68 protein-coding genes and 1 tRNA gene (1 of these 69 running past the window's edge) are annotated in these 115,343 nt (G+C 46.1%); 17 read left to right on the forward strand and 52 right to left on the reverse strand.

The genetic code is table 11. From position 1 onward, the window contains the following. Positions 1–369: 369 nt before the first annotated feature. The 9 genes from BLR32_RS22335 to BLR32_RS22375 form a co-directional block, all read right to left on the reverse strand. Entirely contained in the window at positions 370–1,764 is a 1,395-nt protein-coding gene (locus tag BLR32_RS22335; RefSeq protein WP_089835089.1) for a glycoside hydrolase family 140 protein, read from the reverse strand. A gap of 9 nt (positions 1,765–1,773) precedes the next feature. Continuing rightward, entirely contained in the window at positions 1,774–4,869 is a 3,096-nt protein-coding gene (locus tag BLR32_RS22340; protein WP_089835090.1) for a DUF6298 domain-containing protein, read from the reverse strand. Then, positions 4,862–6,967, reverse strand: coding sequence for a DUF3826 domain-containing protein (locus BLR32_RS22345; RefSeq protein WP_089835091.1), 2,106 nt, complete (start codon positions 6,965–6,967; stop codon positions 4,862–4,864). Before BLR32_RS22345 ends, BLR32_RS22340 begins: the two co-directional genes overlap by 8 nt. 61 nt (positions 6,968–7,028) lie before the next feature. Next, positions 7,029–8,792: a RagB/SusD family nutrient uptake outer membrane protein gene (locus tag BLR32_RS22350; protein WP_089835092.1), complete on the reverse strand. Its 1,764-nt coding sequence runs from the start codon at positions 8,790–8,792 to the stop codon at positions 7,029–7,031. A gap of 11 nt (positions 8,793–8,803) precedes the next feature. Then, a complete protein-coding gene (locus tag BLR32_RS22355) occupies positions 8,804–11,980 on the reverse strand; it encodes a SusC/RagA family TonB-linked outer membrane protein (RefSeq protein ID WP_089835093.1) in 3,177 nt (1,058 codons plus the stop codon). Between the two features lie 564 nt (positions 11,981–12,544). Further along, positions 12,545–14,233, reverse strand: coding sequence for an Ig-like domain-containing protein (locus BLR32_RS34560; protein WP_089835094.1), 1,689 nt, complete (start codon positions 14,231–14,233; stop codon positions 12,545–12,547). Between the two features lie 143 nt (positions 14,234–14,376). Then, on the reverse strand, positions 14,377–16,242 hold the full coding sequence (locus BLR32_RS22365; RefSeq protein ID WP_089835095.1) for a beta-N-acetylhexosaminidase: 1,866 nt from the start codon (positions 16,240–16,242) through the stop codon (positions 14,377–14,379). A 792-nt stretch (positions 16,243–17,034) separates the two neighbouring features. Continuing rightward, positions 17,035–18,039 carry an AraC family transcriptional regulator gene (locus tag BLR32_RS22370; RefSeq protein ID WP_089835096.1) on the reverse strand — a complete coding sequence of 335 codons (1,005 nt, stop codon included), beginning with the start codon at positions 18,037–18,039 and terminating at the stop codon, positions 17,035–17,037. Positions 18,040–18,079: 40 nt separating this feature from the next. After that, positions 18,080–18,592: a hypothetical protein gene (locus tag BLR32_RS22375; protein ID WP_089835097.1), complete on the reverse strand. Its 513-nt coding sequence runs from the start codon at positions 18,590–18,592 to the stop codon at positions 18,080–18,082. Between the two features lie 624 nt (positions 18,593–19,216). Between BLR32_RS22375 and BLR32_RS22380 the strand changes: the two genes are divergently transcribed. Next, on the forward strand, positions 19,217–19,609 hold the full coding sequence (locus tag BLR32_RS22380; protein ID WP_089835098.1) for a response regulator: 393 nt from the start codon (positions 19,217–19,219) through the stop codon (positions 19,607–19,609). Here BLR32_RS22380 and BLR32_RS22385 read toward each other — a convergent pair. From BLR32_RS22385 to BLR32_RS22440, 12 genes are all read right to left on the reverse strand, one after another. Further along, positions 19,606–20,757, reverse strand: coding sequence for a glycoside hydrolase family 172 protein (locus BLR32_RS22385; RefSeq protein ID WP_089835099.1), 1,152 nt, complete (start codon positions 20,755–20,757; stop codon positions 19,606–19,608). The two genes, BLR32_RS22380 and BLR32_RS22385, sit on opposite strands and share 4 nt — an antisense overlap. A 111-nt stretch (positions 20,758–20,868) precedes the next feature. Continuing rightward, positions 20,869–21,396, reverse strand: coding sequence for an O-acetyl-ADP-ribose deacetylase (locus tag BLR32_RS22390; RefSeq protein WP_089835100.1), 528 nt, complete (start codon positions 21,394–21,396; stop codon positions 20,869–20,871). A 273-nt stretch (positions 21,397–21,669) separates the two neighbouring features. Then, positions 21,670–23,052 (reverse strand): discoidin domain-containing protein, encoded by a 1,383-nt coding sequence (locus tag BLR32_RS22395; protein WP_143011547.1) that lies wholly within the window; start codon positions 23,050–23,052, stop codon positions 21,670–21,672. 29 nt (positions 23,053–23,081) lie between these two features. Next, positions 23,082–24,809, reverse strand: coding sequence for an alkaline phosphatase family protein (locus tag BLR32_RS22400; protein ID WP_176842393.1), 1,728 nt, complete (start codon positions 24,807–24,809; stop codon positions 23,082–23,084). A gap of 17 nt (positions 24,810–24,826) precedes the next feature. After that, entirely contained in the window at positions 24,827–26,401 is a 1,575-nt protein-coding gene (locus BLR32_RS22405) for a DUF5008 domain-containing protein (protein WP_176842394.1), read from the reverse strand. A gap of 17 nt (positions 26,402–26,418) precedes the next feature. Beyond that, complete coding sequence (locus tag BLR32_RS22410; protein ID WP_143011548.1) at positions 26,419–27,120, reverse strand: hypothetical protein; 702 nt, start codon at positions 27,118–27,120, stop codon at positions 26,419–26,421. A 10-nt stretch (positions 27,121–27,130) separates the two neighbouring features. Further along, a complete protein-coding gene (locus BLR32_RS22415; RefSeq protein ID WP_176842395.1) occupies positions 27,131–28,657 on the reverse strand; it encodes a RagB/SusD family nutrient uptake outer membrane protein in 1,527 nt (508 codons plus the stop codon). 19 nt (positions 28,658–28,676) lie between these two features. Next, positions 28,677–31,808 carry a SusC/RagA family TonB-linked outer membrane protein gene (locus tag BLR32_RS22420; protein ID WP_245705501.1) on the reverse strand — a complete coding sequence of 1,044 codons (3,132 nt, stop codon included), beginning with the start codon at positions 31,806–31,808 and terminating at the stop codon, positions 28,677–28,679. A 25-nt stretch (positions 31,809–31,833) separates the two neighbouring features. Next, the gene (locus tag BLR32_RS22425) at positions 31,834–32,874 is read right to left on the reverse strand and encodes a DUF5007 domain-containing protein (RefSeq protein ID WP_089835107.1); all 1,041 of its coding nucleotides are present in this window, start codon (positions 32,872–32,874) and stop codon (positions 31,834–31,836) included. An 11-nt stretch (positions 32,875–32,885) separates the two neighbouring features. Beyond that, a complete protein-coding gene (locus BLR32_RS22430; protein ID WP_176842396.1) occupies positions 32,886–34,469 on the reverse strand; it encodes a carbohydrate-binding protein in 1,584 nt (527 codons plus the stop codon). Between the two features lie 17 nt (positions 34,470–34,486). Beyond that, positions 34,487–36,001 carry a RagB/SusD family nutrient uptake outer membrane protein gene (locus BLR32_RS22435; RefSeq protein WP_089835109.1) on the reverse strand — a complete coding sequence of 505 codons (1,515 nt, stop codon included), beginning with the start codon at positions 35,999–36,001 and terminating at the stop codon, positions 34,487–34,489. Continuing rightward, complete coding sequence (locus tag BLR32_RS22440) at positions 36,001–38,901, reverse strand: SusC/RagA family TonB-linked outer membrane protein (protein ID WP_089835110.1); 2,901 nt, start codon at positions 38,899–38,901, stop codon at positions 36,001–36,003. Before BLR32_RS22440 ends, BLR32_RS22435 begins: the two co-directional genes overlap by 1 nt. 852 nt (positions 38,902–39,753) lie before the next feature. Between BLR32_RS22440 and BLR32_RS34415 the strand changes: the two genes are divergently transcribed. Beyond that, positions 39,754–41,265, forward strand: coding sequence for a hypothetical protein (locus tag BLR32_RS34415; RefSeq protein ID WP_089835111.1), 1,512 nt, complete (start codon positions 39,754–39,756; stop codon positions 41,263–41,265). Between the two features lie 35 nt (positions 41,266–41,300). Here BLR32_RS34415 and BLR32_RS22450 read toward each other — a convergent pair whose 3' ends face one another. Genes BLR32_RS22450 through BLR32_RS22460 form a run of 3 tightly spaced genes read right to left on the reverse strand, consistent with a single transcriptional unit; the run spans position 41,301 to position 45,255 of the window. Continuing rightward, complete coding sequence (locus BLR32_RS22450; protein WP_089835112.1) at positions 41,301–42,896, reverse strand: MFS transporter; 1,596 nt, start codon at positions 42,894–42,896, stop codon at positions 41,301–41,303. Further along, a complete protein-coding gene (locus tag BLR32_RS22455) occupies positions 42,889–43,956 on the reverse strand; it encodes an HlyD family secretion protein (protein WP_089835113.1) in 1,068 nt (355 codons plus the stop codon). Before BLR32_RS22455 ends, BLR32_RS22450 begins: the two co-directional genes overlap by 8 nt. Positions 43,957–43,959: 3 nt before the next feature. Continuing rightward, on the reverse strand, positions 43,960–45,255 hold the full coding sequence (locus BLR32_RS22460; protein ID WP_245705502.1) for a TolC family protein: 1,296 nt from the start codon (positions 45,253–45,255) through the stop codon (positions 43,960–43,962). A gap of 134 nt (positions 45,256–45,389) precedes the next feature. Between BLR32_RS22460 and BLR32_RS22465 the strand changes: the two genes are divergently transcribed. The 3 genes from BLR32_RS22465 (at position 45,390) to BLR32_RS22475 (ending at position 48,275) form a co-directional block, all read left to right on the forward strand. Next, entirely contained in the window at positions 45,390–46,184 is a 795-nt protein-coding gene (locus BLR32_RS22465) for an AraC family transcriptional regulator (protein WP_089835114.1), read from the forward strand. 286 nt (positions 46,185–46,470) lie between these two features. Continuing rightward, positions 46,471–48,042, forward strand: coding sequence for a S8 family peptidase (locus tag BLR32_RS22470; RefSeq protein ID WP_089835115.1), 1,572 nt, complete (start codon positions 46,471–46,473; stop codon positions 48,040–48,042). Positions 48,043–48,204: 162 nt separating this feature from the next. Next, positions 48,205–48,275 (forward strand) — tRNA-Gln (locus tag BLR32_RS22475). 55 nt (positions 48,276–48,330) lie between these two features. Here the strand turns inward: BLR32_RS22475 and BLR32_RS22480 are convergent. Together BLR32_RS22480 and BLR32_RS34510 are read right to left on the reverse strand one after the other, a co-directional pair. Next, entirely contained in the window at positions 48,331–48,723 is a 393-nt protein-coding gene (locus BLR32_RS22480) for a hypothetical protein (RefSeq protein WP_089835116.1), read from the reverse strand. Between the two features lie 216 nt (positions 48,724–48,939). After that, positions 48,940–49,071 carry a hypothetical protein gene (locus tag BLR32_RS34510; RefSeq protein ID WP_262487433.1) on the reverse strand — a complete coding sequence of 44 codons (132 nt, stop codon included), beginning with the start codon at positions 49,069–49,071 and terminating at the stop codon, positions 48,940–48,942. Positions 49,072–49,200: 129 nt separating this feature from the next. Between BLR32_RS34510 and BLR32_RS22485 the strand changes: the two genes are divergently transcribed. Continuing rightward, a complete protein-coding gene (locus tag BLR32_RS22485; RefSeq protein WP_089835117.1) occupies positions 49,201–49,683 on the forward strand; it encodes a DUF695 domain-containing protein in 483 nt (160 codons plus the stop codon). A gap of 134 nt (positions 49,684–49,817) precedes the next feature. On the opposite strand, the gene BLR32_RS22490 is transcribed toward BLR32_RS22485, so the two are convergent. The 4 genes from BLR32_RS22490 to BLR32_RS22505 form a co-directional block, all read right to left on the reverse strand. Continuing rightward, positions 49,818–51,125: a T9SS type A sorting domain-containing protein gene (locus BLR32_RS22490; RefSeq protein ID WP_143011549.1), complete on the reverse strand. Its 1,308-nt coding sequence runs from the start codon at positions 51,123–51,125 to the stop codon at positions 49,818–49,820. A 292-nt stretch (positions 51,126–51,417) separates the two neighbouring features. Continuing rightward, positions 51,418–53,430 (reverse strand): flavin monoamine oxidase family protein, encoded by a 2,013-nt coding sequence (locus BLR32_RS22495; protein WP_089835119.1) that lies wholly within the window; start codon positions 53,428–53,430, stop codon positions 51,418–51,420. 43 nt (positions 53,431–53,473) lie between these two features. Then, positions 53,474–55,192 carry an alpha-keto acid decarboxylase family protein gene (locus BLR32_RS22500; protein WP_089835120.1) on the reverse strand — a complete coding sequence of 573 codons (1,719 nt, stop codon included), beginning with the start codon at positions 55,190–55,192 and terminating at the stop codon, positions 53,474–53,476. A 322-nt stretch (positions 55,193–55,514) separates the two neighbouring features. After that, positions 55,515–56,543: a metallophosphoesterase gene (locus BLR32_RS22505; protein ID WP_089835121.1), complete on the reverse strand. Its 1,029-nt coding sequence runs from the start codon at positions 56,541–56,543 to the stop codon at positions 55,515–55,517. A gap of 121 nt (positions 56,544–56,664) precedes the next feature. On the opposite strand from BLR32_RS22505, the gene BLR32_RS22510 reads away from it, so the two are divergent. From BLR32_RS22510 to BLR32_RS22520, 3 genes are all read left to right on the forward strand, one after another. Continuing rightward, positions 56,665–57,534, forward strand: coding sequence for a TIGR02452 family protein (locus BLR32_RS22510; protein ID WP_089835122.1), 870 nt, complete (start codon positions 56,665–56,667; stop codon positions 57,532–57,534). 153 nt (positions 57,535–57,687) lie between these two features. Next, entirely contained in the window at positions 57,688–59,421 is a 1,734-nt protein-coding gene (locus BLR32_RS22515; protein WP_089835123.1) for a family 43 glycosylhydrolase, read from the forward strand. 236 nt (positions 59,422–59,657) lie between these two features. Then, positions 59,658–62,060, forward strand: a complete 2,403-nt coding sequence (locus BLR32_RS22520; RefSeq protein ID WP_089835124.1) for a glycoside hydrolase family 2 protein — start codon at positions 59,658–59,660, stop codon at positions 62,058–62,060. Between the two features lie 184 nt (positions 62,061–62,244). Here the strand turns inward: BLR32_RS22520 and BLR32_RS22525 are convergent, their stop codons facing one another. Together BLR32_RS22525 and BLR32_RS22530 are read right to left on the reverse strand one after the other, a co-directional pair. Further along, positions 62,245–62,784, reverse strand: a complete 540-nt coding sequence (locus BLR32_RS22525) for a DUF1349 domain-containing protein (RefSeq protein WP_089835125.1) — start codon at positions 62,782–62,784, stop codon at positions 62,245–62,247. 543 nt (positions 62,785–63,327) lie between these two features. Then, positions 63,328–64,167 (reverse strand): DUF4846 domain-containing protein, encoded by an 840-nt coding sequence (locus BLR32_RS22530; RefSeq protein WP_218124238.1) that lies wholly within the window; start codon positions 64,165–64,167, stop codon positions 63,328–63,330. A 249-nt stretch (positions 64,168–64,416) separates the two neighbouring features. On the opposite strand from BLR32_RS22530, the gene BLR32_RS22535 reads away from it, so the two are divergent. Further along, positions 64,417–66,465, forward strand: a complete 2,049-nt coding sequence (locus BLR32_RS22535; protein ID WP_089835127.1) for a metallophosphoesterase family protein — start codon at positions 64,417–64,419, stop codon at positions 66,463–66,465. A 77-nt stretch (positions 66,466–66,542) separates the two neighbouring features. On the opposite strand, the gene BLR32_RS22540 is transcribed toward BLR32_RS22535, so the two are convergent. Both BLR32_RS22540 and lysA read right to left on the reverse strand, forming a co-directional pair. Next, entirely contained in the window at positions 66,543–67,196 is a 654-nt protein-coding gene (locus BLR32_RS22540; protein ID WP_089835128.1) for a suppressor of fused domain protein, read from the reverse strand. Positions 67,197–67,210: 14 nt separating this feature from the next. Then, positions 67,211–68,518, reverse strand: a complete 1,308-nt coding sequence (gene lysA, locus BLR32_RS22545) for a diaminopimelate decarboxylase (protein WP_176842397.1) — start codon at positions 68,516–68,518, stop codon at positions 67,211–67,213. Between the two features lie 112 nt (positions 68,519–68,630). Between lysA and BLR32_RS22550 the strand changes: the two genes are divergently transcribed. Continuing rightward, positions 68,631–68,933 (forward strand): ArsR/SmtB family transcription factor, encoded by a 303-nt coding sequence (locus BLR32_RS22550; protein ID WP_089835130.1) that lies wholly within the window; start codon positions 68,631–68,633, stop codon positions 68,931–68,933. A 59-nt stretch (positions 68,934–68,992) separates the two neighbouring features. Here the strand turns inward: BLR32_RS22550 and BLR32_RS22555 are convergent, their stop codons facing one another. The 11 genes from BLR32_RS22555 to BLR32_RS22605 form a co-directional block, all read right to left on the reverse strand. Continuing rightward, positions 68,993–71,218, reverse strand: coding sequence for a GH92 family glycosyl hydrolase (locus tag BLR32_RS22555; protein WP_089835131.1), 2,226 nt, complete (start codon positions 71,216–71,218; stop codon positions 68,993–68,995). A gap of 91 nt (positions 71,219–71,309) precedes the next feature. Beyond that, the gene (locus tag BLR32_RS34115; protein ID WP_176842398.1) at positions 71,310–71,897 is read right to left on the reverse strand and encodes a collagen-like triple helix repeat-containing protein; all 588 of its coding nucleotides are present in this window, start codon (positions 71,895–71,897) and stop codon (positions 71,310–71,312) included. An 80-nt stretch (positions 71,898–71,977) separates the two neighbouring features. Continuing rightward, complete coding sequence (locus BLR32_RS22565) at positions 71,978–73,018, reverse strand: PorP/SprF family type IX secretion system membrane protein (protein WP_089835133.1); 1,041 nt, start codon at positions 73,016–73,018, stop codon at positions 71,978–71,980. Between the two features lie 3 nt (positions 73,019–73,021). After that, positions 73,022–74,788, reverse strand: a complete 1,767-nt coding sequence (locus tag BLR32_RS22570) for an OmpA family protein (RefSeq protein WP_089835134.1) — start codon at positions 74,786–74,788, stop codon at positions 73,022–73,024. Positions 74,789–74,806: 18 nt separating this feature from the next. After that, entirely contained in the window at positions 74,807–75,814 is a 1,008-nt protein-coding gene (locus BLR32_RS22575) for a PorP/SprF family type IX secretion system membrane protein (RefSeq protein ID WP_089835135.1), read from the reverse strand. Between the two features lie 48 nt (positions 75,815–75,862). Beyond that, positions 75,863–79,993 carry a gliding motility-associated C-terminal domain-containing protein gene (locus BLR32_RS22580; RefSeq protein WP_089835136.1) on the reverse strand — a complete coding sequence of 1,377 codons (4,131 nt, stop codon included), beginning with the start codon at positions 79,991–79,993 and terminating at the stop codon, positions 75,863–75,865. A 2-nt stretch (positions 79,994–79,995) separates the two neighbouring features. Next, positions 79,996–88,902 (reverse strand): Ig-like domain-containing protein, encoded by an 8,907-nt coding sequence (locus BLR32_RS22585; RefSeq protein ID WP_089835137.1) that lies wholly within the window; start codon positions 88,900–88,902, stop codon positions 79,996–79,998. A gap of 24 nt (positions 88,903–88,926) precedes the next feature. Beyond that, on the reverse strand, positions 88,927–90,228 hold the full coding sequence (locus BLR32_RS22590; RefSeq protein ID WP_089835138.1) for a DUF4302 domain-containing protein: 1,302 nt from the start codon (positions 90,226–90,228) through the stop codon (positions 88,927–88,929). Between the two features lie 146 nt (positions 90,229–90,374). Then, the gene (locus tag BLR32_RS22595) at positions 90,375–91,286 is read right to left on the reverse strand and encodes a zinc-binding metallopeptidase (protein ID WP_089835139.1); all 912 of its coding nucleotides are present in this window, start codon (positions 91,284–91,286) and stop codon (positions 90,375–90,377) included. 31 nt (positions 91,287–91,317) lie between these two features. Continuing rightward, positions 91,318–92,769, reverse strand: coding sequence for a RagB/SusD family nutrient uptake outer membrane protein (locus BLR32_RS22600; RefSeq protein ID WP_089835140.1), 1,452 nt, complete (start codon positions 92,767–92,769; stop codon positions 91,318–91,320). Positions 92,770–92,780: 11 nt separating this feature from the next. Further along, complete coding sequence (locus BLR32_RS22605) at positions 92,781–96,191, reverse strand: SusC/RagA family TonB-linked outer membrane protein (RefSeq protein WP_089835141.1); 3,411 nt, start codon at positions 96,189–96,191, stop codon at positions 92,781–92,783. Positions 96,192–96,630: 439 nt separating this feature from the next. Here BLR32_RS22605 and BLR32_RS22610 point away from each other — a divergent pair, with 439 nt between their 5' ends. The 3 genes from BLR32_RS22610 to BLR32_RS22620 are packed head-to-tail and all read left to right on the forward strand — an operon-like array spanning position 96,631 to position 100,258. Beyond that, the gene (locus BLR32_RS22610; RefSeq protein ID WP_089835142.1) at positions 96,631–98,691 is read left to right on the forward strand and encodes a tetratricopeptide repeat-containing sensor histidine kinase; all 2,061 of its coding nucleotides are present in this window, start codon (positions 96,631–96,633) and stop codon (positions 98,689–98,691) included. Then, on the forward strand, positions 98,666–99,301 hold the full coding sequence (locus BLR32_RS22615; RefSeq protein ID WP_089835143.1) for a response regulator: 636 nt from the start codon (positions 98,666–98,668) through the stop codon (positions 99,299–99,301). The genes BLR32_RS22610 and BLR32_RS22615 overlap by 26 nt, the downstream gene beginning before the upstream one ends. A 36-nt stretch (positions 99,302–99,337) precedes the next feature. After that, a complete protein-coding gene (locus BLR32_RS22620) occupies positions 99,338–100,258 on the forward strand; it encodes a lactonase family protein (RefSeq protein ID WP_089835144.1) in 921 nt (306 codons plus the stop codon). 440 nt (positions 100,259–100,698) lie between these two features. Here the strand turns inward: BLR32_RS22620 and BLR32_RS22625 are convergent, their stop codons facing one another. From BLR32_RS22625 to BLR32_RS22640, 4 genes are all read right to left on the reverse strand, one after another. Next, on the reverse strand, positions 100,699–101,349 hold the full coding sequence (locus BLR32_RS22625) for a hypothetical protein (RefSeq protein ID WP_089835145.1): 651 nt from the start codon (positions 101,347–101,349) through the stop codon (positions 100,699–100,701). Between the two features lie 678 nt (positions 101,350–102,027). Further along, a complete protein-coding gene (locus BLR32_RS22630; RefSeq protein WP_089835146.1) occupies positions 102,028–104,376 on the reverse strand; it encodes a glycoside hydrolase family 78 protein in 2,349 nt (782 codons plus the stop codon). 11 nt (positions 104,377–104,387) lie between these two features. After that, positions 104,388–106,430, reverse strand: a complete 2,043-nt coding sequence (locus BLR32_RS22635; RefSeq protein WP_245705503.1) for a beta-L-arabinofuranosidase domain-containing protein — start codon at positions 106,428–106,430, stop codon at positions 104,388–104,390. A 142-nt stretch (positions 106,431–106,572) separates the two neighbouring features. Then, positions 106,573–107,271 (reverse strand): HAD family hydrolase, encoded by a 699-nt coding sequence (locus BLR32_RS22640; RefSeq protein ID WP_089835147.1) that lies wholly within the window; start codon positions 107,269–107,271, stop codon positions 106,573–106,575. Positions 107,272–107,525: 254 nt separating this feature from the next. Between BLR32_RS22640 and BLR32_RS22645 the strand changes: the two genes are divergently transcribed. From BLR32_RS22645 to BLR32_RS22655, 3 genes are all read left to right on the forward strand, one after another. After that, positions 107,526–108,338: a TerC family protein gene (locus BLR32_RS22645; protein ID WP_089835148.1), complete on the forward strand. Its 813-nt coding sequence runs from the start codon at positions 107,526–107,528 to the stop codon at positions 108,336–108,338. A 656-nt stretch (positions 108,339–108,994) separates the two neighbouring features. Further along, positions 108,995–109,660, forward strand: a complete 666-nt coding sequence (locus BLR32_RS22650; RefSeq protein ID WP_089835149.1) for a class I SAM-dependent methyltransferase — start codon at positions 108,995–108,997, stop codon at positions 109,658–109,660. A 240-nt stretch (positions 109,661–109,900) separates the two neighbouring features. After that, a complete protein-coding gene (locus BLR32_RS22655) occupies positions 109,901–110,749 on the forward strand; it encodes a dioxygenase family protein (protein ID WP_089835150.1) in 849 nt (282 codons plus the stop codon). Here the strand turns inward: BLR32_RS22655 and BLR32_RS22660 are convergent. From BLR32_RS22660 to BLR32_RS22670, 3 genes are all read right to left on the reverse strand, one after another. After that, positions 110,746–111,141 carry an acyl-CoA thioesterase gene (locus BLR32_RS22660; RefSeq protein ID WP_089835151.1) on the reverse strand — a complete coding sequence of 132 codons (396 nt, stop codon included), beginning with the start codon at positions 111,139–111,141 and terminating at the stop codon, positions 110,746–110,748. The genes BLR32_RS22655 and BLR32_RS22660 overlap by 4 nt on opposite strands. 126 nt (positions 111,142–111,267) lie before the next feature. Beyond that, the gene (locus BLR32_RS22665; RefSeq protein WP_089835152.1) at positions 111,268–112,614 is read right to left on the reverse strand and encodes a TolC family protein; all 1,347 of its coding nucleotides are present in this window, start codon (positions 112,612–112,614) and stop codon (positions 111,268–111,270) included. Continuing rightward, a protein-coding gene (locus BLR32_RS22670) for an efflux RND transporter permease subunit (protein ID WP_089835153.1) crosses the window boundary here: on the reverse strand, positions 112,611–115,343 show its 3' portion. Its footprint extends 381 nt past the window's final position; the window shows 2,733 of its 3,114 coding nt (coding positions 382–3,114); its start codon lies beyond the right edge, outside the window — the gene reads right to left on this strand; its stop codon occupies positions 112,611–112,613. The genes BLR32_RS22665 and BLR32_RS22670 overlap by 4 nt, the downstream gene beginning before the upstream one ends.

The raw sequence follows: 115,343 nt of genomic DNA on the forward strand, positions 1-115,343 counted from the left end.
ATGATTCCGTTATGCGGTCCCGGGTTGTCACCCCGCAAATCCCTAGGGTTGTCACCCCGTTATGTACCCCGCGGTTATCATCCCGCGCTACAAACACACGGCACCTAGCGGAGCCGATTGTAGCGAATGGTTCCGTTATGCGGAGTTGGACCTATTCACCAGGACGCCCACCAATCATCAACAACTCCGAAGTAGCGGAACGGTTTCAGATGGTAATTGCGGGCCTTCGGCTCTTTGGGTATACGATTGATAAAGCCCAATAGATATTCCCAAATCTATACGATTGTCAAAGTCTAATAGTATTGCAATGCCCGGAGAGGCGCCGACCGCAATACCATCTGAAACCGAAAGCTACTTTAAAACCAACACCTACTTCACCCTATCAATCACCAATACCCAATCATTCCCCTCCTGCTCCTCCCCTGGAGGATCAAACACCACTACGCCCTTATTCGCATACTCACCAATTTCACTAATACGCCCATTCCGAGGATCATACCATGACGCCTTCACACGACTCCCCGCAATGCGTCCCATCTTCACAGAAATCTTGCTACCAGTATATGTATACATAAACGCATAATCCTTCCCGCGCGTAGCTGCAAGACGCTTATATCCAGTACCATTATCCGCCACTAAAGATTGATCAGGCACCCGATCAGCATAACTCCGTGAATAGATTAATTGCTTCAGATAGATCATCTGCCCTGCACCAGGCGCTTTAATAGCATCCTCCCAAAACTCCCGCACACCATACACACCAGCACCATCACCATGCTTATGCATCTGCATAACGGCATTATGCCCATAAGTATACCCGCAAGCGCCTGCAAATACAGACCAATAAGCATATCGCCTCACATCACCATCCTTCCAGAAAGGCTCCTTCGGATCATGCAGGCCCTGCGGAATTCCCTCATAAGAAGGCTCACCATCTATGACTGGTTTAACAGGCTTTCTATTGTAATCGACATTAACATACTTCCAGTTATCTTCTCCATACTTTTTATCACCGGCAGCAGTATCCTGATCATAACGGCGGTGCCCGGACTGGAACATGTTAAACGCCAGCCAGGAGGCGTTATGAAACCAGTCGGACGACTGCGTACGTCCGCGTGGGTGAAAAGTTACAAGATGTCCCGGATCTTCCCGGTGCAGTGTATTGCCAATCGCCATCCAGACATTCATCGAATCACTTCCCTTGATATCACCACCATTCATCCAGATAACGTTCGGATAATCTTTATATCGCTTCGCCAGAAAAGACGCATAAGCAGTTGCCTCTTTTTCTGTTACAAGACCCGCTTTAACCGGACTCCCCCACACCGGCACCAATGCCATATACAGCCCTTTCTCAGCTGCTTTGGCAATCACGAAATCTATATGATCCCAGTAGTCGTATTGTGTAGTATCGGTAAACTGAGCGTCCGGAGTAGTCAGCGGATGACTCACATTCTTTGCAACCAGTGCGGAGTCGCCGTAAATATTTGCGGAGGTAACACCAGGCAACACCATCACCTGGATCACATTGAAACCTTTCTGCTGACGATCAGTAAGGTATTGTTCCGTTTCTTCCCGTGTCAGCCGGGTAAATAATAACCAGCCGGTATCTCCCAGCCAGAAGAATGGTTTTCCGTCAGTCGTTTCAAAATATCTTCCGTTGGCCGACACACGCAGTGGTAACATCTTTTTCTGCTGAGCATCCGCACAGGCTATCAGACAAACAAACAGGCAAAAGGTCGCAATACAGATCTTGTTCAGCATAGTAGGTCTTTATTTGCGTACCAGCCATAATACCAGGGCGCCTTGCTGTGGCGTTGGTAAAGCATGACCAGTACCAGCTTTAATATTTTTCTTGTTTGACAACGTTTGTCCGCTGGCCGCATCTATCCATACAGCATTAAAAGTACCGGAAGCTCCTGCTACATCAACAGCAGCTGCACCTGGTGTATAGATGATATAATCACCATGATCGTTGGTGAGGGCGAAGAACCCCGGCATGTCTGCCGGATGCATATCAGCAGCGGCAGACAGGAAACCGGGTACAGCTATGGATGGAATACTGGCAAGAGAACCTCCTGCCATGAATACAGCCCAGCCGTTCTTATCGTAACCGTCAGCAGAATAGATCACCGCTTTACCGGGATACTTATCACGGTATTCACGCACGGCACGATATATTTCTTTTTCATCACTCCGTTTAGGTTTCAGCAGGCGTGCATGCTGACGAGGCGCAAGGTTTTGTCCTCCCTGCGGCGCATAAGTAGTACCGCCTGTCTGGTAATGCCAGTAACGGATATCTATCAGATCAATCAAGGGAGCACGTACAGGATCCTGCAAGATGGCATCCTGCACATCTTTCGTCGTACTCAATCCAATCACAGGATGTTGTTGCTTTTCCTTTTCCCAGGCGCTAATCACATCTACCCAGAAATCCACAAAATGCAATGGCCCTGTGAATTCCGCGCCAATCAGCTGGATCACGTTATGGTTGTTACTGAAGTTGTCCAGGCATTGGCGTATGTAAGCACGATGGAATTGCTTTCTGACAGTATGCGTCGTATCATAGAACTGCTCTGCCATGAAGATTCGCTTACCACCGGCATAAGGCGGTGGCTCAGGAAAGCCGGTTGCATTAACGTTGTTCGCAGGCCTCCATGGGAAATCAGCATAGTGCGCCCCTGCTTCGATTATATTATGTTGGAAATATTGCTGATGGATCAGCACCTGCCCTTTACGGTCAGCGAGATTTGCAAACTGCTGCAGGCGGTACCAGTACCAGCGGTTATATTTTGTAAGATCATATTTGCTCAGGCCATCCCATGCAGTGCCTTGTCCGCTACGGGCAAAAGGCTGCTCATAAAAAGGAGGCCATACATCGCCATCAAGACGTAACACACGTTCATGATCATCGCGACGCCTTTCATACCATAAGCCATAGTTGTGATCAATGGCCACGATATGTTTACGTTCCATCCAGGCAGATACGGAATCCAGGTCATCTGTTAAACCAGTACCTGTTCTTCCCGGTACATAACGTGTGATATGCGGCGTTGCTTCCTGTACACCATCCGGGCGTATGTTGCCACGCCACCAGGACACGTCTCTTCTATCGCCGGTCATGACAGCACCGTTATTCACCAGCCACCCATTCACTATTTTCATTCCTGTTACTGCGGATGCCTGTAGCGGCTGTATCGCTCCCTGTATCTTCACACCTGCAGCATCTACAGGAATGGGCTCACGTTGTGCCGCCTGCCTGATCCATTCATACAAAGTAACGGAGGGCTGCATAGCCTGACGGGATAATTCGGCAGCTACGGCTGCCGTCGGACTGCTGGAAGCATCTCCCAGTTCCGGCAACAGATAAGCGCGTGCTGAAGCCTGCTCTCCCAACCTTGCGGCTAGCTGTGCATAATACAGGCTGCGTGGCTGAATATATTCATTGGAACTATACCATTCCCCATCTCCGGTAAACTGCGCCCAGGCACCGAAAGCCCAGTTAGTAGCACCCGGAGGTCGTGGACAATCAATTCTTGCTGCAGCACATTGCCACAAGACACTGTTTGCGGCCGACCATCCTGCACCTTGCCCATCCTGTCCGCGGTTGGGAAATCCTAATGCCTGACCATTAACAATTACGTTATCCAGCAACAGACCGGATGCCCAGCTATCAATAGCCCCACTGAAACTGTAAGGCATATCAGACATACATTGTACAAAGGCATTGGGACCTGCAGCACAGAAGCCAGCTGCAAAATCATGATACCCGTATTGGGCATAGTTGCGCTGGAATAGGGTCTGCTGACCGGAAGTAAAAAAGGTATACCGGCGTTGTCCGCCTATCTCAGATACGGGCGACAAGGAAATACAATCTTCTACCGTTATCCTGCGGGCGGTTTCCAGTACTGATACTGCCGAACCGGCAAAATGTTCGAATGTGAGCCGTCTTACCCAGGCATCTGCGGTATTTTCTATTGCGATGGCTGTCCAGCAATGTTGCTCATCCTTCGGATTGTTAGCCTCAAATACTGAACGGCAATGCAGGTTTTCCACACCTACCTGTGATATACGTCCCGGCCATTTATATACAGCAATCGTAGCGCCGCCATAAGCAGTGTCCAATGCAGTAGTCAATGGCACATCGAGCGTGACTGTATTACCCTCTACTTTGGTGACTTTTCTGTACCAATGGATATCCCGATCGCCCGGCTTCCATCCAAGAGCAGTGATCCCACCGCCAAAATGGGTGGTGCCTAACTGCTGTATCCAGGCCTGCGTACAGGGTCTTGTGATCTCCACTTCATCTCCTGCTTTCAATGCTATACCTGAAGGTACATGCACTACGCTACTGTTCACCGGTACATAAGCATCTGTCAGCTTCGCAGCAGGTGATAACTGTTTATCGTTACGACCACTTACATGCATCAATATATCACGGCTATAACCGGTAGCCAGTAATACGGTACTATCTCCACTACCTCTCAGCACTACACCTGAACTATGCATGCGTAAACTACCACTTACAGGATATGTTCCTTTATCCAGCAGCACCGCTCCGCGTATGCCATCTTTATCTGCCGGTAAAGTAGCTACATAATCCAGCGCTGCCTGTATCCTGGCAGTAGCATCCTCCTTCATAGCAGGCACCCTGACCCTTACGGGGGCCAGGGGCAATGCTTTATCTCCAGCCATATACCCACACGAGGAGAAATCGGGGACACGGTTGCCCCGTTCATCCTGCTGGTATATCAATTGCCCTTTCTCCCATGAAACGGGGGGCAAAGGTGCTTTCGGTTTCTTTACCTGTGCAGTTCCTATTACCGGCAGGCAGCAGGTCATCCATGCTATTAATAATCTCCTATTCATTCCTGCGCTTCTTCCATTCGGCTTCCGCCTTTTTCATGTCAATACCTGATGCTGATAAATAGTTGTTGATACGGCCTTTATACTTACCGAACCATGCATGCTTCTGTTCTGATGAACCGGCATCCATTGCTTTCTCACGTGCTTCTTCCAGCCAGATCATAATCTGTTTCTGCTGCTCTTTGGTAAGCTGTGGCAACATCTGCAGGTACGCATTGTAGGTAATTGGCAGAATGCCGTAAGTCATACCGTCTTTTACTTTTGTTACCTGCTCTGTGGTCAGCACAGATGATAATTTTGACAGGTAACGCTCGTGCAGCTGATGTACCTGTGTCGTATCTTTTTTCTCTTCAGTATCATGCAGGTCTACATACTGCTGTGCAATGATGTCCTGCACCTGCATTGACTTACCTGCATCATTGATATCCAGTGAAGAAACGATCTTTGCAGCACGTTCAGTCACAATCATCTGGTAACTCTTCTTTTCTCCCTTGATATCATTCAGGAAGTCCTCAATGTTAGTATAACCGTCGCCATTCGCATCCAGCACTGCATCCTTCGCATCTTTAGGATTCATTTTATGGCGTGTTTCCCATTCATCAGGAATACCATCTCCGTCAGTATCTTTATAAGGCGTTCCCTTATACTCAGGATATCCACCTACCTGTGCGATATCATAGATGATACCTTGTTTGTAGGAATCCTCAGGTAAACGGCGTTTAATATACTCGCTACCGATCTTTGAACCGGTGTTCTCTTTGTATTGGATCTTACCGGTTCTCACCTGCTCTATCACCCTTGTATCTACAGCGTCTCTTTTAGGCAAGGTAGCACCTGCATTATCCAGTACGTATTCGTATGCATCCTTTGCAGACATGATCATCATACGTGGCATCGGCAGTGGTTTTTCCACACGCATATCTGCCTGGTATTCGCCGGCATTATCCATATCTTCTATCTGTACACCACCATCCCAGTTATTTTTAGTGATATTGGGATATCCCTCCATGATATTGCCGCTTACATAAGCACGGCCGAATTCCCTGTATTTCAGTTTGCTACGACCAGACTCGGGTTTCAGAATCCTGTGACCAACAGGATCATCTTTTGGCGTAATAGGACCCGGTTTAAAATAGTTGTTGACGATATTGAACTGTGAACGATAGTCGCCACCATCTACGGTACGGTGTTTCCAGTTGAAAACTACGTTATTCACAAAATTGAATACGCTGAACCAGCCGATAGATGGGTTACGACCTGCGTTACAAGCCCAGAGGTTACGCATGAAGGAACAATTCTCTCCTCCCAATGTGCTACCAAAAGCGTGATTGTACGTATCCAATGCTTCGGCAGAAATCGTATTCTGGATGGTGATATTTACTGTAGGTAATTTTTCCTCCGGATACCCTGCACCCGGGTTATACATATGACGATAGAGGGAGATATTTTCATCCAGTCCCCAGCTGGTAGAGCAGTGGTCGATGATGATATTACCGATCGGGTTACCACCCAGGGCATCATCCCTGCGGCCCACAGTAGTTTCACCACGGCGGAAGCGCATATAACGGATCACGACGTCATGTGTATTGATCCAGAAAGATTCACCCGCTACACAAACGCCATCACCAGGTGCTGTCTGACCGGCGATAGTGATGTAGGGCGCCATCAGAATGATAGGCGTCTTCAGTTTAATGATACCAGCCACATTAAAGACAATGGTACGGGCGCCACCTGCTTCACAGGCTTCACGCAGCGTACCGGGACCGCTGTCGGCCAGGCTGGTCACCACAAAGACCTTTCCTCCCCTTCCACCAAAGGTGTAGGCGCCACCACCTTCCGCACCAGGGAAGGCCGGGATCGTAGCCTGTGGCAGATCAGTGGGACGGGATGCAAATGGTACATAAGGTTTCCCCTGACGGGCTTCCTGTTTTACAATAGGCAACGCTTTCTCCCATGCCTCATCAGCATGTTTCTTAGCTGCTTCCAGCATTGAATCACTCACTTCCTGTACCGCTTTCGGAATGGTCGGATACTGAGCAAAAGCGCCGTGCGCCGCACCAATGGCGGCAATAAGCATAGTTCCGGCGAGATAATGTTTCATACAAATAAGATAGTTTAATGGTCTTTAACCTGTAACAGAGAGTTGATGATATGATGTTATTTTACTCAAGCGGATTAAAACTCCCACTGTTCCACCCTACCGTTTGCACAAGGCTTGGATTCCTTGTGATATTCGTAGTCGGAATAGCATAAAAATAATAGTTTGACGGATAGTTGATCGGCTTCTGCGTATCCAGCACATCTACAGTTGCTGTAAAATACGTCGTATAATCCGGTCCGTTCAGATCCAGTTTATCACGCAGCATGATACCTGTTGCATCTGTTTTTTCCAGGTCGGCTACGGTATACGGCGCCTTCACCGCGATCTTCAGGATGGAACGTTTTTTACCATTCAGCTGATCGAACAGTTTGTTGCGACGCAGATCATCATAACGCTTACCTTCAAAAGCCAGTTCTATACGACGCTCGTTGATGATAGCGGCAAACATTTCCTCTTTGGACATGGAAGGCTTCAGGCCATAAAGGCTTCCTTCGCCGGCATGGATACCTGCCCTTTTACGGATAGCGATCAGCATATCATAAGCCTCCTGCGTACGACCAGTAGCATTGGCACACTCTGCCAGGTTCAGCATCACTTCTGCAAAACGCATTTCTATCCAGTCTGTTTTACCCAGTTTGGTATTATCCTTAATCGTCGAAGTATTGATATTCTTGCGGCAATAGAAACCGGTCACACTGGGCTTGTTCTTATCTTCCGTCACCCCGGTATATGTCCATTGCTTACGGCCGGTCTTATTACTCAGTGGCCATATGCAGCCGTTATAAGCGATAGTAGCGTCGAAGCGGGGATCCCTGTTCTTCCAGTAATATACCGGATCATATCCTGAACCGGCATCGGTAATCGGCAGACCATCCACAGTAGGAAAAGCATTCACCAGCTCCAGTGTTGGTTGATAGGCACCCCCTCCTCCGTTGGATTCGGAGTAAGGACGAGCAGCATCTTCGAATGTACTTGCTTTGTTGGCCCCGTCGAAAGAACGCAACATGATCACTTCCTTATTACCTGTTCCTTCATCCAGCCAGATATTGGCAAAACTCGAGAACAAACCATATCCATCTATCAGCAAAGTATCATATGCCGCTTTATTGGCTTTATAAGCCCTTTCCCAGCGTTCCGGATCATTATTAGGGTTGAACTGCGGACTAGCCCAAAACAGCAGCATACGGCCTTTAATACCCAATGCAGCCCCTCTTGTGATCCTTCCTCTATCCGAACTACCCCAGGTAGCTGGTAAGGAAGTAGCCATATCAAAATCCCTGGCAATGGAATCCACACATTCTGAGGTCTTGTTCCTCTTTACGTACAGGTTCTCTGTGATCCAGTCCTGCGGATGACTGATATAAGGCACACCACCATACAGTTTGACAAGCTGAAAATATATCCATCCCCTCAGGAAATATGCCTGCGCCTTGATCTTTGTCTTTACATCCACCGGCAACGCTCCTGTTTCTATCTCTTCCAGCAGGATGTTTATCTTACGGATATATGCCCAGGCATTATTGGTGGCATTGCCACCAAAGAAATCGGAAATATTATCCACAGATAATGTACCATACCAGATCTTCGCGTCTCCGCCGTTATAGTCGTCAGACAGGTCATGGATAGCAGTAGGCAGCGTACCAGCGCCCGTCAGATTGGGCCAGGTTGGCATAGATATATCATAGAGCCTGTTCAGGTAGAGCGTGGCGGTGGACTCATTATCCCAGGTACGCTCGTCAATACCTGTCAGGTCTGTTTTATCAAGGATGTCAGAACAGGCGCTCAGACAGGCAGTCAATAATATATAGCTGAATATTTTTCGCATGGCTTAATAATTTACAGGCTCACATTCAATCCGAAAGTATAGGTACGCAGGGCAGGATAATCTACTGCCAGGTTAGTAGCCGGATCTTTGTAAGGCTGATGGTTAATAATAGACCAGAGGTTGGTACCGGTCACAAATACCCTTAACTCAGGCACTCTCCAGCGGGCAGATAGCTCCTGCGGAATACCGTAAGACAACATCATGTTATTCACACGCATAGTGGTAGCGTTGCGCACCCAGAAGTCAGATACTTCTTTGATCAGCGGTGAATTGATCAACGGGTATTTCGCATTTGGATTTTCCGGCGACCAGGAATCTTTCCAGATAGCGAGGGCACGCAGGTTCTCCGTAGCCGGCGTTCTGGCTGACTTATCGTAAGCCAGAGAGCCACCTACCTGCAGACCGATGTTCACACTGAACTTAAGCGTCTTCCAGGAAGCGCCCAGGTTGAAGCCCACACCAAACAGGCTGCTACCTCTTGGTGCAATACGTGTTTTGTCGTTCTCATCTATCCTGCCATCCTTGTTGACATCTTCGAAGTTCATATAACCAGGTATCAGCTTTTCACCGTCAATAGTCCAGTTAGGATTCTTCGCCAGGAAAGCATCTACTTCCGCCTGTGTGCGCATGATACCGGTCGACTTGTATCCTTCCAGACCATTGTCTGTTCTGCGGCCTATCGGATTTCTCCAGGCAGTATCGCCGGCGCCATAATATTTGCGTATCACTTTGTTATCACTGATACCGAAGTTGATGGAGACATTATATTTGAAATCCTTGCCCGCATTACCATTATAGTTCAACATCGCCTCTATACCATATGATTTCAGACGACCATAGTTCTGATCGGAGATTCCTCCACCGAAACTGGTAGGCACCGTACTGGTAGGCTGTTGCAGCATGTCGTAGTTGTAACGGTGATACAGGTCGATCGCAAAATCAAAACGGCGACCGAAAAAGCTACCATCAAATCCCAGGTTCTTATACAATGCTTTTTCCCAGGTAATAGAGGAGTTGGGGATGTTGTTATTGTTTAAACCACTGGTCATAGTATTGCCAAACAGCATACCGGTGGTCTGGGTATAACGTTCCTTGTATTGATAATTCTGTACAGCGTCATTACCGGTAAGACCTACCTGGAAGCGGATCTTCAGATCATTGATAAACTTCACATTATCGATAAAGAATTTCTCCTGTGATATTTTCCAACCTACTGCCACAGAAGGGAAGTAACCCCAGCGGGAATTCTTGGGGAAGTTCTGTGAAGCATCTGCACGAAATGTAGCTTCCAGGAGGTACCTGTCCATAAAGCCATAGTTCAGGCGGCTGATATAACTCATTCTGCCGGTTTCACCGGAAGAACCGGAGTTGTCATAAAAGTTCTTATCCATGCTGAAAGCGAACAACTCATCGATGCCGGGTATCACCACCTGTTCACGACGGGTATCAAACGCATCTGTGAATGATTCTCCCTGTTCTGCTACCAGTATTACGTTGATATCGTGCTTACCGAAGGTCCGCGCATAGTTGATGGCTTCATTCAACTGGTAGTTGTTGGAACCACCGTAAGATTCGGTCATCAGGTTACCATTCTTGATCAGCGTAGTTGGATTAGTGGATGTAAGCTGATTGGTAAAAATGACGTTTTGCGTGCCCTGGTGCGTACCTTCTCTTACAAAGTTGTACAGGGAGTATGGCAGGTAAAATTCTTTGCCAAAAGTATTCCGCGCATTACGGGCATATTGTACACGGAAGGAGAGTCCTTCGATGGCTGGCAGTTTATAATCCAGGCTGGCGTTGATCGTCTGTCCCTGTGAGCGGGTGCGACTGTAGCTACCTGTTCTTACCAGCTCTCCGGGATGCCATCCAGGTGTGGAAGAGTAAACTGGTCTGCCGTCAATATACATCGGCACCCATCCTGGTGTCAGTAAGAGCGCACTCACCGTACCATTCATCTGGTCAGCCTGTTCGGTCAGTCCGGATTGTACGGTTTTAGGCGTGGGCCTGTTTATCTTAGAGTTGTCTGTCGCAAAGGAGATACTGGCCGTCAGGTTGTCGATGATCTTCGCATTCACGCCCATACGCAAACCGTATTTAGTGATATTCAGATCACCTACGTTGCCATCTTCTGAATAGTAGTTAGCGCCGGCAAAGAAAGTCACACGCTCACTACCGCCACTCACGTTCAGTGTATGACGACTGAGGTGTGAACTTTTCCAGACATTATCTATCCAGTTATTGTTATGTGTTTTCAGATAGGCCAGTTCATCAGCAGTATAGTACCTGGCGGGGTTTGCGTCGCCCAGCGCCGTATACTTATTATTTAACTGCACTGCATGATCGTAGGAAGACAGCATTTCAGGGATGTAGGTCGCCGAAGAAATACCGTGCGATCCTGCATAACTGATACGGGGCTTGCCCGGACGGCCCATTTTGGTTTTTATCAACACAACACCGTTAGCACCTCTTGCACCATAAATAGAAGCCGCGGCATCTTTCAGGAAGGTGATACTCTCAATCTGGGTAGCATCCAGGTTATCAAAATCCTGTTTAGTCATCTGGAATCCATCTATAACATACAGCGGATCGGTAGAAGAACCGGTAGCTGCCCAGGTCACAGGATTACGGATGGTGAGGGATGTGCTGGATCCCGGACGGCCGGAGGACTGAGACACTGATACACCCGGTACTTTGTTCTGCAGGGCAGTAGCCAGATTGGCAACAGGCAGATCCTCGATATCAGCAGCATTGACTGCTGCCACGGCGCCCAGTACGTTAGCCCGTTTCTGACCACCATAACCGATGATCACCGTCTCGTTCAGGGCCTTTACGTCCCTGTTCAGGAATACATCGATACTTTGTTGTCTGTTCACAGGAATCTCCTGTGTCACATATCCAATCAGGGATACAACAATAGTGGAATTCTCATGTACTTTCAGGGTATACGAACCGTCGGGCAAAGTAGTGGTGCCTTTGTTGCCCACTTTTACACGTACGGTAACACCGGGTAGGCCGGTACCTTCTTCTGTCCCTAATACTTTCCCCTTCAGGATAATTTCTTTTGCCTGTGCAACGGTGGCAGGAGTCGCATTAGATTTGTTAACAGCGAGCTGCTGCGCGACAGCCGTCATTTGAAACAATAATGCACCAGGCAATAACAGTTTTCTGTGGAATAAAAAATTTTTCATCAGCTGGTTTTTTTGCTGAATACAGCATGCTGAAAACGCGGTGGTAACCGAATGCTGCTTTTAATAGTGGAATTCTTTAAAAAATAGGCGTCCTTAATTCAGAAACGGCATCTAAAATAAACGCTGGCAAAAAAATTTCTGAGCAATCAGATGGTGGAATACATACTTTCTCATACCAAAGGAATTTTAAACTTTCTTCATATCTTTCTACGAAGCATCGTGACAATGTTTGCATGCCAAAACCCGAGCTACAGCCCCCTTTTCACAACCATGGAATCTTATTTGCTATTTGTCAACAGTGTCTGTGTGACACTAATTTTTGACAAGCTACAGAATTATTTAATTCTCGTTCTTTTTATTTACGCAATCGTTGCCGGAAATTATTTAGGTTTAAAATAATACATGATAAGGCGCATTCCCGATTGAAAGATATAGTCTGAAACCGCCTGTAGAACAGGCGCATACAGGATTTACTTCCTCACCATAGATAATAGTACAGCACAAAAAATGCAGGGGAAATTTTAAGAAGTGTTGAAACAATAGTGCTTTATGCACCAGATAAGGTTAATGAACCACCATTACATTGGTATAAAAATTATAATTCTTTGACGTAATTCTCATGATGTATGCTCCCGGCTCCAGTCCGCTCACATCCACTGTCAGCGTCTTATCATCCATTTGCAGGTCTTTTTCAAATACCAGCACGCCCATGAAACTTGTCATGGTCACTTTAGCTTTTTCATTCACAGTACCAGTGAAGTGAAGATGCATAATACCTGATGCAGGATTAGGATATACTTTCTCAAAATATCCTCCGAAGAGTGCTTCCACCTGTAGATCTTCTGCTGCCTGACTGGGATTGCCGGCTACATCATGGGCGGCATTGGCTGCCAGTTTCAGTGTGACCATACCATCGTACTGCGGAGTAACCAGAACGGTCATTACGTTGTTGCTAATACTGGTCAGATCAGAAATAGTAGCATTACTAACTGTCAGATAACCCGGGTCAAAATCAGCTATCGCCTCGCTAAAACTGATGTAGACGAGAAATGCATGCCTGAGCGGTGAAATCTCGATTGTATTGAGGGTAACAGCCGGCGGTTTTCTGTCTATGACTACCTTGCTGTTGTCTGTTGTGGCAGTGATAGTGGCGCCCGCATTTCCATTCAGATCTTTAAAGTCAATGGAAAACGGAACCGTTCCGTCAGGATCGGCCGCCGTCACTGTGTACCGGCCTACATATTCTTTTGCACCTACCATGCTAACAGTGACAGGCTTTCCCAGTACCGTGATTTCAGGCACATAGATATCATCATCTACTGTGAAATATACCGTGATGACATCGCCCGTAGTGGCATAAGCAGGATTCTGGTTGCCTGATAATATTGCCACGGACATAGCGCCGGGAATGGTAACATCTGTTACGATAGGAATAGCTGTACTCTGCGGACTTACATTCTTTGCATTATCAGTAGCGGTAGCCCTGATATTGTGCTTACCGTCGGCGAGCGAATTGGCTGTAAAAGCCGATGACCAGCTGCCTCCTGCATCAGTAGTGGCCGTGGTCAGTACATTGCCGTCTACATACACGGTGATCAACGTATTCGGTTCAGCTGTGCCGCTGATAAGCATATCAGTCGTATTGAAGATGGTGTTGCTGACAGGTATAGTGATGACAGGTGCAGGAGGCGCATTTCCGTCAATGACAATCGTACGCTGTCCGGCAATAGAGCCTACACTACCAGGCGCGGGCAAAACCAGTGAAGCAATAGAGCCACCACTACCACGAACAACAGCACCATTGAAGAGCAATGCATCTGTACCGGTGTAATCCAGGCTGGCAGTGGTATCTCCTGTATTTACAGTATAGGCAAAAGCGAGGGTATTAGAACTATCTCCGGAAATATATAAAGCGGTCCTGGTCACAGGATCTGTAGCCAGTGTCAGGGCTGGTGTTCCACCGCTTACCCTTATGACCTGATCGAAAGTAATATGGAAGATAATTGTGCTGCCAACGCCATAAATACCATTTGCGGCGGTGGTAGAAATAGTGGCAACAATAGGTGTCGTATCCTTGTCACGGGTACCAGTCCCTCCACTGTTCCTGCTGCTCACCTGCATGCCGGATGGCTGGAAACAAAGTTCACTGTCTGTAATACTGTTATTCTTTGCATGAATAAAAATAGAAGAGACCAGGCAATAAATAATGGTTAGAGCTACCGAGGGAAGTAAGCTCCTAATTGGTATAGTCATCAGGTTTTCCGGATAGTTAAATTTCTATTCAAAGTAAGGAATTGTTTTCTGAAAAAAGAATAAAAATGTTATATATGTAATACAGTAAAGCGCCGTCTGATAACTCAGACGACGCTTTTACAAATTACCCGGCTGGGTATTAATCAGTTATCTTTTAGTCGTTTTAACAGGTCTTCTTTACTAACGGTAACCTGCTCTCCTGCGGGCTTTCCATTTCTATAAGTAATGACACTCAAATTTGTTGCGCCCTTTGGGAAAACCAGCGGCTGTCCGGTATAACGCGGGTACCAGTTATCAGGATCAGAATTATCAAATGTGTAATAGATATCCAGTCCTTTGATCTCGGTTGATAACTGTACTGACAATTCTCCGCCATTGCTTTGCTGCGGTTTTACAATAGCATTCCAGGCGCTGCGCGAATATTTGATATGAGCAGTATCCATACGCACGAATTCCATTTCCATCCTGTTAATGAAATCATCCCAGTTACGTTTTGATTTCGGGCTCCAGTACACTTCAGAGAGTGCCAGTGCCCTTGGCCAGGTCATGTATTGAATATGCCGGTAATTTGATACGGATTCTGTCCACAGGTTTCCCTGTCCACCGAGAATGTATTGCTCTTCCACTCCTTCCGGCACCGGGTCGTAGTTGTACGAATCAGTCAGACGGCACATGCCGTAGGTAGGTGGTTCTGCAGCAGGGTCACCCTGGTACAGGTCGAGATAACAAAAGGCCCAGGGACTCATCACCACATGATGGTTCTGCTTTGCTGCCTCAATACCACCTTTCATTCCTCTCCAGCTCATAACAGTTGCCTCTGGCGCTAATCCTCCTTCCAGGATCTCATCCCATCCTATCAGCTTTTTACCTTTGCTTTTCAGTATCTTTTCCATGCGTTTCACAAAATAGCTCTGCAGCTCATCTACATTCTTCAGATGCTCTTCCGACATTCTTTTCTGGCACTTCGGACATTTATCCCAAAAGCCTTTATAGGCTTCATCACCGCCCACATGCACATAGTTGAAGGGGAATAAGGTTGCTATTTCAGTGAAGACCTTGTCCAGCACCAGGTAAACAGAATCATTACCTATACATAATGCATTATCTTCTGCTTTGTAGAAATGACTACCCGGATTTACGCTATACTGCTGTTGGGTACAGGACAGGTTAGGATAAGAAGCGATCATAGCCAGGCTATGTGCAGGTACATCTATTTCTGGCAAGATGGTGATATAACGGGCCTGGGCATAGGCTATCACTTCCTTTATATCTTCCTGGGTATAGAAACCACCGTCAGTAGCAGCTTCTCCCGGCTGGGGCACTTCAAAATTACCCCATCTGCCGGTACGTGGTACACGCCATGCGCCGGTCTTTGTAAGTTCCGGCAGGCTTTTGATCTCTATACGCCAGCCATTGTCATCGCTCAGGTGCCAGTGGAAGATATTGTACTTGTATTTGGCCATTTCATCGATGTAGCGCTTTACCTCTTCCTTCGTATAGAAATGACGGCTTACGTCCAGCATCAGCCCTCTCCAGCCAAAACGGGGATAATCTGTAATAGTGGCACAGGGAATCGTCCAGTTACGGACAAGCTGTTTACTGCTCTCAATATCCGGTGGCAGCAGTTGCAATAAGGTTTGCAGACCATAAAAAACACCCGCCGGGCTCCCTGCTGTGAGAGTCACCTCTTTAGGTGTAACGGCAAGGGTATACCCTTCCGCTTTTTCTCCCTGCTTCAGGACAACGTTGATAGCCTTGGCACCGGGCTGCCTGGTTTGTTTTAAACGGAATCCCGTGGCGGTATTTACGCGGTCAGAAAACCATTGCAGGGTGCCGGCCAGCTGTTTATCCGTTGACGTGGTAGTAATGGCGACATTCTTGTCGACAATAAATTCACCCGGTTGCTCCTGTACGGACACCGGTTCTGGTATAACGTGAACCCTTTTCTGGGCAAAAGCCTGCAGGAACAGGCAGCATAACGCTAAGCATAATAATGCGGGATACTTCATGGAGAGTTGATTTGTGGGCTATAAGATAACAAATACCGGGCATTTCCGGGTGCAGGTTGTGAGCAGTGGGAATAAAATACAAATTCCGGGAAAAAAGCCTGATGGCAATTCTCCCGGAACGATTAAAAATACAGTTGCTGACTCACGAGGTTAACGAGGGAACATTGAGCCAATATGTAACTGTATTGCGGTCGTACAGTCTGCCTTTCGGAGGGGCTATTCAATGGATGAAGAAAAGTGGCAGGCCGGCACTAACGCTTAAAAAATGTTTACGAACAAGCTTCACATTTTGATGGTTACCCATCGGATGACCATCTCCATGGGCTATAATGTAGTCAGTTTCAGAATGTCCCGCCTCGACAGGCAGAACGGCTAGATATCCTCAATATACCATTAAAAAGAGCTGTTCAGACCTTCTCTGTCAGCGGACTCCAAACCTTTGCACAAGCAAAGGAGTGGACATCCGACTGATTGATCTTCTGCAGGCATACTTACTCCGTAAGTAGTTGAGGAAAACAGCATCCCGGAAGAATGCCTGCCCGCATTATTATGAAAAGGCAAAATATGTTACGCTATGACAGTTTAAACAAGACCTGAAAATCATTTTACAAACAAGGCTCTTTTAGAGATTTTTCATAAGAAAACTTCTTTTGTGGTATTAACAATTTTAAACGTAATGGCTTTTTATAGGGGATAATCTTACAATTCAAATATCGCTAGTCATACATAAAACGGATAGGACAAAGGCGGCAAATTATCAGCAGTTTTTTATTTCTTTTATCCTATACACAGCTATATTGCTGCACTGTGATCACTTCTGTACCGTCCGGGAGTAACGCCCTCCGTCTGCTTAAACACCCTGATAAAATAAGAGGGGTCAGAATATCCAACTTCCATAGCGATGTCTGTTATTGTATGCATGGTAGCCAGCAATAACTGTTTGGCTTTCTCCACCCGCTGCTGTAGTATGTATATCTTTACAGTGCTGCCCAGCTTCAACTTGAAAGCGTTTTCCAGTGCACGCTCTGTCAATCCCAGGGCATGCGCACGCTGTTCCACGTTCACATGTTCTTCCGGGCATTTATCCACCCTTTCAATAAATTCGTCGATCTCTTTTTCATGCAGCAATATCAGCCTGCTATCCTGTAATGTAATGCGATGCATACTATCCAGGTAAGCGATCACCACATCACTGATGCGGTTATTATAATACTGGGCGCGCGCCTGCCCTATCAGCGGACAATTCTTCATTTTCTCTATTTCGCTGCGCATGGCGGCGCTCAGGCGGATGTAGGGCAGATGTGCTGACACGCCATTACCGGCCTTTACGGTTTGCAACATATCAGTTATCTGCGGATAGGTGTCACTCAGTTCCTCCAGCATAGCTGCGGGCGTCTGGAAGTAAACGCTGCGATAGTGTTGTCCTGCTGTCAGACTAATGGTGTAAGTAATTCCTGGCGCCAGGTATTGCATACCTACTTTTCCGGGTTGTAATTGCATACGACTATCACCATACATAACATGTATACTGCCGGTCATCATTGTCTGCATGATAATGACCGGCTTTGTGACTGAGAGTAGTAATTCCATGTCTGTTGCCGGTTCGGCATATAATTCACAATAAAAGCTATCTGCAACCTGCACCTTCTGTTTAAGCAAGGCCCCCCATTTACCGGATAAGAACAATGCTGCAGTATCTTCAATGGGCAATCTCATTTTGCGGTAACGAGCCGGTACGGCATGCGTTACCACCACGTCCTGCGCTAACTGGTCAGGCAACCGGAACTCAATTGGCATATTGGTAAGGTTTTTATGATAGAATAAATGGTATCTGTCGCTACTTCCGGGTTTCTGTATTCAACAGTCCCAGCGCGAAAAGAAATTTGTTTACGAACGAAAAAGTTTCGGCACTCTTCATACTTTCAGTATCATCCTGTTCAGCAGAAAAGGGGAATGCCAGTGACTGATAGGTACCTTTACTGACCAGCACCCGCAGGTCTTTTGATTGAAAGCCGCCTCCCAGGTAACAGTAATCATTCTCCCCTATATCAATTCCAATGTCCTGATGCAGAAACATCATTTCATCATCATTCTGAATTGTGTAGATCAATAATTTGTTCAGACCGGGCACCAGGTCAAATCTCAACAGCAGGTTATCTTCTGTAGCGCTGATAACTGTATACCAGAAGCTTCTTTCAAAGAGCTGCATCTGTTGTATCAGCACATTGCACTGGGGTGCAGTATAAAATAACGGGGGTTTCTCCGAAGACAGATAATGCTCAAGTGCTGCAGGTACGTTTTCAGTTTGTTGAAATGTCAAAAGTGGATTAAAGTTAACGTCTAGTTTCATGTTAGTTATTATTAAATGAGGAAGAGAACTTGATAGGGACCATTGCATTCATACTATCTATCCGGGATGCATATTCAACCAGCTTACAGATTGTGCTGCGGAGTCGTTGCAGTAATGTTGGCGGTTAACTACCTGAACACCTGGATGAGTGAAGCATGAACACAATTTCAAAGACAGCGCGTTGAGTATGCGCCAGTAAACGTTGTCTTCCATTTCAATCAGGTTAACTTTTATCCGTACCCTACAGGGGATCAACTGGGTTCCCTGCAATACTGCAATCCCAGTGCAGCATTGCATTATAGACTATTTGTGACTATTGAATATACGATATTTCCTGCAAAAAAAATTACACCGATTGTTAATAATCATAAGCCGTTCTGTTTTATTACATTATAGTAATGCTCTTTCTCATACCGCGTTTGCCGAAACAGCTGAGAGACATTCGTGGAAATTTGCAGTAGTATACAGCTGCCTTGCAGCAGCAACTTACATATCTTTACTGCAGTATGTACTACACTCACTACAAGGCACACTCATGCACCATTTTTCTAATATCTGATATATGTAAACATTCTGCCTAAACCCGCCATAGATTGGCGATTTATCCCTAATTTTGCGGCACGTATGGCAAAAAAAGTAATTTTACTGGTAGACGATGACAGGGATGATCAGGAGCTTTTTGGAGAGGCGATGTCCATCGTGGATAGCGCCGCTACCTGTCACTTTGCTTCCGATGGAGAAGAAGGCTTACGGATGCTGGAAAGTGGCAGCCTCCAATGCGATCTTATCTTCCTGGATTTAAATATGCCCAAGATGAATGGCAAACAGTTTCTGACTGAAATAAAAAAGAGAAGCGCCTATCGCCATATTCCCATCATTATTTTCACCACTTCATTAAGAGAAAAAGATGGCATTGAGACTGCCGAACTCGGCGCATCACATTTCCTGACCAAACCTTCCAGCTTTGGCGAACTGTGCAAACAGTTAGAAATTGTACTGGTTAAAGCTCTTGCCTAATAAACTTCCAGTTTATCCTTTACAGGCAGTTTCGGGAACGGCTGATGCGGTTCTGTCTGGTACCAGTATACAACAGAGGAGATATCTGAATGCTGTTGCAGATACCTTCCTCCTTCCCGCCAGCCCAGATCCTGAATAGTAACCCGCAGTTCCTTTTCAAAACGGATAGGGTCCATAATATGCCAGCGGTACATACCAAAACGCTGCCGTACCCGGTATGTTCCATCAGGACGTATTACCTGATGTAATCCTGCATAAGGTGTACAGAACTCTGTATACTTGCCTCCTCTATCGAAGTTATAGGAACCACAGAAATAATCTTCAGTGCCTGTTCCACAGATAGTAGGGAACTTCGTATCTCCGTCCATAAAGAATTTGATCTCCCCTTCTCCCCACCAGCCGGAATTATTCACTCCTAAGGCCATAAAGGTGCCCACGTATTGCCCCTTTCCTTTGATGTTATCTACCAGCACATAATCTGATGTGGTATCAGGATTAGTACGGCGGAACTGTGCATGGAAATAGGCGGCGTCATCAGGCACATCTGTCAGTGTATAATCCACCTGGTAATACAGCGTCATTTGTTCCGTATTGATGTTCTCCATCGTGATACGGCATTTCTTCCGGAAAGGCATCATCCAATAGCTGTTAAAGGCGCTGCCGGGATTAACGGTGATAGCCATGGAATTCAGCGGTACATATTCATTCCAGGCCATACCGAAAAAGTCGCCCACAGGACATTCCACAGAGGGTTCCTTCTCATCATCCCAGTATATACGCAGAATGGAATAACGCCATACACCTGTCGGCGTCATCCAGATATGCTGGATAGCTCCCGGACCGCTTATTTCACCGAGTGTGAATGTCTGTCCGGGTTTAATAATAACAAAGGGATTCACCTTCCATCCCTGCCCCAGTTCACGTGCCGCATGAGAGGCATTGGCAGTATTGACAGGAGCGTCTTTCTGGGGAGTAGCCATCCCTCCTTTCCCTTTCTCGCCTGTGAGATTTTCCGGGCTGATAGAACGGGTCTTCGCATTGGATAAACGGTACAGGTTGCCAAGATTCATATCCAGGCCATTGAATTGTTGCGCAAATACTGGCACAGTAAAACAGAACAGGAGTACTAGTAACGGGAATTTTTTCATGGAATTTACTTTACGGTAAAAAGTACTAAATGAATCTTAAAAAAGAAAAGCGTGATTGCACACAGCTGCAACCACGCCCGTATCATTAATTCACGCCATTACCGCGGAAACCTATATGGTTCCCTGTTGGGTAAGCAGTTGAGAATAGATGTCGTAATTATCTTTTTCGAAGCAGACGAATATCACGTTACTTATCTTGTTGTCTGTTCTCAGGAAATCCGTCACGGCAGCTACCGCTATTTCCGCAGCAATCTGTTTAGGGAAACGGTATACACCAGTGCTGATATTAGGGAAGGCAATCGTCTGCACGTCATATCTGACTGCCAGCCGCAGGCTATTCTGATAGGCATCCCGCAGTAATGCTTTCTCTTCATCATTTCCTTTGTTCCATACAGGCCCGACTGTATGGATAACATACTTCGCAGGTAGTCGGCCGGCTGTCGTGATCACTGCTTCTCCTACTGCACATCTGCCCTGCCTATCGCGGATCTTACGACATTCCTCCAGGATGGCTGGTCCTCCGGCCCTATGGATAGCGCCGTCCACGCCACCTCCGCCTAATAAAGACGAATTAGCTGCATTGACGATAGCGTCTACTTCCATTTTGGTGATGTCGCCTTGTAACAGCGTTATCTTCATAATTTTTATTATTCGTCATGTCTGTATGCAAATATAATCTTATACAAATCTGTTGCCGATTTCCTGTCTATTTTTATAAATTCAGCATCCCTTTTGTAAGTTCCTCTTCTTTTCGGTCTATCTTGTATTTAATCAGGTACAATCCTCGTTCTGACGTACCTGATTTGAAAGAGATCTTATACCGATAGAAGGGACAATACAAAAATACAAAGAGGCCGGTAATTACCGGCCCCCGGATCTAAACCTCCTGGTTCTGAGGGAACAGGAAAAATATTATGGACGTTTTAAAAGCCGCCACTCGGCCAGCTGGAATAATGAGCTGTTTTTCACGGCAGATACGTTCAGGCGATAGAATTTAAACGCTACCTGGTTGTTGAAGGTATACTTCACCGTCAGGAACCTGGAGCCAAAAGACTGATCCGTCTGCGTATCTAACACCGTCCAGTCTGTACCATTATCCGACCCTTCCAGTGTCCAGTTTTTAGGATCACGTTCTGGGGCGTCATTGGCAGACGTCATGGTATAGGCGCCAGTGGTTTGCGGAGTAGCAAACTCCAGTTGCGCCCAAACCGTGGAGAAATTAAACAACAGGAACTTCGAGTTAATATTGTTGTCGATCAACTTACCTGATGTCTCATTCGCATTACTGGTATTTTCGTATTGTGTCTTATAACCAATATTGGTATTGGTTATATCTGTTTCTATCAGTCTGAAAGGATCCAATGTCATTACAATAGTACTGTGTTCCGCATCCAGCAGGTGCTTAGTGGGGTTACTAAGACTTAATGCCAGCACTGGTTTATTCTGCGCATTTCTTTTCAATGCTTCTGTTTTCACTACCAGATTAAATCTTGCCGTATTTGTGTTCGCAGGGAATGTCAGTGTAGATGGGATGCTATAATCATCGCCCTCTTTCAGTAATGCGGAGCCACTCAATGTACCATCATCTATCAATGCCTGCGCAGTATCAGGACTTGCGCTGACATTCACGGTAAAGGCGCCTCCTGCTACACCTCCCAGCGTTACAGTAACCGGCAGCATCACTTCGTTGGTACCCAGCACGTGATTAGTCCCCGAAGGCTGCTGTAGTACACTGCCTGCCCCCGCAAAGGAGATATAATGAATATCCTCCTGCCGGATAATTTCAGTTGTATTGATCAGCAAAATGGCTGTTTTACCTGCGGCATCCAGGGTGTTACTTTTACCTACATCGGACAGTCCCACTGCCAGCGCCAGCGTTTTACCATAATACCGTTCAACAGCCTGCATACTGACTTGCAAAGGCAGGGTGAATGTATCTATCCCAAAGCGGATCTCTGCCGTTCTGGGCAACTGATAATAAACATCTTCCAGCAATACTGCATCTCCCAGCTGTTGCTGTTCTATCAGGTGTGTGATGGTATCGTTGTTCACATGCACGTCCATCGTGAAGATCTTGGGAGCAGTGGCAGAGAGTACAACCTTAACCGGTATATTGAGGTAATCTGTTGTTTTAGTGTAATTGTCGCCCGAAGGCACAGCTATCCGCCCATTGGTGCTTTGAATGGATACATTCACAGGATTCAGCTGCTCATCCTGGAACTTGTCATCCTTTTTACAGGACAGCATTCCGGACAACAGGAGCAGTAACAACACAGGGAGCATATTGCGACTCATATCAGCGTATTTGCAGTTAAAAAATATATTCAGATAGATACATACGAGGTTACCCATACCCTGCCATCCATCTGCCATTTGGTATCTACCGCTATCTGCAGCCAGTTCATGATCTGCCGGGCCACGTCCACAGGCTGTGGCACAAGTTGCGACAGGTTGGAAGCGGAGCTGGGGCACATCAGGTCACTGAAATCATCCCACTGGTAGTTATTGTGTAGCTGGAAATCATGTTTGTATTCCGTCTGATCCTTGAATACGCCACCAAAACCATCTCTGCATGGCCAGTATCCTATCAGGTAGTCGTGGTAAGGATGAGAAGTAGGTAACTCTTCCGCACAGACATATTCCTTGATCACATTGTCAGGCAATGCGGCCCGCCAGAAACGGATCTCCGTAACATAGGCATTCAGCCAGCGGTTATCATCGGTTACATTCCCCGGCACATATCCCAGTGTCAGCGGGTCGTCGGTATCAAAGTTGCCATAAGAAGTGATCTCCGCCTCCGTGTTAAAGTTGCCGTCGGTGAACAGGCGGATGAAACGTTTATTATCCCTGTTCAGGAACACCGCAGTCAGGTCATGCCATTTACCATCACTGATATTGGCGCCGGTCGCCATATTAAAGCCGGCGCCATTCTGTCCGTAGTGCACGCCCCAGCCGTTTGTTTCCAAAGACATGGCCCAACCGGTATTCTTCCACCAGTCGAGGGAGAGATTATTACCAATGATATTAGGATAGGTATAGGAATAGTCACCATAAATGGTCTTGTTCTTTTTGATCTTCAGTGCGATGGTCACTTCATTGGTCTTACCAAGGGCCAGGTCTTCCTTTCCTTCGTCAATGGTAGCATATACAGCATCATTGGCTGTTTTTCCATAAAGACGCACTGCCTTGCCTGTATAACGGGCTCCCGTATAAGGCCTGTCTATGAAGTTTGGCGTATAACGGGGAGAATAGAAAATAGTGAAGGTGTTCACCTTCGGATTACTGAGGATGGTGCCATCGTCTTCATCAGGTGAAATACTGAAGGGACCTCCTCTACCGGATGTTACCACCACCAGCCAGTTTTCATGCTGATAGTTCTTACGTTGCCGCAGGGCATTCATAATATTACCGATATATTCATCCACACGCAGGATGGCCGCCTTGTATTCCGGTATGCTGACATCATAACCATAAGCCTTACCGGCAGTGGCTACCTGACTGAATTGCCCGAATATCAATCCGGCGGTATCGATCTTCAGTTCATCAAGGATAGCCTGCTCTGTTGCATCGTCGTCATTGCTAAAGGTCCGGTTCACATCTGCATCAGTGATCAGCATCTTACCCAGTGAATCTGTAGCGCTATACGCCGCTATTCTGAATGCAGGCATACGCGCTTTAATGTATTTGAAGAAGACAGGATATTGCCCAAGCCTGTTATCGCTGAAATCACTTTTCACCACACCATGCTTTTCCTTACGCACACCTGTCAGCAGATCTGCCCATGCGGTAGCATCCAGGCTAAGCGTATCGCTGATGCTGTTCCAGGAATAGATGGCATTATCCCCCAGTTCAAGCAGGTGTGACGCCTGTGCACTTCTTACAGATTCTCCACGGGCGCCATCTACCATGAGAAACAGTATTTTAGGCTGCTTACCGGTTACACCTGTCGTATCTTCATATTCCCTGTCATCGAGCAGCCTGTCATAGCCTTTGTTACAGGCTGAAAGCAGTACAACCGTAATGATCACTGCCAGCCGGTTGAAATTCTTCATATATGCGGATAATTTTATCATTTGAATAACAGGCGAACTACGTTATTGATCTCTTTATTATTGAAACGGCTAAACCTTCCCATAATGAGGGCCTGTGTTTGTCCGGAGGTATTGATGGTTTCAAACACCCTGAGCAGAAAGCCTGAAAAATCAGCGGTATTATTATATCCCTGCGCCAGTTTGCCTGTCTTGTCCAGCACCATAAACCCACTGCGGTGTACGTTTTCATAGCGGGCGAAATTACCGTTGACTATTACCAGTCCATTGCTTAACTGCTGTGCACACCAGTAAGCCTCATTGGAAGCTCTTTGTGCTGCGTTGAATTGTTCATCAGGTGTACCGTCTGGCCGCAACATCACCAGCCCGCTGTGTGCAGTACCATCGAACTTATCAAAGTTCCCCGCCAGCATGAACCTTTGTGTAGTTTCATTATAGCGGATGGTAACAATATCATTATCAGCGCCGCTGCCACCAAAGCCGGGATCCAGGCTACCGTCCAGGTTCAGACGTGCGATATAAGGTGCAGGTTGCCCGTTATAGCGCGTAAAGCGGCCTACAATGATGATCTTCCCGTCGGCCTGCTGGTAGGCATCATTGATAGGACCATTAGGACCATCAAAGCTCCTGTGGCGCGCCAGATCGTAGTTGAAGGAAGAATCCAGCGTACCGTCCGGATAAAAACGTATCAACTGGCGAACAAGGGTACTATCAGTCACGAGTGAATCCCTTTCCTGCAGATAATCTGATTTACCATATACAAAGCGCAGGTAATAATTGAAACTACCAATAGCGGTAATACGGTTATTATACACAAAGACCTTGGAGATCCTTCCATCCGTACCTCCATTAAAAGAAGGTACTGTATCTTTTTTTGTAAAAGTATTCACACTCATGGAGTCAAGAGAACCGTTACTATTCAGCACGGTGATATTGCGGATCTCGGCCTGATGGATATCGTAGGAAGCAAAGCTGCCACCTACCACCAGCTTGCCACTGGGTAATGCCGCTATACTGTTCAGTGAACCATCTGCCCCTCTTCCCGACTGAAGGCTACGATCCATTTCTCCATCGCGGGAAGTGAGTACTATCCTGCTGATGGGTCTTACAATACCTTTACGTTCATAGTCCAGGAAGTCGCCTATCAGTAAGAGCCTTCCGTCAGCGAAGCGATATACGTCACTCACCCAGCTGTCGGCGCCTACGACTACCTTATAGTTATTGTCGATATCCAGGTTACCCTTCACTTTAAACAGAGGGCCGAAGAAGATCTGATCACCGATTGTTACAGAGGTCACACCTGTACTGGCAGTAACAGGCACTTTCACCTGTATGCCGGTAGAATCCACCTTCACAATCTCTGCGACTTCTCCATTAAAGTTGAATAGCAGGGAATCTTTGTGTTTCATCAGTCCCTTGCCTTTAAAGGTGATCACTGTACCCGGTGCAGCTTCTGACGGATTCGGTATTTCCGTACTTAACGTTACACCCAGTGGCTCTTTCCCTCCGGCATAAGGATCATCATACGTTTTATCTTTTTTACAGGCTGTTATGAAAAGCATCATTAACAGCGCTGCCATTGAAATTATTCTCATGTGATGCATGCTTTTTATTAACCTCCGTTTTCCATTACGTCAATCATATCTGCAATGAAGAGATCTGCCTGGAATCCGAAATAGTAATGATCATCCGTCAGTGTATGAACTACCCCGTTGTAAGTAGTGATATTACAGGAGGCTATATAGTCAATGATCCAGTTCTCTCTGGGTCTCGCAGGATCGGGGATACAAGCGATGGAGAGCTGCCGGTATCCCACGTATTTCACACCGTTATCATCGTGATATACAACACCGATATTCATAGGCGTACCATTCCAAGACAGGTAACCCTGCCCCGGATAAGTGTTCAGCAGATTATAATCTATCTGCGGATAGTCCTTTAGCTCATTACGGCCATGGAACATATACCGCTGCAGGTATTTGAACCAGATCTCCTGTGGCACATCTGACAGCACCTTCACAGTATCATATCCCAAACGATACAGCTCATAGTTAAGACTATGCACCAATCGCAGCACACTTCTGTCGGTCGGAGCAAAGAAGGTAAGCGTATCACGGCTAAACACCTCTTCCATGCCAGCCAGTCTCACTATAGTTGCTACGCTATCGAAATAGAAAGGCACCGCGTCCAGGTAGCCCAGCGTAGTTCCTTTAAAAGCAGGATCGTGGGTACCGGAGTCCTGGTAGTATTTATCTTTATTACAGGCGCACAAACCCAGTAACAGGGCAGCCATAAAGCACAGTATTGTCCGCATAAGTATTGTTTTATCTTAACCAATAATTGTTCAGTTGCATATAGGGATTATTATCCAGCGCGGCAGAGTTGATAGGCCATGTCCAGCCGCCATTGTCGAATTGCGCCTGTGTAAGCGGATAATAACACCATTGCTGGCTTGTTACCCTGCCGGTGCGCACCACATCAAAGTAGTAGTGACCTTCCATCATCAGCTCTTTTGCCCTTTCCGTGAAAATGGCATCCTTCAGGGCCTGGCCTGATCCTCCCTGGTATAATGTAGTCTTTGCACGCTGCCTGATCATATTCATCAAACGGATCGCTTCATCTGTCTGTCCCAGTTCTGCCAGTGCTTCGGCTCTTAGCAGAATAGCTCCGGCGTACCGTAGTATAATAAGGTTGTTATCCACATTCACATCTTCATTACCCTGCTCATAAAGACTGTTATACTTGAGGAACATGAATGTGCCGTCATTGGAAAACATCTGTGAGTCAAACCACATTTGTATCCTGGCGTCAGGTACGCCGGAAGGATACAGGCGACGCAGGTACTCTGCACGGAAGTAGCAGAAACTGTACTGGTGATTCCAGGCGGGACGTTTATATGGATAGTGCACTACCAGCTCAGAAAGGTCATTCCACTTCTCGGCCAGTCCTTCTCCATAGTTGGAGCTGATCACTATATCAAAGAGGCTTTCTCTTGAACGGCCTTTGAAGATGGTGAACGATTCCTCTATCGGCAACAGCATGTAAGCGCCGCTGTTCATCAGTTCATTACCCAGATCAGCAGTAGCCTGGTAATACTTTTGCGCATTCGCTTTATCAAAACCTGCATTCCACATATGCATTTCCATCAGCAGTCCAACTGCTGACCCTCTGCTGGTACGGGCGCCCTGGTAAGCAGGTTCCGTAAATGTCCAGGGCAGATCTCCTAATACAGCTGTCAGGTCGGCGATACAGTTATTCATCACAGTCACCATCTTTTCCCTGGGCAAAGGATCCTGGTGATAAGCATCTGTATAGTATGCCACATCTCCCCAGAGTCGTACCATGATGAAATAAGAAAGGCAACGCATAAAGGTGGCTTCTGCTTTATAGGTCCTTTTACGGGCATCTTCCAGATCGGGTATGTCACGCCTGTCTATTTCATAGATCAGGATATTACAAGCCTGTATCACACGATAATAGGGCTTCCAGTCTGCCAGCATATAAAGATCAAAGATGTCCCAGAAGTCTTTGCCTGGTGGCCTGTAAATAACCGGTATCAGGTCATTCTTGGCCACATATTCAACGAAGGTCCTGTCTGCCCCGTCACCCTTTGGTGACATTGCCAGCATACCGCCCCTCGCTTCTCCTGCCAGTGCAAACAGCGGACAGGCACCTGCAGCATCTCTGAATAGGCCATAGATATCCCAGATATTGTCTTCCACATCTTTTGCTGACTTGAAGAACGTGTTTCCTGAAAGCCTGTCCAGCGGCTGCACATTCAGGAACTTCTTACACCCGTACTGACTGCAGAGCAGTAAACAGGCAGTGATATAAATAAACCTCCGGAGCATAGCAATACTTTTAAAAACATTAGAATTCAACATTCATCCCGAAGTTGTAACTGCGGGCAATAGGATAACCTCCCGACTGGTCACGACCCAGGGCAGATACATTCTCCGGGTTAGGACCACTGTATGGCGAGAAGGTGATCAGGTTATTGCAGGACAGGTACATACGGACAGAGTTGATGCTGTAGCGGCTGGTGAACTTCCTGTTTACCAGGTAAGCCAGCGTTACTGTATTCACCTTGAAATAAGAACCATCTTCCTGTATCAGCGTCTGATCATAGCGGTAAGGCCGGATGTCGTTATAGCGTTTATAGTCAAATGGATTAGGATATTTTGCCGTGGAACCCGGTCCTTTCCAATAGTCTACATCGCTGAAGTCGACCATGGCTTTCTGATTGTAAGGATCTCCGAGGAACTGCATTCTCTCTGCAAATGCATTGTTCAGGATATCCCTGATAAGTGTGAAAGAAGTGCTGATGTTGAGAGAGAAGTTTTTCCAGTTCACATAAGACTGTATACCACCAGTGATCAGCGGCTGTGAATTACCGGCAGGCACATAGTCATTTCCATCCAGGATATAGTTACCATCCACATCTTTCCAGATAGGATCACCCGCTTTAAAGTAAGTACCGCTTGCTGTTCGGAAACGTTGCCCTGTAGCAGGATCTACTGGTACATCTGCATCAGTGGCGTAAACACCTTCTGTTTTCAACAGGTAGTTCGTAAGACTGTTACGACCTACACGGAACAGGGTATGCTGACTGGTCGAATTGTCATATTGCACTAACTGTCTTGCACCATTCGGGAGACTGGTCAGCACGTCTTTATTCAGAGCGCCATTCAGGGAGATAGTCCATTGCACTTCACTGGTACGGGGTAGCGGACGGAAGGTGAAAGTCAGTTCATAACCGTAGTTGATCAGCGAAGTTTCATTGGTAGTGATCTCATTGAAGCCGGTAATATTAGACAATGATTTGGTACGCAGCAGGTTCTTCACCGTTTTGTAATAACCATCGAAGATCACCTCTAGCCTGCTGTCAAAGAAACCAGCCTCAAAACCGAAGTTATACTGTGTAGTGGCAGTAGGCTGCAGATAGGTATTGGGCAACCGGCCGAAGTTGATACCTAAGCGGGGATTGGCATTGTAGGTACCACGGGGATCATAGGTACCATAGATGGAAAAGATATCTCCGGTAGGTACGATGTTTTGTCCCCAGCTACCACGCAATGAACCATAGGTCAGCCATTTACTGTCGCTCAGACCCGGTTCCTTATTGAAGTTCCAACGGAGTCCGATAGCGGGATTTTTTGAGTAAGGATCTTCGAACCCGCTGCTGGATGTACCGTCCATACGGTAGCTGACATCCAGTACATACTTCTGCTTGTAATTGTAGGAAAATGTTCCTGCAAAGGAGGCCACGTGCTGTTTGCTGTAGTTATCCAGGAGACCTCCCCCGCGGGAAGCATATCCATCATAACCGAGCGGTCCTTCGTATTGGTTATTCGGCGTTTTCTCCTGCTGAATCACCTGTGCCTGGAAACCGCGGTTATAGAATTCGTTAAAAGCAGAAATGAAGAAATTGTGGTTTGTATTAAGGATATAGTTGTATGATATCGTGTTACGGTTGTACAATGTGTACTTCCGGTCATTGTAAGCATAGATCTGCGAGAAATCATTATGCGCCTCTGCAGGTGTGAATCTATCCTCCGTATTGGAAGCATATTCATAACTCACGCTGGAACCGAGGTTCAGTCCCTGTACCAGCTGATAGCTCACATCAAGACTGCTGCGCACGTTTCCTGTTTTGTTGTCATTCCGGGTATTCAGTGCAGACAACACACCTGCAGTACTCTGGTAAAAAGAAGGTCCCGGCAACAATGATGATGCAGACGCATTATTCGATACACCACTTTGCGTAAGGCCATTACCATCACCCTTATTTCTTCTACCTACCTGTGTGGACAAAGTAGTGAATACCCTGAATTTAGGATTAGGCTGATACAGCATGTTGGTATTAATAGAATAACGGTCAAATCCTGTATTGCGGATCACACCATTTTCATGATAGTATCCCAGGTCTACTTTATAGTTAAACTTAGGATCACCACCGCTGATATTCACGTTGTGTGTCTGGTTGTAAGTAGTGGCATAGAACACATCCTGCCAGTTTGTAGAGTTGTTGTAATAGGGATTCAAACTATCCGCCAGGAAAGCCTGGTTAGAGATCTTGTAAATATCTTCCATGTTATTTCCTCCGTAGATCATACCCAGCCTTATTCTCCTCTCTTCCTTACCACCTATAGTAGGGCGTAGCTTAGGAGGATTATTGATGAAGAAGTTACCGGTATATCTTACGATGGGGATAGGAGAACTACCACGTCTTGTCGTGATCAGGATTACGCCATACGCACCTCTTGATCCGTACAAAGCCGTAGCCTGCGAGTCTTTCAGGATCTCCATGCTTTCAATATCTTCCGGAGGAATCAATGACAGAGGGCTTACGCCAGGTCCTGCCGACTGATAACCATATTCAAAGTTAGCGTCTGCTTCCACCGGCACGCCATCAATTACATATAGTGGAGAAGTCGGCGAAAGAAAAGCATCATTACCGCTACCGGTAACACTGATATTGGACAAGCCTCTGATCTGTATGATACCACGGCCACCAGGTGTACCGGTATTGTTCTGGATATTCAGACCGGCTACACGCCCCTGTAAGAGCTGTTCCACATTCGATACAGGAATATCCTGCAGTTCTTTACCACTTACAATCACGGCAGAACCTGTGGTCACTTCCCTGGTCTTCTTCTGATAACCGATCACCACCGCTTCATTCAGTTTGTTCTCCGTTACCACCAGCCTTATTACAAGATCACGTTTGTCTTTCAGCTTAAACTTATAATCTGAAAAGCCGATATAGCGGAACAGCAAAGCAGCATCCGGTGCAACGGATACGCTGAAAGCACCGGCAGCATTGGTAACACCTACTGCTTTAGGCGGAGTGCCCGCCATGATACTTACACCCACCAGTGGCTCATTGGTCTGGGCATCCCTTACCACGCCCTTTACCTGTACTTTCTCCTGTGCCTGCGCCACCAGTACTGGCAGCAGCAGTAACAGTCCTATCATTTTATATAAACGCAGACATTGCATAGTCACAGTTTTTTGTGTTGTTAACTCATTCATCCCTGAACCTTGGGTTATTCCTGAAATAGAAGATGATCTCCCAGTCACCTTTCTGATAGATATTGAAATTCAGGTCCAGCACGCCGGTCTCCCTGACATTTCCAAAGCCTACCCTGGTGAAGCTGAACCTTACATATGCCTGTGAACCATCACCATTTGTATATTTTGTTCTAAAGCGCATTGCAGGAATCGGGTAAGCCACCTCGTAAGTCACTTCCGTTGCAGTCATCTGCCTATTGAAGCCATGTAAAATGGAATCCCAGGGTGTGAGATTGAATTTTTGAGGATCGATAGGCAGAGAGTCCTTATCCATGAACTTGAAGGACAAAGAATTGCCGTTTCCTTTGCGATGAAAGAATACCCTGACACTATCGCCTTTTAATGGCAGATTAGTGGCGTCATCTATCATGTTGTATACGCCCGGATGGTTGTAGATCAGCTCAAATACGGATGAATCATTAGGATTAGGATAATTCGCACGGTGTGCGCCTGTGATCGCATCATATTCATAAGGCGCATAAGCCTGTTCCCGGAACGGCATCAGGGAAATGTCTTTATACATATTGGTGCCACCGGAATTGGATGCTTCCACATCGAACAGATAACCGGAGTCAGGTTGCTGTCGCATGGCAGTGCCGACCGCTTCTGCCCAGAGTACAAAATCGCCTGACTGTTGTCTGACTTCAAAAACGGAATGTGTCTCTATGCCACGTTTAGCTTCTATCTCTGCCAATGATTTTTCATAACCGGTATAAGATGACTTCCATACCAGTGCTTCCACTTTCTGATCAAAATCATTGGTAGGTTTACCATCCTTCTTATACCTGACATTCAGTATGCGGAAGTTAATCGGTGTGGTAGAGTTATCTGTATTAAAGATCTGGGAGTATAAAGTTGTCCTTCCCAGCACAGGAGCGAATACCTTCTGGTTATACACCGCACGTTTGCTGAGATAGTCGAGATCATCCGCCGCCCATTTCCGGCAGGCGAAGAATAACAGTGGTAAAGACAGTAATATAAAAAGTCGTCGCATGGGTAGTAATTTTAGTTTAATGGCCGGAATGTGACAGACTTCACATCAAATCCTTCATGGTCTACAAACAGGCGCATCACATGCGTTCCTTTAGTTAGATAGACACTGGTAACGACGTTCTGTCTTTTATGATAATCGCCGGTATTAGGCATTTTCAATTGGCCGGTAACATCCACGCCGTCAAACTCAAGATGAATAACCCCATCACTCCTGTTGGAACCGGCGAGTACGAATGTGTTGTAATAGCCTGTTTGTTTTACCACCACTGTATAGTTCATCCATTCGCCGGTCTCGGTCCAGCCCACCTGGTAGCCGCCTCCTTCATTTCTGGAGAAGTCAATATCCACGCCTTCAGATGGACGGTATTTACCACCATTGTTTCCTGTGTTATTGTCATGATATCCAACTCCTTCTCCCCCGCTATCATAGTCTTCAAGGGTAATCACGCCAGGGATGGTCATTGGAGCGCCTTTACGGAGGAATTTAAGGTAACGCAGATCGAAGTTGGCAAAGTCGAAAAACAGCTTCATAAGATGACGGCCTGCAGTCAGCTGCACTGTTGTAGTGATATCGCGGAATGTATCGTAGCCGCCCGTCCCAGGCATTACCATTGCACTGCCTATTACCGGCTTTCCATCTATTTCGATGTGTACCCGGCCATCAGATCCACCACTACCATATCGTAGCGTCATATCATATTCGCCGGTTTCTGTGACCTCAACAGTGTAATCCATCCACTCTCCTGTCTCTGTCCATCCTACCTTGAGGCCATTTTCACTGGAGGCAGTAGTAATATCCACCTGTTCTGCAGGACGATACTGACCTCCCTGGTTATTCAACGAGAAATCCAGATAAGCCACCTTGTTGCCGCCGCGGTTGAATTGCTCCAGTCCTACTACACCAGGTATGTAGAACGGAAACTCATTCCATGGAGCAGACACTGTGGGGTTCATCCTGGGGATGAATTCATCAAAGCCGAACATGTGATCTTTATCCAGCACATTTACCAGTCCTGTTTTGGTTTTTATATCAATGGCTACTGTGCTGGCTTTACTCCACCGGTTGGTGTAGATCACACCTTTGGTATCACTGAAGGTGATCACACCCGGCCCGCCATTCACATGACCTTCTGCATTGGTACGATTGAATTTACCATGCATAGGATAGTTATACCTTATAGCAGTCAGCCTGATACCATCCTGTAATACCATTGAGCGGGAAGGGAATGTATCCCTGATAATGTAGCGACTCACAAGGGTATCAAGTTGTTCAAAGGGCACGGTGCCGATGAACATATGCCCCCGGCCCTGAATAGTGCGAAGCGTATTCATATTTTCAATGGCCTGTTTGAAGCTGGCATCAGTAGGTGCGAATACCGTATACAGACCTGACTTCAATGAGTCCGTCAGGTGTACTCTCTCCACTGCCAGCAGGAAAGAATCGTACTGATGTTCGCTTTGCAGGAACTCAAAGGTGGTGCCATCAAACTCCCTCAGCTGATTCTGATAACTGTAGTACCCACTGTCCTTTTTACAGGCTGTAGATAGCAATAGTATTCCCAGCCCTGCAACCAGCAGCTTCTTTATGTTGATCATATATCTCATCATTTTTATCATTGCCAATAGGGATTCTGGGTGATCAATGGATTCTGTTTGATGACTTCATCTGCTACCGGCCAATAGATGCCTCCCTTGGCAATCAGCTCCATAAAAGCAGGATCATTCTGTTTGATCTTGTTGTAGCGAATGAGATCAAACCAGCGCCAGCCCTCTCCCATCAACTCTTTACGCCGCTCTCTGAAGATGGCGTCTATCAGATCGCCTTCCCTGACGGCATCATAACGCTTTATCCTACGCAGGTCCCTGATTGTGTTCAACAGATCAATGGCCCGTTGCTGTTCTCCGATCACTGCCAGTGCTTCCGCCTGCAGCAATGCAATGTTTTCAAGACGCGTAATGACAATGGTGCTTGAATAGATCCTGAAAGAAGGATCTGAAGTATTACCATCCTGTATCACTTTTATCTTGCTGAAAATGGGGATCTGACTATTGAAGTTGGAGAAGTAGCGCTGCGAAGTAGGTACTCCGGTCAGTGTATCCAGGCTAAAACGCTCATCCACCGGCTGGTCAAATACTGACAGGATGGTATCTTTCGGTACATAGATATCCGGTAGTGCTTTGTTGATAACAGGTTCTGCCAGTGTCATTTCTTCCAGGTGACCAGAGAAAGAAGCATCCACATGGCCCCAGTCAAAATTGAAAGCCAGGATGTGGTTATCTTTCTTCCATTTGAAAAAGCCATTGCCGCTCACCAGTTCATCCGTGCCAACATAGTAGCTACCTCCTTTGGAGTAGTTGTCCAGCACAAACTGACCATATACAGATGCATCAACATACTTTCCCTGCCATGCGGCCACATGGGCAAGGATCGCATAGGCTGTATGCTTACGCGCCAGCACACCATACCAGCGGGTGCTGCTTTCATTGTAGTAGGCGCCTGATTGTTGCGGATCATCGGCACTGTATTTATATGGTAAGTCTGCCGCAGACTGTACCAGTTCTTTCTCCACGAATGCGAGAACCGTCTGTTTATCCTCTCTTGGTTTATTTTCAAATTCACCGTCATGTGAAGACGTGATCAGTGGCACATCTCCCCATACAGATACGAGGAAGAAATAAACATACGCGCGTATACAACGCATCTGTGCAACATCCACACGCATATTCTCTTCAGAGTATTTTGGATCGCGTGCCTTTACTTCGCCTACATGCTCGAGGAACATATTAGCGGCATTGATCACAGCATAAAAACGGCGCCAGTTGGAGAGTGATTCCAGCAAAGGATAGGCTGCCCGCAGGTCATTGCGGATAATCGCTTTCATATCCTGTCGTTGCAGCGCATAAAAATCGCCCTTACGCAATTCACCATACATCCACCAGGCATTATTATCAGCCATGGCAGCGCGCAGAAGGCCATAAACAGCTACCAGCGCCGTACGTGTATCTTCATGTGAATTCCAGAAATTCTCTTCCGATACAGCGTGAGAGGAATCAATATCCAGCAGTTTTTTGCAACCGGTAAAGGTGGTGCAAGAGAAGATGATTGTTATCAGGAATAAGCGTTTCATCAGAGATCCATTTTTAACCCTATTGTATATGTCCTGGATAATGGCAGGGAATAGCCAGTATCAAAACCATTGAAATCGACCAGCTCAGGGTCGCCCCCTGTATATGGAGTGATTGTGAAAACATTGGTAGCAGTAGCATAGATTGCCAGTCCGTTGATCTTGCCTTTTTTGTTCCACCACTTTGCCGTGGTCACATCATATTGCAGGGAAAGCGTGCGCAGCTTCAGGAAGGAACCATTCTCCATGAACAGGTCCTGATCTATGCGGTAAGCATCCACCGTGCTCCATGGATTGTATAGCGGATACTTATCGTAATTACCCACCTTGCTCCAGAACGTGATCTCCTTTACCGCGCTCATATCTATTTTACCTTCCCTGTTGATGAAGTCAAAACGGTTGGCCACTTCTGCATTCATCACTTTTCTGCCAAGTGCATAATAGAAGGACAGGCCAAGCGTAAAACCTCTCCAGTAGAAGTCATTGTTGAAACCACCAGAGATGACAGGAGATACATTCCCCTTCAAAACCTTATCATCATCATTGATCACGTTATCCCCATTGATATCTTTCCAGCGGGGATCACCGGCCATTAAAGGAATGCCTTTATAGTTAAGCCGCTTCCCTTCTTTACTTGTAGGAATATCTGCATCCCGGTTATAGATACCTTCATTCTCCAGTACCCAGTATTGATCTATCGAATTGCCCACCTTCAATAGTTTGCTGCCATTGGCGACAGACAGTTCATTCAGACCGCCAGGCAAAGCGAGCAAGGTGTTCTTATTGTGGTTAACCGTGATACCAGGCACCCATTGTACAGCGCTCTTTGCCGGCAATACAGCCGCTTTCAGGGAAAGGTCTATTCCACGATTGCGCACCTCCATTCCGTTCTTATAGCGGAAGTTATAGCCGTATTCTGCGGAGAAAGGCACGCCCAGCAGCATGTTATGATCGGTCTTGTTATAAAGGTCCAGAGAGACCTGCAGCTTATTGTTCAGCAAGGCGGTACTGACATTTACATTCAACTGGTCAGTATAAGGCCATGTGATACCGTAACCAATATAACCGGAAGAGTAGGCCCGGCTGATGCCCGGAAAACCGTTATAGGAGAAGCGAACAGGGTTGTTACTGAATGAAAGGTCCGAAGTATATTGTGGTCCTTCACCAAAACGGTCGTCCGGCATCAACCTGCCTACCCTTCCCCAGCTGGCCTGCAGCTTTAATACATCGATGGCATGGTTATCTTTTAACCAGGTATTCTTAATATTCAATCCTGCGGTGAATGTGGGCGTGAATAACCACCAGTTGTCAGGCTGCGCGCTGGAAGAACCATCTGCGCGGAACAATACGGAGAAGTCAAGCTGATCGTTGTAATCATATGCCGCGCGGCCATAGAAGGATAATAACCGGGTGCGCTGTTTGTCGAGGAAAGAGAAGATCAGCGCATGATCAAATGATTTTGGCGACAGGTATTCTGTTTTCGTATTGTCTGAATGTAACAGGTTGATACGAATCAGATCATTGGGCCCTTTATAGGCATAAGCATAGTTATACCTGTGATAGTCTGCCTGAAAACCCTGGCCAGCTTCAATAGTCACGTGGTGTTTCTCTTTCCAGGTATGATCAAAAGTGATGGTATTATTGAAGATAACCCGCTGGTTGTATCCGAAATAGTTGGACAGATAGTTCACGGTTTCCAGCAGTGTGCTTGGATAGAACAGATCTCGCAGTCCTTCATTATAGTCGAATCCGAATTGTGAGGTGATCTGCAGACTATTTGATGGCTTTATATTGATCTTAAAATACCCGTTCACTTCGTTGGTTTTGTTATCGTCGAATGACTTGGTGAACTGATCCAGGTATTGTCCATAGTACTGCTTATTAGGGGGCAATGGATTGCTCAGGTCGGGCAGGTACTGCATTTCAGCAAACCTGTCACGCAGCCATCTGCTCCGTGTTCTTTCCAGTCTTGATGCACTGATCATGGATGACACGGTGAAGCCATGTAGTGGCACCATGTTAATCTCGAACATGGCATTGTATCTATCCATATGGCTGTTGTCGGCAGTATTGGCAGAACGCTGGTTGCCTGCAGCAAACCTGAAGTTAGCCCTGTCTGTACCACTGGAAAGACTGGCATTTACACCATATACAGGTGTGTTCTTGAAATAAAGGTCTGTCCAGTTGGAAGGACCATAGTAGGCATTATTCGTAGAGTCGCGCAGATAAAGCGGATAGGTTTGCAATTGTTCAGTAGTAGCATATTTATTGTAGAACCGCTGACGGAAATCATTTTCAAACTTTGCGTTCGTCGTATAAATATGTGGTCGTTGTACAATACCAAAGTAAGTATTGAAACTGATCTTCCGGTGACCTTTAACGGGCGCCTTCGTAGTAAGAAGGATCACACCGCCATTGGCCGCACGCGGCCCGTACAATGCAGCCCTGCCAAAGTCTTTCACGACTTCTATCTTCTCGATATTATTCAGATCAATAGCGGATAGCAGATTGGTAGCTGGCCCCAGATGATTATATCCGAACAACTGAATATCGAAGGTAAAAGGATGATCCATTATAAGAGGAATACCATCCAGTACAATCGTAGGTTGCGATTCATAGATGTCCTTACTGGTGATAAAAGGGATGGCAGTACCCCTCAAAGCTATACTGGTAAAGGCACCGGACTCCCCACTGGGTTCCTGTATATATACCCCGGCAGTATTTCCTTTTAATAGCTGTTGTAATGAGGCATAAGGATAAATATTCTCGCGCTCAGGCGATATGGAATCTGCTTTTGTCCCCCTGACCACCGGATGATATTGTTTAACTGTATCCTGTGAAAAGGCATACTGTGGGCAATACACAGCCAGGCACGTGATAAAGATCCGTACAAGTACACGCATAACGTAAATAATTTAAAATAGGCAGAGCTGATCACCACGATGTATGAAAGCACACCGAGTAATCGATTACAACATGTATTTAAAATTGAATTGAATAGAAGTACAGACCAACAACGATAGGCCTGTTCTTCAGCGTAGCTAAACGCTAAAAGCGGTATTATACTTGAGTGAACTGGGTGAACAACACCGAACCTGACCCGTACCCGTGGAAACTATAACGTGAAATAAATGATATACAGCATTGCTGCATTGGACTAGTATCTCTTAACTGCTTGTATAAAACGTTTTAGCGTATACTTTTCATCAATAGAATGTGTTTAAGTTTTAGAATAAAATTGTTTACTGTTGATACTTTGTGAAGCTACTGTTTACCTGTAATCCTGCTGGTTTGATTTTTAGTTCCTGCTACAATATTTTCTTGGTCTGCGATTTAGGTTGAACTCATTGATTAACTAACACTCTTCATCAGGGCTTGGTAACGGGAATCTACAAAATACAGGTTACATGCTAGTTGCATTTGTGCCTTTATTACGATTCAAATATAATGAGCCGTCTGATAACTTTTTAACCTTTTTTTATAAAGAATAGACATTCCCAACACAATTTTTACAGCTACTCAAACTACTTCAAAAAGCATATAGTATTTTAATAATCAAATGATTAACAAGCAAACATTCTATACAAATAGAAGATATTTACTATACAAATAGGATAATCCAAAAGCAATAACATTGACTTTATAACATCAGTAGAATACTATTCGTTATTTAACTTATTTTGGTTCGTATCAACCAGGATCATACTAACACAATGGAAAGTTTGGGGGCCTTATTAATTTAAACCAGGTGGACTATGGCTAAAGCTGACATGCTTAGCAGACTTATAAATACACTTACAAAAGCTGAAAAAAGATACTTTCGTTTGTATACGGCGCTCCAGCAGGGAAACAAAGACTATGTCAACCTCTTCAACATGATGGAACGTATATCATTCAAAAGCACTGCTGAATTAAAGCAGGCGTTTCAGCAACAATATGCCGGCTGTAGTTATGAAGTTTGCAGTAAATATCTGTACAAAGTATTGCTGGATTGCCTGTTGCATCTGCGAATGCAACGACATCCCACTGCTGCATTAACAGCAGGTATTTTAAAATGCGACATTCTTTTTGAACGCTCTTTACATGAAGATGCATTGAAGCAATTGCAGAAAGTACAAACAACTGCAGCAACCAATGAAAAACAATTATTACAGTTATGGGCACAACAACAGGAGATGCAATTGCTGCAACAGATGAATTTCCCTGGTATTACGGAAGAAGATCTGTTATACAAACAATCGAACATACAGCAAACAATGCTGGATATGCAACAGATAAGGCAGCAGACATCTTTATATGAAACACTCAGGCATCGACTATTATACAGGGGTAGTGCACGTAGTGTACGGCAGCAGGAAACGGCAGATGTGTTGAATGCAGACATGCCTCCACCAGTGCCACATTCTGCTACCAGTCTGAAAGTGCATCTGTTATTCGAGGCACATTATTATCTCGTTACCAGCGATTATCCTGCCGCATTACAGGTATTTCACAAACTACATCAGTTACTGGAAACACATCCTGTGCTATTTGAAGACACACCGACCGATCATCTGCTGATCGTAGAAGGTATACTGGATAGTTTACGGGCAGGCAAACACTATGAGGAGCTATTCTCATTTATTGACAAGGTGAAACGTCTGAATGGCGACAGTGTTTACTTTTCCATTATGCAGCAACGTCTGTTATTCATTTATGAGGCGGGCGCTTATATAGACAGTGGCAACTTCCCGCTTGCACTTAAATTATTGCAGCAGTATATGCCGGCAATAATGAAAAACATACTGTTGATGGACATCGGAAAGCAGGCTGAGATCTATCTGCACATGACACTGATCTACCTTGGTAATGAAGATATCAACAACGCTCACAACAGTCTTGAGCAGGTATTACAAAGTAATCTTTACAGTACCCTGCCTATCTACCGCACCTGTCGCCTGGTACATCTGCTTATACAGTATGAACTGGGTAACTATGAATACATCCGTTATGAGACAAGGGCTTTCCGCCGTCACTTACAACCAGATACGAAACGTTCTTATCTGCTGGAAAGAACAGTGATCAAATTTCTTGGATATGGTGAAATACCAACAGTCACTGCCTATCGTGCGGCTCTCTGGAAAAAGATCAATGCCAGTTTCGAGAAAATAAAAGCGGATAAATATGAACGCCAGCAGCTAAAACTTTTTGACTTCTCAGCATGGATAGAAGCAAAGCTGAAGCGAAAAACCCTAAGTGCCGTACTACAGGAGAAACTTAAGAATTAGTAAGTTCGTAACGATCATCACGTCATTCCAACTGTTCAATACGATGCAGGCGCAGGTTGATTATTCCTCAGGTTAATAACAGTTCTGTTCAGATAAGGCAATAAAGCGATCAACAGAATGATCACTGCCAGTAAACAACTGATCAGGTAATAATAATCCATTGAAAAACGGATCTGCGCCTGTATATCGGCTGAGCGATATAACAGTCCATTTGCCATCTTTACAGCCTGATCTGCCGGAACCCCTTTTGCTGTAACAGCTTTCTGATACCCCTCAAGTCTTTCTGCTACAAGGGGATCCAGCGAAGTGACCAGGTCCAGGTATCGGTTGTAGTGCACCTTCCTGGAAAAGAGTTGGAAATAGTTGATAAGTGCTATGCTGAGACAAAAGCCAATGAAACGGAAAAAGACGCCTGTTGCAGATGCTGTGCTTCCCAGGTGTGGTGGCACTGAAGAAATTGCATAGATGATCATAGGCGCCATCAGCATTCCAGCTCCCAATCCCTGCAGGATCAGGGGTACAATGAACGTAGGTGCATCCGCTTGCGTGGCAAAGAGCACATGCATCCACAGATGAAATACCAGGAGCAGTACAAAACCGATTATCCATATCCATCTGACAGCTCTTTTAAGTACAATCCATCTTGATGAATACAATACACCTCCTATGACACCGGCAATATTAGCCAGTAGTATATAAGATAAATACCTGGGGTCCATTCCCAGCACAGTAGTAAAATAGTTTGTCGTAATATTCAATGCGCCCCTGCAGATATAAAGGATCAGCAACAGGCCTACACCTATCACATAGTTGCGGTAACGGAAAACTTCCAGGCTCAGATATGGTCTTTTTAATGAACGTTGCCGGAAGACATGCAGGATAAGCAGTATGATCACTCCTATTGTAGCCGCCATAATCCGCTCGTCGCTCCACCAGTAATACTGTTGTCCATACAACAACACATAACCCAGCAAACAAAGTGCGGTAGTATAGATCACATAACTTCCCCAGTCAAGCTGGTACAAAGGGAATTTTCTGTTCAGTCTTATCCGGTTCATGATGAGCACGAGCAATACCGCACCGGGTACATACATAAAGATCATCCACTTGTACAGCACATTATAGTCAAATGCATCAATGATCGGTGCTGTCAGCAAAGTGGTAAGTGCTGTAATACAAAGCAGGATACCATAAAACAGGGAATACCCCATTTCCCTGGCACGGTTAGTCCGCAATCTGCTGAACACAAGTGTAATACATACGCTCGTGGTTACACAATTTGCCATTCCCTGTATGAAGCGAAGCCCCAATAATATATGCAGATCGCGGGTGATATAACAGCCGTAGGAAGCAATGATCTGAATCACCGTCCCTATGATTAAGTATTCCTTACTGGCAATAAAAACAAAGAACCTCCTTTCCAATGCAAAGAACCCCGCCAGTGATGCGTAGAACAATACCATCGAGTATTGCACATCAGCAGGCTCTATACCGTAGTAACCGGCTGCAGCAGATCCACTGGCAGTTGATAACCCAAACACGAGCATGGAGGGTAGCAGATTGAGAAAGATCACTGCCCTGATCAGCCACTCGGAGGCCCATGGTTTAAATATGGAAGTTTGCTCAGCCATTTTTCTTACTGATTGAAACCGTCGCATTCATACCAGCCCTTAACAAGGCGATCTCGCCAGGAGCGTTCGTCAATCTGATACGGACAGGTATGCGTTGCACGATCTTTACGAAGTTGCCGGAAGAATTGTCAGGAGGTAAAAGAGAGAAACGGGAACCTGTAGCAGGCGATAATGACTCTATCGTTCCATTGAACGTTTTACCCGGGAAGGCGTCTATTTCAACATCAGCAGTCTGCCCTATGTGCATTTTGCTAACCTGTGTTTCTTTAAAGTTGGCAATGATCCATTTGCCGGTAGCCTGGTTCACGATGAAGGCCAGTGTTTGCCCCGCCTGTATTAACTGTCCTTCCTGGATAGTACGGCGACCCATTTTACCATCATAAGGCGCCCTGATCACCGTATAGGAAACATTGAGTTGATTACGTCCCAAAAGCGCTTCCCTACGCTGTATCTCTGCCATTAATGCGGCTTTCTGAGATCTGATATCATCTATTTTTGATACAGCAGCATCATAGTTATCAACGATAGACGCATAGTCGGCCTTTGCTACATCCAATGCTGTCTGTACATTTTCCAATTGCTGTTTTGTAGCAGATTCTGCATCGTACAGTTTCTGGTAGCGGTCATATTCCTGTTGTTGCTTCCAGAGCCTTGCTTTAGCAGCCGCGATCTGTGCCTGAGTACCTTCCGCTGTTTTACTACTGGTGATCACATTACTTTCCAGTATCTGTATCTGCGCTCTTGCATTTGTCAAAGCAGCATTTGCTTCCTGTTCCTGCAACACATATTCGCTGTCATCTATCACCAATAAGGTATCTCCTTTTTTTACGTCCTGGTTTTCTTCGTAGTTGATCCTGCTGATATAACCTGTCACACGGGAAGTAATGGGGTTGATATACTCCTCTACCTGTGCATCATTGGTTTCTTCATACCTGCGCAGTTCAAACAAGGTACTGATCCCCCATACAGCCAGAGCCACCAGGATAATACCTGCTACCCAGCCGGTAATGGCGGTGATCAGTCTATCGGTCTTCCTATAGTTGTTCCTCTTGCCTGTCATAACTTATAAATTGCCTATAACTTTTTGTAACTGGTAATATCTGACACGGGCGGCTATGTTGGCCGACACCAGGTCAAAACGTGTTTGTAACAGCTGGGTATCTGCATCCAGCAGATCGGTCACCAGGGAGAGTTGATTGAAATAAGTGTTATTCACAATCCTGAGGTTTTCTGCCGCCTGTTTCACATTTGTCTTTGCGACGTCTATGCGTGTAAGCGCTTCTTTGTATCGCAGGAAGGCTTCGTTCACCTGCTCTTTTATCTCGTCGCCTATCTCCTTATGTTCTACCTCCTGCCTTTTCAATTGCAGTTCCGCTACCTTCTCTTTATGCTTGTTATGATAAAAAGAAGAGATAGGGAAAGCCGCTTTCACGCCATACATACCTACGCCATACGTCGCAGCAGCATAGGGATAGAACTGTATCTGCGGATAAGCCCAGGCATACTCTGCAAACAAGCCAATTTTAGGTGAAATATTTGCTTTTACCTGTTTAAGCGATAATTCTTTAAGGGCGGTCTCTCCTTCGGAGATCTTATATTCATAGGCATGATCTGCAGCAGCGGCCAGGTAATCTTCATATGTTCCTGGTATTACCATTGGCTCTGTCAATGCAGTATCTGGTTCTATTAATACATGTTCATCTGCTCCGATCATATTAGCCAGCTTCTGACTGGCAATAGCAATGTCATTGTCGATCGCCATCATTCCCATCTTCTGGCGGGATAGTTTTAATTCCGCTCTCAACACATCGCTTTTCAATACGACGCCATTTTTCTGTAATTCCCGGATATGGGCGAGTTGCTTTTCCTGTTCGGCAATATCCTTTGCTATTAATTCTTTAAACCGGCAACTACGCGCCAGATCCAGGTAACAGACTGCCGCATTGAATTTCACTTCAGATACGGTCAGATTTTGTTGTTGTAACGCTATAGCCTGTTCTGTTGCTTCCTTTTTGATCTCCAGGTTTGTCTTGTTTCCGTTATAAATATTAAAGTATGCTTCTCCTCCTATCTTATAATAGTTGTGTAAGACGGGAAATTGTTGTGGTGTATGAAAAAGGCCGTCTTCATATACCGGCATATTGGTAACACGTGCATAAGCACCTGCAGCATTGATTTCCGGTAGTCTTTCCGCCTTCGCATCTTTTAAAGATTCTTCACTGCTTTGTACGCGAAGCCGTGACATTTCTATCCGCTTATTATTCAATTCTGCCTGCTCCCAAATCTGCCCGATAGATAGATGTAACGGTGTTGTGGTGTCGTGAGGTTGCTGTGCCGTTACACACAATGTTAAAAACATAAAAGGCAGCAGTACACATGCCTTTCTGATATTAATCCACATATTCTTTATTCTGCATGCAAAGTTACTATGCGTGGAAATGAACGCTTTTATCTAAATTGCCAATTATTTGTCCATTCAAGCCATTTAGAAACATGCAACCGCTGGCGGGCTATTTAAGTGAGATAGACGTACATCCGCAATCAGTCTATGTTCTGCACGAAAAGGTAGAGAGAAAGTTTTCTATGCATAAGCATGAGAAGGGCCAACTGACTTATGTTGAGGGAGGTATTGCCTTTTGTAATATGCCTGATAGATCTTATGTAGTCCCTGCGCGTCATTATATATGGGTTCCTAAACGTCAGCAGCATTATATGCAGATCAGGCATTCCAAGGCGACCACTACCCGTAACCTGTATTTCTATAGTCATGATGATCACCTGAATCCCTTCTATAACCGCCTGGGCATTTATCCTGTCAATGAATTGCTGCAGCAAATGATTGCCTATTCAGCCCGCTGGAAATGTCATGTATTACCAGGTGAGCCCGGCTTCAGTTTCCTGAGCGCCATTAAGGATATTCTGCCTGAGATCAGTACGACTGCATTGCCTGTAGCATTACCTACCACGCAACACGAGCGCTTACGGCCGGTATTACAATATATTGCTCAGCATTACGATCAGCAGCTGACGCTGGAAAGTGTTAGTCAGGAGTTCGATCTGAGCCCACGTACCCTCTCCCGCCTCTTTACCAATATCCTCAATATGTCTTTCGTACAATACCTGAAAACGTTAAGGGTTGTCAAGGGCATTGAAATGATACTTCAGACAAACCAGACATTAAGTGAAATCGCTTATCAGACGGGGTATAGCAGTATTGCAGCTTTTAGTAAAGTCTTTTATCAGCTCACAAATAAACGGCCTTCCAGTTTTCAGCAGGGTATTTACTAAAATCGCCTGTAAGGTCATATTTCCAATAAAATATTAACCCTATAACATCTGCTTTCAAGAAAACCCAGTTAATCCAATTGAATAAATCCCTTACCGCTGAGCAACTTTTAACATTTCCGTTACTATTAAATTTCTACCTTGCGCCACAGTATTTCCTTCAGGAGCATTAGGTCAGAGCAACTCAGGATTGGACGTAGCATTTATTAACAACATTCAATTCAATCTTAAACCAACCCCAGCTAGTCACATATAGAACAGGACTACAGCTGATTCAATGATTTATCACATGAAGATTTTCAAGCGGGCGGCAGTCATTGCCTCATTATTAGCCTCAGGTTACATTGCACAGGCACAGACACAGAACTGGCAAAATATGGACCTTCAGAAAGATTCCGTATTCGGTATCAGTGTAGAAAAAGCTTATACGGAACTGCTAAAGGATAAGAAATCCAAACCTGTAATTGTTGCAGTAATCGACAGTGGTATTGACACAACGCATGAGGACCTGAAAAGCGTATTGTGGGTAAACGCTAAAGAAAAAAGGGGCAATGGTAAAGATGATGACAAGAATCATTATACAGACGATATCAACGGCTGGAACTTCATCGGTTCTACCAAAGGTAATGTTGACTACGACAACCTGGAACTGACCCGTATCATCCGCCAGCAACAGAAACAATTTGGCAGCCTGAACAGCGTTCCTCCCAAAGATACTGTCGGCCTGTACCAATATAAAGTGCTTAGGGGCAAGTATGAACTGAAACTGTCTGAAGCACAGCAAACGTTATACGGCATCACCCGTTTTGTAGGTATGCTGGATACCATGCTGATCAAACTGGGCAACAATAATCCAACAGCTGCGGACTTACAGGCTTATACTCCACAGAACCCGGCGGAAGCACAGATCAAACAGGTAATTGCCCAGCAACTGGAGCGTTTCCCTGATTTCAAAACCTTCCGTGAAAAAGAACTGGACGCTGCTGTAAATCATTATAAAGAACAAGTGCAATACCAGCTGAACCTGGACTACGACCCGCGCGCTATTGTAGGCGACGACTATAACAATCCAACTGAAAGATACTACGGCTCTGGTGATGCCACTGGTCCGGATGCAGACCATGGTACACACGTGGCAGGTATCATCGGGGCAGGCAGGGATAATAACCTGGGTATCAACGGTGTGGCTAACAATGTACAGATCATGTCAGTAAGGGCAGTGCCTAATGGTGATGAAAGAGACAAGGACGTGGCCAATGCTATCCGCTATGCGGCAGATAATGGCGCCCGCGTGATCAATATGAGTTTCGGTAAGCCTTACTCTCCTAACAAAAATGTTGTGGACGAGGCGGTTAAATACGCCATCTCTAAGGATGTATTGCTGATTCATGCTGCAGGTAACGATGCCGAGAATATAGATATCACCCCCAACTATCCCAGCCGTGTTTACCAGAATGGTGATACTGCAACTGCCTGGATAGAAGTAGGTGCTTCCGGCCCTGATAATGACGAAACACTGGCAGCACCGTTCTCTAACTACGGTAAGCTCTCTGTGGATGTATTTGCTCCTGGTGTGGGCATCTACTCCTCCACCCCGGGTTCTCATTATGACTACCATGATGGTACCAGTATGGCAGCCCCTGTGGTAACCGGTCTGGCGGCCCTGATCCGTTCTTATTACCCTAAGCTGAGTGCAGTACAGGTAAAAGATATCATCCTGAAATCAGTGGTAAAGGTGGACCACCCGGTGACCATCATGGAAGAAGGTCAGCCTAAAACAGTACAGATGACAGACCTTTGCCGCACCGGTGGTGTAGTGAATGCTTACAAAGCACTGGAACTGGCGGCTACCTACAAATAAGACAATTAAATCTCCTTTTTTCAATAGAAAAGTAGTTTCGCGGATGCGGAACTACTTTTTTGATTTACAGTGGTTTATAATTTTCTTTTATATTTTTTTGGAAATTGAAGGGAAATATATAATTTTGCCGTCCCGAACGGGGAAATATACCCCCGGTACTATTGCCTGATAGTATAACGGTAGTACGACAGACTCTGACTCTGTTTGTCTTGGTTCGAATCCAGGTCAGGCAACAAAGAAGCCCGCTCAATGAGCGGGCTTCTCTTTTATTGCTACAGGCGGTTCTTTCTATTTATAGAATTTCCAACTCTGCACATGGGTTTTATCATGAAATCCGGCGCCATCATATAAAGGATTTCCTTCAAAGAATACACCTCTCACTGAATCAAACGGAGTGATATCATTAATCTCAAGTAGCTGATGAATATTTTGTATTACGGCACAATCCAATCTTCTTATAATCTTATCCTTTGCACCCAAATTATTCGGCGGATTTATATTTGCTGGCAGCTTTTTGCCTTCTGATTCCTTTAACTTCTTCAAATTATCAAAAGAATATCTTGCCAGATCTATCCACTTTTTATCTGATAGATCTAAACAGTGTCCCAAATTTATAACAGCGCCAATAACTGCCGGTTTCCTTATTTTGACATTTCGGGAGGGTTTGAAGCGAAGTCCCAAGCCCTCTCATAATTGTTTTGCCAAAAGTATACACCATTTCCAAGCCAATTCCAATCATTCGTGCTGGGACGCAACGAAGTCTTACCATTAATAACCCTATTTTGCACACTTAAATCACATCCATGAAAGCCTAATATTAGGCCAGGATCAGTTGAATAGATCATATTCTGCGATAGAAAGTTACGTGGAAATAAATCTTTTTTGGGGAAGGAAGTTCTATTTACAAGCTGCTTTTTTTGTGGTTAACTTCTTAGGAGCAGCTTTAGCTTTCTTACCTTCAATGTACAAATCTCCTATACCCAAATCTTCAACAAGCTTAAAAATATCACAACAATCTCTAATAGCCATAATCAGCTATTTCCATTGTCAGGTATTTTCCGGAACTTACTCACAAATACCAGAAAAAAGCTAACGTAAAACAGGTTAGAAATTGTCACGTAAACCGGAAACCTATTCCCATATCTAAACCAATACATCATGAATATCTCTATCCGCTTCATATTTCCCTTTATTCTACCTTTCCTCACCGCCACCTCCATGACAGCCCCGAAAACCAATTTTGACGCTTATAATGCCCAATACGACCAAGGAACCTGCAGCACTGTCAAACGACTTAAGCAAACACCCCCTGACAGCGGCTACCCCTTCGTTCTTATAACAAGCGTAAAATTTAAAGGCTGTGACAAGGGGATACCGACAGAACAGGAACAATCCAATTTAGACAGGGTCTCCGACTCAGTCTATGCCAATGTTACCAGACTTGTAAAGAATATCATGGCTGGTACATTCACTTATCAATGTGAACGGCAGGAATATTACTATGTCGCGGATACAACACAGATAAGAGACCGTCTCTCTGCTTTGTACAAAAAGTACTTTAGCGCATATGATGCTAACATCAGCATTAAGCTTGATAAGGACTGGGACACCTACCGGAAGCTCTTACATCCGAACGAATAGACCATGGAATACCACTGGGCTAAGAAAAAGAAGGGAAGAAATGTAAGGCTGGGAAACAACAGTAGTAAAATAATGAGAAAGCCCGCTGCAATCGCAACGGGCTTTATATTAAGCAGGATCCGCCATTATCACACTTATTTTGTATACACCATTTTCTTGCTTTCCACGATGCGTCCATCTACTTCCAGGCTATAAATATAAGTACCTGCATTAACGCCGTCCAGTGTCAACGTAACACTGTTACTGTTATTTGCTTTCAGGTCGTAACGTCTGATCTGTTTACCATTCAGGTCTGACACAGTCAGATATGCTTTAGCAGCGGAACGTGGGTAAGCATACTTAATAGTAGTGCTGCCATTGAATGGATTAGGCGCATTACCAAGAACGTAAGATTCACCGGAAGTATTTGCAGCTACCTGCAGGCTGCCACTTTTAATTGCGGCTAATTGTGCCTGCACTTCTGCCAGTGTTTGTTTTAAGGCATTCACTTCCTGTTGCAGGGCTGCCACATCTTCGCCTGCACCTGCAGTTTCCGTAGAACGCTGAGCGCTGGTACTGCTTCTGTATATAAATCCGTTGTCATCTATTACCAATATGCGGCCACTACCTGAAGGCAGATTCTCGAAACGCACATTACCGTTTACGTGCAATTTCGCTGAAGGGCTAAACGTATTGATACCAAAGTTACCACTGGCATCCAGGCGGGCACGTTCTAAGCCATTAGACCCTGTAGGGTCAACTCCAACACCAAATATTAAGCTCCCTCCAGAAGTGATATTATGTATAACAAAATCACCTGCCTGGCCGGAGGTCACAAAGTCGGCTAATCCTGTTGCCAATCCTATTCTTGCAATAGGGCTGGGGTAAGAAGGCTGTGAGCCAGGCAGCGTTGGACTCAGGCTAAAATAAGCAGAAGGAGCACGACCTGAAAAAAGCGCATTGTTATCTGCAGTACTTGCATTATGTACATGCAGCAATCTGGCTGCCTGACTTACACCAATACCTACATAACCATTAGATAGAATGGTAGCCTTTTCTGTGTTGTTGGTTCTGAATACCAATCTGGCAGTATCCCGTGTACCAAGGAAATTAGTTGCGGGATTTGTTCCTGCATTACCGGTCAACAGCCACCCAGATCCACTGCCTACAGAAGCAGCATCTCTCCAGAACAAACGGCCACTGGTATCCTGTACCAGCAGACGACTGAATGTGTTGTTCTGCGTGATACCTGTGAAACGTACAGTACCTGTTGTGTGCAACTGAGCAGAAGGGACATTGGTGCCAATACCGACAAACAGGCTACCAAATTTCAGGGAATCATTCACAGCGTACAGTCGCTGTCCGGTAGCGTCTGCTATCCAGCCCTGGGCGGAGGCTGCAAAAGTGGTTAACATGCCACATAGGGCCATAAGCAAAGCTTTCCTCGTAAGGATCTTTTTCATAGTTCGTATTTAGGATTAAGAAAAAAGAGATTATTAGTGCAAAAACACTAAGGGTTAATGTTGAGATTATCTGGTAGAAATAAATGGCTATTTGTCATTAGAAAGACTAATGGGTTAAACAATTCGACGCATCAAATGTACGAAAAAGAGATAGGGCTACAAAAAAATTTATGAAAAAAAAGTACCCGATAAGTACATGTGCTATTCAAAAATGGCAATAATACAGATGCTGCTGAATAATAAGAAAGCCCGCTGCATTATTGCAACAGGCTCCTTTTCTTCATAAGCAAACTTACTTACCACAAGGGCATATAAATGGATAATGTGTATTGTCTATCAGCGGTTCAACTCCGAAGAAATCATTCAGCACTGATTCTGCCGTACAATATGCACCTTCTACCCAGGCCTGATCATTCGAGTACGCCTCTCCTACTATAAAGATATTTGCATCCGCTCCCGGGATCAGCTGTGAAGGTTTCCTGATCTTCTGCTGCACATCACAAACATCATAATGCGCGGCGAAAGCATGATAACCGGCATTGAACGGTGGCAGCGACCAATCCATATACCGTGTTTCCAGTGGCTCGGGAACGAAAGTATAATCTGAGGCCGGACCATAATGTACTGCTGCCAGCTGCTTACGTAGCATCTTCACCATGATATCCGGCGCTTCACGCGGTCCCTCAAGTGTCTGCAGATCCTGTGAAGTTGGTATAGTACGGCTCTTTTCCGTTCCCAGCTCTAACTCTCTCCAGAAGGTGGTAAACTCTTCATCATCGTAAGCAGCGAGCAGTCCGTATACAGGCTCCCCACTCTGATCCAGTGCATTGTTACCGAAATAAACTACCTGCCGGATAGGCGTATCAGTGACACTCGGTCCAATGGTATTACGTTCTGAAGCGGCCAATAGTTGTTCTTCCTGCGGAACTGTTAATCTTGTCTGGATAACATGTTCTACCGTCTTGATTAAATCGGCAGCAGCAGCGAAAGGTACTTCCAGTATCCCATTGCTTGGGTTATCCATCGCATTCAGATATGCCTGAGGGAATCCCTGTGACTGCAGACTATTAATAACATCCTGCGTCACTTCATAACCGTTGATCTGTGCAGGATAAACAGCCGCATTATCTCCACTATAGTTATTCGCCCACCATGGTTCTTTAAAGAACATGCCTACTTTATAAGAAGGCTGCAATACGGCCGATTCCAGGTATAACTGCACCTGGCTGTCGTTCAGGACGTCAGTTCCCGCATGATCTTCATAACGGGTAGCCTGGGCCACCAGTTCGATAGAAGCACGGGGCATCGCCATCCATGCAGCGTCTGTAATAAAATCACCGTTCTTCTTATTGGGCGCAGAACGCGTAGCAGTAGTGAACCGCACCTTACCATCATCTGTTGCCAGGATAGAATGCAGACGTGTGTTAGGTTGATAATTAAAGTTTACACCCTGCGCTTTCGCCAGGTCCTTGATAGCATCAAACAAGGCATTGAACATAGTGGAATATCCAGTTTTCAGTGTACGATATTCTGTCCCTGGCGTAAACTCATTATTCGCCTGGAAAGCTACTGCCGAGTTCCAGTTGATCACATTGGAAGTATAACCATTACCATCAGATGTATAGCTGTATCCCTCTGATCCCAGCTGATCAAACATCAGGTTCCAGTAGCCGATATCACTTAACTTATCCCCCTTCTTAAAGATAGAGGAATCAGGGAGATCCACTTTGATCACCCCATTCTGATAGAAGTTACACCATTCTGCTCTTGTTGTCGGACCAGAATTGGCAGTAACAGCCAGGTTCTCTACCGTATTGAATCCGGTATCCGGAGAGTCTGAAGCAGCATAATGATCTGCATTATAAGGAGCGGGTTTGCTGGAGGTAATATCATTCAGGTACATATTCTTTGTACGCAGATAGAACAGCGGATTGGTAGACTCGTTAAATGGTACTGACAAGGGCTTCAGACCGAGTTTTTCAATAACGGTTGTCACCAGGCGATGCCCTCCGCTTTTACCATCGTCATTGCCATCCCAGTAGGAATAGCGCATCCCTCCTACTTCCAGGTATGATTTATTCGGGTCGTCTTTGTAATGCCATGTACACACACGTGCACCTGCCTCACGGGTACCCTGATTGTCTTTATTGAAAGTATACTGGCCCCAGTCGAAGAGTTCCAGGGTATCGCCTGATTGCAGTTGTTTAGCTTTGGCGGATTCACTGTTCGTAATGCCATTGAGCAATCGCCATGCCGTATAAAGCCCGGCAGCGCCGGCGCCGAAAATAGAATAAGTCTTAGCCATAGAAGTATGGTTTAATGTTGAGAGTGTAATTGATTTCTGGTTATTATTCGAGACCGAGGCGTTTCATCTGCTGCGGAAGATCTTTTTCAGGGATCACTACTTCCACCAGTGCAGGGATGTCTGTTAGGTTTTTAACTTCACCTAATACTTCCACCAGTTCATCTATGGTGGTAACGCGGTAACCATTGGTGCCAAAGGCTTGTGCCAGCGCCAGGTAATCCCATTTAGGGAGGATGTCGAATGTATCAAACTTGTGCTGAGGACCGGGTTCAAAAGCGTCCATATTCACATATACCTGCTCTATGGCATATACACCATTGCTCATAACGAAGATCACGGAGTTAAGCTTGTTCCTGGCTAGTGTTGACAAAGACTGGCAAACCATCATAAAACCACCATCTCCGGCTACTGTCCATGCACGTTTGCCGCTACCCAGCTGTGCTCCTGATGCTGCTCCTGTTTCATACCCGATGATCTGCCAGGCTGCGGACGCCAGGAAGCTGTTCTGTGCCAGGCCATAGGCATTCGTAGCCACATACATGGCAGAGCTGATACCGAAAGTCCAGACGATATCTTTCAGCATATTATTGTCGTTCAGGAACTTCATGGATTGCTGGAAGAAACGGTTATAGGTGATCACCTGGGGCTGATCATTCCAGCGGGGATCAGAATTGGATAACCAGGGTTCCGGATAAAGAGGTTGTGGCGGCGCCTTTACAGGCAACGGATAAGGGCTTCCCTGGGCTTTAAAACGGGCGATCAATGCTTCCATGAAATCCTTCATGGTCACATTCTCATAAATGAAATATCCTACCCTGATCTGCTCTGTAGTAGCCAGCACCATGTCGGCATACTTGTTCTCAATAAACCAGAGGTAGTCGTCAGTAATGATAGTACCCAGTGTCAAAAAACAATCTGCTGCTGATACCAGGTCCAGTACACTCTGAATAGACGCCTGATCGGAGTATGTGCCGATGAACTTATCCCCCCCTTCATCCAGCACTGTTTTGCCAAGACTGGTGGTGGTATACAGGAAACCACTCACATCGATGAGTTCCTGTAAAAGAGGTGATAGTCCATGACGTAATACCTCTACACCTGCAAAGATCAGCGGGTTCTGTGCCTGTGTGATCTGTGTCCAGGCAGTGCTGACTGCATTCTCCAATGCAAGAGGATCACTTTGGGGAATGATGGGTTGCAATACGGTATCAGGTGGCGGCGGACAAGGCTCGCCCCATACTTCTTTGTAACATTCAATAAACACAGGTCGCTTGTGGGTAATTGCTGCAATCAGGAGATTGTCTATTTTCTCTGCAGCGCCCACGGAAGTACTAAGTGTTTCGCAGGCCACCGTCACCTGGTCATACACTTCCTGGTCGGCGGCCAGGTTGCCGGTAGAGTGATGATACAACACATCATACATCTTTGTGATCTGGCGGGCATCTGCACCAGGCGTTGCCGAGATAACTACAACGGGGCTACGCTCTACATAAGCACCTCCGATAGCATTCAGCGCAATGAAGGTACTTACACCATATTGAAGGGAAACAGCGGCCAGTCCTCTTGTCCTGCCATATGCATCAGCTGCATAGCCGGCATCCAGTTCATTGATACAACCAATCGCATTGACGCCGTCAAAATGTTCCAGGGCCTGGGTAAAATGTTTAACGTAGTCACCGGGTATCTGGAAAACCTCTGTGACATTTAATTGTTTTAGCCGGGTTAAAAGATAATCCGCAACGGTAAAGGTGGTGTTTTGCATGAATTGTGGTTTATTTAATCATTTGAGGATGACTACAATACAGTAGGGTATGGTATTTCTGCCGGACACATAGCCCGGATGTTAAACAATAAGATGTATTTCTTTACAGTTAGTTGCGATTCTCAGTCAAAGCATGTAGGGCTGTATTACATCCATTTAATAATCCTTCTGATGTGATACAGTAATGTTATGATGTCAAAAATTTGTTGATGATATTAATATTCGAGGTCTGGTTACATTAAAGCAAAAAGGTTATCTGAGCACATCTTGTACACTGAAATTAGAGCAATTTTATAAAAAAACAAAAACTTCGATAACGGGATTAATAATTTCTTAACGGAATATCTGCTACGCCCAATACATTTGCCAGTTCCATCACTTTTGCCGGCGTGTTCAGGCTTTTTCCAAGATCTTCTATCTTAAGATTATTAGCCTTACTTTTAAAAAGATATGCTTTGAATGTATACTGATTAGCTGCTTTGGAAAAGTCCGCACCGTGTGTGGATACCAGTTGGGTTACAAAGGTTGCCAGGGCTTCTATGATAACAGGATACAGCGCATACAGTCCTGCAGACCAGCGTTCAATATCTGCCAGAAAAGCCTTTACCTCCGGCACTTCAATATATGCCAGTTTATCCAGCTGTTTTCTGATGGACTCAAAAGGCATATTCTCCCAATCCTTTGCCCGTAGTACAGGGATCTGCCAGCTGGCCTGTTCCTCTTTCCAGTAATCCTTTTCCGCCTTCACCTGGTGTACTATAAAACCAGGCAGTTCTATTGCGGTAAGATATCCGCCATGACAGGCGCCGGTATCAATGCCGAATGTATTATTCCTCATTTCCGGTTGATCGCCGGTTACATGATGACCATAAATAACTGGCTTGACACCCCGATATTTGTTTACCCATTCTGCGGATGATCCATATTTCTTTTCAAGGTATTTATCACCTGCAGTTGATCCGGATAATACGTCCTCCCGTTGTTCTGTCAGTGCACAATCATGCTCAAAAGCAGCATGCACGATAATGGCGTCCGCTGTTTCGTGATAATACCCAATAGTAGCACACCATTCCAGGAATGCCGGATATTCGTCGCCAAACTGCAGTCTGACGATCTCCTGCGCATAACTCAATACCCCATTCAGGTGCTTGCGTTCATGATTGCCGGCAAGCACAATACTATTCGGTCTGTTCCTGAAATAATGATATACTTCTTTAGACTTTGGTCCCCGGTCGATGATATCGCCGACGGAAATCAACAGATCGTCTTCTTTTAGCCCGATAAGGGTGGTTAACCGGATTAACTCATTATAACAGCCATGGATATCTCCAATTACCAATGTGCGGCTCATATTGCGGTATAGGTTTACAAGGCGACAAAGCTACAAAATCCCCTTCCTTCAAAAAAAATTTGCCTGTTTCCGAAAAAAACATTCACTTTGCGTCATAATAACACAAAGAAAATATACCCCTATGAACAAAGAAGCAAGAGTGGCAATCGCCTATGAAACACTGGACATCCTGGCGGCAGGCCAGTACCAGAACCAACGGAATGAAGTGGTCAATATCAGCAAGGATCTCAGGCATGCTGTACAGCACACTATTCATTACAAACCCGAAGACTTTGAAAACGTATTCATTGCGAGAGACACCCAACTTAAAAATGCTCCTGCCGGCACATGCTGCATTGAGGTAACAAGTGAAACTACCTTTGCTGCGGCGCGCAGACTGGTGGCAACCGAAGGTGCAGAAAATGTATGCTGCCTCAATTTTGCTTCCGCTAAAAACCCTGGTGGTGGATTTCTTGGAGGTGCACAGGCACAGGAAGAGAGCCTGGCAAGAGCCAGTGGCTTGTATGAAACGCTGAAACAGCATCCTGAAATGTACGAGACAAACAGGAAACATGCCAGCCTGCTATACACAGACCATATGATCTATTCTCCGCTGGTACCTGTTTTCAGAAATGATGAAGACCGCCTCACAGATGAACATTATCTCGTATCCATCATTACATCACCTGCTGTAAACAAAGGTGCATTGCTAATGAATGAGCCTGAATATGCAACAAGCATCGAAACTGTAATGCTTAACAGGATTGAAAAGATTCTGTCAGTGGCCATCGTCAATAACCAGACATCCCTCATACTTGGCGCCTGGGGTTGCGGTGTATTCAGAAACAGTACTGAAGATGTCGCCGCCTGGTTCGCACATCATCTACTGAAGAATGAGACTTTCAAAAATGCATTCAAACACATTGTTTTCGCGATCTATGATCCTTCAGAGAAAAAGAAAACAGCAGATGCATTCAAAAAACAGTTCGGCCATTTCAACCCAGTAGGTTAACCCACCGGAATACCGGCTATCAGCCAGGTGTTCCGGTTGTATTACATTGTGACGCTTTCAGCTGTTGTTGTTATCCCCAACAGATATTCTATTCTGCAATGTATCTTCAACCGCTATCCTTTTCTTAAATTCGGTCAGAGAAAAGGATGGCCAATGAAAAACTCAGTATACATACTCTTTCTACTCCTGCTACTTTCCACGGTTGGCAAAGCACAACAAAAGACATACTGCAATCCAATCAATATAGACTACGGCTTTACGCCCATCCCTAACTTCTCGGAAGCAGGCAGGCACCGCGCTACAGCCGATCCTGTTATCACGCTTTTCAAAGGTGATTACTATCTTTTCTCTACGAACCAATGGGGTTACTGGTGGAGCAGTGATATGTATAACTGGCACTTCGTACCAAGAAAATTCCTCAAACCTTATCACAAAGTATACGACGAACTCTGCGCTCCCGCAGTATTTGTTTTGGGAGATACTCTACTGGTGATTGGCTCTACCTATGAAAAGAACTTTCCCATCTGGATGAGCACCAATCCTAAGGTAGACGACTGGAAAGAAGCGGTAGACTCCTTCCGCGCAGGTGCATGGGATCCGTCTTTTTTCCTTGATGATGATAATCGTCTTTATCTCTATCATGGCTCCAGTAATACCTATCCGCTATATGGACAAGAGGTGGATCGTCATACATTACAGCCCATCGGAGAACGACATGACCTTATCAAACTCCACGATGAACAACATGGATGGGAACGTTTCGGTGAATACAATGATAACAACTTTATGCCTCCCTTTATGGAAGGTGCATGGGTCAATAAACATAACGGTAAATACTATCTGCAGTACGGCGCTCCCGGCACGGAATTCAGCGGTTATGCGGATGGCGTATATGTCAGCGATCATCCCTTAGGCCCCTTCACTTACCAGGTCCATAATCCTTTTAGTTATAAAGCCGGAGGATTCGCCAGGGGCGCAGGACATGGTGCTACCTATCAGGATAAATATGGCCATTGGTGGCATGTTTCCACGATGGTCATCAACGTGAAAAACAATTTCGAAAGAAGAATCGGCATCTGGCCGGCCGGCTTTGACAAAGACGATATTCTTTACTGTAATACTGCCTTCGGAGATTATCCCTATTACTTGCCTACTGAAAAAGAAGAGGGCCATTTCACCGGCTGGATGTTACTGAACTATCAACACCCTGTAACAGTCTCTTCCACCTACGGCGCATATTATGCCAATAATGCTGTGGATGAAAGTATCAAGACTTACTGGTGTGCTGCCACTGCCAATGCCGGAGAATGGATACAAAGCGACCTGGGAGCACTATCTGCCGTCAACGCTATTCAGATCAACTATGCCGACCAGGATGCAGACATTCTCGGTAAACGCACAGATATCTATCATCAATACCGCCTCTGGCATTCTACAGATGGTAAGAACTGGAAATTACTGGTGGATAAAAGCCGGAATAAAACGGATGTTCCGCATGACTATATAGAACTCCCTCAGCCCTTAAGTACCCGTTATATCAAACTGGAAAACATCCACATGGCCGACGGAAAATTCGCCATCAGCGGATTAAGAGTATTTGGCAAAGGTAATGGCGCCCCTCCGGCCGAAATAAAGAACTTTATCGTACTACGGCAACAATCCGATAAGCGGAATGCCTGGCTGAAATGGTATCCGTCAAGCGATGCCTATGCCTGTAACATCTACTACGGTATTGCCCCTGATAAACTATATACCAGCATCATGGTCTACAACGCTTCCGAATATTATCTGAAGACACTTGACAAGAATACCACGTACTATTTTTCCATTGAACCTGTCAACGAGAATGGGGTTGGCAAAAGGAGCCCGGTGATGAAAGTAGAATGATTATCAATGATTTTCCATATCTTTATTCCGGACAGAATAAGACAAAGAAGTTAGCGACCAAAACAATCTCCATCCGAAGAAAGACGGCAACACGTTACCATTTTACCAATAAATACTTATTTAATTGTGACACCTCGAAAGTTGATCTTTTACCATCCATAGCGTAATCGATTACTTGAGATAAACAGCTCATTCCACAAACAACAAATCAATTAATAACCAATCATTTAACAGCAATGAACCTGTCTAAGACTGCGAGTGTATGTTTTTTGAGTGTCGTGCTTGGTCAAGGCCTGATGGCGCAGACCAACTGGCAAATCCAGCCCATAGCGATCAAAACCCGTTGGGCAAAGGAAGTTTCCCCCACTAATGCTTTACCCGAGTACCCTCGTCCGCAGATGGTGAGGGAGAACTGGCAAAACCTGAACGGACTGTGGAACTATACCATTACACCTAAAGATGCCACCACGCCTTCCGGCTACCAGGGGCAGATCCTCGTTCCCTACCCGCTGGAATCGGCCCTGTCGGGTGTAAAAAAGCCATTACAGCCATCAGAGAACCTCTGGTATAAACGCGCCTTTACCAAACCCGCCCTGAAAGACGGCGAGCATGTTTTGCTCCATTTCGGCGCTGTTGACTGGCAAGCCACTGTATATGTGAACGGCAAAGAAACCGGTAGCCATAGCGGCGGTTACCAGGCCTTCTCACAGGATATTACGGCTGCCCTTAAAGATGGCGAGAACGAGATCGTAGTAAAGGTTTTTGACCCTACCAGTGAAGGCATCGGCCCCCACGGCAAACAGGTACTCAACCCCGCTAATATCTATTACACCCCTACCTCCGGTATCTGGCAAACAGTATGGCTGGAAACAGTGCCTGCGGATTATATCGCTGGACTAGACATGACTCCGGATATTGACAAAGGCATCCTGAATGTGAAAGTAAATGCCCCTGCCGGCACCAACGTCGAGCTCATTGCCAGCGATGGAGGTACTGAAGTCAGCAAGATAAAAGGCAAGGCAGGCGCTGCATTAAAGCTGCCTGTAAAGAACGCGAAGCTCTGGTCTCCCGCTAATCCTTTCCTATATGACCTGACCGTAAAACTCACCAAAGGCGGTAAAACCATCGACCAGGTAAAGAGCTACTTTGGTATGCGTAAGATTGCCATCCAGAAGGATGAAAAAGGTGTAGACCGTATCTTCCTGAACAATCACGCTTACTTCAACCTGGGTACCCTGGACCAGGGCTTCTGGCCCGACGGTCTGTATACCGCTCCTACTGATAATGCGCTAAAATTCGACATAGAAGCCATCAAAGCGATGGGCTTTAACACCATCCGTAAACACATCAAAGTAGAGCCGGCACGTTGGTATTATCACGCAGATAAACTGGGTATGCTGGTATGGCAGGATTTCGTGAACCCCAACCAGGGATTACCGGAAGGCGCAAAAGCAGAATACGAGAAAGAGACCAAAGAAACGCTGGAACAACTGCACAATCACCCTGCCATTACCACCTGGGTGATCTTTAACGAGAAATGGGGAGCCTTCGATCAACAGCGTATCACCGAATGGGTGAAAGCCAGCGATCCTTCCCGTATTGTGAATGGCCATTCCGGCGAAATGCTGTATGTCAATGAACAACTCCGCAGTCCGTCTCCCAATGCCTGGGTAAGTGCCGACATGACTGATGTTCACTCCTACCCTGACCCGATGAACGCACCTGCCGAACCAGGCAAGGCAAGGGTACTCGGTGAATTCGGCGGTATCGGTGTATTCATTCCTGATCATCAGTGGAACACCAGCAGCGCATGGGGCTATATCCAGGAAAAAGCGGCAGGGCTGGCTACCAAATACACCATCATGAATCAGCACCTGCAACTGCTGGAAGCGGAAGGGCTGTCAGGCTCCATCTACACCCAGCCATTTGATGTGGAAGGAGAACAGAACGGCTTACTGACCTACGATCGTGAAGTGATCAAGATCCCGTTTGAGCAGATGCGTAAGATCCATTCACCACTGAATCCAGATCTGGGTGCTATCCCAGCCGTAACAGCTAAAAATGCTGATCTGACTGATCCGGGTGAAGTTTACAGCAAAATGCTACAGGACTATATCAATGGCCGCCGTGATCCCGAATTCCTGTTCAAAATGGCGATGATGGCGCAACAAGCAGGTGATAAGAATGGCGCAAATATGGCAGGTGGTGCATACATCACTACCTTACAAGCACCTTATACACCTGAACAGCTGGCCCTCATTCTTCAGTTTACCAGCAGCACAAAAGACAAAGGCTTCAGCGTACTGCAGGAACAATTACAATCCCAAAACTCCAAACTGGAAAAAAGACCAGTTACCGTTAAGCTGATGAATATTGTTTTCAGAGATGTGATCGACCCGGTACTGCAGAAAAGCGGAGATACGCCTGACTGGAATGCCATCGCCAACAGCGTAAAACCTTACGGTGATCCAGGCGAAGAGATCTTCCTGCGTGCGAAAACAGTATATACCTTCAACAAACAGGATTGGACCAACTATGCATCCGTAGCAAATACTTACCTGGAAAAATACGGTCAGAATATCCCTGAACAGGAGAGGAACATGTTCCAACAGGCGATCAATAACAGCAAAAATCAATAACAGTTGCATCAAACCAGCATATGACCAGGATCTTCCTCCGTTTTTAACGGAGGAAGATCCTGGTCATATGCTGGTTTGATGCAAGGAATATGCAAATTATATCAACCAAAGTATAACTAAAACACGGGAGGCTGCCTCATATACAGATGAGACAGCCTCCCGTTCAATTAGTTTTTCGTACTTACTACTCCACTGCCTTCACCTCAAAATTCTCATACGTCACATCAAAACTCTGTTTACCCGGAGCAGCTGCTACTATGCCTATTCCAGCCTTTACATTTGGCGGGAAATAAGCTAAACGCAGCATATCATATTTCACGCCATCGAAGGAATATTTTATCTCCACATAATCACCTTTCCTTAAGAGCTTCAGCCAGATGGAAGCGGGACTATCATGTCTTGGCACTACTGACCAGTCGGATACCTCACGTGTTACAACAGCGCTGACATTCTGTACCCCATCTACGTATTCTATGCCCGTTTTGATCCAGTTCTTTTCATCTATACGAACCATCAATCCCGCCTGGTGGAATAGTTCTTTGTAATGGCCACTGATCTTAACACTGGCCTCGAAATTACCGGTCATTTCTTTGTAGTAGAAAGGACCATTATCACGGATGAAACCATAATGTGTCACACGCCAGAAATCTGTATTGGGTTCAATGGTGCAGGTCAGTTTCTTTTCATCTCCTGACCACTTTTTGGGTTCGTTGTTCCACTTCATCTGATTATTTTGAGCGTATAAAAATGTTGATGACAAAACAGCACTGAGAATTAATACTAACGTTTTCATGAAATGTTTTATAGGTTATTTAATGACCGGGTCACGGGTTACATCATTGCAAAGTATTCAAATTTACAATAAGTACAAAGGAAGAATCAGGAGATGTATCAGAGAGACTTGGGAGATGTATCAACCTATTTGCTGTATGGTAATAATTCAATTGGAACTCAAGAGCAGCAAGCGGTTTCTGGAGGAATGCCGGGCCTTCGGCTCCTTGGGCATACGATTGATAAAGCCCAATAGATATTCCCATTCCATACGATTGCGAATGTTTAAATAGTAATTCAATAGCCCAGAGAGGCGCCGACCGGCATCCTACCTGAAACCGTGCGAAACGTCAATCCTACATACGCATGAGAACGCACGACTTCCTTAAGCCGTGCGAAACGCTACCCCCAAAAACACTACTCACTCAAACAAAAAAAGCTGGCAAGCCACCGAAGCAGCCTACCAGCATCGCATGGTATAGGGAATCGACAATCTTTATCTAAACCGCATAAGCTCCTCCCACTTAAACACCCACTCAGGCGTAACCAACAGTTTACCTGCATCAGCAGTATAATACCATGGAAAAGGAAGATTACCTGGATTCTTTAATATATGAATATCCTGCGCCGGCATATAACTCTGCGCCAATAGAAATACCTTCTGCCCTGCAGCATTCACCGCCATATCAACGACGAGGACAGCATGCCCCGGAGAACCACCACGGATAAACACATCACCAGCCCGTATATCCGATGGGGTAGAGACAGTCGCAAGCTCCTTACTCAACGATAAAGTCCCCGCATAAGAAAACACCGTTTGTAAATACTGATAAAAACAATCCTTACCCTGACAAGCCCTCGCTGCCAATTGTCGCTGCAAACGCCCTTGCTTAACCGGGAACCGGAATCCCTTCATCCAGCTACTATAATCCATCAGCGTTCCATCAGTAGCATGAAACGCTATCCGCGTATACTGCTGAGTAGTATACATATATTCTGCATATAATCTGATCACAGCATCCGCACACTGCTGCAAATCTTTCTTTCCCACAGAAACATCCAGTACAGCAAACTGCGCTGACTGATTCGGCTTTCTTTCGCCATTATACAGATATACGGTATTGCTTGTTTTTAAAGGTACTTTCCTCAGCCACGCTCCAAACGAACCTGCATCCTGCGATACCCGTTTATACCCTGCAGGCAATGGTATCTGTCCGACCGTGTCATAATGCACTGCCGGTCTCAGTTGCAGACTCCTGGCCTCAAGATAGTGCCAGAACAGAAGGAAGGCTCCGCTAACAAACATAACCGTAGAGGCCCATGGAAAGTACTTCAATTCGACAAATTTCTATAATGATGCAAGAAATAAAAAGATTCCATAAGACGGTGTTAAATTTTTATATAAATTTGTTCAGGCCACATAGAGACTCCATCTTAGTGCTGCCTTAGAAACATTGGTACCCACTACTTCCTGAGACATATAGCCACAAATCATTGAGATTTTATGAATAAGACCACCTTATTCGTACGGCTCACTACGCACTTTTCGATCGTAAACAATTAATCATTCCTAAAACCCACTCGTATGTCTCTGCAGAACTTTGTACGGGTACACAATGCCCATTTATCCTTTTGGCAATCTGTTGTATCACAACGCGTACGCCAATTATTGGAGCTGACCGGCGCTAAGGTTAGCCATAATCTACTACTCAAACATCCGGCCATCGCCGCTACCGCACAACATGTTAAACTAACGGCGAAGGGCACACCTCCCGGTCCGGACACTTTAGACCTTACTGATCCTGATCAGCAGATGGTATATCTCTCCCATCTGGCCTACGAACAAGCACTATGCGTGGTGGAAGACGATGCGCAAAGAGCCGGGGTGTTGGAGACGGAATACCGTAAGTATAGCGACAAGGATATCATCGGCTTCGCCTCCTGCGTTACTACTTTCGCGGAATACTACCTGAAATACGCAGGCGTCTTCGCATACAACGACTGGAAAGAATTAGGGGAAGATATCTCTACCTACGGTGTTATCAATGAAAATGACAACGGTAACGGTTTCTCCCTTCCATCAGACGCCAGAGTAGCCATCATTGGTGACTGGGGTACCGGACTGGCAGACGCACAGGCTTTGCTGGTAGACATCATCCAAAGGCATAACCCACATTGTATCATTCATCTTGGTGATATCTATTATTCAGGTACACCTGAAGAATGTGTCAACAACTTCTCAGCCATCATTAAAAACGCTTTTGATATCGCTGAAAAGGACCCTGTTCCTGTTTTCACCATTCCCGGCAACCATGATTATTACTCACTGGGATGGGGTTATTACAGCATGGTATATGGCCTGAACAGCGAGATCGGAACAGCTGCTTTTCAACCAGCCAGTTACTTCTGCCTGCGTACGGAAGACGGAGGATGGCAATTCCTGGGAATGGATACCGGTTACAACGATAGTAACCCTGCCGATCAGGCAGACCCGTTCTATGCCGGCCCCTGGCTGCAACCTAATGAGATAGAATGGCACCAGGACAAACTGAACAACTTTGCAGGGGCTACTATCCTGCTTTCACACCACCAGTTGTTCTCCAGCAATTCCAAGATAAACGGAGAATTATCCGATTTCAGCGCACTGCCAGCACAGAACCCTTATCTCTACCAGACCTTCCTGCCTTATTTTCCAAAGATAGCTGCCTGGTTATGGGGACATGAACACAACTTCGTAATGTTTGAAAATGACCTGCTGGGACTCTCCAAAGGACGGCTACTGGGTTGCAGTGCATTCGAAGAACTGACCTCTTCTGATCCTTATGCGATCAACTATCCGGAAATCAAAAATTTTATTGATCCGGAAACAGGAAATATGATAGAACTCTCCACCAACGCTGATCTGAATGGTGTGACTTACTACAATCACGCTTACGCGGTCATTGATTTCAGCGGCAGATCAAATCCTACCGATCCGGTTACGGCTACTTATTACGAATATCCTTCCTGGGGAGATAATCCGCCGGACGATCCTGAAGCTACTCAATTGTACCAGGAGCAGTATAGCCTTCCTCCGGTATCAGAGGTACAGGTACCTTACGTTGCCAATACTTACCTCCTCTCCCAGGACGGACAGTTCATCGGGCCGGAGTATAGAGACTATCCATATATGAGTGATGATACACCGGTAGCACAGCAGTTCTATCCTGTGGTTGTCACATCTGGCAACTATCTGACGCATGGAGATAAGTTGCGCATACTTACTACAGACAGCACTGTAGGCGATAAAAATCAGCTGGGCGCCTTCACCAGAAAGTCGCTGTATTATGATGATGCCAACGACAATAGAACAGCATGGTATGTGTACAAACGGGATACTTCCAATGGACTGGATATTCATTACGGCGATGAAGTATATTTTGTCAATGCAGACTGGGACCAATGGATGCTACCTTATGACAGTGTCGGGCTCAGTGTATTGTACCTGACTACGGAGGAAAATGCTAATTATTACTGGATCATCACACTGCCACAGAACAGTGCTCTCGAAGGTATTACGGCAATACCGAAAAAGAGCCCTTATCGAAAGAAACACCTGCCGTTTACCAAGCAGGAAAAGAATGTTATTGTGTAAAACACAAATAACGTTATAGAAAAGAAAAGAGACTGCCCATCAGTATGAGCAGTCTCTTTTCTTTATATTCTCTTTCATTAATCTACCCTGTCGAGGTCTGTGATCAACAAAGGATTATTCAATCGCATCTCATTGATCAGTTTCTCTACTTCACCTGTCTGCGGTTTTGCCAGTAAGCGCTCCACTTCTTTACTGGTCAGTCCTACCATCTGTAGAAAAGTAACTTCTCCGTGAGGCGTCTGAATAGCGCCCAGTTCAGGATCAGGAACGAATGCCAGTCCGACGATGTCAGTAGCCGTTTCCAGCCTGATAGGTCCATTGGCAGGAACAAAATGATACGGTTCAAACCAGCGTTGACTTTGAAATACATAACGCGCCAGGTTATTCATCACCTGGATAGCCCATGTAGGATCACCGGTATCTTCAGCAAAAGGTTTGAGTCTGAAGGTAAATTCAAATCCCCATTTACTGAATTCACCACCGGCCTGTTCTTCATTATAGTACAGCTGTGACATACCATAGCTGACCATGTGCAGATGCGGGATCTGTTTTTCACTGTCGTAAATACTGGTACCGTCAATAGGGTCTTCACCTCCTATTGCAAAATGTAGGGGCGGAGCATAGTGTCTTGGCTCCTGCGTTCCATAGATGCTTTCCAGTTGTTTATCAATTGCCAGCCATCCTACTGCATCGTCTTCATTGAATAACTTTTTGTACTCTTCCTTCGTCATAGGTTAATTAACGTTTACAGTTCATGTCTGATCATTGTCCTTACCAGGTCTTCCTGCTTTTCGCGTTCCCTGATAATATATACTTTGTCTTTATCAATCATGATCTCTGCCGGCCGTACATGCAGATTATAATTGCTGGCCATCACCATACCGTAAGCACCCACTGTGAATACTGCTACATAGTCGCCCTGCCTTAAAAGTGGCAGCGGCCTTTCCTTAGCAAGATAGTCGGACGACTCACAGATAGGTCCCACCACATCATAGGTGGTCAGTCCTTCCTGCTGCACCGGGTAATTGCGGTTAGTCAATACGTGCTCCGGTTGTGGCTTTACCGGCCAGATGAAATGGAACGCATTGTACATCGCAGGACGGATCAACTCAGTCATACCGCCATCCAGTACCACGATATTTTTATCACCTGACTGCTTTACGTACAACACCTTGCAGACCATTATCCCGGTATTTGCAGAGATGGAACGTCCTGGCTCCAGGATGATCTTAAAGCCTTCATTTTTTACGTAAGGCTCCAGCAGTTCAGTGATCGGACCGGCGAAACTCTCCCAGGAGAAATTGTCATTGTCCATATAATTCGCCGGGAACCCACCACCTATATTCAATACATCCAGCCGGATGTTCTTACGCTTTAAATTTTCCACCAGCTCCACCATTTTGTGAATAGCGGCTACATAAAATGTGTAGGAAGAGATAGGCGAGCCGATATGCGAATGCAGGCCCCTGATCTTCACATAAGGATGATCTGCATTCTCTTCGATCAGCGTTTCCACATTGGCATAGTCAATACCGAATTTCGCGCCCTTATGACCGGTACGGGTCTTTTCATTTGTCTTCTCATCCAGGATATCCGGCAGGATACGGATCAACACATTCACCTCTCTTTTCTGTTCTCCGGCCAGCTCCTGCACTCTTGCCAGTTCCTGCTCGGATTCGATATTGATAAAACCTACCTCGCTGAGGATAGCGTCTGTGATCTCCTCATCAGACTTCCCCACGCCGGCAAACACAACCTTTGACAGATCGGCATTACTCTGTTTCACTACAAACAGCTCTCCCCCGCTCACAATGTCCATTCCGGCGCCCAGGGCTGCCAGTTCATTCAGCAGATGTACATTATTGCTCGACTTCACAGAAAAGCAGATCATAGGCTGCAGCTTCTCAAAGATGCTGTAGATCTTCTTATAATGCAGCCTTAATGTATTCGCTGAATACAGGTAAAAAGGCGTGGGAAGACCTTTGTCCGGCAAACTATTCACCGCAATATCTTCGCAATAGAGTACTCCATTCTTATATTGAAACAGATCCATATAAATTATTCTATAAAACAGAAAGATAAAAGAAATTATTGTTATGAAAACATATAAAACCATTATAAAACCCCCATGCCATTAAATCGGAGAATTCCGATACCTTTGCAGTATGGATCAAGTTGAAGTTTTTAAGGCCTTATCCAACAAAAAAAGGCTGGAAATCTTAGCCTGGCTGAAGGAACCGGAAAAGCATTTCCCCAAACAGGAATGCGGGGAATTTGCCAGGACAGGCGTGTGCGTGGGCCATATTCAGCAGAAATCAGGACTTACGCAATCCACAGTATCTGAGTACCTGTCTATGCTGCAGCGGGCGAACCTACTGATAGCTACCCGTTTGGGCCAATGGACACACTACAAGAGAAACGAGGAAGCCATTAAAAAGCTGGGCCTCCACATCCAGGATGAACTGTAGGTCTTTCCAATAAAAGATCAGGAATGAACGATGATCCATTCCTGATCCCCCGGTAAAAATTATTCCGGCTTATACTGCAGGGAAGAAGGCGGCGCGGCCTGTTCCCCATTACCCCATTGCTTATTATGCGCTTCTCCCATCACTAATTTCAGTACTCCTCCCTTCAGCAGGGCCTCGTGTGTGAACCAGGGCACATTCAAGGGCTGGCCATTCAATGATGCCTGCTGGATGTATTTGTTCTTCGCAGAACTGCCCGGTGCAGATACAGTGAACACCTTACCATTTGACAAATTGATAGTCACTTCTTCAAATACAGGACTACCAATGTTATACACCGGTACGCCAGGCGTTACCGGACAGAAGCCCATCATAGAGAATACCACGAAAGCCGTCATACCACCACCATCTTCATCACCGGGAATACCGAACAGGTTGTCTGTATACCAGGTATCCAGCAGCATGCGGATGCGTTTTTGCGTCTTCCAGGGAGCCCCCATATAGTTATACAGGTAAGGGATATGGAAGCTGGGTTCATTCCCCATCACAAACTGTCCTACCAGGCCGGTAGCATCCGGAAAGGTATACCATAACTGGTACTTACTGCGACCCAGGCCCTCACGGAACAGCTGGTCCAATTTCTCTTCTGCCTTTGCACGGCCTCCCATCAGTTCAAACAGGCCATGCAGATCATGTTTTACATCCCAATTGTAAGTGTAGGCATTGTTCTCTGTGAAGTAATCACGTCCACCCTGACCACCTGAGAATTTAGGATCGAAGGGCTCTATCCAGTTACCGTCTGCATCTTTTGGCCACATAAACCCATGATCTGCACGGTATACATTTTTGTAGTTGGTAGCCCGTTTCAGGAAGAGAGCAGTATCTTCTGGTTTGCCCGCTGCTTTCGCCAGCTGCGCAATACACCAGTCATCATAACTGTTTTCCAGCGTTACCGCTACTGCCTGACGGCGTTCAAAACCATGTACAGCTTTCACGGTTTCCTTCTCTCCCGGTTTCAGTGCCGGCATATAGCCATGTTCATTGTAAAAGGAATCCAGTGAAGTGGCAGGACCATTCTTCCATGGCAGCAGTGTAGCCTGCAGAGAATTCTTCTTCACACCCTCATAAGCCTTCTTTATATCAAAGTCCCTGATACCTTTGAACCAGGCGTCTGCAAACCATGCAGCAGCATGATTGCCTGTCATACAAGGATTATCACCCCATAGTATAGAGAAGGAAGGCATCCAGCCACTCTGCTCATACATGGTCACATAAGAGCGGATCTTATCTGCTTCCATTTTAGGATTCAACAGGGTCTGTAATGGCTCCAGGGCGATATAAGTATCCCACAGCCAGTTATCCACATAAAAAGGTTTGTCGGAAGTGTGTACCTGGTGATCGTAGGCGCTGTAGTATTTGCCGTATTCGTTAATGTTCACCATTCGCTCATACGCACGGTACAGGGACGTGTAGAATACTCTCTTTTGCGCAGGAGTACCGCCTTTCACATTGATCTGATCCAGCACCTCCCAGGCCTTGAGTGCCTTGCTGGTAACAATGGCGACACCCCAGTCAGGGATTTCTTTCTGCAGGTTAGCCTTTGCCTGTTCAACACTTATGAAGGAGATACCATAACGCACATCCACCTGCTGGGCCTTATTACCGGTTGCTACAAAGAGATGTTTATTCTCGCCACGGTAGTTTGAACCTGTAATGTCTGTATTCAGCTCCGCATAAAAGTAAGCACTCATCCCACTGAAATTCTCTCTTCCGGTGATAACACGCTTTCCGCTGACAGACAGCTCGCCCTCATCATTAAGAATGCTGAATCGCAGCTGATGAGGTGTATTGCCGGCAAAGCGGATACTGAAATAACCACTGCGGGCAGCAGGGGAGAATTCCACATTATCAGTATCATCCAGGTAAACACTGTAGTTATAAGGCCTGGCTTCCTCCCTGTCAGATACCCGGGACTGCCGCCAGTTATTATCATTGATCTCTCCGGAGATGGGTAATAATCCAAACAGGCTCTCCTGGCGGTGAGAAGCGATCGTTAAGGGGAAATAGCTGATCTCATCATCCAGCTGGTCCTTACGTCCGGGGAATACTCTTACCATACTGTTAGGCAGATACATAGCCGGACGGGTAGGTTCCAGTATGAGCCCTACGCTGCCGATAGTGGGATCTACATACGATACATTGCTGGTTCTGCGCGTTTGAGCCATGACCGCAGTGACCGATCCCAATAGCAAAATAGCTGTACTTATTAAGTGCCTGTAACTTTTCATAAATTCTTTTTGAATGATCAGGACAGACAATGTACAAATGAAAAAAGAGACTCCAAAACTGAAGTCTCTTTTTTCTAAGCTTTCTAAGTGATTAGTCTTTCAGATGCAGGTAAGCCTTTACCTGTTTGTAGTCGTTCCAGTCAATTCCTGCAGCCTTACGTGCTTCGGTGCCACCAGGGATCAGTACATACCTGTATTGCTGGTATTTAACGCCGTTATCAGTAACTGTATTGAACGGTCCATTAGCGATCAGGGTGATCAGCTTAAGTGAATAAGACGCGTTAATACTGGCGCCGCTGAATGGGTTGGTGTAAGGCAAAGGAGCGATGTCCTTTTCGGCTTCGGAATAGGTGTTGATGAACACTTTAATATCGCCGGTAGACAAGATCTCGTCTGTCAGTTTCTCAGCTTCGATATGTGCACCAAAAAAGATAGTATCCAGTTTACCGTTACCATCTGTATCGGTGTCTTCTGTAACGGCCTCGTATTCTACATCCAGCCAGTCAGAATAAATAATACCGGAAGTAGCATCTTCACCGTCGGCACCTTTAGGACCTGCAGGACCCGCAGGACCAGTTGCACCGGTATCACCTTTAGGACCAGCAGCTCCATCCTTACCACATGCGCCAAATAAGCAGATTCCACATAACAACAAGGCGTACAAAGACATTTTTCTCATGTTTCGATTTAGGTTTTAATTTTAAGTGTTAAAGTGATTTAATAAAAAGCGTTTCCGTTAAGGTTCGAATGCTCTTCCCGCTACCAGACATTACGCGGACACAAATCCGCAAAGCGATTCCCGATCATGATCCCTATCACGATCTCGTGAGAACCATGGCTGGCAATATTCAATCCTGAAGTAGTATAATCATAGGCATATCCCACGTTGAAAGTGGCGTTCACATTAATACCCAGCATGGCAGCAATACCATCCTTATGGCGGTAAGAAGCGCCTACCCATGCGCGGTCCTGGTATTGCAGTTTCGCATTCACATCAAAGCTCAGGGGCAGCGCAGTCACATATTTGATCATAACAGAAGGCAGCAGGCTCAGATCTTCATTTACCCACAAGCGATAACCCGCCGTACCAAACAGATGCGGTACCAGCTTTCCGCGATACACATTCTCCCCTACCACCTTTCCGTTATCAAAACCTATTGCAGATGGTACGATGTTCTGTGCAGAGATACCGGCAAAGTATTGTGATGAATACAGGTACAAACCAACACTCACATCCGGGCGCCACCTGCCCAACACGGTACTGCCTGCAATAGCCGGATCAGCGGGATTCTGAAATTCCAGCTTTGATGCATCGAGGGAGATGCGCTGCGCCCCGACAGATATACCTGCACTCAAACTGGTGCCCGGTGCGACACCAATGTGATGGGCATAAGTACCACTTATCGAAAACCTGTTCAGCGGTCCGGTACGATCATTCAGAATGGTAAGTCCTGCACCGGCATGCGACGCCGGCGCTGAATAAGACGCCCAGTATGCCTTGCCACGTGGATTCGATCCCTCCGGATTAAACCCCGTAGCTGATGCCTCCGGATAGTCTGTCTTGCTTAAGGGTCCATGCACTGTCAGGTAAGTCGTAACCGGACTACCATTCAGCCCTGCCCATTGATGCCGGTGACTGGCCTTCACATCCCAGTAGTTCTCAATACCCGCTACGGCAGGATTGATAATGAACGTGTTCAGCACATACTGTGTATAGTGTGGTTGCTGCTGTGCCAATACCTGTACCGGCAAGACTACCAGTACAAGTATGATGACAGCTATCATGCCCTTCAACTGCATCCGTTACTGTTTTAAGATCCTCAATTCTATACGCCTGTTCAGTCTTCGTCCTTCCGGATTGTCTGATCCGTCAGCTAAAGTATTTGGCGCTACAGGCCTTGTTGCACCATAGCCTTTGTACTGCAGGCGTTTCTTGTCAATGCCTTTGCTTACCAGGTAAGCCACACAATTCAATGCACGTTTTTCTGACAATCGCTGGTTGAAGGCAGCACTACCGGTATTATCCGTATGTGCGCTGATCTCTATTTCCATCTGCGGATGATCTTTCAGTAAGTCGACCAGTTTATCCAATGCAGGATGTGAAGCTGGTGTTACCTCAAACTCATTCAAACCATAGTAGATCTCCTGCATGGTGATGGCTGTATTCACAGGTGCACTCAGGATAGTATCAGCTAAAGTCGGAGCAGGCTTTGTCACAACAACTACCGGTTCTTCCTTCACAGGAGGCGGTGGCGGAGCCAGATGCAGACTGAAAAGTTCCAGGCAGCATTCAGCGGAACGATCGGAAGAGAACCAGGCATCTTCCAGGATGTATTCAGATTTGCTACGACTGAAGAAATACATATCATCCTTCACATCATTCACAGGGTAGCCGAAGTTCACAGGTGTGTCCCACTTACCCAGGCTACCTTTTGCATAATAGAGGTCGAATCCACCCATGCCTGTTCTTCCATCACTGGCAAATACCAGTGTACCGGATGCAGGATGAAAGAAGGGTGCTTCCTCATTGGCGGCAGTATTAATAGCTGGTCCAAGATTCTGTACAGACAAAGGTTTGCCACTGACATCCAGTTCTGCGGAATAGAGGTCATATCCTCCCGAACCGCCGGTCCTATCGCTTGCAAACAACAAATGACGACCATCCGCCATGATGAAAGGCTGTTGGGTATTAGCACCTGCAGCATTCACTATATCACTCAGTTTCACAGGCTCGCTCCATTTATCGCCTTCCTTGCGACTGGTATAGATAGCTGCGGATTTCCTACCATCCGCTACGGTCCATTGCGTCAGGTATAGCGTGTTACCATCTGCAGACAAACTGATTGCGCCCTGATGGGTTTTGGAAGGTTGTGGTATAAGCGCTTTACTGATGGCAGCAGCCACTGTATCTTTCGCCATGTAGATGCGGTTCACATAATTCGATTCTTTCGTTGAAGTGAACAGCAACTGATCACCCGCCCATACAGGCGCATAGGTAGCGCCACCTGCATTGAGTACAGGCGACGCTTTCCTGATATGATAGTCGGACAGTTCTTTTTTCTGCAATTGCTCACGGATATAAGGCAGGTTACGTAACTCCTGCTCTGCCGCTGTACCGTATGTATCTTTCTGATTGTATTGCGACAGGAAAGTTTTGAATGCAGACGTGGCTGCATCATATTGTGCGATGGCACGTAAACTCTCTCCGTAATAATAGGCTGCCAATGGGAAGCGGGTACTATCAACCGCTACCACTTTACCAAACAAGGGTGCTGCCTTCGCAGGATCATGCAGACGGCGGTAACTATCTGCCAGCTGATAAGCAGCCTGTATTTCATCAGCAGCCGGTGCTGCCTTTGCAGAACCACCCGGCGCTGCATAAGGACTGTATACGCTCCTTGTATTTCCTTTAGTGTTCACGGCCAGGTACTTCTCATAATACAGGGATGCTGAATAATAATCTGCCTGTTTATAATAACTGTCCGCGGCCTTCAGATAACTTGCTTTATGTTGTGCCCATGCCAGCTGCATAGCGGCCAGGCCTATAACTGTCAGGAATAATTTCTTCATGATGCAATAATTTTTTCTTTATAACCTTGGACAAACGAAATCACCTGCCGGTGTCTTCACTGATTTCCTGCCTATGAATGATAAGGATAGCTCAAAACTGTTAGAGCCCCTGGTGATCTTACCCAGGTCAGACGAGTTCACATCATAGCTCAGGCCCAGCATAAAGCTCTTGTAGCTAACACCGGTATACACAGAGAATGCATCTTTGAAACGATAGTTCGCACCCAGCATCACATCTGTTTCAGCAGCAGCAGTATACTGTCCGTAAGCACCAAGCATCTTCTCCTGTGCTGATCCCTGTTTCATATACAATACGTTTGGTGTGAGACTGAACAGTTCAGAGATCATCACCCTTACTCCTGCATGTGCAGTAGTACGCATTGGGATACGCGCATCTCCGGTAGCGCTGAACTGATCACTTGGCCTGTTCAGGTGCATCACAGAGAAGCCGCCATACAGATTATATTTCTTACCTGGCTGCGCATCATAGTACAGTACTCCTGCCCCTGCATCGAATGTAGCAGCAGACGTTTTGTTGAACATATCATTTGTTGCCTGTCCCGGATTATAACCGGTAATAGGATTCCACTGATCTCCAAAATGAAGTTTGGACGGATCGAACCGGCGCTGTATCATGCCCATCTGGATACCAAACATCAACCTGTGCTGCTCAAATGCACCAAAGCGTACACCGCTGTAGGAAGCGCTTCCATAAGCAGTGGTATAGTTATAACCTCCATCGCCTGCTTTCTGATTCAGCACACTGGCACCGAAGCTGATATTGCTGTTTGTATTCACCTCTCCCGCTATACCATAAGTTTTAAAGGGACTGCTCACACTCCCCCATTGTGAACGATAGATAGCAGATACACGGTAATTACCATCAAACACACCTGTCAGTGCAGGATTCAACCATGCAGGATATACATAGTAGCCAGAGAAGTGCGGGTCTGACTGCGCCTGCAGCTTTTTACCGGTAAGGCTCACCAGGGTCAGCATCAGCAATGCTTTGGTAAAAGTTCTCATGATGTCAGCATTTTTTTATTGGTCAATGTTTTTTTGAAATTTGTTTGGTTATTGCACTATCACTACATATCCAGTCATCGGTGCAAATCCATTCTTCAGTTGTATCACATAATAGTAAGTTGCCAGTGGTAAAGGATGTCCGTTCATCGTACCGTCCCAGGGAGTATTATAACCGGTGGATTGGAACACACGTTGTCCATAACGATTGAAGATCTCTATCGTACAACCCGGGTAATCTGAAAGATTGCTTAGCACCCATGTATCATTGATACCATCTCCATTTGGAGAGAATGCATTTGGCACTTTTACAGGTTTGAATACTTTCACTGTCAGTTCATCATTCGCGGTACAACCACCCAGACCAGTCGCCGTCAGGGTATAGGTTGCATCATCCATCACAATCAACTGTGGTCTTAGTACATCAGGATTGTTAAGATTGTCAGCAGGCGTCCATCTAAAGCTTAGTCCTGTTTCATCATTCACGACAGGTTTGAACTGCACCACTGTACCCTGCGTCACTACAAATGAAGGCCCTGCGTCAACAACAGGCTGTAAGTAGATCTTCACAGGAGAAGAGAATGGCTCAGACACACAACCAGCATTACTTGTCACCACCAGTTGTACGGTATAATCACCAGGGTCCTTATATCGTTTCACAGGATCAGCTACATCATCTGTACTACCTTCGCCAAAGTCCCATGCCCATGCACTGATCGTACCATTGGCAACAGTACTTTCATCTGCAAAGAAATTGTCTGTTCCCTGGCAGAGTGTATCAGGGGAAGCGGTAAAGGCTGCTACCGGACTATTGAAAAATGCGCTGAATGATTTAGTGGTATCATGTGTACAACCATAGGCAGATATAACAGACAACGTGATATCATATTTACCTGCAGCAGCATAACGGTATGCAGGATTCGTAGCTGTGGAAGTACCAACACCATCACCGAAGTTCCACTGGTAGCTCAATGCAGATTGATCGCCTACGGCAGATGTATTGGTGAATGCAGCAGTTCCTCCCGGTATACATACAGCCACCGGCAGGCGGAAATCAGCTACAGGCTGCGGATGTATTACCGTATTCTTTGTCACTGTATCACTGGTACAGCCATTATCGCTTACTACCGCTAGTTTCACTGCATATGTACCGCTACCTGCGTATAACTTGTCAAATGCAGCACCTGTAGGCTGTACATCTGTAGTACCATCTCCAAAACTCCAGTGCCAGGAGGTAATGGTACCACTGGCGATGGTGGATTGATCTGTGATCCTCACCGCAGCTCCCAGGCACACATCCGGGCTGACAATAAAGTCAGCACCCGGTGCAGGCAATACTGTGACGGTGGCGGTAACTGAATCCATACAACCATTGGTTGTAGTAAATACATACTCCACAGTGTGTGTTCCTGCCCCCGCGGCAGATGGATTGAAATTACCGGCATCATCAACATACGGGCCCCGGTAGATACCGGCCCCGGTCACGCCATTCGTAACCCCGGCAAGCGCAATGGAGATAGCCCCCTTTACGCTTTCGCAAACAGCAGGTATGCTGGCATACGTCAGAACAGGCTTCACATTGAATGTGGCCGTTACAACAGTATCCTTCACACAACCGTTTACGGTCGTCACACTGTGCCGGATTTTATAGGAACCATAGTAGGTATAGGAATGTACAGGATCAGCTAAAGTCGATGTATTGGGATTGGCAGGCGTCGCATTGATATCTCCGAAATCCCATGCGTACGATGCCAGCGCCTGTCCGTCAGGAGTAGTGGATGTACTGGTAAAAAGTATCTGTTCTCCCTGCGAAATACAGTTCCGCGGGTAGGTAAAGGAAGCCACCGGCGCTGCATAGACGGTTACGGTCTTTTTCAGGGTATCACTCACACATAGCTGGCTTACCTTTACCACCTGCTTTACAGTGTAGGTTTGGTAGTCTTTATAAACAGTTGTTGCAGCCGCATTAGTAGCATTGGTTTTTGTGTCGCCATTGCCAAAGTCCCAGTACCATTCTTTTACAGGAGCAGGCCCACCGTAAGTGGCATTGTCTGTAAAAGTCACGGTACTGCCAGCGCAGACTGCCGCAGGTGTTGCGGCAAAATCTGCTACCGGCTTGTTATATACTGTCAGGTTAAAGCTTGTATCTGCCACACAGCCATCTTCCGTAGCAACGGCATATTTCACTGTCTGCGTACCTATGTTTAGTCGCTGTCCTGGCTTTTGTACTGTTGAAATAATATTACCGGGGAATTCCCATCGCCATTGCGCCAGCTTATAACCATTACTGCTGTCCTTTCCGGCGAAGTAGGCAGTATCCAGCACACAGCCGGTAGGGAAACTGTAAGTAGCTACTGCATTGGGTTTCCCTTTTACCGTCACACTGAAATTGATCTCCTCCGTGTTGTTACAGTTATCAATATGTGGAGCAGTAGAAAGCACCGTTATATCAAAGTAGCCGGCACTCGTAAACTGATAGGATTGCGGTAAAGTATATTGATAATACACCACACCATTTACCAGCAACTGTTTTGCCGGTGCAGGTGCATTTTGCAACACATCTGCTGCAGGTGTAATACCTGTGCCCAGTTTACTGAGCTGCCATTCCAGCTTTGTAGGTTGATAGGTCAGCAATACAGACAGATCCAGTGGTGTATTCACACAGGTAAACGTATGCACATCCTTTGTGGTATCTGCTTCGTTATGTATCTGCCCGATGGCATTCAGGTTATTGATAAATGTGCCCGCATTATAACCATAGCTTTCAAAATCTCCCAGACCATACGTGATAGCGTTGAAAGCCGAATCACTCTGTACTGTACACTGTGCTGCTGCTGCCGGCCAGCGTTTTACAACAACAGTATATCCCGGCAGATTGGGATGTGGATAAGTAACGTCAAATGTCTGGCTGCCATCCACTGTGAGTGATTTCATTCCGTTGTCAGGGATCACTAGCAGCAATCCATTGATCTCAATCTTCTCTACATTGTTCCGGTAAAAAGCGACCTTCTTTGTTGCCTGTTCAACAGGACTTAAATAGATCATCTCCGGATCTCCGATGCCGGTAGTATTAGGGCAACCTCCTTGCGAAGCCATGAACTGTGCCAGTAATACCGGCTTATCCGCTTCTATATAATCTGCTGTATTACTCTGGAACTCATAACACATATGCGGTGTCAGTCCGGTTAATTGTACGCCATTACGCTTTACAACAGTAGAAGGATCTTTGACAACTACTTTATAGATATTGGTCTGAAAACTGGTGGCTACTCTTCCCGAGATGGGCATGGTCAGATAACGCTTTCCCCAGGCCTGGTAGGGAAATACCTGCTGCATATTATTATCTCCACTGGTACCGGCCGTGACACCGGTACAATTAATACTGGTACGGCTGCTACCAGAAAATACGGCTACGGGGAAACACTTTCCGGATGCGTTGGCGATAGAACGTACTGTTGTACCTGTCAGTTCTTTTCCTTTACCACTGCCCAGCGGGGCGCCTATCAGCTGGTAAATATCGCCTTTGTTGAGTGTCACCGTAAACGGAACGTTTGCTGCACGTCCGTTACGGCTCGACTCAGAGGGGTTAATCTCAACCATCGTATTATCTTCCTTTGCAATGACATACATCCAGGAAAAGCAATCATTGGCAAAGCTCTGCTGGCTGTTTAATGAGGTATAAGAATATCCCCAGGTAGATACCGGCATCAGCATGGTAGCGCCTGATGATACACTTCCAAAAATATGTGCATAGGCTACGATCGGCACATTACTTACAATGTGGATCCCTTTATTACTGAATAATCCTTCACCACCTGTACCACCATAAGAAGGCGGTACGGAAAAAAGACGAGCATCAATGGCGCCCGACTTAGGGATAGTTTCTGTTACTATCACCGTATTGGCAGGGATGTTATAAGTTCTTGTCCACGCGGTTCCATCAATACTCACTGTTACTGTAGCGGCGTCCTCTGCACTCAGGTATATCACCATATCCTGGCTGTTGGTAAAACCAGGCTCCATGAACTGATGGTGTCCATATCCTACCCAGAATTCCTTGCCTCTGTTAGACACACCCTGTCCCATCGCACTGATGCTACACAGTGTTAGGATGCAGGCAACAGCACCTTTACGGACTGCTGCCTGCATATGATTGAAAATATTGGTTACGAATGTCGTCATGCTTATCTGATCAGGTTGATAATACCTTTCTTATCTACCGTTGTTCCGTCCAGCAATACCAGTCTGCATACATACATGTATACACCAGATGGTTGCTGCTTTCCTTTGTGTGTACCATCCCACCCTCTGTCCTGGCTATCGGAATCGAACAGTTTCTCACCCCACTGGTTGAAGATCATCAGGTGGATATCTTTGATGATGCTGCCATATACTTTCAGCACATCATTCACAGCATCACCATTCGGCGTAAAGGCATTAGGAATGTAGATACCATCCAGTAATGTGGTACCGCTTACTGGCTCAGCTGCTACCGGCTCACAACCCAATGCTCTCACATACAGCTTCACTTCCTGCATCGGCTGTAAACCGGAGATCGTATGAGAAAGACCCTGGCTGCCTGTTGATGGAGCCGTCCAGTTCAAACCGTCTGTTGATACCTCATAACCCGTTGCATTTGGAACAGTACCCCATGTAAAGCGAAGCACATTCACACCTGTTGAATCCAGCTTCACTACAGGAGCAGTCAGCGCTGGTAATACCACTACTTCCGCAGGCGTACGTTCAGGAGAAGTACAACCGTCTTTAATTGTTTCCAGGTAGTATTGTGCATCAGCAGTTACATTGGTTAGGTTCAGCGTGCTTCCGCTGGCTACCAGCTTACCGCCGGTGGCTGCATCATACCAGTTATAATCAACCCCTGTGGCAGGGCTCTGTACTTCGAATGTTACATTGCTACCCGTACACACCGTGAAGGAATCAGTTAGGAGTATACCAACTGCAGGTCCTTTCACTACCAGGTCTTTTGCTGTATCTGCAATACATCCATCTTCACCAATTACTGTCAACGACACAGGATAAGTACCACCGGCGGTAAACAGGTAAACAGGGTTTTGTACACTGTCAATCGCGCTGTTGCCAAAGTCCCATTTCCATTTACCGATGGCAGCACCATTGGCTGTTATTGCATTACCGGTGAAGTGTACAGAGTCGCTCACACAACCATTGAATGCAGTTGTATAATCCACTTTCGGCGCAGCGATCACTGTTACAGGCAGGAAGGTTTCTACTGTATTATCACAACTTTCGAAAGACGGATCCTGCATCACTACCGGTACATAATAAGTACCTGCTTTTGAGAAGGAATAATCCTGGTCGATGGCAAAGCGATAATATTTCTTGTTATTAGCGATGAAGGAATCTACCGGTACTGGGTTGTCCTGGATCACATCAGCAGCTGGACTAATGTTGCTCACCTTACTGATGTTCCACTGTAAGGAAGCAGGACGCTGCGTAGAAATAAACGTGAACCGGAATGGTGTATTCTCGCAAGTGTAGTCACTTACTGCATTGGTACCACTATGTACATTGGAGATGGAAGTTCTTGTGTTCAGGTTCCTTACCAGTGTACCGGCGTTGTAACCATAACTTTCATCTTCACCCAAACCATAGGTAATCGCAGTAAAGGCGGAGTCACTCACTACATAGCTCTGGTCTTTTGTAGCATCCCAGCGTTTCACTACTACAGTATAACCAGGTAATGAAGGGTGATCATAAGTATAGTCAAATAAGGTACCGTTGTCGATCTTCAGGCTGGTCATACCACCTGTGGGAATGATCAGTGTCAGGTAGTTCGTTACAATACCTTCTTCCGTATTACGGTAGAAGCCCAGTTTCTTAATACCCTGTTCCAGCGGACTGAGATAGATCATCTCAGGATCTCCGTAACCACCGGTATTGGTACATCTGTCCCATGAAGCCATGTACTGTGCTACCATGATCGGCTGATCAGCTTCTATATAAGCGGGAGCGTCCGTCACAAACTGGTAGAAACGGCCATTATTCAATCCTGCCAGTAACGATCCGTCTACCTTTACTTTCGTAGCCGGGTCTTTCACCATAATTCTGTACACATTGCCCATCAGTACTTTCGGATCTTCATCAGTGGATGTCGGTGCTGTCAGGTAACGTTTACCCCATGCCTGTGAAGGGAAACACTGCTGGATGAAGTTATCTCCATTACCACCACTACCACTTGGATCACAACTTACACTGGTGCGGCTGTTGCCCGAGAATACCGCAATCGGATAACATTTACCCTGTGCATTCTGTATAGACCTGAATCTTGTACCGGTTACGTCGTATCCCTTTGCATTGTCGATCCTTGCACCAAGCACCTGGTACACTTCTCCTTTGTTCAGTGTTACGGTGAATGGTACATTCGCCGGGTGACCAGTTACAGTCGGAACAGATGGGGTGATCTCTACAACTGTGTTCGGCTGATCTGCCACCACATAAGCCCATGAGTAGTCGTCCATACCATACACCTGGTTATAACCCAGTGAATAGTATTCATATCCATATGTACCTACCGGCAGCAGCATAGTAGCACCTGATGACTGGTGACCATAAATATGTGCATATGCCACGATTGGTTTATCACTCTCAATACTGATGCCTCTGTCAGAGATGCCTTCGGTCATCAAGCGTGCATCTTCCAGGCCGTTCTTCGGTATCAGGTCTGTGGACAATGTCGTATTCGCAGCTACATGGTAACGTCTGATCCAGCTGGTACCATTCACTTTCACCGTCACATCCGCAGCTTCTTCTGCACTCAGGTACAACAACATATCCTGGTCATTACTGCCACTGAAGAACTCATGGTGACCGTAACCTACCCAGAAGCGGGTACCCCTGTTGGAACTATCCGCCGGTGGAATCACTACAGGCACTACTGCTCTTGCGCTATCTACCAGGCCGGTGAACTTATCCAGGAAGCTGAGCTTAGACTCAGTGATATAATTATCGAACTCATTTACTTTACTACTATCTCCAACCAGCCATTTATCATTCGCATCTGTTCTTCCTAATCCTAACTGATACTGTGCTTTCACAAAGCCCTGCCATGGATCCATGTAGAAGGTCTTCACAGAGAAATCATATGCACCGCTACCTGTAGTTTCCACATCATTGTAGAAGTACATCTGTTCGGCAGATGCGGGCACATTCGGCGGCAGTACGCCTGTATACCTTCTGATATTCATGGAAGCTGGAACAGGTGCGCCGGCTGCCCAGGTAATACTCATCACACTGTCTGATCCCATCATGAAGTGCTGTGTAGTACCTGCAGCAGGAGCGGCAGGTACAGCGGTCAGCAGGGCAGGAACGGAAGTAGGTTCGAACTCATAGGCTCCCAGATCAGGTACACCTGCCTGTAAAGTAACAGGTCTTGCCTTACCGTTGATGTCATGGTCATTGCCCGGTATCTGTACGCCACGGCCATGTATGGCCCATACATCAGGACTGTTTACTACAGGGCTGCCATCAGTCAGGGTCAGTGCAGGTTTGTAATAGATAGAGTGCAGGTCTTGTCCGGTACGCGCACTCCATGCTGGCAGCGTTGCCTCTTTATAGAGGGAGGTAGATGCCAGTACAGCGCCCGTGCTGTACAACACGTTATAGTCAGTATTCTCTTCTTTCTCATTGCTGATCTCCAGTGCAATACCGGCAGCGCCATGGTAGAAGATGTTGTTCCTTACTACCACATTGCTGGCGCCATCTTCGTTCAGCTTAGCGGCGCTATTGGTTTTGGCTGACAGGTCGGCAGAACCGTTATAAATCGTGTTGTTGTAATAAGTCGCATTCTCGTCAGAGGATACCCATAGGCCATAAGCCAGTTTTGCAGTTGTCTGCACACTTACCACGTTGTTAAGAATGCTTGTATAATTGTTATGTTCTGTGTACAAACCATACAGGCTGGCTTTGTTATTTGTCAACCCGATAATCTTGTTACCTTCAATCTGTAGTGGCGCCGCAGCCAATGTACTGCTCCATCTTGCCTGTATACCAAATATCTTATCGCCCGCTACTGTATTCAGTATGTTGATGGTATTGTAATTGATATGCCATGCAGTATCTGATTCAAACTGATAAATACCATATCCACTGCTACTCATATCGCCGTCCAGGTTGATCGTATTCCTGGTAATGTTGATGCGACTGGTATATTGTGAATAAACACCCCATTTGAAACTATTGCTGATGATATTGCTGTCTATCACATGGTCCTGCGACAGGTTCTGGTCGTTCACCCCAAAGAGATAAACACCCGCAGAACCATTCTCGATGGTATTACCCTTGATCACAATATGCTTACCAAGGAAATTCTCTCCGATGATAGCTGCAACATCCGTGCTGCTATTGATCACATCAGGGGCGATGATCTTACAGTTCAGGATACTATCGTAAGACGCGGTACCAGCCAGTAACACCACTTTACCATAGTCGTTATCACCAGCTTTCATGGTAATGCTCCTGAAGGTCACATACATAGCACTGTCAAGAGATAATATATAGTTGTCGCTGGAAGTCGAAACATTGGTCAGTATCACACTGGCAGCATCATTATTGTCACTGCGGAAGGTGATCCTGCTGTCAGGACCCGCGCCTGCCACCGTGTGCATTCTCACCTCCTCATTGTAAGTACCTGCTGCTACCTTAAACACAACGGGCCCAGTGATACCACATTCCAGGGCCTCCACTGCCTTATTGAAAGACTGGAAGTTGGTCACACCAGCTGGTAAAGCAGGGTTAATTGTGTATTCACCTGCAGGGAAAGCTGCGTTCATATTTACCTGTACCGGTGCAGAGTAGACAGTATCTGTACCACACACCAGTATACAACGGAAGTAATTTTCAAATGTAATAGGCGTAGCAAAGGAAGACAGGTATTGCCACTCTCCTATGCTGGTCCATGGACCAGCAGCAGATTTCGCCTGCTGCCAGCGATATGTTTGTGTACCGCCTGTGGTATTACCGGAGAGGTCCAGCTTCACAGTATCTCCCAGACATATACCACCTGTTGGATTAGCCACAGCAGTCCCAGGAGTTGGCGGCGCTGTACATGCTGGTATATTGATTTCATAAGCTCCCAGGTCAGGCTTTGTAGCGCTCCTGCTTACACCAAGGATGTCTTTTGCCACACCTACAGGTGCGCCTGCATTATCAAACGGAGAAATGATCGGTGCAAAGTTGCCATTGGCCGCATCCGCATACACAGGTGCTACACCAATAGAGGCTATTCCGAAAGGAGATGCCTGCCATCCGGCGATATCTGTGAAAGTAGTCTGATCCACCTTTGCCACATAAGCAGCGGTGGTCGCTTTCAGGTAGATATTATTATGACTGATACTCAGGATCTGCTGACCAGCATTCGCCAGGTTCAGACCAATTCTTTCATTCCTGCCGCTCTCACTTCTTAGACTCACGATGTTGTTTGTAAAGGCAAGGCTATCTGCATTGCCATACAGCGCAAAGCCTGTAACACCTGCTTCAGGAGAACTTTCTATTTCGATGGTATTATGATAGTAGTTGGTCTTGTCAGTGAAGGCAGAATAGATACCTACCACCTCATTGCCACTTCCACCTGTAGCATGGATGACGTTATTCCTGATTTCATTCCATGCACCCTGCTGCGTCTGTTCTATATCCATACCACGGAAACCGCCATAAGCAGAAGGATTGCCACCATAAGGATTTACCAGCCTGTTACCTTCTACCAGTAAGCCGCTATGACCTTCAGACAGGATACCGTAATAATCAGACATGCTGGCATTACGGGTAGGACGGCTGATAGTATTACCGGCAATCGTTGTATTGAGCGTATTGCCTATACTCACACCATACTGTGTAAAGTCAGTGATCTTATTATTCAGGATGCGGTTATTCTTTGCAGGATAATCAGATCCGCCGTACAGTGTTACCGCTGCATATCCTCCCTCTATGTTATTCTTTTCAATCAGGTTCGCATCGCAATAGGAAGTATTGTACCTGTCTGATTCGTCATTACCATTGATCACCACCGCGGCTCTTCCGGAGTATTCCGTCGTGCTTACAAGAATGTTACATCTGCGGATAATATTGCTGTCTGCATCGTTCAACAGATGGACACCATAGCCATAGTCGCCGGTACCATTTGCATCAATGGTCAGACTATCTATGATCACATGGTCAGCATGACGAAGTTTAATTACCGCTCTTTCCATTGAGGACATGGAGCTGAAGGCAATCGTATTACCATTACCATTGAAGGTAACAGTGTTCACAGCAGAAGCACCCTTGATCGTATCGAGGATCAGTTGCTCATTATAGGGGCCGGAATTAGCCACCACATTAAATACCACAGGACCGGTTATACCACAGGATAAAGCATCCGCGGCAGCGGTAAAGCTGGTAAAGTTGGTAGCAGAAGCCGGCGCACCTTTATTGATCGTATAGGTATTGGCAGCCATTGCCGGATTCACCGTCAGGTATACGGGGACAGTATACGCAGTATTACCGCTACATGTTACTGCCAGTCGGTACCACAGTGAAGCGGTAGCTGTAATAACAGTATCAGGACCGTCCAGTACATTACCAATAGCAGTGAATGGGCCTGCCGGAGCGATAGCTGTCTGCCAGCGATAAGTTTGTCCCACGCCTACTGAGTTACCGCTGGCACCCAATATAACAGACGTATTTACACACACAACAGGTTTGGACAATGTAGCAGTACCAGGCGTTGGCGGCACTGTACATACCGGTGGCGTAAATTCAAATGCACCTATGTCGGGTGTAGTATGACTACGTGCTGCACCGGCAATATCAACGTCCACATTCTCATAGCTACCCCTGTTATCCACTACATTATTCTGCGGTGTATAATTGCCGGTAGCGGCATTCACAAACAAAGGCGGAGCAAACACAGATGCCTGATCACGGCTGCTGAGTGCCTGCCATTGTGTTAAAGAAGCGGCATCCTGTCCTTCATATCCAATAAACGCATTCGTCGCAGCGGCTTCTATATAATAGTTGTTCCTGTCTGCCTCAAGACCAGCACCGGCGCCATCAGAATAAATAGCATACTTCTTTGAAGTACCGGTCCTGGAAATATAGACGAGGTTGTTTTTGAATATCTGACCTCCGGCGCCATTATCTGTGGCGAAGCCCCTGGTATCATACGTGCCCGGAGCTGTTGTTCCATCAAGGATAATAGTATTGTGATAGAACCAGACGTTATTGGAATAGTAACAGTTGATGCCTATCAGGTGACCACCAGTATTCAGATTATAAATAAGGTTGTTGGTGATCTTATTTTCCAGTGTGGTTAGCGCCACTACCATGTTCACATTAATACCTGTTGCCGGATCTGTCTTCCCCGGTACACCGCCATAAGGATTGCTGATACGGTTGGCATTAATGATCGCCTTTGTATTTAGGCTGCTCAATTCAATACCAACAAATGACCAGGCAGTAGTACGTGCAGGACAGCTTATTTCGTTACCATCCACCATTGCACTGAAAGTACCCTGTAGTTTTACACCTGTATTGTGAAAATCGTAGATCTTATTGTGGAGCACTTTATTATTCATAACAGCCTGCGAACTGCTCCCCATCATCAGGATACCATAAATACCACCTGTGATCGTGTTACCACTGAAGGTATTATTATCACTACGGGCATCGTCTTCATTGATCGATGGTCCGCCTGTTACGGCGATACCCGCATAGTTAAAATCAGTAGACTGTGTATCAGTGGTGATAATACAGTTGCTGATAGTATTGTTATCCGCATCATTTGTCAGATGTACGGCAATACCGTAGTGATCCCAGCCGGTACCATCTGCTTTTATCTGCAGGTTATTCACAGTAACGAAGTCAGCACCGTTCAGTTCGAGTACATATTGTTTCTTCGCATCACCCGACAGATAATGTAACAGTGCACCATTACCATTGAATGTAATCGTATTGGTAGCAGATGCACCTGCTATCGGTGGTATCATTACCTGCTCATTATAAGCAGTGGCATTGTTTACTACGTTGAATATTACTGCGCCATTGATACCACATTTGATGAAATCAACCGCATCTTTAAAAGAGTTGAAGTTATTACCACCCGTAGCTGTGGCATTGTTGATAAAGAAAGTACCACTCACCGGTGAAGGCGTCACTGCCTGTACACTGGTAGAGGTGGAAGCACCACCGCTGGTACAAGTCACCACACAACGATACCAGGTAGTAACTGTTTGCGATGCGGTGTAGGTTGGTAAGCTGGCACCCGGAATATTTGTCCAGGTAGTATTGTTAGGAGAGGATTGCCATTGGAAAGTTAAACCGGAAGCCAATGTTGTTCCTGTCAGCGACAGGTCTACTTTACCGGTTGCACAGATATCTGTTGTATTCACAATGGGCGTACCAGCTACAGGTGTACCTGTACATGCCGGAGCAGCTGTCCACGAGAACATAATATCAGGACGGTTACTCATATCACCTGTGTTGGTAGTGGTTGTACTACCACACTCATTACCGGTGTTAGCGCGGTAAGTATGAGAAGCTCTAAAGGGCAGTAGTTCTGTATAAGCTACCTCCGGATTCTCATCACTGGTAGCACCACCGGGATCACCATTACATACTTCCACTATGATATTGTCTATGCCGTTCCAGGTAACTGTCGACGAAAAAGCGAACTTATTATATCCTGCCACCGGCTGATAATGCACAGGTCCATACACTTGTGTATTCACTGTTTCCCAGCGGGTCTCGTCCAGGTTATTCACCGACGTGAAACCTATCTTTATTACATAGCCTTCCACCTTACCAACGCCACGCAGGTTCAGTACATTAAAAGCCAGTGCACTGATATCGCCTGCTCCCATGCCTGCTGCATGCAACTCAGAGGCCAGGTAGAGGTATTGTGCACGCGCCCCTTGTTTATAATCCTGCAAAGGACAGGGATACCAGCTGATCTCGTTTCCCGCCGTACTTGACCCGATCTTGATATCAGTGGTCTGGGCCTGCGTAGACATGATGCCCATCAGCAATATAGCCATGAGACATAAGCCCCTGTAAAAAGAATAAGTAAAATGCCGTTTCATGTGAATAACTTTCTTTTTGGATTGTTAAAACCAGGATATCCAGGATTTGCCGTCTTTCGCGCTTACCATATCGTAACCCTCACTTGTTTTCACCAGGTAATACCCATTGGAGTCAGTGAGTTTGATGATCGTATTAGTCACCGCAGTCTCTCCTTCAGGAAGCTCTCCCAGGATACCCAGGTAGGGGAATACAATGCGTCCGTCTGCTTTATAGGTGGGAGCTTTGAAGGCGGGGCCATATTCTATGTATTGTTCGCCATCAACACGGGTTACAAAACCTAACAGGTCATACACGACATTGTCGCTTGTGCCAAACTGAGGATAAAAGACCGTAAAGGAATAATTGGGAAGTTTCGTAATACCATACGCATCATCCACGCCATCAACGTGGAAACCTTGCAGCGTTACCCAGTAAGCGCCGGCATCTACCTGCTGCTGCCACCATGCGTTAGGAGCATCCCGATCTATCACCAGCGGCTTCGCTGTTTCTTTAATAGTACCGGTATTACCATTCACGGTGAAGCTCAGCGTAGTTGTAGCCGCACTCCAGCTGATGTTGTCGAAAGCCGTCAGTGTGACTGCCCCGAGATTCACAGTAGGCGAAAAGCCTACACCGGCAGGCGTATAATAGAATCCTGTTGTCACCACATGACTTTCACCGTTTTCGTCTATCCAGCTGAAAGTGGCGCTCCTGTTCAGGATATCGAAAGCCACATCGTAATTGCTGCTGCCCGTAGTAAAGCGTTTAAAATAGGTGAGGTAGGTATCTATCTTGTCGATCAGGCGATTGGTCTTTTCCGCACCATAAGCCGCTTCCTCCCCTTCTGTCGCTTTGATCAGTACTGCTTTGCTGTTGTGATATCTTCCTTTCAGCAGGATGGTATCACCATTCATGCCCTCGATGGAAAACTCGAAATCGGAAGACAATCCTTCACCATACACACCGCCATTTACAGCCGCATCAGGATCGCTTAGCAGGTGGATGTAAGAATAAGTATCAAATAAGAGACAGGGCTGCTGTAACGCCTTTAAACGGTAGCTGCCCTCCATGCTGGTCACAGCTGATGCCGAGTCAAAGTCGGCATACATCTTCACCCGGTTAGCAGCATCAAATTTGAAAAAGAAGGAAAACACGCCGTTCTCCAATCCCTTGGGATAAACAAGTCCTTTCCAGCCATGCGGCGCAGCCACCAGTATATCCCCGTATTTCTTCAAGGTATCGTTCAGACGGGTATCAGGCGGAGCGCTGAATACACTTTCGTCCGACTTCTGACAAGCGGCCAGTATGGAAAGGGTAAAACATATCAGCAATAAGCGTTTGTACATAATATCTTTTTAAAGACTTTTTCTTATTATTTTTAATTAGGCGTTAAACTAACATCACTAGCCCATCTGCATCTTCCTATCGCTTGTTCGTCGCTTGTTCGATGCTAGTTCGATGCTTGTTCGTCGCTTGTTCGTCCAAAGGCCGTCTAGTAGATCAGGGCTTCCACCGCCTTACGTTTTTTCGCCTGCAGGCTATAGAAATCAATGTTCCAGGCAGCCTTGAAGTAAGCCACCACCGTTGCCTCCTTTTCACGCAGCGCCGCTTTCGCCTGCGCCTGTGTTACGCCGCTGGCGGAAGTACCTGCAGGAACGCTTTCAACGATCCTGTTGAAGCCATCCCGGCCTTCAATCACCATCAGGGAGATCATCTCCACAAAATCATCGTCAAAGCCAGACATGGCGTAAGCGGAGATATATCCATTGGCATGCGCCTCTTCATCACTGATGTTGTTCCAGTTGGCCGTATAATGCCCCGCAGAGATGTTTTTGAACGCAGGCGGGTAAAGTATCGTCTGATGGAGAATATGCCCGAATTCGTGCTCTATTACGTGAAAGATCTGCTTTAGCGTAGCTGAGTCGGAAGGCTTGTAATCCGGCATACCCTTAATACGGAAAGAATTGATGGCATAGATCACTACTTTACGGCCACCTTCTGCCGTACCCAAGGTGATAGTTCCGTTATCCACATTCCAGCTGGCACTGCCACACAGTATCAGAAATTTCGGACTGTAGCGTTTGAAGAACAGTTCTCCTGCCTCTGCTACATAGGTATCGATCCACACTTTCTTGATAGCCTGCAGTGCAGGTTTTACCATAGATTCCTTTGGCGGCACCAGTGTCTTATCCAACTCAAATTCAAACTGGTCCCATTTATATTTTGCTTCGATGTTGTAAGGCACCACCAGGGTATCGTACAACCATTTATCCAACGCTGTCTTTTGCCAGGTATCGCCTCCCAGTCCGGGAATGTCCTGCAGACCGCTGAGATCATCATCCTTGGCACAGGCGGCAAACAATACCACACTGAGAAGAACTATTACTGTTTTTATCGTTTTCATGCTATTAGCTGATAGATCCTGAGAATATTTTTTAACGGGGGTTCATTGGAAGACCAGAAGTCTTTGCTGTCACCGGCAGCTGGAATACCCTGCGTGGGTCTTCAGCCCCCAGTTCCAGTGTTTCTCCATCACGGGTAACATGTGTGACTGGTACTTTATAGCGCATCAGGTCAAACCAGCGCAATCCTTCCTGCACGAATTCTGCTCTTTTGAAATCGAATAACACACTTAGCAAAGCCTCCCGGTTATCGGTAACGCCATAGTAGGTTTTGCTCTTAGCCAGGGTGATATTGTGAGTGGAAGGATTATAGTTAGTGATACGTGTGCTGGCATACAGATTCAGGTCTGCCAGTGCAGCAGCGGTATTACCCAAATTGGCATTGGCTTCTACCCTGTTGAACAGCAGCTCTTCTGCAGTAAATAATGGCACCATCGTATAAATAAAACCGATGTTGGCATTCACAGACTGCTTCACAAAATATTCACTTACTTTAGGCACGAAGTAATCGTTGGTGCTATAGGTGTAAACCGGGAAACACCAGCCACCACCTGTCACATTCCCACGGCCCAGGATCTCATAATACATGGGATAGTTCATACCAAAGCGGTATCGCCCCACGTAACGGCCATAACTGGAAGCCGTCTCCACCAGCAGCAGATTGGCTTTCTCGCTGGAGTTGGTGTAGATATTGAACAGTTCCAGCGGCGACATAAATACATATGAGGTGTTCCATGGACGCAGGTAAGTACCTGTCTGACTGGTAGGGAATGCCATGTCAGCATACATCACCACTTTACTATAATCACGCTTGTAGAGGTAGAACCTTGCTGCAAATGCATAAGCCGCTTTCTGCGTAAAATGATAGGAAGGCACTTTGTATTTATCATCGCGGATCAGTGGTAAACCTGCCAGCAGGTCTTTCTCTATCTGTTCATATACATATGCCACCGTTTTCCTGTCATACTGCCTGAACACTACATCTTCCGGCTCTGTTACATAGGGGATGCCCATGTCAGCATTGGCGGTAGTGGCGTCATAGCTTTTGGAGAATAGATTCACCAGCATGAAATGGGAATACGCACGTGCTACGAGCGCCTCTCCTTTCTGGCGACTATAAGCCGCTGTATCTTTTGCATTTTCACAGGCTATCAATGCGTTGTTTGCAGCAGCGATCGCCTTATAAGCAGCCTGCCAGTAATATTCAGGAGAATCTTCGTTGATATTCTGTACATCATTAAAGTAAAAAGGGTCCCTGTTCGTGCGTGCATCTACACCTGTGCCTTTATCCATTACATTGTCTGACATCGCTTCACAGAAGGTCATATAGTTGGCCTGCGGATAAGCTGTTCCCAGCAACTGGCTCACCTTCTCCGGTGTGTCGAGTTGTGTCCAGGAGCTGTCAGGCGCCTGATCAAGGTATTTCTCACAACCCGCAAAAGCCGGGAGAATCGTTAAGAGAATATATAGCGCTTTTCTTTGCATACTGTCTGTTTTTAAATGCCCACTTTAACGGATAATGTAAACTGCTTCTGGATCGGCTGTGCAACACCACCTGCATTGAAGAACTCAGGATCCTGGCCTTTCAGCTTCTTATCTGAATAGATCAGCCACATGTTATTTGCAGCTCCTGTTACCACCAGGCTGTTGAAACCTGTTCTCTTAATAAGGTTGTTGGGCAATTGATATGTAAGGGATACTGTCTTCAGTCGTACAAAGTCTCCTTTAGCCACCCGTGCAGTCGAGAAGTTGTAGTTGCTATACGGATAAGCACCTCCCAGTAAGGTCTTCTCATAAGCATCCAGGATAGACGGCACATTGGTCTCCGTCTCATCTTTCGGCATCACCCAGCGATCGTAAAACTCGTTCGGCATTGCGTCCAGGTCAGAGTAGGAAGTCTTGAAAGCAGGGTACAAACGGATCTTGTTACCCCACTGATAGGTCATGAATATATTCAGTGATAATGCCTTGTAGTGGAAAGTGTTGTTAAAACCGCCAGTTACCGGAGGATCAACAGGACCCTGGTATACCAGGGTGCCGGTAGCATCGTCCTGCAGGTCGATGTTGGAGTCTACATGTCCATCAGGTGTTACAAAAGTAGGTACACCGGTATGTGGATCCAGCCCTTTATAATCAAGGGAGAAAAGGCTATGTACAGGATATCCTTCCTTATTGCCGCCTTCAGGTGCTACCAGGTCAAAGATCAACGGAGAGTTCTTTGCATTGGTGATCTTATTGGTATTGTAGCCAAAGGTCAGATTGGTTCTCCAGCCCCACAGTTTCTTACGGATCACTTCACCACCCAGCATCACTTCTATACCTTTGGAGTCCATATCCGCATAGTTAGCGGCCTTATATAATTCACCACCGATACCGGCAGTTTTGATGATACTGATCAGGTCAAAGCTCTTGCGACTATACAGATCTAAAGTCAGGTTCAGACGCCTGTCAAAGAAACCTGCTTCCACACCAACGTTAGAAGTATATAATTTTTCCCAGGTCAGTTCTGTATTCTTCAGATGCGCCAGCTGTATCACTGACTCTACTTCATTCAGATGCGCACGGCGACTGTTCACTGTCTGGTATACGATATTAGAGTTGGTAGCAGGTCCCATACTTGCCGTCAGACCATAGCTGGCACGCAATGACAGGTAATCTACATTGCTCATGTTCTGCATGAAGCTTTCCCTGTCAAGGTTCCAGCGACCAGCAAAGCTCCAGGTAGGCAGCCAGCGTGCGCTGGAAGAAGCACCTAAGCGATTGGAACCATCGTAGCGTGCATTACCGGTAATGCTGTATTTATCTCCAAAGGAATAATCTGCAGTAGCATAGAAAGCCGCAAAACGATCGTAATCGCGGGCCATACCATAGTAAGGGAAATTGCTTTCTATCGTTTGTTTTACGATGCGATAGTCGATATAAGGCACGCCTCCATTGTTGTACTGATAGCCATAACCAGTGCTGGATGCATTCTGCCTGTCAGCATACTTTACCTGCTGACCAACCAGCACATTCACATTGTGATTACCACCGAAAGTAGTTCTGTAGCTCAGGTTATTGCGGAAGTCGTAGTTCAGCAGCTGGTCTTCCGTACGATTGTAGAACCCACCTGCTGGCAGTACGATCACTGGTTCTGCATCCGGGTTTTCAGGATCTCTGTAGAGAAATTTATTGTTCTGTGCAATGGTCGCATTATCTGCTGCCCTGTATGCATTCGCCATATTCGCGTCCTCCGTGATCTGGTGTTCACGGGATGATTTCACATAACGCAGTGCACCTACAAACTCCCATTTCAGTTTGTCTGTGATCTTCCAGCCTATATCTCCCTGCAGACGGAGATCCATTACATTCAGCGAGAGGTAGTTGTTACGCAGCTCATCGATGATATTAAAGTCAGTATAGTTACGTCTGAAATATTCCAGCTGCCCATTGTCATTATAGGCCCTCAGCGTACGGCTGGTATTCAGCGCATAGCTGAAAGGGTTGATATCAAAGTCGCGGTCATACTGTCCTTCCACAGGATTGCTATTGCGGGTCAGCGATCCCGGTGCACGTTGCTGACGTACCGATCCCAGGGTAGAGAAACCGGCAGACAGCCTGTCGGTGAATTTATAGTTGTTACGGAAGTTCAGTGTATAACGGTGTACTTTATCGGCCAGCGTCCATCCATTATCACCGTAGTAACTGGTAGAGAAGTAAGACTGCGAACGATCGGTACCGGAAGACACGCTCAGGGAATGCTCCTGCACAAAGTTGTTGCGGAACAGCAGATCGAACCAGTCTGTATTGGCTTTACCATATTTCAGGAGGAAAGCCTTACGCGCTTCAGGTGTATTCTCCAGGCCATAGTTCCCATTCTCATCTGCCTGCAGCAGTTCATACATTTTACCATACACGCCCACATCACCACGGGAAAGAATGTCCGAGGTAAGGATACCCTTACGCTCAAGCTCCGCCAGAACAGACATCTGCCTGGCGGAGTTCATGATATTAAAGCTTCCATAGGTAGGTTTCAGTTGCGTGCTGAAGTTGCCGCTATAGGCGATAGCCGTTTTACCGGCGCGACCTTTCTTGGTGGTGATCACCACCACGCCATTCATGGCACGGGCGCCATACAAAGCAGTGGCAGCAGCATCCTTCAGGATATCAAAACTCTCAATGTCGTTGGAGTTCAATCCGGCCACCGCAGATCCTAAGAGGGTGGTCGGATCTCCACTGGAGAGTTGATCGTTGGAAATATTAGCCACATCTTCCAGTACTACGCCATCCACTACCCACAATGGTTTGTTGTCGCCATTGATGGAAGAGGCCCCACGGATACGGATCTTAGGCGCCGTACCAAATGTACCGGACACGTTCTGGATAGACACTCCTGCTACACGGCCTTCCAGCATACGGCTAACGTCGGCCACACCACTCAGCCGCACATCTTCTGCCTTCAGGGACACTGCAGAACCGGCAAACTTCTTCTTGTCTACGTTCTGGTAACCTGTTACCACTACTTCCGACAAATTGCCTTCTGTACCACTCAGTACTACATTAAGTAATGCCTGTCCGCTGAACAATATCACTCTCGATTGTTTACCGATATAGGAAAAACGAAGGCTGTCGCCGGAACGGGCGGCCAGCACAAAATCCCCTTCCAGGGTGGTTACAGTTCCCTTACGAGTAGATAGATTGACTATTGATACATTAGGCAAGGCTACTTTTTCTTCGGCGCCGGTTACACGTCCCTTGGCCACACTCATAGGAATGGAATCCCTTACTGCACGGCTGTTTGCCGTATGGGTTTCACCAGCAGCATGTGCACTGGCGGATAGTAATAACAATATTGTTACCGTAATAATTCCCCGCCGGCGTCTTTTTAACGACGCCGTCAAGCGATTACCATGCATAGGTAATGTCATATGTATAGCTGATTTACTGAATAGATCCTGGTTGTAAAAAATCCTACTTTCTGGTTGTTCCTTGTACTACAATAGATTGACGGTCTATCTGATTACTCAACAGATCAGGCAATAGATTCAGGCTGTTGTAAATTAATTCTCCATTTATTCCCCTTCCCACATGTTGCTAACTATGTTCCTTTTTTCAACACCTAAAATTATTCAGTTGGCAACGTTCTCTTACCGGGGTAAACCGCTGTTGTAGAAAATAGCGGTAAACCACTATTTAATTATTATCTTACCCATCGGAATCAACCAGGAATTATATTCGTAACGTCTGTTTTTATAGGAAACAAGCTTTGTAGCAACCAGAATCTAATCACAGCCTTGTAATAACTGTCAATTTTACAGGCATGCTTTGCCAGTGATGCCACAAAGAGGAAAGAAATGACTTCTAATCATGGGAAACCTTAGTAACAACAGCCGCGGAACTATCCGTCGGGCCCTGCTTTTCTTACTGGTGCTCCTTTCAGGTAACTGTTTATCCCTTACCGCACAGACGGTGGAAGATCGTTTGCCACAAACTGTCGTACACCCGCATACCAGTAAGAAGAACGTGGACAGTCTCCTGAAACTTGCAGGTACCAAGCGAGATACCGCTGCCGGTACCGCTATGCGTCTGTATTATTCGGGCATGGAAGACGCCCGCATGCTACGCTACAACAACGGAGTAGCCCGGGCGTTATCCGGACTGGCACTCTGTTACAATAACAACAACGAAAAAGATAAGGCTCTCTCCTGCGAACGTTTGGCCCTGCACTACTGTGAAAACAATGAGCAGGGTATTGCTATCCGGGTTGATCTTTACATCCTCATGTCGCAGACATTCTATTACAGGGGCAAATACGATTCCTCCGCCTTCTACCGCTATGCAGCGCTGGATGTACTGGAAGCCAACCAGGTAAGAGACAGGAGAATGCAGACCCGCGTATATTGCAGTCTGCTGGACTTCTGGTTGAACATCAACGAGAATATCTCCAACGATATGCACATCCAGCAGGTAATGGGACATATCAATACGCTGATAGACAGCGCTAAAATCAAAAAGGACACTCCTGCCCTGATGATGTTATATTTTTATAAGGCAGGTTATTTTAATAATATCACGCAGAATGATTCCGCCCGCTACTACTGCAGTTCTTCTATCCAGATGGGAAAGGCAACAAAGATCTCTCCCAGCATGGAAGCCGGTCTGCTGATCAACACCGCGCTCACTTACCTCGACGATAAAAATCCGGTGCCCGCCATCCATTACCTGGAAAAGGCGAAAGCACTTTTTCCCCAGCTGGATCCGGTCACTAATCGCCACCAGATCTTTGCAGACATTCTCCTGGGTCAGTCCTATCTGATGCAGCAGCAATACAACAAAGCCATCACCATCACGCTACCTGCCCTCCAAAGTGCCCATAAACGCAATATGGTACACCTCCTGACCGCTCGTGGCAACCAGGTAATGGCGGATGCCTATGAGGCCCTGGAACAGTACAAAAAGGCCGCGGAATACAGAAAGGCATACAGTGCTATCAGGGACAGCATGATGAAAGTGGAAAAGCTGGAACTGGTATACAACCTGGAAATGCGCTACCGCATCGCCGACAAGAACAAGGAACTGGCAGAAAAACAGCTGGCTATCACCCGCAATGAAAGCCGGATCAAGACAAAGAATTTCCTCATCATCGGTGTGTCTTCCGGCTTACTGCTCATACTCTTAGTCAGTATCCTCATCTACCGCAATAATCTCAACAAACAGAAACTGCAGGCTGAAAAGATCCGTAACCTCCGCCAGGAACTACAGATCAGCAGCCTCCAGGCTATGATAGCAGGTGAAGAGAAGGAACGCAGCCGTATAGCCCGCGATCTTCATGACGGCATGGGCGGCACCCTTGGCGCCATCCGTACCCGTCTCAGTTCCATCTTCCGCAGCCATACCACCACCGACGTTACAGATGATTTCCGGGAAGTGCTCCACCTGCTGGAAGAAGCCTCTACTGAGCTGCGTAAAACAGCCCACAACCTCATGCCGGAAATACTCCTGCAGGAAGGGCTGGCAAAAGCTACGGCACTCTTCTGTGAGCGTGTGCACAAAGGTCATACCCTGGAGATCAGCTTCCAGGCCATCGGCAACACCTCCGGCCTCTCCACTGATGCGGAACTCACCGTATACCGCATCATCCAGGAACTGGTACACAATATCCTCAAACACGCCAACGCCAGGCATGCCATCGTCCAGATAGCCTACTATGAAACGCAATTGGCTGTTACCGTGGAAGATGATGGCAACGGTATGCTGACCACAGCACAATCAGATGGTATAGGATTGAAAACTATCCGGGAACGCGTAAATTCGTTGAACGGGGAATTGCATATAGATAGTGTACCTGGACAGGGAACCAGCGTACACATAGAAATTACGCTCAAACAAAATACTGCCAGTTATGCCTATAAAACTAGCGATTACTGACGATCATCCTATTGTAGCTAAGGGCATCTGTAACATCTTACGTGATGCTGCCAATGTAGAAGTCACCGACATCTATGCCAATGGCACTGCGCTCCTCAAAGGCATTAAAGAAAGACAACCCGACATATTGCTGCTGGATATGCACCTTCCCGACGTGAGTGGCCCGGAACTAGCTGCCAGCATCCTGAAGAACTACCCACAGGTGCGCATCCTTGTACTCAGCAGCTCAGATGTCATCTTCCAGGTAAAGAAGATGCTGAAACTGGGATGTATGGGATACCTGCTGAAAGACTCCGACGAGACCACCATTCTTCAGGCTATAGAAACCGTGTATAAAGGCGGTCAGTTCCTCTCTCCTGCTCTCAACCAGCTGCTCATAGAGGATATGTTCCGCAACAAGAAATCAGAAAAGAAAACAACTACCTTAACCCGCAGGGAGAAAGAAGTACTGCAACTGATCATTGATGAACATACCAACCAGGAAATTGCCGACAAGCTTTTTCTCAGCCTCCATACAGTAGAAAATCACCGTATCAGTCTACTCCATAAACTCGAGGTGAAGAATACCGCCGGACTGGTGAAGGTCGCATTGCAGACGGGGCTGGTATAGGTAGATTATGTGCTCATTATTTCGTAGTATCGTATCATGAGTACACGGACCTTTCGCATTAGCACGCTGCTGTTGATCATGCTTTCTATAGCTATTACAGCACCGGCGCAGAAGAAGAAACATAAGAAAAAGGAGAAGAAGAAATCCGAGCAGGCTGCATCGTCAAATGGGTCTGTCAAACCTATTGTGCTCGGCGTTGTACAATCACCCGCCATTGCCGAGGCTTCAGGTATTGCTGCCAGCAAAGCACTGCCTGGCCATTTCTGGACGCATAATGACAGCGGCAATAAACCTGAAGTATATCTGCTGGATAATAAGGGGCAACTTGTGAGTACCGTACACCTTGAGGGTGTGTTTAACCGCGACTGGGAAGATATCGCGGAAAGTATTGGTCCTGTTCCACACAAACAATATGTATATGTTGGTGATATTGGTAACAATGTCCAGGTAGATCTGCGTACGCGTATTTTACGTTTTCCTGCGCCGGTAGAGGCGCCGGCGCGGAAATTCAGCGTTAACCCTGATGTGTTGCATGTTGCTTTTGCTGATGGTCCGCGGGATGCGGAGACGCTCATGGTAGATCCGCTTTCGAGGTACTTTTATATTGTTAGCAAGCGGGAGAAGGCGGTGGGGATATATAAGGCGCCGTTGGATTTTAAAAACGGGGATAGGGTTGTGTTTCAGAAGGTAGGGACGGTGCCGTATACGTGGATTACGGCGGGGGATATTTCGCAGGATGGGAGGCATGTTGTTATTAAGAATAAGGAGCAGATTTATTATTGGCGGAGGGATCCGGGGGAGAGTGTAGAGGCGGCGATGTCTAAGCCTGCTATTGTGCTGCCGTATGTGCCGGAGAAGCAGGGGGAAGGGGTGACGATTAGTGTTGATAATTCAGGGTATGTTACTATTAGTGAGGGGAAGAATCCTGCAGTAAATTTTTATCCGCATAAGTTTTAGTTGGTGGTTTGCCTTCAGATTGTTCCTTATTTAGGGTGCGAAATTTATCGATATTTTATCATGGACTGACAGTGGTTATTGCGCCGACCTTCTTTCAGATCATTCCGTGTAGGGGTGCGAAATTTATCGATATTTTATATGGGCTGACAGTGGTTTAGGCACCGACCGCACTTGCTCGCGGTGCAGGCTGGGATCACTGGCTGAGTTCTTTGAAGTTCCTTAATATGGAATTTTAGAATGGCGGATTGGCATTAGCAATTCTATTAAACCCCTGGTGGGTCACGTCGGCATACTTCAACGAACTTAGGCCAGTGATTCCCACCTGCCCGCTCCCGGCGTACGGTCTCCCAATAATTGGCAGGACGTCCTTCTCATATGCCATACTTCCCTTACATATACATAATGTTAGACTGTTAGATTGTAAGATTGTGATTTTATGCTTATTCGTTCTGCTTTTTTGCTTCTCCGATTAGATGTGACACACTGATTGCATTGTATATAACAGTATTGCGAACCACCGGATATACTGGATTCACTGGGCACACACTATTATAAGCACGGTTGCACGCCACTGTACAAGCAGAGCACACTAGATACACATTATTATTAGCACCATTATACACACTACATTTGCTATTGCCCACATAGTAATGACTCTTCCTACCAGTAGAATTGCATATTCTTCCTTCTGACAATTCACTTTCCGGCTCAGCTGCTGGCTTAATTCCAACTATAACGCTGTCTGTATTCCCCATTAACTGAGGCAAATAAACAGCTTCAAGCATGGTGATAACATCTCCCACACTAAAACCTTCTTTCAACAAGGACATTGCCTTTCCTGTAATTTCCCGATACCGCTTATATACACGGTCATCAACCGGCATTTGCCTGTAGATGGATGAAGCAATACGTGCCCCTTGCTTTAAGCGGCCGGCCCATTCCATCGTTCTGGCAAATGCAGGATCTTTTTTAACACGTTTTCCTGTAAGCGAACTTTTAGAACGGGCAATATATTCTCCATTCATAAGATATATTGTCACGTTATCTCTTGTGCCAATAAAAGGTGGTACCGGACCAACAATCTTTGCCATAAAGATCAGTTTAAAAAGTTTATACGAATATACGCTCCGCCATAGATACGTCGTGTTAACGGCATAGTAACGACATGTTTAAAGCGTACTTTATCGCCGTCTATGCCAATTATGCCAATTATGCCATTTTTGCCGCTTTTGCCACTCCCTTCAAAGAATGCTGTCGAATAGAATAAAAAATTAGACTAAATAATTAGAATAAAGGGATGGCTATAAGAATTAGCTAATAATGGAATAATGAAACAACGGCAAGGAAATAACCGGTAAAGGAATAACCACAAGAGATAACTAATTAAGGTTGTTAAGAAATAAGTTAAGAAAGACAGAAAGGAAGGAAGACAGAAAGACGTAAAGAAAGCAATAAGCATAAAAACAAGCAGCAAAATACCAACCCATAAAAGACTGGGCGCCCTACTATTAAGGGGGAGACCGTACGCCGGGAGCGGGCAGGTGGGAATCACTGGCCTAAGTTCGTTGAAGTATGCCAACGCGATCTACCAGGGGTTTAATAGAATTACCAAAGCTAAACCGTGTTCCCGAAGTCCAATATCAAGGAACTTCAAAGAACTCAGCCAGTGATCCCAGCCTGCACCGCGAGCAAGTGCGGTCGGTACTGGAATCACAAATAAAAAAGCCTGGCAACATTCATCGCCAGGCCTTAACTAATAACATATTCTTTTACTTCACCTGCAAATCAAACACATACTTCCCTCCCTTCACCACAACCTCATCCAACTCCTGATCCGCAACAACAACCTTCCTCACCTGCATCTTAGGCGAAACCAAGCACCCCACTGGCAACCGCACTGTCGCCGTCGCCGCACCAGGCACTTCAAAAGAAAACCGGATCTTACCACCAACACGCCGCCACTCCGATTTAATAACACCATACCTACTCTCATAATCCGCCTTCACAAAATTCAACGTTTTTACAAACGCCGGCTGCAGGAAGAAATGCTTAAACCCTGGCGCATGCTCATCCGGCTTAATCCCCGCCAAAGTTTTATAAAACCACGCACAATAATCTCCAAAGAAAATATGATTATGCGACAACTCCCCAGGCCAATCTTCATACAGGGTAGTCGCACCATGCGCAATCCAATGCCCCCAACCTGCATAACCTGTGTCTGTCAGCATGCGGAAAGCTATATCCTCATAACCGCGATCACTCAGAACAGGTAACACATACTTCGTCCCCATTACACCAAAATCAGCATGATAGTTACTCCGCTGTACCTTAGCCGCCAGCTGCTCCACAGCAGTAGTTGCAACAGAAGGAGCAGCAAGATCATGAAACACCGCCGCACTTAACGCCGTCATTGTGCTGTCTTTATAACGACCAGTCACAGGATCAAAGAATGTACGGTTAAACGCAGCACGAATACTATCCGCGAGCGTAGTATAAGTCGCCTCATCCGCCTTATTACCTAAGACACGCGCCATTTTAGCAACGAGGATAGCATCTGTATAAAAGTAAGCCGTAGAAGTAAAGGTCTTCGGTGTTGGCACTAACGACATCCAGTCGTCCAATCCATATTTAAACAAATACCCCTCCGCTTCTTTCGCCACCACATCCGTATATCTTTTAATTGCAGGATAATGCTTCTGCACTAAAGCAGTATCTCCGTGGTAGAGATACATATACCAGGTCACAAAGCCCAGCGCACTTCCCCAGGCAGGACCGAAAGTATGTTCTTCATCGCCAGGCCTGTCATAGCCCCAGCCATTAGAAGGCGCAATACCAGGCATAGCGCCGCTGGGTAGTTGCGCATCACTTACGTCATCCAGCCATTTACGGTAGCCTTCTTCAGTTTTGTAATTCCAAAGCCCTACCTCCGTAGAGATATGCGCATCAGCCGTCCAGCCATTCTTTTCGCGCTGCGGACAATCAGTAGGAATGCTCAGGAAGTTACTGCGATAAGATTGTCGTGCAGCAGCATACAGTTTATTCACCATTGTATCTGAACTGGTGAAATGTCCCGCTTCTTTAAATGCTGTGCTGTAAAATAATCCTTCAAGAGAATGAATATCGAGGGGAAGTGTATTGTCCGTTTCTACTTGTACATACTGGAAACCATGATATACAAATCGTGGTGTAAATGTTTCATTGCCGCTTCCTTTCAGATAATATACATCTGTCTGGAAACGCAATTCACCCGGCAGGCTGCGCATATGCTCAGTATTGTGTTTCATGTCCAGTTCACCATCTTTGAGCACTTCGCCGTAATACATTGTCACTTTGGTGCCGGCCTTCCCTTTCACTTTTAAAGTAGCTACACCGGCAAAGTTCTGTCCCATGTCAAAAAGGTATCTGCCATTGCCCAGGTTCTTTACTGATATAGGTTTGATATGACGAATGACTTTAATAGACGGCATCACCTGCTCATGCAACGCTCCTCCGGGAGAAGATGTTTTCAATGCATGTGCCCAGGCGGCATCATTGAAGCCGGGCTGATTCCATCCTGGTACTTCCTGACGGGCATCATATATTTCACCGGTATACAGACAGTTAAACTGACTGGGACCAGTAGCGCATTTCCAGCTATCATCTGTAGCAATGGTTTCGCTGCTGCCATCAGTGTATCTGATAACAAGGTCTAATAATAAGCGCGGTGTCTTTCTCCACGGAGCATTCTGAAAGCCCCATACAGCGTGCGACTGGATATTATACCAGCCATTGCCCAGCTCCGCGGCAATGCTCTGAGTGGTGGCATTCTGTTTAGATAACAGTGCAGTGACATCATACACTTTGTACAAAAGACGCTTGTCATAACGCGTATACGCCTGCTCAAGCACAGCATCTGTAACAGGTTTGCCGTTCACATACACAATGTGATATCCTACGCCAGCAACGTAGGCAGTAGCACTGGCTACTTTCTTTTGTAGTTTGAATGTCTTTCTGAAATAAGGCGCTTTTGTAGCGGTGGTATCTTCTGTATTGGTGATCCAGCTTCCTTTCCAGTCAGAACGCTGCCCATACAATGTACAGGTAAAGAAAATTAAAATGGCGGAGATAATGAATTTCAATGTGTGATATTTTATGGTACAACAGGAAATGCTACAACTCTGACTTTAGTGAAACCGTAAGGTACAAGGGTGATATGTTGCACAACAGTATCTACCTTCCCTTTATAAATACCTTCCCGATCGGTAGGCGGCTGATAAGCCACACCGTTCAATACTTTCCACGAAGGAATCTTTTTAGCAGGTGCTGTGATCTCGATAGGAACATGTTGCAGGTTCCATACAAAGCTATCACCTACAGGCCGCTGCATGCTTACTTTCATACTATCTGCAGCATGTCGTACATCTACACGACGCAGACCATAGTTCCAGACGCTTTCAGGATATACGCTGAAGTAGTCTCCTTCGATAGTATCAGTAGCCTTCTCCCAACGTTCCTGTATTTTCAGGGCGTATACCAATGGGCCTCTTTCCACAGCACTGGAATTTCTGCCCCAGGTACCGGTGGAGATCTTCATTGGCAACTGCAACGTCAGCACGTCTTTATTCTTCCACTCACGTTTGACAGTGACGATCTGCCCGCCTTTCTCCTGGCTATAAGGCTGACCGTTTAACAGGATGACAGCATGCTCACACCATTGCGGTATACGCAGCTGCAAAGGAAACTCTGCGTCCTTCTTTAAAGCAATTTCAAACTTTATTGTTTCATTGAAAGGATAATCTGTAATCTCCTTAATGGTCACTTCCTGCTCTTTCTTTCCCACTTTAGCCGTTACTGTATTCGGAGCATAGGCTAATGCAGCGATGCCATGATCAGCAGTCTGATACCACAGGTGAGTGGTGAATTTTGTCCAGCCCTGATGCATGTTTGCCAGGCAACAGGTATAACCACTGCGAGGCCCCAGTACATTACACATTTCCCTGTCAAAGGGCAGCGAGAAGTTAAATACGCCTTTGCTGATCTGCAGTTGATTTGCTACCTGGAAGTATTGTCTTGCATTGTAGTCGTCGGTCGTTTGTGTCGGCAGGGCATTGAATGCCATCTTCTCCAATGCGTCCATATAGGCCACATCTCCGGTAATAGCGCTGATCTGTTCCAGTGAATACATTGCTTCTACTATCGCACACAGCTCTACGCCCTGTGTCGGATCGTTACCGTTCAGATCTTCATCACCGGAAAAGATGCCCATCGGTAGTCCGTGAACAGTCATCAGGTCTTTCCAGCCTGTATGTAAGTTCTGCAGGTATTGTTTGTTGCCGGTCCGTTCATAATTGATGGCCGGAGACTTCAATCCCATGGCAACATTCACAGCATGCCGGTTCATCCACTGATAATTGTTGCGGTAGGTAGTAGTGTTGATCACCCAATCCCTGTTGCCAAACCAGGTGGTCCAGGGGAATGATTGACGCTCTATCAGGTCAGCCAGTTCCAGCAGGTACTCATCTTTGGTGATACCGTATAGCCATTGCGCCATCATCACATTCTCAGCGCCACGGGAAGTGGCCCATTCCGTCCATTTGCCTATGGGAGCTACTTTCAAGGCCTCCACCTGGTACCGGAAATACTTCGACATCAGCTTGATAACTTTTTTGTCGCCGGTAGCGGAATAGTACTGCTGCAATACTTTCAACATGACCATCTTCGGCCACCAGTCTTCACCGTATGCAGCGTGCTGCGGATCAATGGTAACACCACTGTCCAGTTCCATTCTTGTCAGCGGACCGAAATAACCGCTTGGACGCTGATGTTCTATTGTCCAGTTCACATAGCGGAGTACTTTTTCTTTCAGGATCTTGTCGTCCAGTAAATAAGCCAGCGGTAATGCACCGTCCAGCCAGTAAGGGGTTTCCTCCCATCCATCGCCCCGGCCTCCCAGCCAGCCATTATCATTTTTAACTTTGGCATACACCTCATCCAGGTGACCGGTTGTACCGTCACGCATGATCTGTAGCTGGTGTTTCAGCCATCCGGCGGGTTTAACGGAACCTAATGGTAGTGCTTCATAAGCACCCGGAGTGAAGGCGCCGGGTGAGACCTGTTTAATGCCGGCTTGTGCCCCCAGTGGTAACATGAAAACCACTGGAAGTGCACAACACACCATCCATTTAATTTTCATTAATTTGACTTGAGTAGTGAATAATATGGAATTCTAACGTGGGTTACAAAATAGTAAATCCTGCTTAATAATTAAGCATTAAAAGTCCCGCTGGCACTGGGACAGTATGGGATAGATAAACAAGAAAAACAGCTGTTACTGCCTAAGGTAATGTGGCATATAGTAGCGGTAGTACATCTGAAATATGTTCTACTTGTCTGAAATTGGGGTTGTCAATATGTACGTCTACGTGTTCGTGCTCCCAGGTAATATGGAAAGGAATATGAATAGCATGACCACCAATTGCAAGTACTGGCAGCACGTCCGATTTCAATGAATTACCGATCATCAGGAACTGGTCGGGCGTAATATCCAGGTGCTTTAATAATTTACGGTAGTCCCCCTCCTGTTTGTCGGACATTACTTCCACATGGTGAAAGAAATGCAGGATGCCGGAATTACGCAGTTTACGCTCCTGGTCGAGCAGGTCGCCTTTGGTAGCTACCACCAGGCGGTAATTATCTTTCAGTGATGACAATACATCGGGCACTCCGTCAAGCACCTCCACCGGCCTGGCCAGCAGGGCTTTTCCTAACTCAATGATCTTTTCAACAGCGCTGATGTCAATGGTTTTGTTGGAAACGGTCAATGCGGTTTCTATCATCGACAGCATAAATCCTTTAATACCATAGCCATACAGGGAAAGATTTCTGATTTCTATCTGCAGTAATTCACGCGCTGCGGTATGCTGTGGTAAGTAGCTTTCCATCAGTTGGCAAAACTCGGTTTCGGTTTCGCGAAAATAGGGTTCGTTTATCCACAATGTATCGTCCGCATCAAAGGCAATAACTTTTATATTCATATATCTTCTTACAAGGGTTACAGTAACAAAAGTATCCAATTAACGGCGCTTTTCCTTCTTTTTTAATCACTAAACTTCACCGCAGCAGTGGCGCAGATTTTGTACCACCCTTGAAATGCCTTACCAGAGCAGCATTCCCATCAATAGGCGTGGGCGTTTTTATAGGGATCAGGCACGTAACTTGTCAACATTACTTCCTGATCAGCGTAAAAATTTGTAAGATTGCGGCTTCAAACCTATAATGCATATTAAAAATGGGAAATCTTTTTTCCGCCGAAGGCCTGTTTACGATAGACTCATTGATCAGCCTTTTAACTTTAAGCGTACTTGAAATAGTACTTGGAATTGATAACATCGTTTTCATCTCAATCATGGCGGGAAAACTGCCTGCCAACAAACAAAAGAAGGCTCGCCGTCTTGGTTTGACACTTGCCATGTTTGTCCGTATACTGTTACTGTTGTCCATCAGCTGGATCATGTCATTGACCAGAACGCTGTTCAATGTAGGCGACTGGATAGGCATACAGAACGAAAAATGGCTGGAAGCCACCGCTATTTCCGGCAGGGACCTCATCCTGCTGATCGGGGGCCTCTTCCTGATCTATAAAAGCACTGCCGAAATACATGAAAAGCTGGAAGGCGGCGGACATGAATCTGCGAATCCCAAGCCGATCAGCTTCACCCAGACCATTATCCAGATCCTACTGCTGGACATCGTCTTCTCCCTTGACTCTGTCATCACTGCGGTGGGTATGGCCGACCACATCCAGATCATGATCGCTGCAGTAATCATCGCTGTAGCCGTAATGGTACTGGCCTCCGAAGTCATCAGCAATTTCGTAGATAAACACCCTACGGTGAAAATGCTGGCGCTCTCTTTCCTGCTACTCATCGGTGTATCGCTGATCGCAGAAAGCTTCGAACAGCATATCCCGAAAGGATATATCTATTTCGCGATGGCATTCTCTGTCTTCATAGAAATGCTGAACCTGAAAATGAAATCCAAATCCAGCAAGCCTGTAAAGTTGCACCAGCCGAGACTGGAGGAGAAAGATCAGCAGATATAAATATTAAAAAAATTATACAGAGCTGTCTTCCATACCGGGAGGCAGCTTTTTTGTTTATACAACGGGAATATGAATATTTTCCCTTCGGGGAAGATCTGAGCCGCACCATGCCTGTTTCCACGAATAGAAGCCAGCCACTGCTACATGACTTCGCCCCCATTTGCCTTTATTTCCACAAGCACGAAGCATTTACCTCCAGACAGGACAACCATATCCGACCAAAAAAAGTCGGGCCACACAAACATCGAACAGGCCACACAAACATCCAATGGGATAATCCAACAGCGATAAATCAGTACCAACTATGATAGTAACGCTTATCAGTCAGGGGGCATAATAAGGAGACCTTACAAAAGTACCAGGGAGAGCGTAAGTAGTACCGGTTTCAGATGGGAATGTCGGGCCTTCGGCTCTCCGGTGATACGACCCGGTGCAGCCCAATTAATATCCCGCCCCTATTCGCTTGACAATGCCCAATAGGATTCCAGAGAGGCGCCGACCGACATCCCATACTAAAACCGAAGCTACTTCGCGTAATGAAACCGCGGCTACTTCGCATAAACAATAGAATAAATTACTTATATTACAAATATTACTGCCTGAACCCTACAATCCTGAAGCATAAGTCACCCCCATAACCAACAAGCGTATCAATCATGAGATACCTGTTATATTTTTTATATGTCGGATGGCACTGGGGATTAGATCTGGCCTTTTTCATCATCAGGCATGAAATCCGCGGAGAAAAGAAATACGGCATCCGGACCATAGGCACAGACAACCTCGCATCAGAGCTGTCAAAAGAGGACAGGAAGCATATTGCCATGTATGAACCAGTCAACTACTACACCGCCACCTGGCTGTTCGATCATCTGCAGCCTACGGACCTCTCCACTACCCTGCTGGACGTCGGCTGCGGAAGAGGACGAGTACTGGCCATGGCAGCCGACTACGGCTTCACTACCCTCGCCGGCATAGACCTTTCCCCCAAACTATACCAGGCTGCTGTTAAAATGCGGGATATGCTCTGTAACCGGTACCAGCATATCAGGATAAATGTAGCCTGCCAGGACGCCCGTGTGTACGCCATTCCCGAAACCGTTGGTGTGATCTTCCTCTTCAATCCTTTCGATCAGGTGATCATGGAGAAATTTATCGCCAAAGTTGAAGAAAGCCTGCTCAGGAGACCCCGACCCCTGAAAATACTGTATGCGAATCCACAGTGCAAACAGCAATGGCTGGATGCAGGATTTGAAGAAACAGACTCTTTTGTGAAAATGAATTTCCTGAGGGGAAGTATACTGGTGAAGGGTAAAATCTAAAGCAAATCATAACATCTTGAGCAGTGATCAGAGGGAAATCAGCAATGCAGAAAACGCCTTTATGAGGCAGTTTGGGCCTCTTATTTGTTAATTCGGGGCTTTCGTATAGATTCTTCAAAACCGCTTTTAAATCTTTCCTAACATTGTATCATCAATCACAGCCAACGGGAGCTGTACCTGTGACAGGAGAGGTACAACCGGTGGTAGTGATTACAGAGAACTATGAATCATTAAAGTGGTATGGAGCGGAAAAGATTTATTAAGATGGCGGCACTACTGCCGCTCATCCCCTACTCATCGCAGATAGAACGGTTATTAAATTTACCAGGCATTTTCCAGCCTACTGAAAAGATGCCGGTATTCTTTGTAGGTCATGGCGATCCGGAAAATGCATTCAGGGACAATCCTTTTACCCAGAGCCTGCGTAAAATGGGGAATACCCTTACCCGGAAGCCATCTGCCATACTGGTCATCTCCGGCCATTATCTGACCGCAGAAAACTCCTGGCTAAAAGTGCCAGCGCATTTCAATTGCTCTTACTACGACGTAGCCGGAGCTACCCGCTTCAGTACTGTGGTCCCTGAACTGTCACCGCAGGTCAAAATAGACGAAAGCACCGACCTCGATCATGGCGCCTGGGCCATCCTCCGGCACATTATGCCCGACGCTAATATCCCCGTAATGGAGTTAAGCGTTCCTGTCAGTCAGCGGTTGGACTATCACTGGAATCTCGCCCAGCAACTGAAGCCATTACGGGAGAAAGGAGTGCTGATCATTGGCAGTGGCAACATCGTACACAACCTGCAACTCAGTCTCCTGAAAGGAACATTCAGTAATGGAAAGCCTTACTCCTGGGCTATTGAGTTCGATGAATGGGTAAAAGCCCGGATCAATGAACGCGACTTTGGCAGTCTGTTCTACTACAGGAACCTGGGAAAACTGGCGCGCAGGGCGGTGCCTACGGAAGACCACTACATTCCCATGTTATACAGCATAGCGCTGGCAGACAAACACGAAGAGATTCATTATACTTATGAAGAAGTATTCAGCGCAGTAAGCATGCGTTGCTTCACCGTCGGACGCGGTTAATCGTCCTCTCTCAGGCGCTCGTCAGTATAAGTGATCTTAGTACGGCCATGTGGCGCTGGTACACCGTTTTCATCCACACTTACGAATACCATTTTATCCACTGTGAGGATCGTTTTCTGTGTGATCTTATTCCTTACCTGGCAGGTCAGTGTTAAAGATGTTCTTCCGAAATGGGTCGCCTTGATCCCTAACTCGACAATATCACCCTGTTTGGCAGAGTTGATAAAATTGATCTCTGACATATATTTGGTCACACACCTGTTCGTTCCCAGCTGAATAATAGAATAGATAGCCGCCTCTTCATCTATCCAGCGCAGCAGGCTGCCACCAAATAAAGTTCCATGTGCATTCAGATCTTCGGGTTTCACCCATTTACGCGTATAAAAATTCATTCTCGATTAATTTTACCGTCCCCGGATATGGGCGCAAAATTAAACCACAATGGGGAAAATATCCAATCAATATGCAGCCTGCTATATTGCTGAGTGTCTGCCATATAAGTAACAAAAAATCACATCTTATTGTCCTGTCAGTATTTTCAGGTCAGACACCGCTATCAGATAAGACAACTGCGCCGCATACATCTCAGCCTCCGATTTTGCCAATAAAGACTTCGCATTCAGCAGATCTGTTTTTACATTCAGACCGGCAGCCTGTTTATCCTCCTGCAGTTTAAACGCCTCTTTCTGATAAAAAAGGGCCTTTTGCGCAACAGCAATCAACTGCTTCGATTGTTCAATCTTCCTGTAAGTTTTCTCAATATCATTGTTCACCTGCTGCTGCGTATACTGGATATGCTCTTCCGCCTGCTTTAGCTGGAACTGTCTCTGTTTTAATACCTGTTTATTGGAGAAAATATCCTGCACATTCCATTTGAGGTTCACACCTAAAAATGGAATATTCGAAGGTAGTATTGGATTTCCATATTGATAGGAATAGCCTCCTACCAGTCCCAGATCAGGAATATTGCTTTGTTTTGCTGCTTTGATGCCCAATAATGCTTTTGATTTATTCAGGCCTGCAATCTGCATATCAGCATTTGAAGAAGATGCGGTAGTCTTATAGCCTTCCAATGCATCTATTTGCTGAATAACAGGCTCAATTTCCTCCAGTTTCAATGAACGGGCATTAATACCTGTCAGGTTTAATAAGTCGCCCATATAGTCCTCTATCTGAATATTTAATTTAAGGATACTCTGCTCTTCATTGGCAACAGCAGCCTGCAGACCGGCTTTATCTGCCGTGATCGTTTTACCGGCCAGCTGTGCATTCTCCTGATCCGCTAGTTTTGAGGTAGCTAAAGCTAATTTTGCTTCTGCTTCCTCCAGCTGCTTTTGTGCTATTAAAGTGCCATAATAGAGTTTATCTATAGCCTGTTTTATCTGCAGCGTTATTTTAAACCGTTCTTTTTCTGTTACTGCCACCTCGGTTTTATCTATATCCAGCCCGGTTTTTATCTTGACCTGTTGGGTAATAGGCTGGTAGGCCAGCATACCGATAGTAAAGTTACTATGCTGGCCCACTGTAAAATCCTTATCAGTGCCGGGAAGCAGTACAGTATTCGTTGGACTGAGCTGCAATTCACCAATAGTACCGGCAGGTATGGTTATTTCTCCCAGATTGACATTATATAAGTAATTGCCATTCACAGTGGCAGAAGGATACTTTTTGACTTCGTCTTCCTTGATCTTCGCCTGCTTTTCTTTTATCTGCCATTCTTTGATGGCAAGTGTATGGTTGTTCCTTAAAGCAGCATCCTTTAACTGCTCCAGGGTGTATGACTGACCATCCTGCGCTTTCAGCAAGGTGCAGCTGCAGATGAAAGCCACGGATAAAAGGGCAAGGTGTTTTATATAGTGCTTCATTTCTCTGTTGACTTTATCGATTCTACATTAATAGGTTTTGACTTTATCCGGGATATATACAATACCGGTACTGTGAGCAATGCCATGATCATACTCCATACCACACCAAATGCCAGCACACTTGCAAGCGGCGCCCACATAGGAGAGCCTGATATGATCATTGGCAATACACCAATAGCAGCTGCCATTGCTGTAAGGAAGATAGGTCTCAGACGTCTTTTACCCGATTCTATTGCGGCAGATTTAATATCGAACCCATGTTTCATCAGTTCATGCGTATGATCTACCAGGATGATGGCGTTACGAACAACGATACCCGACAAGGCTATCAGGCCAACAAAGGCTGTAAAGCTGAAATAGTTACCTGTAAGGTAGAGGCCCAGGATGGCGCCAAACAGGCTTAATGGTATGGTAAGCATCACAATCAGCACCTCTTTGATATCCCTGAATTGAAACAGCAGAATGAAGAATATCAACACAAGGCTCACCAGTAATGCAGCAATTAACTGTCCCAGCACTTCTTTCTTGTTAGCATCCTCTCCTCCATATTCAATGCGGTATCCATTCGGCAGCGCCAGTTTATTGATCGCCGGTTGTATAGCAGCCAGCAGCTCTGAAGGCAATACGCCCGGTGCTGTTTCACTCTGGACCGTAAGCGTCCGTATACCATTGCGGTGCATGATCCTACCCGTTTGCCATTGTGGGCTCAAATCAGCAATCTGCCTTAAGGGCACTGCAGCACCTGTTACCGGGGATTTTAAATAGAGGTTCTCCAGATCACTTGTTGATTGTCTGCTCTTTTCATCCAGACGCAATAAGATGTTTATCGGATCATTACCTTCATACATGGTGGAAACAGCAGCGCCACTAAAGCCGGTATAGACTGACTGTGAGATGCTGGTGGTTGTATAACCCAGCCGGCTGGCTTCCTCCTTCAGTCTTATCCCGATACCGTAATAATCTTCGGCAAAATCACTTCTTACAAAACGGGCGCCTTTCTCGTTCCTGAGTATGTTGGTTACATCGGCTGCAATAGCTTTTAAATGATCAATATCCTCACCGATGATCCTTACTTCCACAGGAGCCTTCAACGTCGATCCCTGCTGCATAAGTTTGACATAAGTGGTGCCTTCGGGTATCAGTTCACCTACCTTGCTGCTTAACTCCCGGGAGAGTTCATCGGTAGTTCCTTCCGTAGTCGTATTGATCAATATCTGTGCGTAGTTGGATGTAGGAAACTCCGGAGAGAAATTATAATAAAACCTTGGCGACGCAGTTCCTGTAAATGTTGCATAAGAAACTACCCGCTTATCATTCTTCAGTAATGCTTCTACCCTCAGGATAGCCTCATTGGTCATTTCCAGTTTTGTTCCGGTCGGCATCCATAGTTCTACTACAAACTGGTTTCTTTCTGCTGCCGGGAAAAACTGCTGCCTCACACCTTTTGCAAACAGCAAGCCTGCAAAAATGATAGGTACAAGGCTGCTGGCAATTGTCAGCCTGGGATGCAGTACACACCAATCCAGCAATGCATTATATCCATCCTGCATTAAGTCCAGTACAGATTTCCTTTTTTTCTTCACAGGAACATTATCAATTTCCCCTGTAGTAGCTGCTTTCTCGTGCAGGCCTTTTTTAATAAAAGTGTAACAAAGCAATGGGGTCAGCACCATGGCAACGATAAATGAAGAAGCGAGGGCCACTGCGACTGTTATGGGCAGGGAGAAAATGAATTCTCCCACAGTTCCCCTTAACAATATCATTGGCATGAAGGACGCTATAATGGTAACGGTTGCCGTCAGCACAGGTATTACCAGGTCATTGGCGCTACGCCAGGCAGCAGTCCACCTTTCAACACCTTCATCCAGCAGTTCCACATAGTTATCTGCAATAACAATAGCATCATCTACCACCATCCCCAACACCAGTATCAAAGCCGCCAGCGACACCTGATGCAGTTCAATACCCAATGCATGCATAATGGCAAAGGTGACTGCTACCGTCATTGGAATAGCCATCGCTGCTACCATCGCTATACGCAGCGGCAGTAATAAAACTACCACAACGATCACTGAGAGGATGGCGAGGAAGAATTCATGGATGAAATGCGAAATGTTTTCATCTACGACATGTGGCTGGTTAACAATAGTGGTGATCTTTACAGAAGAAGGAATCACCTTCCTGGCGTCTTCAATCTTTTTATTCACATCCTCTCCAAACTTTACAATATTGTTGCCCTCCTGCATCTGAATGGAAAGCATCATCGCTTTATTACCATTTACAGTTATAATACTCTGCGGCTCCGCATAATCTCTTTTCAGGCTGGCCACATCCCCCAGCTTCACTACTGCGCCCGACTGAGAGGTACCCACAATCTGGCTGGCAAGGTCTGTTTCAGTATTGTAATAGCCGTTGGTATACAGCGGTGTTTTGCTACTGCTGGTTTTCACCTCTCCTGTAGCATTAATGCTGTTTTGAGATTGTAATAACTTTACTACCTGATCTGTACTCACCCCGTATTGGGAGAGCTTTTCTGAAGTAGACGATACTACTATTTCCTCCTGCTGTTCGCCTATCCGCTTTATTTTAGAGGCGGCAGGGATAGTGCGCAGATAGTCCTCCAGGCGTTGGGCATACCGCTTTAATTCATCATAGCTGGCGCTGTTACTTTCCAGGCTGATCACCATGGCTTCAGTATCTCCAAAATCCGAATTGACGATAGGACCTCT

It is taken from the genome of Chitinophaga filiformis (genome assembly GCF_900102545.1).
GTDB classification, from domain to species: domain Bacteria; phylum Bacteroidota; class Bacteroidia; order Chitinophagales; family Chitinophagaceae; genus Chitinophaga; species Chitinophaga filiformis.

What these genes read in the sequence shown, in the direction of transcription:
- BLR32_RS22570 (WP_089835134.1), bottom strand. Translation starts at nt 74,788, where the DNA reads ATGAAGAAATTATTCCTGACAGTTATAGGCCTGGCCGCTATGCAGCTG.
- BLR32_RS22640 (WP_089835147.1), bottom strand. Translation starts at nt 107,271, where the DNA reads ATGAATATAAAAGTTATTGCCTTTGATGCGGACGATACATTGTGGATA.
- BLR32_RS22385 (WP_089835099.1), bottom strand. Translation starts at nt 20,757, where the DNA reads ATGAAAAAATTCCCGTTACTAGTACTCCTGTTCTGTTTTACTGTGCCA.
- BLR32_RS22665 (WP_089835152.1), bottom strand. Translation starts at nt 112,614, where the DNA reads ATGAAGCACTATATAAAACACCTTGCCCTTTTATCCGTGGCTTTCATC.
- BLR32_RS22340 (WP_089835090.1), bottom strand. Translation starts at nt 4,869, where the DNA reads ATGAATAGGAGATTATTAATAGCATGGATGACCTGCTGCCTGCCGGTA.
- BLR32_RS22620 (WP_089835144.1), top strand. Translation starts at nt 99,338, where the DNA reads ATGAGTACACGGACCTTTCGCATTAGCACGCTGCTGTTGATCATGCTT.
- BLR32_RS22510 (WP_089835122.1), top strand. Translation starts at nt 56,665, where the DNA reads ATGAACAAAGAAGCAAGAGTGGCAATCGCCTATGAAACACTGGACATC.
- BLR32_RS22455 (WP_089835113.1), bottom strand. Translation starts at nt 43,956, where the DNA reads ATGACAGGCAAGAGGAACAACTATAGGAAGACCGATAGACTGATCACC.
- BLR32_RS22370 (WP_089835096.1), bottom strand. Translation starts at nt 18,039, where the DNA reads ATGCCAATTGAGTTCCGGTTGCCTGACCAGTTAGCGCAGGACGTGGTG.
- BLR32_RS22605 (WP_089835141.1), bottom strand. Translation starts at nt 96,191, where the DNA reads ATGACATTACCTATGCATGGTAATCGCTTGACGGCGTCGTTAAAAAGA.
- BLR32_RS22580 (WP_089835136.1), bottom strand. Translation starts at nt 79,993, where the DNA reads ATGACGACATTCGTAACCAATATTTTCAATCATATGCAGGCAGCAGTC.
- BLR32_RS22645 (WP_089835148.1), top strand. Translation starts at nt 107,526, where the DNA reads ATGGGAAATCTTTTTTCCGCCGAAGGCCTGTTTACGATAGACTCATTG.
- BLR32_RS34560 (WP_089835094.1), bottom strand. Translation starts at nt 14,233, where the DNA reads ATGACTATACCAATTAGGAGCTTACTTCCCTCGGTAGCTCTAACCATT.
- BLR32_RS22365 (WP_089835095.1), bottom strand. Translation starts at nt 16,242, where the DNA reads ATGAAGTATCCCGCATTATTATGCTTAGCGTTATGCTGCCTGTTCCTG.
- BLR32_RS22655 (WP_089835150.1), top strand. Translation starts at nt 109,901, where the DNA reads ATGGAGCGGAAAAGATTTATTAAGATGGCGGCACTACTGCCGCTCATC.
- BLR32_RS22500 (WP_089835120.1), bottom strand. Translation starts at nt 55,192, where the DNA reads ATGCAAAACACCACCTTTACCGTTGCGGATTATCTTTTAACCCGGCTA.
- BLR32_RS22600 (WP_089835140.1), bottom strand. Translation starts at nt 92,769, where the DNA reads ATGCAAAGAAAAGCGCTATATATTCTCTTAACGATTCTCCCGGCTTTT.
- BLR32_RS22435 (WP_089835109.1), bottom strand. Translation starts at nt 36,001, where the DNA reads ATGAAACGCTTATTCCTGATAACAATCATCTTCTCTTGCACCACCTTT.
- BLR32_RS22420 (WP_245705501.1), bottom strand. Translation starts at nt 31,808, where the DNA reads ATGCAATGTCTGCGTTTATATAAAATGATAGGACTGTTACTGCTGCTG.
- BLR32_RS22460 (WP_245705502.1), bottom strand. Translation starts at nt 45,255, where the DNA reads ATGTTTTTAACATTGTGTGTAACGGCACAGCAACCTCACGACACCACA.
- BLR32_RS22575 (WP_089835135.1), bottom strand. Translation starts at nt 75,814, where the DNA reads ATGAGAACTTTTACCAAAGCATTGCTGATGCTGACCCTGGTGAGCCTT.
- BLR32_RS22355 (WP_089835093.1), bottom strand. Translation starts at nt 11,980, where the DNA reads ATGAAAAATTTTTTATTCCACAGAAAACTGTTATTGCCTGGTGCATTA.
- BLR32_RS22440 (WP_089835110.1), bottom strand. Translation starts at nt 38,901, where the DNA reads ATGCGTGTACTTGTACGGATCTTTATCACGTGCCTGGCTGTGTATTGC.
- BLR32_RS22350 (WP_089835092.1), bottom strand. Translation starts at nt 8,792, where the DNA reads ATGCGAAAAATATTCAGCTATATATTATTGACTGCCTGTCTGAGCGCC.
- BLR32_RS22335 (WP_089835089.1), bottom strand. Translation starts at nt 1,764, where the DNA reads ATGCTGAACAAGATCTGTATTGCGACCTTTTGCCTGTTTGTTTGTCTG.
- BLR32_RS22555 (WP_089835131.1), bottom strand. Translation starts at nt 71,218, where the DNA reads ATGAAAAGTTACAGGCACTTAATAAGTACAGCTATTTTGCTATTGGGA.
- BLR32_RS22465 (WP_089835114.1), top strand. Translation starts at nt 45,390, where the DNA reads ATGCAACCGCTGGCGGGCTATTTAAGTGAGATAGACGTACATCCGCAA.
- BLR32_RS22525 (WP_089835125.1), bottom strand. Translation starts at nt 62,784, where the DNA reads ATGAAGTGGAACAACGAACCCAAAAAGTGGTCAGGAGATGAAAAGAAA.
- BLR32_RS22485 (WP_089835117.1), top strand. Translation starts at nt 49,201, where the DNA reads ATGAATATCTCTATCCGCTTCATATTTCCCTTTATTCTACCTTTCCTC.
- BLR32_RS22585 (WP_089835137.1), bottom strand. Translation starts at nt 88,902, where the DNA reads ATGAAACGGCATTTTACTTATTCTTTTTACAGGGGCTTATGTCTCATG.
- BLR32_RS22660 (WP_089835151.1), bottom strand. Translation starts at nt 111,141, where the DNA reads ATGAATTTTTATACGCGTAAATGGGTGAAACCCGAAGATCTGAATGCA.
- BLR32_RS22535 (WP_089835127.1), top strand. Translation starts at nt 64,417, where the DNA reads ATGTCTCTGCAGAACTTTGTACGGGTACACAATGCCCATTTATCCTTT.
- BLR32_RS22515 (WP_089835123.1), top strand. Translation starts at nt 57,688, where the DNA reads ATGAAAAACTCAGTATACATACTCTTTCTACTCCTGCTACTTTCCACG.
- BLR32_RS22395 (WP_143011547.1), bottom strand. Translation starts at nt 23,052, where the DNA reads ATGAGTCGCAATATGCTCCCTGTGTTGTTACTGCTCCTGTTGTCCGGA.
- BLR32_RS22610 (WP_089835142.1), top strand. Translation starts at nt 96,631, where the DNA reads ATGGGAAACCTTAGTAACAACAGCCGCGGAACTATCCGTCGGGCCCTG.
- BLR32_RS22650 (WP_089835149.1), top strand. Translation starts at nt 108,995, where the DNA reads ATGAGATACCTGTTATATTTTTTATATGTCGGATGGCACTGGGGATTA.
- BLR32_RS22505 (WP_089835121.1), bottom strand. Translation starts at nt 56,543, where the DNA reads ATGAGCCGCACATTGGTAATTGGAGATATCCATGGCTGTTATAATGAG.
- BLR32_RS22415 (WP_176842395.1), bottom strand. Translation starts at nt 28,657, where the DNA reads ATGCTCCGGAGGTTTATTTATATCACTGCCTGTTTACTGCTCTGCAGT.
- BLR32_RS22625 (WP_089835145.1), bottom strand. Translation starts at nt 101,349, where the DNA reads ATGGCAAAGATTGTTGGTCCGGTACCACCTTTTATTGGCACAAGAGAT.
- BLR32_RS22380 (WP_089835098.1), top strand. Translation starts at nt 19,217, where the DNA reads ATGGCAAAAAAAGTAATTTTACTGGTAGACGATGACAGGGATGATCAG.
- BLR32_RS34510 (WP_262487433.1), bottom strand. Translation starts at nt 49,071, where the DNA reads ATGGCTATTAGAGATTGTTGTGATATTTTTAAGCTTGTTGAAGATTTG.
- BLR32_RS22345 (WP_089835091.1), bottom strand. Translation starts at nt 6,967, where the DNA reads ATGAAACATTATCTCGCCGGAACTATGCTTATTGCCGCCATTGGTGCG.
- BLR32_RS22520 (WP_089835124.1), top strand. Translation starts at nt 59,658, where the DNA reads ATGAACCTGTCTAAGACTGCGAGTGTATGTTTTTTGAGTGTCGTGCTT.
- BLR32_RS22425 (WP_089835107.1), bottom strand. Translation starts at nt 32,874, where the DNA reads ATGCGACGACTTTTTATATTACTGTCTTTACCACTGTTATTCTTCGCC.
- BLR32_RS22495 (WP_089835119.1), bottom strand. Translation starts at nt 53,430, where the DNA reads ATGGCTAAGACTTATTCTATTTTCGGCGCCGGCGCTGCCGGGCTTTAT.
- BLR32_RS22565 (WP_089835133.1), bottom strand. Translation starts at nt 73,018, where the DNA reads ATGCAGTTGAAGGGCATGATAGCTGTCATCATACTTGTACTGGTAGTC.
- BLR32_RS22590 (WP_089835138.1), bottom strand. Translation starts at nt 90,228, where the DNA reads ATGTACAAACGCTTATTGCTGATATGTTTTACCCTTTCCATACTGGCC.
- BLR32_RS22540 (WP_089835128.1), bottom strand. Translation starts at nt 67,196, where the DNA reads ATGACGAAGGAAGAGTACAAAAAGTTATTCAATGAAGACGATGCAGTA.
- BLR32_RS22470 (WP_089835115.1), top strand. Translation starts at nt 46,471, where the DNA reads ATGAAGATTTTCAAGCGGGCGGCAGTCATTGCCTCATTATTAGCCTCA.
- BLR32_RS22615 (WP_089835143.1), top strand. Translation starts at nt 98,666, where the DNA reads ATGCCTATAAAACTAGCGATTACTGACGATCATCCTATTGTAGCTAAG.
- BLR32_RS22410 (WP_143011548.1), bottom strand. Translation starts at nt 27,120, where the DNA reads ATGCGGACAATACTGTGCTTTATGGCTGCCCTGTTACTGGGTTTGTGC.
- BLR32_RS22430 (WP_176842396.1), bottom strand. Translation starts at nt 34,469, where the DNA reads ATGATCAACATAAAGAAGCTGCTGGTTGCAGGGCTGGGAATACTATTG.
- BLR32_RS22595 (WP_089835139.1), bottom strand. Translation starts at nt 91,286, where the DNA reads ATGAAAACGATAAAAACAGTAATAGTTCTTCTCAGTGTGGTATTGTTT.
- BLR32_RS34415 (WP_089835111.1), top strand. Translation starts at nt 39,754, where the DNA reads ATGGCTAAAGCTGACATGCTTAGCAGACTTATAAATACACTTACAAAA.
- BLR32_RS22635 (WP_245705503.1), bottom strand. Translation starts at nt 106,430, where the DNA reads ATGAAAATTAAATGGATGGTGTGTTGTGCACTTCCAGTGGTTTTCATG.
- BLR32_RS22405 (WP_176842394.1), bottom strand. Translation starts at nt 26,401, where the DNA reads ATGAGAATAATTTCAATGGCAGCGCTGTTAATGATGCTTTTCATAACA.
- BLR32_RS22375 (WP_089835097.1), bottom strand. Translation starts at nt 18,592, where the DNA reads ATGAAACTAGACGTTAACTTTAATCCACTTTTGACATTTCAACAAACT.
- BLR32_RS34115 (WP_176842398.1), bottom strand. Translation starts at nt 71,897, where the DNA reads ATGAGAAAAATGTCTTTGTACGCCTTGTTGTTATGTGGAATCTGCTTA.
- BLR32_RS22550 (WP_089835130.1), top strand. Translation starts at nt 68,631, where the DNA reads ATGGATCAAGTTGAAGTTTTTAAGGCCTTATCCAACAAAAAAAGGCTG.
- BLR32_RS22450 (WP_089835112.1), bottom strand. Translation starts at nt 42,896, where the DNA reads ATGGCTGAGCAAACTTCCATATTTAAACCATGGGCCTCCGAGTGGCTG.
- BLR32_RS22400 (WP_176842393.1), bottom strand. Translation starts at nt 24,809, where the DNA reads ATGAAGAATTTCAACCGGCTGGCAGTGATCATTACGGTTGTACTGCTT.
- lysA (WP_176842397.1), bottom strand. Translation starts at nt 68,518, where the DNA reads ATGGATCTGTTTCAATATAAGAATGGAGTACTCTATTGCGAAGATATT.
- BLR32_RS22490 (WP_143011549.1), bottom strand. Translation starts at nt 51,125, where the DNA reads ATGAAAAAGATCCTTACGAGGAAAGCTTTGCTTATGGCCCTATGTGGC.
- BLR32_RS22390 (WP_089835100.1), bottom strand. Translation starts at nt 21,396, where the DNA reads ATGAAGATAACGCTGTTACAAGGCGACATCACCAAAATGGAAGTAGAC.